This is a genomic window from Mucilaginibacter sp., assembly GCF_039207105.1.
GTDB lineage: Bacteria > Bacteroidota > Bacteroidia > Sphingobacteriales > Sphingobacteriaceae > Mucilaginibacter.
On sequence record NZ_JBCECK010000008.1, the window covers coordinates 1 to 81,108 of the forward strand.

General features: G+C 41.5%; 72 protein-coding genes, 1 tRNA gene and 1 pseudogene. 41 read left to right on the forward strand and 33 right to left on the reverse strand.

The window, feature by feature from the left end:
* The 3 genes from AAGC65_RS02870 to AAGC65_RS02880 all read right to left on the reverse strand — a co-directional run.
* A partial coding sequence (locus AAGC65_RS02870) for an N-acetylmuramoyl-L-alanine amidase (RefSeq protein ID WP_343110897.1) occupies positions 1 to 818 on the reverse strand: 818 nt, incomplete at its 3' end.
* A gap of 14 nt (positions 819 to 832) precedes the next feature.
* The gene (locus AAGC65_RS02875; RefSeq protein ID WP_343110898.1) at positions 833 to 1,279 is read right to left on the reverse strand and encodes a transcriptional repressor; all 447 of its coding nucleotides are present in this window, start codon (positions 1,277 to 1,279) and stop codon (positions 833 to 835) included.
* A gap of 92 nt (positions 1,280 to 1,371) precedes the next feature.
* On the reverse strand, positions 1,372 to 1,791 hold the full coding sequence (locus AAGC65_RS02880; protein WP_343110899.1) for a MerC domain-containing protein: 420 nt from the start codon (positions 1,789 to 1,791) through the stop codon (positions 1,372 to 1,374).
* Positions 1,792 to 1,929: 138 nt separating this feature from the next.
* On the opposite strand from AAGC65_RS02880, the gene AAGC65_RS02885 reads away from it, so the two are divergent.
* Both AAGC65_RS02885 and AAGC65_RS02890 read left to right on the forward strand, forming a co-directional pair.
* Positions 1,930 to 2,562: a phosphatase PAP2-related protein gene (locus tag AAGC65_RS02885; protein WP_343110900.1), complete on the forward strand. Its 633-nt coding sequence runs from the start codon at positions 1,930 to 1,932 to the stop codon at positions 2,560 to 2,562.
* Positions 2,563 to 2,664: 102 nt separating this feature from the next.
* The gene (locus AAGC65_RS02890) at positions 2,665 to 3,870 is read left to right on the forward strand and encodes a GTP-binding protein (RefSeq protein ID WP_343110901.1); all 1,206 of its coding nucleotides are present in this window, start codon (positions 2,665 to 2,667) and stop codon (positions 3,868 to 3,870) included.
* 6 nt (positions 3,871 to 3,876) lie between these two features.
* On the opposite strand, the gene AAGC65_RS02895 is transcribed toward AAGC65_RS02890, so the two are convergent.
* Positions 3,877 to 5,373 carry a gluconokinase gene (locus AAGC65_RS02895; protein WP_343110902.1) on the reverse strand — a complete coding sequence of 499 codons (1,497 nt, stop codon included), beginning with the start codon at positions 5,371 to 5,373 and terminating at the stop codon, positions 3,877 to 3,879.
* A gap of 373 nt (positions 5,374 to 5,746) precedes the next feature.
* Here AAGC65_RS02895 and rhaT point away from each other — a divergent pair, with 373 nt between their 5' ends.
* The 4 genes from rhaT to AAGC65_RS02915 all read left to right on the forward strand — a co-directional run bounded on the left by rhaT (position 5,747) and on the right by AAGC65_RS02915 (position 11,924).
* Entirely contained in the window at positions 5,747 to 6,826 is a 1,080-nt protein-coding gene (rhaT, locus tag AAGC65_RS02900; RefSeq protein ID WP_343110903.1) for an L-rhamnose/proton symporter RhaT, read from the forward strand.
* Between the two features lie 46 nt (positions 6,827 to 6,872).
* A complete protein-coding gene (locus AAGC65_RS02905; protein WP_343110904.1) occupies positions 6,873 to 8,993 on the forward strand; it encodes a bifunctional aldolase/short-chain dehydrogenase in 2,121 nt (706 codons plus the stop codon).
* Between the two features lie 264 nt (positions 8,994 to 9,257).
* The gene (locus AAGC65_RS02910) at positions 9,258 to 10,532 is read left to right on the forward strand and encodes a TIM barrel protein (RefSeq protein ID WP_343110905.1); all 1,275 of its coding nucleotides are present in this window, start codon (positions 9,258 to 9,260) and stop codon (positions 10,530 to 10,532) included.
* A 3-nt stretch (positions 10,533 to 10,535) separates the two neighbouring features.
* Positions 10,536 to 11,924 carry an FGGY family carbohydrate kinase gene (locus AAGC65_RS02915; RefSeq protein WP_343110906.1) on the forward strand — a complete coding sequence of 463 codons (1,389 nt, stop codon included), beginning with the start codon at positions 10,536 to 10,538 and terminating at the stop codon, positions 11,922 to 11,924.
* A gap of 149 nt (positions 11,925 to 12,073) precedes the next feature.
* Here the strand turns inward: AAGC65_RS02915 and AAGC65_RS02920 are convergent, their stop codons facing one another.
* From AAGC65_RS02920 to AAGC65_RS02970, 11 genes are all read right to left on the reverse strand, one after another.
* Entirely contained in the window at positions 12,074 to 12,922 is an 849-nt protein-coding gene (locus AAGC65_RS02920; RefSeq protein ID WP_343110907.1) for an alpha/beta hydrolase, read from the reverse strand.
* Between the two features lie 104 nt (positions 12,923 to 13,026).
* Positions 13,027 to 13,878 carry a ThuA domain-containing protein gene (locus AAGC65_RS02925; protein WP_343110908.1) on the reverse strand — a complete coding sequence of 284 codons (852 nt, stop codon included), beginning with the start codon at positions 13,876 to 13,878 and terminating at the stop codon, positions 13,027 to 13,029.
* A gap of 68 nt (positions 13,879 to 13,946) precedes the next feature.
* Positions 13,947 to 16,907, reverse strand: a complete 2,961-nt coding sequence (locus tag AAGC65_RS02930; RefSeq protein ID WP_343110909.1) for a DNA polymerase III subunit alpha — start codon at positions 16,905 to 16,907, stop codon at positions 13,947 to 13,949.
* Positions 16,891 to 18,087, reverse strand: a complete 1,197-nt coding sequence (gene dinB, locus AAGC65_RS02935; RefSeq protein ID WP_343110910.1) for a DNA polymerase IV — start codon at positions 18,085 to 18,087, stop codon at positions 16,891 to 16,893. The genes AAGC65_RS02930 and dinB overlap by 17 nt, the downstream gene beginning before the upstream one ends.
* 352 nt (positions 18,088 to 18,439) lie before the next feature.
* Entirely contained in the window at positions 18,440 to 19,138 is a 699-nt protein-coding gene (gene rpiA / locus AAGC65_RS02940; protein ID WP_343110911.1) for a ribose 5-phosphate isomerase A, read from the reverse strand.
* 71 nt (positions 19,139 to 19,209) lie between these two features.
* Entirely contained in the window at positions 19,210 to 19,716 is a 507-nt protein-coding gene (locus AAGC65_RS02945) for a DUF302 domain-containing protein (protein WP_343110912.1), read from the reverse strand.
* Positions 19,717 to 19,726: 10 nt separating this feature from the next.
* Entirely contained in the window at positions 19,727 to 20,266 is a 540-nt protein-coding gene (locus tag AAGC65_RS02950) for a carboxymuconolactone decarboxylase family protein (protein WP_343110913.1), read from the reverse strand.
* 34 nt (positions 20,267 to 20,300) lie between these two features.
* On the reverse strand, positions 20,301 to 20,873 hold the full coding sequence (locus AAGC65_RS02955) for a DUF417 family protein (RefSeq protein WP_343110914.1): 573 nt from the start codon (positions 20,871 to 20,873) through the stop codon (positions 20,301 to 20,303).
* A gap of 61 nt (positions 20,874 to 20,934) precedes the next feature.
* The gene (locus tag AAGC65_RS02960) at positions 20,935 to 21,795 is read right to left on the reverse strand and encodes a helix-turn-helix domain-containing protein (RefSeq protein WP_343110915.1); all 861 of its coding nucleotides are present in this window, start codon (positions 21,793 to 21,795) and stop codon (positions 20,935 to 20,937) included.
* 110 nt (positions 21,796 to 21,905) lie between these two features.
* Positions 21,906 to 22,229 (reverse strand): hypothetical protein, encoded by a 324-nt coding sequence (locus AAGC65_RS02965; RefSeq protein ID WP_343110916.1) that lies wholly within the window; start codon positions 22,227 to 22,229, stop codon positions 21,906 to 21,908.
* A 170-nt stretch (positions 22,230 to 22,399) separates the two neighbouring features.
* Entirely contained in the window at positions 22,400 to 23,938 is a 1,539-nt protein-coding gene (locus AAGC65_RS02970) for a SulP family inorganic anion transporter (protein ID WP_343110917.1), read from the reverse strand.
* A gap of 189 nt (positions 23,939 to 24,127) precedes the next feature.
* Between AAGC65_RS02970 and AAGC65_RS02975 the strand changes: the two genes are divergently transcribed.
* The 3 genes from AAGC65_RS02975 to AAGC65_RS02985 all read left to right on the forward strand — a co-directional run bounded on the left by AAGC65_RS02975 (position 24,128) and on the right by AAGC65_RS02985 (position 25,932).
* A complete protein-coding gene (locus AAGC65_RS02975) occupies positions 24,128 to 25,066 on the forward strand; it encodes an AraC family transcriptional regulator (RefSeq protein ID WP_343110918.1) in 939 nt (312 codons plus the stop codon).
* Positions 25,067 to 25,198: 132 nt separating this feature from the next.
* A complete protein-coding gene (locus AAGC65_RS02980) occupies positions 25,199 to 25,507 on the forward strand; it encodes a hypothetical protein (RefSeq protein ID WP_343110919.1) in 309 nt (102 codons plus the stop codon).
* Positions 25,504 to 25,932, forward strand: coding sequence for a hypothetical protein (locus tag AAGC65_RS02985; protein ID WP_343110920.1), 429 nt, complete (start codon positions 25,504 to 25,506; stop codon positions 25,930 to 25,932). The genes AAGC65_RS02980 and AAGC65_RS02985 overlap by 4 nt, the downstream gene beginning before the upstream one ends.
* 54 nt (positions 25,933 to 25,986) lie before the next feature.
* On the opposite strand, the gene AAGC65_RS02990 is transcribed toward AAGC65_RS02985, so the two are convergent.
* Entirely contained in the window at positions 25,987 to 26,391 is a 405-nt protein-coding gene (locus AAGC65_RS02990; RefSeq protein WP_343110921.1) for a helix-turn-helix domain-containing protein, read from the reverse strand.
* Between the two features lie 279 nt (positions 26,392 to 26,670).
* On the opposite strand from AAGC65_RS02990, the gene AAGC65_RS02995 reads away from it, so the two are divergent.
* The 3 genes from AAGC65_RS02995 (at position 26,671) to AAGC65_RS03005 (ending at position 30,069) form a co-directional block, all read left to right on the forward strand.
* Complete coding sequence (locus AAGC65_RS02995) at positions 26,671 to 27,093, forward strand: secondary thiamine-phosphate synthase enzyme YjbQ (RefSeq protein ID WP_343110922.1); 423 nt, start codon at positions 26,671 to 26,673, stop codon at positions 27,091 to 27,093.
* Positions 27,094 to 27,220: 127 nt separating this feature from the next.
* Positions 27,221 to 29,089, forward strand: coding sequence for a tetratricopeptide repeat-containing sensor histidine kinase (locus AAGC65_RS03000; protein WP_343110923.1), 1,869 nt, complete (start codon positions 27,221 to 27,223; stop codon positions 29,087 to 29,089).
* Between the two features lie 110 nt (positions 29,090 to 29,199).
* Complete coding sequence (locus AAGC65_RS03005; protein WP_343110924.1) at positions 29,200 to 30,069, forward strand: creatininase family protein; 870 nt, start codon at positions 29,200 to 29,202, stop codon at positions 30,067 to 30,069.
* A 320-nt stretch (positions 30,070 to 30,389) separates the two neighbouring features.
* On the opposite strand, the gene AAGC65_RS03010 is transcribed toward AAGC65_RS03005, so the two are convergent.
* Entirely contained in the window at positions 30,390 to 31,334 is a 945-nt protein-coding gene (locus AAGC65_RS03010) for a Smr/MutS family protein (RefSeq protein WP_343110925.1), read from the reverse strand.
* Between the two features lie 158 nt (positions 31,335 to 31,492).
* On the opposite strand from AAGC65_RS03010, the gene AAGC65_RS03015 reads away from it, so the two are divergent.
* Positions 31,493 to 32,011, forward strand: a complete 519-nt coding sequence (locus tag AAGC65_RS03015) for a DUF892 family protein (RefSeq protein ID WP_343110926.1) — start codon at positions 31,493 to 31,495, stop codon at positions 32,009 to 32,011.
* A 292-nt stretch (positions 32,012 to 32,303) separates the two neighbouring features.
* The gene (locus AAGC65_RS03020; protein ID WP_343110927.1) at positions 32,304 to 34,178 is read left to right on the forward strand and encodes a M1 family metallopeptidase; all 1,875 of its coding nucleotides are present in this window, start codon (positions 32,304 to 32,306) and stop codon (positions 34,176 to 34,178) included.
* Between the two features lie 72 nt (positions 34,179 to 34,250).
* Here the strand turns inward: AAGC65_RS03020 and AAGC65_RS03025 are convergent, their stop codons facing one another.
* Together AAGC65_RS03025 and AAGC65_RS03030 are read right to left on the reverse strand one after the other, a co-directional pair.
* On the reverse strand, positions 34,251 to 34,649 hold the full coding sequence (locus tag AAGC65_RS03025; RefSeq protein WP_343110928.1) for a YtxH domain-containing protein: 399 nt from the start codon (positions 34,647 to 34,649) through the stop codon (positions 34,251 to 34,253).
* A 140-nt stretch (positions 34,650 to 34,789) separates the two neighbouring features.
* Positions 34,790 to 34,984 (reverse strand): cold-shock protein, encoded by a 195-nt coding sequence (locus AAGC65_RS03030; protein WP_343110929.1) that lies wholly within the window; start codon positions 34,982 to 34,984, stop codon positions 34,790 to 34,792.
* Positions 34,985 to 35,186: 202 nt separating this feature from the next.
* Between AAGC65_RS03030 and AAGC65_RS03035 the strand changes: the two genes are divergently transcribed.
* Positions 35,187 to 35,840, forward strand: a complete 654-nt coding sequence (locus AAGC65_RS03035; protein WP_343110930.1) for an HAD family phosphatase — start codon at positions 35,187 to 35,189, stop codon at positions 35,838 to 35,840.
* A 112-nt stretch (positions 35,841 to 35,952) separates the two neighbouring features.
* Here the strand turns inward: AAGC65_RS03035 and lysA are convergent, their stop codons facing one another.
* The 4 genes from lysA to AAGC65_RS03055 all read right to left on the reverse strand — a co-directional run bounded on the left by lysA (position 35,953) and on the right by AAGC65_RS03055 (position 41,742).
* Positions 35,953 to 37,185, reverse strand: a complete 1,233-nt coding sequence (lysA, locus tag AAGC65_RS03040) for a diaminopimelate decarboxylase (RefSeq protein ID WP_343110967.1) — start codon at positions 37,183 to 37,185, stop codon at positions 35,953 to 35,955.
* Positions 37,186 to 37,295: 110 nt separating this feature from the next.
* The gene (locus AAGC65_RS03045) at positions 37,296 to 38,606 is read right to left on the reverse strand and encodes an aspartate kinase (RefSeq protein WP_343110931.1); all 1,311 of its coding nucleotides are present in this window, start codon (positions 38,604 to 38,606) and stop codon (positions 37,296 to 37,298) included.
* 133 nt (positions 38,607 to 38,739) lie between these two features.
* Positions 38,740 to 40,188, reverse strand: coding sequence for a S41 family peptidase (locus tag AAGC65_RS03050; protein ID WP_343110932.1), 1,449 nt, complete (start codon positions 40,186 to 40,188; stop codon positions 38,740 to 38,742).
* Between the two features lie 96 nt (positions 40,189 to 40,284).
* Complete coding sequence (locus AAGC65_RS03055; RefSeq protein WP_343110933.1) at positions 40,285 to 41,742, reverse strand: hypothetical protein; 1,458 nt, start codon at positions 41,740 to 41,742, stop codon at positions 40,285 to 40,287.
* A gap of 116 nt (positions 41,743 to 41,858) precedes the next feature.
* On the opposite strand from AAGC65_RS03055, the gene AAGC65_RS03060 reads away from it, so the two are divergent.
* The gene (locus AAGC65_RS03060) at positions 41,859 to 43,844 is read left to right on the forward strand and encodes a phosphatidylinositol-specific phospholipase C domain-containing protein (RefSeq protein ID WP_343110934.1); all 1,986 of its coding nucleotides are present in this window, start codon (positions 41,859 to 41,861) and stop codon (positions 43,842 to 43,844) included.
* Here AAGC65_RS03060 and AAGC65_RS03065 read toward each other — a convergent pair.
* Positions 43,841 to 45,559, reverse strand: coding sequence for a hypothetical protein (locus AAGC65_RS03065; RefSeq protein WP_343110935.1), 1,719 nt, complete (start codon positions 45,557 to 45,559; stop codon positions 43,841 to 43,843). The genes AAGC65_RS03060 and AAGC65_RS03065 overlap by 4 nt on opposite strands.
* A 234-nt stretch (positions 45,560 to 45,793) precedes the next feature.
* On the opposite strand from AAGC65_RS03065, the gene AAGC65_RS03070 reads away from it, so the two are divergent.
* The 4 genes from AAGC65_RS03070 to AAGC65_RS03085 all read left to right on the forward strand — a co-directional run bounded on the left by AAGC65_RS03070 (position 45,794) and on the right by AAGC65_RS03085 (position 50,141).
* Complete coding sequence (locus tag AAGC65_RS03070; RefSeq protein WP_343110936.1) at positions 45,794 to 47,452, forward strand: alpha-L-fucosidase; 1,659 nt, start codon at positions 45,794 to 45,796, stop codon at positions 47,450 to 47,452.
* Positions 47,453 to 47,568: 116 nt separating this feature from the next.
* Complete coding sequence (locus AAGC65_RS03075) at positions 47,569 to 48,045, forward strand: DUF417 family protein (protein ID WP_343110937.1); 477 nt, start codon at positions 47,569 to 47,571, stop codon at positions 48,043 to 48,045.
* Between the two features lie 283 nt (positions 48,046 to 48,328).
* Positions 48,329 to 49,624 (forward strand): amylo-alpha-1,6-glucosidase, encoded by a 1,296-nt coding sequence (locus tag AAGC65_RS03080; protein WP_343110938.1) that lies wholly within the window; start codon positions 48,329 to 48,331, stop codon positions 49,622 to 49,624.
* Positions 49,625 to 49,829: 205 nt separating this feature from the next.
* Positions 49,830 to 50,141 (forward strand): hypothetical protein, encoded by a 312-nt coding sequence (locus AAGC65_RS03085; RefSeq protein ID WP_343110939.1) that lies wholly within the window; start codon positions 49,830 to 49,832, stop codon positions 50,139 to 50,141.
* A 13-nt stretch (positions 50,142 to 50,154) separates the two neighbouring features.
* Here AAGC65_RS03085 and AAGC65_RS03090 read toward each other — a convergent pair whose 3' ends face one another.
* Together AAGC65_RS03090 and AAGC65_RS03095 are read right to left on the reverse strand one after the other, a co-directional pair.
* Positions 50,155 to 50,625 carry a hypothetical protein gene (locus AAGC65_RS03090; protein WP_343110940.1) on the reverse strand — a complete coding sequence of 157 codons (471 nt, stop codon included), beginning with the start codon at positions 50,623 to 50,625 and terminating at the stop codon, positions 50,155 to 50,157.
* Between the two features lie 8 nt (positions 50,626 to 50,633).
* Positions 50,634 to 53,750: an AsmA family protein gene (locus AAGC65_RS03095; RefSeq protein ID WP_343110941.1), complete on the reverse strand. Its 3,117-nt coding sequence runs from the start codon at positions 53,748 to 53,750 to the stop codon at positions 50,634 to 50,636.
* A gap of 220 nt (positions 53,751 to 53,970) precedes the next feature.
* Between AAGC65_RS03095 and AAGC65_RS03100 the strand changes: the two genes are divergently transcribed.
* Entirely contained in the window at positions 53,971 to 54,699 is a 729-nt protein-coding gene (locus tag AAGC65_RS03100) for a DUF4397 domain-containing protein (protein WP_343110942.1), read from the forward strand.
* 78 nt (positions 54,700 to 54,777) lie between these two features.
* Here AAGC65_RS03100 and AAGC65_RS03105 read toward each other — a convergent pair whose 3' ends face one another.
* Complete coding sequence (locus AAGC65_RS03105) at positions 54,778 to 56,985, reverse strand: alpha-N-acetylglucosaminidase TIM-barrel domain-containing protein (RefSeq protein WP_343110943.1); 2,208 nt, start codon at positions 56,983 to 56,985, stop codon at positions 54,778 to 54,780.
* 193 nt (positions 56,986 to 57,178) lie between these two features.
* On the opposite strand from AAGC65_RS03105, the gene AAGC65_RS03110 reads away from it, so the two are divergent.
* From AAGC65_RS03110 to AAGC65_RS03180, 15 genes and pseudogenes are all read left to right on the forward strand, one after another.
* The gene (locus tag AAGC65_RS03110; RefSeq protein ID WP_343110944.1) at positions 57,179 to 58,396 is read left to right on the forward strand and encodes a multidrug effflux MFS transporter; all 1,218 of its coding nucleotides are present in this window, start codon (positions 57,179 to 57,181) and stop codon (positions 58,394 to 58,396) included.
* A 186-nt stretch (positions 58,397 to 58,582) separates the two neighbouring features.
* Positions 58,583 to 59,614 (forward strand): histidine kinase, encoded by a 1,032-nt coding sequence (locus tag AAGC65_RS03115; protein WP_343110945.1) that lies wholly within the window; start codon positions 58,583 to 58,585, stop codon positions 59,612 to 59,614.
* Positions 59,595 to 60,356: a LytTR family DNA-binding domain-containing protein gene (locus tag AAGC65_RS03120; RefSeq protein WP_343110946.1), complete on the forward strand. Its 762-nt coding sequence runs from the start codon at positions 59,595 to 59,597 to the stop codon at positions 60,354 to 60,356. The genes AAGC65_RS03115 and AAGC65_RS03120 overlap by 20 nt, the downstream gene beginning before the upstream one ends.
* Before the next feature lie 258 nt (positions 60,357 to 60,614).
* Positions 60,615 to 61,412: a DUF1223 domain-containing protein gene (locus AAGC65_RS03125; RefSeq protein ID WP_343110947.1), complete on the forward strand. Its 798-nt coding sequence runs from the start codon at positions 60,615 to 60,617 to the stop codon at positions 61,410 to 61,412.
* 21 nt (positions 61,413 to 61,433) lie between these two features.
* Positions 61,434 to 61,619: a hypothetical protein gene (locus tag AAGC65_RS03130; RefSeq protein ID WP_343110948.1), complete on the forward strand. Its 186-nt coding sequence runs from the start codon at positions 61,434 to 61,436 to the stop codon at positions 61,617 to 61,619.
* A 49-nt stretch (positions 61,620 to 61,668) separates the two neighbouring features.
* Positions 61,669 to 62,172: a hypothetical protein gene (locus AAGC65_RS03135; protein ID WP_343110949.1), complete on the forward strand. Its 504-nt coding sequence runs from the start codon at positions 61,669 to 61,671 to the stop codon at positions 62,170 to 62,172.
* Positions 62,173 to 62,264: 92 nt separating this feature from the next.
* Positions 62,265 to 63,548 carry an epoxide hydrolase family protein gene (locus AAGC65_RS03140; protein ID WP_343110950.1) on the forward strand — a complete coding sequence of 428 codons (1,284 nt, stop codon included), beginning with the start codon at positions 62,265 to 62,267 and terminating at the stop codon, positions 63,546 to 63,548.
* A gap of 213 nt (positions 63,549 to 63,761) precedes the next feature.
* On the forward strand, positions 63,762 to 64,211 hold the full coding sequence (locus tag AAGC65_RS03145; protein WP_343110951.1) for an organic hydroperoxide resistance protein: 450 nt from the start codon (positions 63,762 to 63,764) through the stop codon (positions 64,209 to 64,211).
* Positions 64,212 to 64,305: 94 nt separating this feature from the next.
* A complete protein-coding gene (locus AAGC65_RS03150) occupies positions 64,306 to 65,367 on the forward strand; it encodes an alpha/beta hydrolase (protein ID WP_343110952.1) in 1,062 nt (353 codons plus the stop codon).
* A 148-nt stretch (positions 65,368 to 65,515) separates the two neighbouring features.
* A complete protein-coding gene (locus AAGC65_RS03155) occupies positions 65,516 to 66,064 on the forward strand; it encodes a TetR/AcrR family transcriptional regulator (RefSeq protein ID WP_343110953.1) in 549 nt (182 codons plus the stop codon).
* Positions 66,065 to 66,214: 150 nt separating this feature from the next.
* Positions 66,215 to 66,724: a TetR/AcrR family transcriptional regulator gene (locus AAGC65_RS03160; RefSeq protein ID WP_343110954.1), complete on the forward strand. Its 510-nt coding sequence runs from the start codon at positions 66,215 to 66,217 to the stop codon at positions 66,722 to 66,724.
* Positions 66,725 to 66,807: 83 nt separating this feature from the next.
* On the forward strand, positions 66,808 to 67,668 hold the full coding sequence (locus tag AAGC65_RS03165; RefSeq protein ID WP_343110955.1) for an alpha/beta hydrolase: 861 nt from the start codon (positions 66,808 to 66,810) through the stop codon (positions 67,666 to 67,668).
* Between the two features lie 71 nt (positions 67,669 to 67,739).
* Positions 67,740 to 68,609 carry an alpha/beta fold hydrolase gene (locus tag AAGC65_RS03170; RefSeq protein WP_343110956.1) on the forward strand — a complete coding sequence of 290 codons (870 nt, stop codon included), beginning with the start codon at positions 67,740 to 67,742 and terminating at the stop codon, positions 68,607 to 68,609.
* Positions 68,610 to 68,702: 93 nt separating this feature from the next.
* Positions 68,703 to 69,326, forward strand: a complete 624-nt coding sequence (locus AAGC65_RS03175) for a TMEM175 family protein (protein WP_343110957.1) — start codon at positions 68,703 to 68,705, stop codon at positions 69,324 to 69,326.
* Between the two features lie 17 nt (positions 69,327 to 69,343).
* A pseudogene (locus AAGC65_RS03180) lies at positions 69,344 to 70,114 on the forward strand (SDR family oxidoreductase).
* A gap of 156 nt (positions 70,115 to 70,270) precedes the next feature.
* Here the strand turns inward: AAGC65_RS03180 and AAGC65_RS03185 are convergent.
* Both AAGC65_RS03185 and AAGC65_RS26165 read right to left on the reverse strand, forming a co-directional pair.
* Complete coding sequence (locus AAGC65_RS03185; RefSeq protein WP_343110958.1) at positions 70,271 to 72,553, reverse strand: glycoside hydrolase family 3 N-terminal domain-containing protein; 2,283 nt, start codon at positions 72,551 to 72,553, stop codon at positions 70,271 to 70,273.
* Between the two features lie 118 nt (positions 72,554 to 72,671).
* Entirely contained in the window at positions 72,672 to 72,737 is a 66-nt protein-coding gene (locus AAGC65_RS26165) for a hypothetical protein (protein WP_407940658.1), read from the reverse strand.
* A 108-nt stretch (positions 72,738 to 72,845) separates the two neighbouring features.
* Here AAGC65_RS26165 and AAGC65_RS03190 point away from each other — a divergent pair, with 108 nt between their 5' ends.
* A complete protein-coding gene (locus AAGC65_RS03190; RefSeq protein ID WP_343110959.1) occupies positions 72,846 to 74,147 on the forward strand; it encodes an NAD(P)/FAD-dependent oxidoreductase in 1,302 nt (433 codons plus the stop codon).
* Between the two features lie 128 nt (positions 74,148 to 74,275).
* Positions 74,276 to 74,563 carry a hypothetical protein gene (locus AAGC65_RS03195; RefSeq protein WP_343110960.1) on the forward strand — a complete coding sequence of 96 codons (288 nt, stop codon included), beginning with the start codon at positions 74,276 to 74,278 and terminating at the stop codon, positions 74,561 to 74,563.
* 25 nt (positions 74,564 to 74,588) lie between these two features.
* Here AAGC65_RS03195 and AAGC65_RS03200 read toward each other — a convergent pair whose 3' ends face one another.
* From AAGC65_RS03200 to AAGC65_RS03210, 3 genes are all read right to left on the reverse strand, one after another.
* Positions 74,589 to 74,999 carry a response regulator gene (locus AAGC65_RS03200; protein ID WP_343110961.1) on the reverse strand — a complete coding sequence of 137 codons (411 nt, stop codon included), beginning with the start codon at positions 74,997 to 74,999 and terminating at the stop codon, positions 74,589 to 74,591.
* A 143-nt stretch (positions 75,000 to 75,142) separates the two neighbouring features.
* Complete coding sequence (locus tag AAGC65_RS03205; protein WP_343110962.1) at positions 75,143 to 77,044, reverse strand: CHASE3 domain-containing protein; 1,902 nt, start codon at positions 77,042 to 77,044, stop codon at positions 75,143 to 75,145.
* Positions 77,045 to 77,065: 21 nt separating this feature from the next.
* Positions 77,066 to 77,425: a response regulator gene (locus AAGC65_RS03210; protein ID WP_343110963.1), complete on the reverse strand. Its 360-nt coding sequence runs from the start codon at positions 77,423 to 77,425 to the stop codon at positions 77,066 to 77,068.
* Between the two features lie 388 nt (positions 77,426 to 77,813).
* Here AAGC65_RS03210 and AAGC65_RS03215 point away from each other — a divergent pair, with 388 nt between their 5' ends.
* The 3 genes from AAGC65_RS03215 (at position 77,814) to AAGC65_RS03225 (ending at position 80,551) form a co-directional block, all read left to right on the forward strand.
* Positions 77,814 to 78,434 (forward strand): hypothetical protein, encoded by a 621-nt coding sequence (locus AAGC65_RS03215; protein ID WP_343110964.1) that lies wholly within the window; start codon positions 77,814 to 77,816, stop codon positions 78,432 to 78,434.
* 278 nt (positions 78,435 to 78,712) lie between these two features.
* The gene (locus AAGC65_RS03220) at positions 78,713 to 79,462 is read left to right on the forward strand and encodes a hypothetical protein (RefSeq protein ID WP_343110965.1); all 750 of its coding nucleotides are present in this window, start codon (positions 78,713 to 78,715) and stop codon (positions 79,460 to 79,462) included.
* A gap of 375 nt (positions 79,463 to 79,837) precedes the next feature.
* Positions 79,838 to 80,551 carry a hypothetical protein gene (locus AAGC65_RS03225; RefSeq protein ID WP_343110966.1) on the forward strand — a complete coding sequence of 238 codons (714 nt, stop codon included), beginning with the start codon at positions 79,838 to 79,840 and terminating at the stop codon, positions 80,549 to 80,551.
* Between the two features lie 491 nt (positions 80,552 to 81,042).
* On the opposite strand, the gene AAGC65_RS03230 is transcribed toward AAGC65_RS03225, so the two are convergent.
* Positions 81,043 to 81,107 (reverse strand) — tRNA-Arg (locus AAGC65_RS03230).
* Between the last annotated feature and the right edge of the window lies 1 nt (position 81,108).

Consider the following 81,108-nt stretch of genomic DNA (forward strand, 5'->3'; position numbering starts at 1 on the left):
TACAACGCCCCTATAGCCTTACGATAATTATTGATAGCCCGGATAATAGACTGCACAATTTCGTTTTGCCCATCGGGCGAGTTCAGGTAATCTTCCTCTTCGGGGTTGTTGATAAATCCAGTTTCGATAAGCACTGCCGGCATGGCGCTGTGAGCAAGTACCAATACGCCTTGTTCTTTTACTCCGGCGCTTTCGCGGCCATTGGTATCTTCAAACTCGGTGTTCAGCAAGTCACCAAAAAGGATACTTTGTTTGCGGTATTTTTGTATGTAAGCGTTCAGGATGATGAGGTTTGATGGGTCGCTCTCATCATAGCTCTCATAGTTTTGCTTGTAATCCTTCTCAATAAATATAGATGAGTTTTCGCGCACGGCCTCTTCCTGCTCTTTGAGCCTGTGGAAACCGTAAACCAGCAATAACACCCCTTTACGTTTATGCGCTATGGCCGCGTTACCCTCTGGTGATGAGTTACAGTGAATGGAAATAAACAAGTTGCTATGATTCTGATTGGCAATGGCCGACCGCTGGTTCAATGGGATAAAAGTATCATCGGTGCGGGTCATGATGGTTTGAACATTCGTGATCTGCGAATCAATAGCCGCTTTAAGTTTTTTGGCGATGGCAAGCGTTACATTCTTTTCTACTGAGTATGATCCACGGGCACCGGGATCTTTACCGCCGTGCCCGGCATCAATAGTGATACTTTTAAATTTAAAAGTAGATGTGGTTGGAATGGTATCTCTACTCTGAGTGAACGAACAAAGGCTAAACAATAAAAACAGCAGTCCGCAATTAAAAACGGTTTTTAAAAGAAACATAGAATTGGAAGGGATCATTTTTGGGCTGTCTTTTTGCTGCATTTAGGGCACAAGCCAGTAGCATATAGGGTAAAGCCTGTAGGCTCAAAACCGGCAGGCAGGTTTATGGCGGGCAGGTGCTGATCATCTAAACAATACACATTTTTGCAATTGGTACAGTTAAAATGCAGATGCTCGTCGTGATGATGTCCCTCGTCGCAATCAGATGAGCACAGGGCATAATTGGCCGTGCCGTTTAAGTCAAATACTTTATGAATGATGCCTTTTTCTTCAAAGGCGTTCAGGATACGGTACAGGGTAACGCGGTCAATATCGTTCATTACGCTTTCCAGGTCGGGCTGTGATGTGGCCGTACTTCTGGACGACATCATGGATAAAACCCTTAACCGTGGGGCAGTCTTTTTTAAATGATGCTTGTTCAGCAAATCTTCAAAATGAAAATTATTGCGGGTTTGTGCCATTTAATAATGTAATACGATAATAATACATGCAAATTTAACAAGAAATAACCATTGGTTTTAAATAAGCTATGTAATTATACTTTTAGATTAGTTTACTCAGCAACCTCTTTTAGCTGATGCTTATGGCCATTATGCTTACAAGCTCCTGAATATTTGTAATTTACAAAATGAGCGGCAGCAATAAACAAGCCGCCTACTGGTGCAACAACAGCCTCGGCCCAGCCATTTGCAAATGCATGGCCCAGCATAATAGTTGTAAATCCGGTTACCAGGAATGTTAAGGGCAGCAATTGCCGGTGTATGCGCAGGTATGATAAACCTATAGAGTATACACCAATGATCAAAGCAAGAACTATCATGCCCCATTCTACCCAAACATTGGCCAAAAAGCCCAAACCAAGCAGCGGTAAGCTGGTAAATAATACAGGTACCAACGCGCAATGTACAGCACATAAGGTTGACGCTGTGATACCCACATGATCAAGCCGCGACGAAGTTTTTTCCAGATCCATGCACAAAGGTAAAACAAAATGCAACACAATTGCATCAAAGTAATTTCCTATTTTTGTCACATTTTATTTTAACTATGTGGTAACAACTGATTAATATTAACATCAATAATTATTACAACTCATTACGCATCATAAACTGTGACTAACACCGCTCTATACAGATTAAAACAAAACTGGATAAGTGCCTATGACACCAGCTTAAAGCGTGTTAAACTGCTCATCGGCACTATTCTGATTGTAGCCATCATCAATATTATGCCCGGCTTTTTCAGGGGTATTGAAAACAGGAACGGCGTGGTTTTAAATGATTGGCTGTTAGCGCATCTTCCCGCTTATGATGTATCGGTACCTATTTTTGCCATTATATGGGGTATGGGCATATTGATGATGGTGCGGGCATTTTACAAGCCATCCATTTGTACCACTTATATATGGGCGCTGATATTTGTCTGCATTGCCCGTTTTTTGTCGCTCGCGCTGGTAAAGCTTGATCCTCCTGCGGGCCTGGTGCCCCTGATTGATCCGCTTACCGGATACTTTTATGGCCATGCCGCCATTACTAAAGATCTGTTTTTTTCTGGCCATACCTCCACTATGGTGCTTATCTATCTGCACCTTGAAAAGCGGAGCGATAAGATCATCGCCTTTGTAGCCGCCCTGGTGGTTATGTTCCTATTGCTGATACAACACATTCATTATACGATGGATGTGTTGGCAGCTCCCGTTATAGTTTATTGTGCTTATCGCTTTACCCGCGCGCTTAACCTGTAATTAAGCAGGTTAGCGTAAATAAATTCACCTTGTTTATTTTTTAAATGCAACATTATTGCATTTAAAAACACAATCCATTATGTTTGCCCAAAACAAATACACATGGAAAAGAAATTACCGGTAACTGTGCTGAGCGGTTTTTTGGGCAGTGGCAAAACAACTTTATTAAATCATATACTCCACAACAAACAGAACCTTAAGGTGGCCGTTATTGTGAACGACATGAGCGAGGTAAATATTGATGCCCAATTGGTGGCCAATCAAAAGACCCTATCGCGTACCGAAGAAAGACTGGTGGAAATGAGCAACGGCTGCATTTGCTGTACCCTGCGCGAAGACCTGATGATCGAGGTTGAAAAACTGGCCAGAGAAGGACGGTTTGATTATTTGCTCATTGAAAGCACCGGCATATCTGAACCCGTACCCATTGCACAAACATTTAACTTTGCTGATGAAGAGGCGGGTATTGATCTGAGTCGTTTCTCGGTGCTGGATACGATGGTTACTGTGGTTGACTGCTTTAACTTTTATAAAGACTTCGGCAGCTCGGATTTACTGTTGAACCGTGACCTGGTTAATGACCCTAACGATCAGCGGACTATTGTAAACCTACTTACCGACCAGATAGAATTTGCCGATGTGATACTGCTGAACAAAACCGATCTGGCATCACCCCAACACCTGAAAGTGCTCGAAGCGGTGATCAGCAAGCTAAATCCGGGAGCCAAAATAATTCACACTCAATTTGGAAAAGTTGACCCGGCCGAGATATTAAACACCGGTCTGTTTAATTTTGACAAGGCCTCTCAATCTGCCGGGTGGATCAGGGAATTGAACGGTGAGCATACACCCGAAACCGAAGAATACGGTATCAGCTCAACGGTGTTCAGGGCCAAAAAGCCTTTTCACCCCGAAAGATTTTATCATTATCTGCACCATGATTTTCCGCAAAACATTATCCGCTCCAAAGGGCTGTTTTGGATAGCCTCGTCGCCTGATGATGCGCTAAATTTTTCGCAGGCGGGTGGTTCATCGCGTCTGGAAAATGCCGGTGTTTGGTGGGCCAGCATGCCTTATCAGCAACGCATCAGGTACAATGATTTTATAGAGAACCGCGAACTCATCGAAAAAAACTGGTCGAAAGATTTTGGCGACCGCCACAATGAACTGGTGTTTATAGGCGAGCATCTGGATAAGGACGCGTTGGCGCAGGAACTCAACAACTGCCTCATAACCGATGCCGAGCTGATTGATTTTCTGGGCGGTAAAGCATTTACCAACCCTTTTGATATTAACTCATCAATTTAATACTACCTAAATATCATGCTCGTTGAGTATGTGCATAGAATCTTTCAGGTCGCGGTACAGTTTTTTAAACATCAGGAATAATTTACTGTACCGCTCATGATTTTCATTATTGGGCTCAATAACTTTTTCACCACTCACGCGGGTTAGTTCCGTATAACTTTCAGGATGCAGCGCCTGCATAGCCAGGTAAATAGCACCCAATGCCGATGCATCCTCAGGTTGTAGCACTACCAGTTTTTTACCGGTAATATCGGCCAGAATTTGTGTCCAGGTAGCTGAACTTACAAAGCCGCCGCTAATGTTCACCTGGGTAATACCTGTCGAGGCATCCTGAACGGTTTTCAGCACATCGTACAGAGCAAAACAAACCCCTTCCAGCGAGGCTCTTAAAAAATGAGCACGGGTATGAGCAGGTTTAATGTTCAGATAAGCACCGCTGCTTTTAGTATCCCAAAGCGGCGCCCGTTCTCCGTATAAATAAGGCAAAAACAGCAAGCCGTTGCTTCCGGCTGATACGGTTTCAATGGCCGCAAACAGTTCATCATAATCAGCAGTGGTAAGCTTTTCTTTTTGCAGAAAATTTTGAAGCAGCCAGTTAATGGCTATGCCGCCGTTATTCACCGCACCGCCGCATACAAAGGTATTTTGGTTAAGCAGGTAATTAAAGGTCATCCCTTCAAAATTATATACCGGCTTGGGGCTGGTGATGCGTACAGCCCCGCTGGTACCAATGGTAAGGGCGGCAATGCCCGGCCCTGTGGTATGACTGCCTAAATTGGCGCAGCAACCATCGCTGGCGCCGATAACAAAACCGGTTCTTGAAGGAATGTTGAGCAAAGCGGCAGTGCCTGCACTCAGATCATCGCGATAATAAGTAGTATTTTCGGGCTTTGATAGTTTATCAGCTGCTAAACCAGCCAATGCACAGGCCTCCGAACTCCATTCCAGTTTTAAAATATCAAACAAACCTGTTGCGGAGGCAATGGAATAATCTATCTGGAAACTATTGAACAGCCTGAACCAGATAAACTCTTTCACAGATATAAATTTATGTGCTTGGGCAAACAGTTCAGACTTATTGGTTCGCAGCCAGATGAGCTTGCATAATGGCGACATGGCATGTATTGGCGTACCGGTAATGCGATAAATTTCCTCGCCCTCTGCCGAATCGCGCAGGCCCTGCGCAATGTTCTCGCTCCGCGCATCGGCCCAGGTTATCATGGGCGATAGTGGCATCCCCAATTCATCAACCGGGATAATACTGTGCATGGCACTGCTCAGGCTTACAGCCTCCGGCGCATAACCTACCTTCACCGTAATTTCCTGCAGGCATTTTACAAAAGCATCCCAGATCAGCAGTGGGTCCTGCTCACTATAGCCGGGCTCGGGGCTGTTAATAGGGTAATGATTTTGCACTACGCCTAACGCGTTGCCGGTTAAACTGATAGCTACGGCCTTGGTGCTCCCGGTACCTATATCAATGCCTAATATATATGGTTGCATGCTGGTATATAATATGGCTCCAAAATAAAGATTTAATTTGACAAGCGCAGCGTTTACTCACCCCGACATCGCTGCGCTTGTCGACCCTCTCTTCAGCTTCGCTGAAAGGAGGGTGTGGGAATTTTTTTTCTTAAACATTTTTCCTGCCCTCTTTCCGCCACGGGCGAAGCGAGGGCGGTCCAGCGAAGCGTAGACCGGGTGAGTCAGTTCTATACCAAATAAATTCTAAGATTATTTTTTTTAAAAGCCCTCTCCTTTGGAGGGGTTGGGTGAGGCTTAAAACGCGGTGGATCCCCTCATTTCATGACAGTCCATGACAGTTCCGGTATTTTAATTCTATAGATTAGCTTCACCAATTTAAACCAATTAACCTATGCAGATAATTTTTGGAGTACTCTTCCATTTCATTGGCGGTTTTGCCTCGGGGAGTTTTTACATTCCCTATAAAAAAATTAGAGGCTGGGCCTGGGAGAGTTACTGGATTGTTGGCGGCATTTTTTCATGGTTCATTGTACCGCCGCTTGCAGCATGGTTAACTATCCCCGGCTTTGCCGATATTATTGCTCATACAGATACCGCCACCCTCGGCTGGACTTACCTCATGGGTTTGCTCTGGGGCATAGGAGGACTTACTTATGGCTTGGGCGTAAGATATTTAGGTGTATCCTTAGGTAGTACTATTATATTGGGTTTATGCTCAGTTTTTGGCGCACTCATCCCATCGGTTTATTATGATATTGTGCCTACTGAGGGAAAAGATACCATCAGCATTATGCTCCATAATCAATGGGGTCAATATGTATTATTAGGGGTACTACTTTGCGTGGCCGGTATAGTAATTTGCGGCAAGGCTGGTATGATGAAAGAGAAAGAACTTTCGGCAGATAAAGCCATAGCCCAGGAAAATAAGGATTATAAATTTGGCTTAGGCATCCTGGTAGCTGTAGTGTCGGGTATATTAAGCGCTTGTTTCAACTTTGGTATCGAGGCCGGTAAATCGATGGCCGATACCGCTAACCATATCTGGCAGGCCAGTCATCCGGGGCAGGGCAATTTCCTGTTCTCAAACAATGTAACTTATATTATTATTCTTTGGGGCGGCTTAACCACCAACTTTATATGGTGTATGATATTAAATGCCAGCAACAAAACCTTTGGCGATTATACCAATAAACAAACACCCTTGCTCAAGAACTACCTTTTTGCGGCACTGGCCGGTACTACCTGGTTTTTGCAGTTCTTTTTTTACGGCATGGGCGAAAGCAAAATGGGTAACGGCGCAAGCTCCTGGATACTGCACATGGCCTTTATTATACTCATAGCCAACATTTGGGGGTTAGTATTAAAGGAATGGAAAGGTGTTAGCAAAAAAGCCTTTGCCACCGTAATAGCCGGTATTGCGGTAATTATACTTTCGGTACTGGTAGTAGGTTACGGAAATTCATTAAAGTAAAAATCATCAATATTCAATAACTCAAAAATTCAACAATTAAAAATATATGACTGTTAAAACAACATCATTTAAGCATGTAAGCTACCTGTGGGACGATGCTAAAGCAGCCGAACTTGCAGGCGACGAAGTAGCCCTGTTAATATACCGCTCAAACCTGTTAGGTGCCGATTTAAGGCTCACCAACTATGGCGGGGGTAATACATCATGTAAGGTAACATCCAAAGACCCGCTTACCGGCAGCGAGGTTGAGGTAATGTGGATCAAAGGCTCAGGCGGTGATATTGGTACGCTTAAAAAAAGCGGACTGGCAGCCCTGTATGTTGACAGGCTGCGCAGTTTAAAAAACGTGTACCGTGGTGTAGAACATGAGGATGAGATGGTTGAACTGTTTAACCATTGCATTTATGATCTGGCTTCTAAAGCGCCGTCAATAGATACTCCATTACATGGTTTTCTACCATTTAAACACATTGATCACCTGCATCCTGATGCTGCCATTGCTATTGCTGCCGCTAAGGATGGTAAAAAAATCACCCAGGAACTGTTTAACGGTACTATAGGCTGGGTTGAATGGAAAAAACCAGGCTTTGAACTGGGCCTGCAGTTAAAACAATGCCTTGACGAAAACCCGGGCATCCGTGGTATCATGTTAGGCTCGCATGGTTTATTTACCTGGGGCGATACTGCTTACGAAAGCTATATGAACACGCTGGAAGTTATTGAACGCTGCGCCGAATACCTGGAAGAGAACTACGGCCAAAAAGGTCCGGTTTTTGGCGGCCAGAAAGTACAAAGCTTGGACGAGGCCGGTCGTAAAAAACAGGCTGCTGCTATTGCTCCTGTACTGCGCGGTTTTTGCTCAAGCGAAAGGCACATGGTTGGTCATTTTACTGATGATGCCCGTGTGCTGGAGTTTATCAACTCTAATGATCTTGACCGTTTGGCTCCTCTGGGAACCAGCTGCCCCGATCACTTTTTGCGCACCAAGATCAGTCCGCTGGTACTTGACCTGCAACCAGGCGAAGATTTGAGCGATGTTAAAGCTCTGCAAGAGCGTCTTGCCCCTGCTTTCGCAGCTTACCGCCAAATGTATACCGATTACTATAACACCTGTAAACACGCTAACAGCCCTGCTATACGCGATACCAACCCGGTGATTATTTTGTATCCGGGTGTAGGCTTATTTTCTTTTTCAAAAGATAAACAAACAGCACGCGTTGCAGCCGAGTTTTATACCAACGCTATCAATGTAATGAAAGGCTCAGAAGCTATATCTGAATACACCTCGTTACCACGCCAGGAAGCTTTTGATATTGAGTACTGGTTATTGGAAGAGGCCAAATTGCAGCGTATGCCAAAACCGAAAGCTTTGTCTGGTAAGATCGCCTTAATCACCGGCAGCGCGGGTGGTATAGGTAAAGCTATCGCCAAAAAATTTGTTGACGAAGGCGCGGTAGTGATCCTGAATGATATGAATGCCGAACGCCTGGAAAGCGCAGGCGAAGAATTTAAAGCTCAATACGGCAAAGATGCCTACACTACTGCTGTACTTGACGTTACTAATTGCGAGCAAATTAACAGCGCGTTGGAAATAGCTGCTTTAGCATTTGGCGGCGTTGATATTGTAATTAACAACGCGGGCTTATCTATATCTAAATCAATTGCAGACCATACCGAAAAAGACTGGGACCTGTTATATGATGTATTAGTTAAGGGCCAGTTCTTTATTACCCAGGCTGCTGTTGCCGTAATGAAAAAACAAGCTATCGGCGGCGATGTTATCAATATAGTAAGCAAGAACGCCTTAGTGAGCGGGCCGAACAACGCGGGCTACGGATCGGCAAAAGCTGCACAGCTGCACCTGAGCCGCCTGAACGCTGCCGAGTTAGGTGCCGATCATATCCGTGTAAACGTGGTAAACCCTGATGCCGTGATCAGCGATAGCAATATTTGGGCCGGCGGATGGGCCGAAGGCCGTGCTAAAGCTTATGGTATCACTGTTGAGGAATTACCTGCGTATTATGCCAAACGTACTTTATTGAACGAGATCATTTTACCTGTTGATATCGCTAACGCCTGCTTCGCCCTTACCGGCGGCCTGCTCAACAAATCAACCGGCAACGTGTTGAATGTTGATGGCGGTGTGGCAATGGCATTTGTGAGATAGGACTATAGGACTACGGGATTTTTGGACAAAAGATTTGAGGACAAAGGACCCTACATGTCATTGCGAGCGAAGCGCGGCAATCGCGAACTATGCAGGGCTAAGCTGCAAAGTTCGCGATTGCTTCGTCGTTCCTCCTCGCAATGACAAATAAGAAATTTCAGACTTACGAAGTTTTAAAAACTTCGTAAGTCTTGTTGAAACCATGTCATTGCGAGCGAAGCGTGGCAAATTTTGAACTATATTAACCATATAAAGCAATAAACCATGCAATTAGAGAAGAGCATTATTGATGAGGCTAACCATAAAATCCAAACCGCGCACCAGCGCAAGTTTGATTTTATTGCTGCCGATATAAAAGGTTTGGATACGCTTATCCAAAAGATATCAGCTTTTAATATAGCTATACCCAGCTGGGCTTTAGGCACTGGTGGCACACGCTTCGGCCGTTTTAGCGGCGGCGGCGAACCACGTAGCCTTGAAGAAAAAATTGAGGATGTAGGTTTGATCCACGCCTTAAACAGGAGCAGTAATTCTATTTCATTGCACATCCCCTGGGATATCCCGGAGAACGCCTCGAGCATTAAAGCTTTGGCTGCACAGTATGGCCTGCACTTTGATGCTGTTAACTCTAACACCTTTCAGGATCAGCCCGGCCAGCAGCACAGCTATAAGCATGGCTCATTACACCATGTAGATAAGGCTGTTCGCAGACAGGCTGTGGAGCACAACATTGAGGTAATTAACTACGGTGTGGAACTCAATTCAAAAGCTTTGTCGGTTTGGCTTTCCGATGGGTCAAACTTCCCTGGCCAGCTTAACATGCGCGGAGCATTTGAGCGTACATTGGAGAGCTTACAGGAAATTTATGATGCCCTGCCTGCCGACTGGAAGGTTTGGATAGAATACAAACCTTACGAGCCTAACTTTTATTCAACCACCATTGGCGATTGGGGCCAGTCATACTTGTTGGCATCTAAATTAGGTAACAAGGCACAAACACTGGTTGATCTGGGCCACCACTTACAGGGTGCCAACATCGAACAAATTGTTTCCTTATTATTAATGGAAGGCAAACTGGCCGGTTTCCACTTTAATGATTCAAAATATGGTGATGACGACCTTACCGTTGGTAGCATTAACCCATATCAACTGTTCCTGATATTTAACGAACTGGTTGAAGGTATGGATGCCCGCGGACTTAACCATGCTACCGGCATAGGCTGGATGATTGATGCATCGCACAATATTAAAGATCCTGTTGAAGACTTGATACAATCTGTAGAGGCTATTAAAATTGCGTACGCGCAGGCTTTATTGGTTGATCAGCCTGCTTTAGTACAGGCACAGCAAAACAATGATGTGGTACTGGCACAGGAAATTTTACAGCAAGCCTACCGCACCGATGTTCGCCCTTTATTGGCCGAGGCCCGTTTAAGAAACGGCGGCGCGTTAGACCCATTGGCCGTATACAGGCAACAAGCCATACGCCAACAATTGATTGATGAACGTGGAGCGCTGGCAGTATCAACCGGCTTATAAACTATGGAGCAAATACCTGTTATAGCTATTTTTGATGTGGGTAAAACCAATAAGAAGCTGTTTCTTTTTGACGAGAACTACAAAATAGTTTTTGAACGCACAGCACGCTTTACGGAAACCCACGACGAGGATGGCGACCCTTGCGAAAACCTCGACAGCCTGAGGCTATCGGTATTTGATTCGCTGAGGGAAATATTCAAACATAAAGAGTTTGACCTAAAAGCGGTTAACTTTTCAACCTATGGAGCCAGCTTTGTCTATGTTGATGAAGATGGCAGGCCATTAACTCCTTTGTATAATTACCTTAAACCATATCCGCCCGAGTTAGGCAGGCAGTTTTATGAAAACTATGGCGACGAAGCCCGGTTTGCTCATGAAACCGCCTCGCCCGCTTTGGGTAACCTTAACTCAGGACTTCAGCTTTACCGGCTTAAACATCAGCAGTCTAAGGTGTTCAAAAAAATAAAATACGCGCTGCATTTACCGCAGTACATGAGCTACTTACTGAGCGGCCAAATGGTAACCGATCTAACCAGCATTGGTTGCCACACCGCCCTGTGGAATTTTAATAGCAACAAATACCATGACTGGGTAAGCCGCGAAGGTATACTGCCCAAAATGGCTCCGCTTAAACCTGCGGATAGTGTGTTGCCATCGGTATTTCCGGGGAGCACTTATAGTGTGGGTATTGGTCTGCATGATAGTTCGGCAGCACTTATACCCTATCTGGTGAGTTTCCATATGCCTTTTGTGCTGATATCAACAGGTACATGGTCTATCAGCTTGAACCCTTTTAACCAGAACCCGCTTACCGAGGAAGAATTAAAGAACGATTGTCTTAATTATTTACAGTATAAAGGCAATACGGTGAAGGCATCGCGGTTGTTTACCGGGTATGAGTATGAACAGCAGATCAAACGTATTGGCGCTCATTTTAACCAGGATCCGATCAAGTACCGATCCATTAATTTTGACCCGGTTATAGCTTCCCGCTTACAAGCGCAAACCACCTTGCAGCCCAAGCAACAGGAAGGATCTTTACAACAATCTGTTTTTGAACAACGCAACCTGGCCGATTTTGCTACTGATACCGAAGCCTATCACCAACTGATGATAGATATTGTTCAGCAACAGGTAATATCAACCGGGTATGTACTGCGGGGCTGTAAAATACAGCGCATTTTTGTTGATGGTGGCTTTAGTAAAAATACGGTATTTATGCACCTGTTGGCTTTCGCGTTCCCTTATCTGGAAGTTTACGCGGCATCAATGGCACAGGCTACAGCCGTAGGTACTGCCCTTGCCATACACCAGGCCTGGAATACCAAAGCTTTACCTCATGATCTTATTGAACTTAAGTATTATTCAGGGGTACAGAATGAGGTAATGTGAAGAAATAAAGAATTATATTGCGAATTTAAACCCCATCGGGGGAACCTGTTTATAGCAACAGGTTCCCCCGATGGGGTTTAATAGTAAATTTTTCACTACCGCAGGATTAGTGCAGCGTATCTCGTAGCAGCACGGTTCCAAGCTTTATTTTACAGCCTTACCAACCCCACCACCTGTTCAATAAGCTCTGCATCTTTAATAATACGCTCGTGACCTACACCTTCATATTCCCGTGTTTGGATGCCGGGTTGGGAAACTAAAAACTCCTGCAGGTAAGTATAAGGCGCTATTTTATCCTCACGGTCATAGGCCAGCCAGTGCTCGATATTATTATCAGCAGCATACAATCCGTTAAGATTAAACATGGATGCCTGAAGTTCAAATAATGATTCAAAGTTTTCGAAAAAAGTATCCTGTGCTGCCTGCGAAGCTTCGGCAGAAGTCATGGTAGCTATAAAATTTTCCTTTAACCTTATCAACGGCGCTATGCTTATTTGCAATAAAGGCTTTGATTCTGTTTGTTTAAGGGCCATAACATTGGCCATCGCCCCCAGCGAATGACCAATTAATACATCGGGTACGCCATAAGTATTCATGACAGCTTCCGCAGCTTTGGTAAAAAGCAGCAGGTTTGACAATTCACCCTCTGAGCTGCCATTTCCCGGGGCATCAAAAGCTATGACCTGTGTATCATCAATGGATCGCAATGCCGAGATCATATCAGAAAAATCAGCGGCTTTAGAGCCCCAACCGTGAGTGATCATCACTTTACGTTTTCCCTCGCCCCAAATAAAACCATTGAATTTTAACACCGAGTGGCTAAAATGCGGATCTTCAACGTCCAGCGTAAACGGCCTGGCTTCATCCAGCAATTGTTGCTGTTGCAGCCTCAATGGAAACTTTGGTGAGTAGCAAATGAGCTGCCAAAGCAGATCGGTTATATCCTGGTCGCTGGCAGATTCCTTTACCTGGTTAAACAATTCTTTTAATTTTTTCATAGATGAGCGGTAATTGCCAAAGGTAAAACCCCTGGTAATGCCTATCCTTGAGGGAATGTAAATTTTGAAAAAATGAACGCTTAAAGAAAATAGTCTCCGAAAACTTATTCCTTACCTGTTCCGAGCCATAGCAGCGTGTTCATGATTAGTTTATCCTGAATTTCGTTATCAAATGTTTGCGATAGCTCTTTATTGGTTCCACCATCATAATCCATGTCGTTATGCCCCATGTTAAAGTAAACCATGTGGTATTTTTTGTTTGTCCATACTACCGGGTAGTAGCCGCTATGCCAGATCTCGCTCTGCTTAGGGCCAGTACCCAACGGAAAACTGGTTGAATCTATCGACAGCAATATTTTAATATCCGGGTTGGTACGCAAATCGCGTTCCCAACGGTACCATTCATTTGGCGATGCCTTAAAAGTTACCGGCAAGCCTTTAGTTACGGGATGGCTGGCATCCTCAACCCTTAAAACTGCCGATGTAGGGTGCCATGTATTGCTTTTATATTGCCCGGCGCCCAGGAACTCATCATGATACCAATCCCAGTTTTGCGGATAAGCTGACGGCGTAAGTGCGAAGGCCGAAAAATGGAACCCCATCCATGCGCCGCCTTTTTTCATGTATTGCTCAAACGCGCTTCTTTGCGCAGGATCATCGGGGCGAGTATCTAAAAATATTACCACCTGGTATTTAGCCAAAAACTCAGGCGTCATGTTGCTCCAATTTTTGGTGGAGTCGTAAGTGAAATTATACTTTTTGGCCATCGCCGGAAACCACCTGTTGGCCTCATGCATAAAACTGATATGCGCCTTATCTTCACGGCCGGTATAAAAGGCTATCACCTTAAATTTAGGTTTAGGACTTTGTGCCTTGCCTGAATAAAAATTAAAACAAAGGGTACAAACTACAATAAACAGCGCGGCAATTTTTCGGGCACTTGTACAAATGGTCATAGTTATAGGTGTTGGTTAATGATTGGAGTTATAAAACTAACTGAAATTTTATAAAATATCACAGTCAATTACACCCATTGCAACATTTCTGCTTTGAAGCCTATTTTATGCATTTTCCATACCTCAACGGCGTATACGCCAAACTCTTCAACCACCTTACCTGTAAGGCGATAAAATCCACTGCCCTGAAAGGTATAGCGTTTCAATGATTCGGGCCAGTGAACGGTATCCAGCCAATCACCGTGTGGGTCAAGGAAAGTACCAAAATTCATGATCTCGCGCTTAACTGTGCCCGACTCCTTGATAGTTACCAGTTGACCAAGCATGGTTACTGTTTCACCCAGTTTAGCAGGCAGATCTTTTACATAGGTAAGCCCCCGCTGGTCGTCGTCAACCATCGGGAAAGTATCGGTAAGTGCGAAACCCAGTACCTCAATCTCATCAAAGGCATCCTGCAGGGGCCGGGCGCTTAGCTGCGGCAATTTAAAATCAGTCGTGGGGGTATTAAAAAGAGAAGTGATAGCAACCGGCTGCTCCTGCTGTTGTTTCTGAAAAAAGTTGGCCCTCCACAGTAGTTCTTGCTTACTTATACCGGTAAAACGCAGCGCGCCTATCCGTATCAGTATATTCAGCTGCTCCATACCGGGCTGGGTGCGTTCCATAAAATCTTCCATACTCAGGTAAGGGCCATTATGGTGGCGCTCGGTAATCATACATTCCAGCAAGGTGGCAGTCAGCCGTTCAATATGCACCAGGCCTACATACACATCGGTGCCTTTAATATTGGTATAAGTATCGCTTTGGTTTACACAAGGAGCATGCAGCTTTGCCCCTGCCTTTCTTAACTCATGAAAGTAAAACGGGGTACGGTAAAAACCGCCGAAATTATTGATAACCCCCACCATGAACTCCATCGGGAAATAGGTTTTAAGATACAAACTCTGATAACTCTCTACCGCGAAACTTGCCGAGTGTGCCTTACTGAACGAGTATCCGCTGAAACTGGCTATCTGCCGCCAGACCTCCCTGCTGATATGGTATGGATAACCCTTTTCGGCACAGTTACTGAAAAACTTACCTTCAATCCGGATCATTTCTTCGTTACCGCGGTACTTGCCCGACATGGCTCTGCGCAATATATCAGCCTCAGCCATATCCAGACCACCAAAGTGGTGCGCTATCTTGATCACATCTTCCTGATAAACCATAATACCGAAAGTCTCTTTCAGCAGCTCCTCCATTTTGGGGTGCAGGTATTGCACCTCTGTAGGATGATGATAATTGTAGATATAAGCCTTCATCATACCAGATTGCGATACCCCCGGCCTGATGATAGAACTGGCCGCTACCAAAGTTATGTATTCATCGCATTTGAGTTTCATGAGCAGCTGGCGCATGGCCGGGCTTTCTATATAAAAACAGCCTATGGTATCGGCCCGGCGTATCTGATCGGCCACTTTTGGGTCGGCCATAAAATCTTCAACTTTGGTTATATCTATATCAAAACCCTTATTTTGCTTAACCAGTTTTATGGTATCCTTAATATGACCCAGGCCACGTTGACTCAGGATATCCAGTTTAATGAGGCCAACCCGCTCGGCCTCAAACATATCTATCTGCGAGGTAGGGAAACCTTTGGGAGGCAGCTCCAGGGCGGTATACTGATGGATGGGTTCTTCAGATATCAGCATACCACCGGCATGTATGCTCAAATGGTTCGGAAAATCCTTCATCAAATTGGCATACTTCAGTATCACCTTTTGTATACTATCCTCTTTAAAAGTGGCGTTTTTGTTTTTAACCAGTAGGTCTATTTCCTCTTTGGGCAGGCCCAGTACCTTGCCCAGTTCGCGGATGGCGGCACGCTTTTGAAATGTGCTGTGCATACCCAGTAAGGCCACATGATCTTTACCGTACTTTTCAAAAATGTAGCTGATGATCTCATTCCGGTCTTTATGGCTAAAATCCATGTCAAAATCGGGGGGCGAGGTGCGGAACTTGTTCAGGAAACGTTCAAAATACAGATCAAGTTCAATAGGGTCAACATCGGTTATTTTCAGATTATACGCGATGATGGAATTGGCCCCACTTCCGCGGCCCACATAATAAAAACCTTTTTCGCGGGCAAAGTTTACTACATCCCAAACAATTAAAAAGTAGGCGTTGAATTTAAGGTCATTAACCACCTTTAATTCCTTTTGTACCCGCTCCAGAATCACCGGATCATCCGGATAACGTTCACGCATACCTTTTAAGGCCAGCTCTTCCAGTTTTAAACGATCTTCTTCTAATGAAGCGCCGCAAACCTGCTTGTTTTTATCAGAATTTGGGTCGATAACCATATCTGTACCGCAGGCCGCCATCAATTGCCGGGTACGATTAATGATCTCCGGGAATTCAACAAATTTAGCTTCGAGCACTGCTTCGGGCACAAACATTTCATCGGATGATGCCGTATCCTCAGGACTTAGTTTAGATAGCAACGTATTCAGATCGATAGCCCTCAGCAACCGGTGCAGGTTAAAATATTTTTTGCTTTGAAAGGTAACCGGCTGGCGGATCATAAATTTTTGCGGGTATTCCTTTACCGGCACATTGTACAACTTATTGATGTCGGCTATTTTCACGCCGATAAGCTCATTACTGAGTAGCTCCCGGGGATGCAACCGGCCTAAGGGATAAATGATAAAAACCTCATTACTAAATACCGGGCGTTCGGGAAATAACTTATCCTCCATTTTATGTTCGGAAATAAAGCGATTTATTTCCATGATGCCGGCGTTGTTTCGGGCTATCAGCAGGTAGCAAAAGTGACTGCCGTTCCTGATCTCGTTACCTAATATGGCGTTTATTGGCGCGCCATGCTTGGTATCACGACAGAAATGTACAAAGTCCCAGGCATCGGGCGAACCATTGATATTGGTTAGCGCCAATGCCTTCAGGCCCATAGCCTTGGCCTGCTTTACCAGTTCCTCGGTGCCATACGTGCCGTAGCGGTAACTGAAATATGTTTTACAGTTTAGATACATAGCCTTTTTTCTCGATATCATTTAACTGCAGGGCAATGGAACGGTGTACCGCGTTTTCGCCAAAGCGGCTGCGGATATGATCCATAGCCTGGTAAAGGCGAATGTTCTCTACCGTATCGCTGAACAAGTCTATCTGGTATTGCCCCTGTACCAAGTGGCTCAGCCGCACACCCAAAAGGCGTACTAATTGACGACGGTCATATATCTTTTTAAAAAGTTCTTTAGCCGTTTTTAGCAGCAAATCATCAGACGAAGTGTAGCCAATAACCGTTTGCCGTACTTCGGTATTAAAATCTGCGTAGCGCAACTTAATGGTTACGCAGCCGCATAACTTTTTTTGTTGACGGAGCTGAAAGCTCAGCTTTTCTGTCATCCGAACCAATTCACGGTGCAAAAACTGTATGTCGATGGTATCATTCTCAAATGTTTCCTCAGTACCTATACTTTTTTGCTCAGAATAGGGCACCACCGGGCTCTCATCAATACCATGCGAACGGCGGTGCATTTCGACACCCTGTTTACCAAAGCGGCTCTGCATCATAGGCAGTGGTATCTCACTTAAAATACGGATGGTGCTTACCCCCATCTGCCGCAAAAGTGATGAAGTCTTTTCGCCAACGCCCGGCAGTTTCCTCACCACCAGGGGTGCCAGATATTCGCGCTCGGTGCCAAAATCAACTACTGCCTGGCCATTGGGCTTGCTTTCATCAGTGGCGACCTTTGATAATAATTTATTGGAAGCCAGCGCATATGATATAGGCAGCCCGGTTTGTTTGGTGATACGCTGCTTTAGTTCGCTCATAAACAAACTACAGCCAAAGTACCTGTCCATACCGGTGAGGTCGGCATAAAACTCATCAATACTGGCTTTTTCATACAAAGGTACCTGCTCACGGATGATTTCGGTAACATCACGCGAAAGCTGACTGTAGCGGTCAGGGTCTCCGTTTACAATTTCGGCAGCGGGGCAAAGCCGTCGTGCTATTTTCATAGGCATGGCCGTATGTACGCCAAAAGCCCGGGTTTCATAACTACAGGAAGCCACTATGCCCCTATCGCTGAGCCCGCCAACAATTACAGGCTTGCCTGCCAGCTTGCTGTTATCCAACCGGGCCACACTCACAAAAAAGGTATCGAGGTCAAGGTGCGATATAAAACGACGGTCGGCGGGGTTTGTCATGTTGCTTGCTATAAACGATGCTAAATTACTAATATTTTTAGCAATTAACATACAAACACCAATGTATTTTTACATTAAACTACTGTTAATGAGCCAAATAAAATACCAACAAACTTTTCTGTAAAAATCTATGAATAAGAAAACAGCCGTTACATTGCTGTATACGGCTGTTTATAAGTTAATATCCCTAATATATAACTTATTTATCTTATCTCCTTCCCCCAAAGGAGATATAGCACCTTTTTATATACCCAAAAATACAAGGCCTAACTAAAAATGCCGATAGGGATATTACGGAATAACACTTCGGCATTTACGGCATTAGTATACGTAGTTTTACGTATGTACTTTTTTAACTGTTTGCGCGTTTCGGGGTGATGATCTGTATACCATTTTCGCCGGCAATTACCGCTTTGGTAGCCATTTGATAAAACAGGGAATGTTCCACTACGCCCGGGATCATTTTTATCTGCGTATTTATCTGCTGCCATTGTGGTAATGTACCAAACTGAATATCGGCAAGCAGATTACCGTTTTCAGATATCACGGCTCCGTCTTTCTGATTGCTCATTCTTAATGTGATGGTTGCATCCCGAAACGCAGACTTAATACGCTCAAGCACTATTTGCAATGCCTGAGGCAGTATCTCGATCACCAGCGGATAGGTAATATTTAACTGGGGCACCATCTTGGTTTCATCGCCCATTAAAACAAATTCGGCGGCCATTGAGGCTAATATTTTTTCGGATGTATGGATGCCACCACCACTTTTCAAAGCGGTTAATTCCTGATCAAACTGATCGCAGCCATCAAAATAAATATCAAGGTGCTTTATTATGCCCGATGACTTGACATTCAGCCCATGCTGCTGCAGGTAAGCATTTGTTTTAAATGAGGATGATACAAAAACAAGGGCCTGTGCCAGGCCCGGATCCTGCCTGATCATATCAACCAGGTGAAATACCGTAGTACCTGCCCCAAACCCTATTGTTTGATTTGCTTTGATGAATTTAAACGCAGCTTTTGCTGCCTCCAGTTTATAATCGGCCATGTGATGTTTTTTGGAGCAAGATAACTTATATCCCTGCAATAAAAAAAAGCATTGATGGCAGTCGAAATTATTTAGGAGAATAATTTAGATATCAGGCCATCCAAATTTAAAGGCGCTGATACATCTGCAGATAACGCATACCTGTTTTTGATATAAGCAACATCGTTATAAGCAATATGTACTGCCTGTTGCTCATCTTGCCATGCTATAACCTTTAAAGGCAGCTCAAGCGCGGCCAAAGGATTTTCGACCATTACAGGGCCACCGGCTTTAGGATTACCAAACATGATAAACTCTAAGGGGGCTATAACCTGTCCGGCTTTTTTTAATTCGTCCTGCTGATCTATACGGGAATATATGGTTACACCATTATGTTCCAAAGCCGCCTGCAGCCTATCAATTGTTTCCTTTACGCTGTATTGACTCTTACGAACGGTAATTCCTACGGGATTAATCATGATCATGTTTTTAAAGGGTAAAATACTAAAAAAGCAGGCGGCAGCAACCTGTTTAATAAAACCTCGCCTATCACTCTCATCAGCGGTTTTCAAGCTGCTGCTCTGCTTTTTGTTCAACATATAATTATAATTAACTCAATGGTTCTGCTAATGGAAAATCAACCGGGATGCCAGATAAGGCATAAACATAATTGGTAAATATCCTTACGGTAATTAAACCTATCAACTCCATTACGGCAGCTTCATTATAACCCGCGGCATAAAAATCATCTAATGCTTTTTCATCAGCATGGCCTTTATTTACGGTTATTGATGTAGCTAATTGCAATAAAGCATCCAGTTTAGGGTTGTTGATTTTACCTCTTCTCAAATCTAAAGTTTCTTCTTTGGTAAAACCATTTTTTATAGCGGCCACTGTATGACCTGCTAAACAGTATTCACAACCATTTAATTCTGACACAACCAAGGCAATAGCTTCACGCTCTTTTGCTGAAAATACGCCTCTGTTAAACGCTGCTTCAAAATCAACAAATCCTTTTAACGCGTTTCCGGAATAACCGATAGTAGCATACAGGTTTGGTACTTTGCCTAAACGTTTTTGATATTGATCAAATATAGCTTGTGATTCTTCACTTACCTGTTCTCTGACAGGCACTTGTATTGTTTTCATTGTATTATTATGTTTTATAGGTTTTATAGATAGATTATTTGCTTTTTTGACGGCTCAGGTAAAGCCTTGCGGTTTCGCTCATGGTGATGATGGTACCGCCAAGTATGGCTAAATCCTTAATTACCAGACGGCCACGGCCAGATAAATATGGGAACCCAAAATCAGTATCTGTTAAATGCGGCACCCAGCTTTCGGGCGTAGTAATCAGGAACGATAGTGTACCAATGGTAACCAAACCGATAAGGAAACTGGCTATCATACTGGGTATTGGCGCTACTTTATATAAAGCAACAAAAACAGACAGGGTAACCAGGAAAACACCCAGGGCTTTTGAAAAACCGTAAGTATTATTTTCAACATTCCATTGGTGATTGGCAGCGATCAGCTCGCCTTCTTTATTCATGTGTTTTTTGTACTCAGGTGCGGGGTGAGTATAAAAGAATGACATGAAAGGGCTATTGGCTACAAAGGGCACAATGCCATCAGCCTCATAAGTAAAAAATTTAAGTGCGCCTATCCAAAAGAATACGACTACGATTCCGAAACGGGTAACTTTACGGCCAAATTGGTCGAGGTTTGCAATGCTATTGATGATTGAATTTTTCATGATATAAATTTCTTATACAAATGTATATCAGTATTCAATGCTACAACATGGACAATAAAGGCTATGCCTTGGACAAATCTGCCACGATGGATATCCCCGTTTTATCGCGAAAGGTTTGCGGGGATACCTGGGTGATCTTTTTAAAGAAGCGGCTGAAATAAAACTCGTCCTGAAATTTTAGCGCGTAGGCTACTTCCTTAATACTTTGACGGGTTAAATGCAGCCGTTTTTTAGCTTCCAGTATCAAACGTTCCTGAATAAGCTGCGATGGCGTTTTTTTAAAGTAACGGGTACAGCGTTTGGTAAAATTATTGGGCGACATGGCCAACAACTGCGCGTAATCATTTGGTTTATGCAGTGTAAGGTAATGCTGATCTAAAAGCTGTCTGAACTGTTCCATCTGCTCGTCTTTATCCTTTATTGCCTCAGGAGCTTCAATAAATTTCACCTTTATATTGCTTGATTTTGCTAAAAAAAGCTGTAGATAGGAACGCAATACAATTTCTGAAGGTGATGGCTGTTCAAACTCATTAGCTATATCACTTAAAAGATGCGCGAATACATCAGTATCGGTACAGCTTAGTTTGATACAAGGCTGCAGGTAAATATTGTTAAACAACAGGCCGTTGCAAGCTACTTCGGCCCGGTGATATTCTATACAGTAAAAATCGGAATGAAACTGCAGCATGCTTATTGGCGCATCTCCGGTATGTTCAATATAAATAACCTGCAAGGGAGTTGAAAAAAGCATAACCGGGCCGGTATAATTAAATACACCAAAATCGGCATGGTATACCCCTTTTCCTTCCGGAATAAAAATAATGGTATACTCATCAAACTGAACAGGTTTGCTCAGTTCTGCGGCTTCGGTATTTTGTATTCTAAGTAGATATTCTCCGGCTCTTGAAAAAACTTCCTTCATTAGTTATTGCTGTGCTATATGTAAACATCCCAAAAATAATAATTATACGGATGTTTAAGTTCACCTATGCTAATAAAGGTATATTAAGATTGAAAAATTATCGCTTACAATTAACTAAGTATCGCCTGGTTTAAACCGGAGTTGTCAGTTGCCATGAATAAGCGGCTAATGAATGAGATGACCTTATCAAGCAGGGTCAATCTTTTTATTGGCGGGGCACTTAAAGTATCATCCGGCTTTTGCAGATCCGGAGGGTCATTAACAGCTTGCATCTCTTCCAATATGCTTTCACGTATGGCGGGATCGCGGTTTACAATTTCATCAAGCTCTGTGAGTTCATTAAAGGTAGCCTTGCCGCTTTTTTGGCGTTTTATAAGTATATCAAAACGGTCTTGTGTAAACGTGCGTCGCTCTAATTGTTTGTGGTGTTTCATGCGTACCTCCCTGCTTGCACTATATTGCATCAAAGCAAATGCCACGCTTACAACAAATTGAAATACAATTAATTACACCAATTAACTATGCTCACCCGTTCAGTTTCGATACAGCAAGCGTACGTTTCCGGTCAGTAAGGTTAAAACCGATTTTAGAGTAAATCAGTCTATTATTCATCAACAGTACTGTTGTTACCAATAGCAGTCTCCATAATATTTACTTGAATAACATCTCCGGCATTTTTAAGCATCAAAATGCTATCATTGCTCAGATGTTTCAGGATAAGCTTTTTGCCCGCCTGTTTATAACGCCCGGTGAGTTTGCTCAGCGCTTCTATGCCCGACATGTCAGCAACACGGCTGTCTTTAAAGTCAATGATCACTTCGGCCGGGTCGTTCAGCACATCAAATTTTTCATGAAAGGTAGCTACCGATCCAAAAAACAACGGGCCATAAATTTCATAATGTTTTACCCCGTGGTCATCAATATACTTACGTGCTCTTATACGTTTGGCACTTTCCCAGGCAAATACCAGCGCCGAAATAATAACACCGATCAGTACAGCCAGTGCCAGGTTATGCAGCCAAACGGTTATTAAAGCCACCAGCATACCCACAAACACATCCTGCCGGGGCATTTTATTAATGATCTTGAAACTAACCCACTCAAATGTGCTTATGGCCACCATGATCATTACCCCTGTTAATGCCGCCATTGGCAGGCGCTCAATAACCGGAGCTCCAAATAATATGATCATGAGTATAGTTAACGACGCAATAATACCCGATAGCCTGGCCCTTGCCCCTGCTGATAAGTTTACAAGCGTTTGAGCTATCATAGGACAGCCTCCCATGCCAAAGAAAAATCCGTTTAAAATATTGGCGCTGCCCTGGGCAATGCACTCACGGTTGCTGTTGCCGCGGGTAGCGGTCATTTCATCAACCAGGTTTAGAGTGAGCAAACCTTCTGTGAGGCCAACACCGGCCATAATGAGGGCGTATGGAAATATGATCTCTAACGTGTTCATATTAAAGGGTACATGTGGTACATGAAACGGTGGAAAACCACCACTAACCGCGGCAATATCGCCTACGGTTTTGGTATGCAGACTAAAGCCGAGCACCAATATAAACACCACTATAATAGCTGCCAATGATGGCGGTACTGCTTTGGTAAAACGTGGAAATACCAATACTATAGCTATGGTTAAAGCCACAAGCCCGGCCATCATAATAAGCGGCTGACCGCTAAGCCAAACTGTATTGCCATTAACAACGGTTTTAAATTGCTCCAACTGGGCCATGAAAATAATAATAGCCAACCCATTAACAAAGCCATACATCACCGGGCGCGGTACCAGGCTAATAAACTTGCCTAACTTAAAAACACCTATCAGCATTTGTATAACACCGGCCAGTGCCACCGTCGCGAAAACATAATCGATACCGTGCGATTTCATGAGTGCTATTAAAACTACCACCGTAGCTCCTGCCCCACCCGAAACCAGGCCGGGCCTGCCGCCAAATACTGAGGTTACCAAACCCATAATAAAAGCCGCATATAAACCAACCAAAGGCGGGAAACCACCCAGTATGGCAAACGATAATGATTCGGGCATCATGGTCATGGCCACGGTTAACCCTGCCAGGATCTCGTTTTTATAGTCTATTTTCTGAGAAAAATCAAAGAGTTTAAGTTCAGCCTTCATCGATGAGGGGTTATACACCTATATTAAACAACAGCGCCTTACTATTGCCGTTTGCGGCGGCAAAGATAAAAAATCAATCCGGCTGCTAAATCTCAAACCGCTTTAATAACCGGCCCATAAGCTGAATATTCAAATTTGTTGTTAATTTTATTCCCGCGTGAATTATATTTATGCATACGTCCCTGCTCAATGAAAGAACCAGAAAAAAAACTCGTTTTCAATACATTACTAAAACAATACATGCACTTTGGTTTACCAACAGAGGGCATTGACGAGAAAACAGATTTCACCATTCATAATTTAAAAGATATCCATCTGGAGCTACCTTTTAAATCGCCGTTGTTCAGGCCCAATTTCTTTTCTTTCGTATTTGTAAAGGATGGACGTGGAAAATACACTACTGATGATCTGAACTTTGAAACCTGTCCGGGTACCATATATTTTACTAACCCGGGCCATTATAAATCGCACGAATGGTTTGAGATAAAGGAAGTATACCTCATCACGCTCAGTGAATCATTTTTAAAAGAAAATGTCCATCCTGATGTTTTTGAGGAGTTTCCTTTTTTGCTGGCCGAAACCGTGCACCCAAGGATATTATCGCCCGATGCTTTTTTTGAATTTGAGCAGCTATATCTTCAAATAAACAGGGAGTATATTTCAAAAAGCCCTTACCGTAACAGGCTTATAGGTAACTTATTTGTAGTGCTTTTATTAAAAATCAAAGAATACTTCTGGAAAGACTACAACCCTATTTACGAGGGTAACCGGAGCTCGCAAATTGTTAAAACCTTCAGGCGCATGCTTGAGCAGCACTACCGCAACCTAAGCAGCGGCAAGGCGCATCAGGTTTTCAGGGTTCAGGATTATGCAGACGAACTAAACCTGCATCCCAACTACCTAAGCAATGTTATTAAGAGTAAAACTGGCAAACCCATTGGCACCTGGATAGCCGAAAAAACCATTGCCGAAGCCAAGGCATTGTTGCAAAATTCATCAACCTCTATCAAAGAGATCGCTTTTCTACTGGGGTTTTCAGAGGCCAGCCATTTCAGTAATTATTTTAAAAAATATACGGACATATCTCCTGTTTTGTACCGTAAGCAGCATGGCTCTACCGCATCTTAGAAATTTACATGTAATGCTTTAATATCTATACTTTTTAAATTGCATTAAACCTGACCTTTGTTATATCAAAACAAAGCAAATATCATGTTAATCAAAATTCTAAGTTCCATACTTATATTACTCATAGTATACATGGGATTTAAACAAGGCTGGGCTATGGTAACCGGCAAAGCTGAAATGCTAATCATGTTTGGTAAATGGCATTTCAGTCACAAGGGCTTGTTTTTATTCGGCCTTGTTACCTTGTTAAGCTCGGCGCTTATCATTTTCCCGGTAACTTTTGTCTGGGGCAATTTACTCATGGCAATTACCATACTATTTATTATTTGTCTGCAGCTTTCAATAAAAGATCTGAAAGGGGCTGCTATTGAAGTGCCTTTCCTGCTGATGAATTTGATAGCCATATACTTACAGCATCCATTACTAAAACAAGAAATATGAAAAAGCTAAATCATTACCTTGTGTATGCTTCGCTGATAACATTATCAGCAAACGGACAAGTTAACGCGACACCTACTTCAACCATACAAAACATAAACGTTATGAATACCGATAAATTAACCAACCCAATAGTTAAGAAAGCGATAGACGCATTCCAGGCCGGCGATAAAAAAGCATGGTTTGCGTTATTTACTGATGATGCCGAACTTTTTGACGATGGGAATAAAATAAACTTTAATAATTTTTCAGAAGAAGCCTTAGGCCATGAGCACTTTACCAGTATAGATAAAGTAGAGAATAACAGCCTTAACATTTATGGAAAATTTCACAGCGATAAGTGGGGAAACTTTAAAACCTATTTTAAATTCACACTTAATGCGGAAGGTAAGATTAGCCGTCTCGAGATCGGACAAGCCAGCTATTAATATATATATAATACCTCGGGCTTTGCAAATGGCAAAGCCCAAAAGGTATTTATTTTAGCGCTGTTTAATTTTTTCCCGGTGCTCAATTCCCCATTTGATCATGGTTAAAATAAGCGGGCCAAACGTTTTACAATAATCGGTTGATTCATACTCCACCAAAACCGGCGGACCAGGGTGTACCGTTCTGCTGATGAGCTTATTCAATTCCATCTCTTTCAACTCGCGCGATAGCATCCTGGTGGTTATTCCGGGTATGCTCCGTTCAATTTCCCGGAAACGCTTATTGCCGTTGCAGATGGAGTTAATAATAGGCAATTTCCATTTTCCTCCAATTACATAAATGGTATCCTGCAAAGCCTGAATTTCCCGGGCTTCGTTCCTTTTACCATCTATACCATAAATAATTTCCAGGCCCGGAAGTTCAGGGTACTGATCCTGCATTGATGTTTCGTGTTTCATGATTGGTTGGTATACCTTGCAGTATTGATTACAAAGTTATATCAATTTCAACAATTGTAGTCTAAAATTCTTATGCTATTAGTAAAAAGGTATTCTAATTAGTTGAACGTATAAGTTAAATTAGATAATAGTTTTAACTTTTTACATTATTTTAATAAGTTATAATATCATTATTATAGATTTACATAAACTAATGATGTTGTGGCTGCTGAAATTATTATTTGATTAATTATGCAACAGCTTACCTGTTATTACTAAGGATTTTATATCATATTATTAATGCAAATATACCAGCAAGCGCTACAGCTTAAAGAAAGAAGGCGAGGTTTTCACCTCATTACTGCCGATGTAGTTTACGCGCTGCCCCAAATTGGTCAACTTAAAACCGGTATACTCCAGGTTTTTATTCAGCATACTTCGGCTTCTTTAACTATAAATGAAAATGCTGACCCAACAGTGAGGCATGATTTTGAAACTTATTTCAGTAAAGCCGTACCGGAAAATGACCCGGATTATTTACATGACGACGAAGGGCCTGATGATATGCCCGCTCATTTAAAAGCAGCATTACTGGGCAGTTCTGTAATGATCCCGATCCGCAACGGAAAGCCGGCCTTGGGTATTTGGCAAGGCATATACTTATGTGAACACCGCGATTACGGAGGCCCGAGAAATTTGATGATCACCGCGTGGGGCGAATAATTGTGAAATATTATCATCCATTTTATTATCACCAACCAAACTATGCATGTTTTTATTTCGTATAACGCAAACGCTTATGTTCTTAAAGTTTAATCTTTATACCTGTTTCTAATATAAGCGCTACTTGATGAAGAAAACTTTAGTCTTTTTTATATTGTTGATGTTTGCTTTTACCTGCGGGTTCAGCCAGGCAATATCTATAAACAAAATAAAGAAAGACCTCCCCCACATTACTGATAGTATTCATTACGTTGATGCCCTTAACCGGCTTGGCTTACTCATGTATGAAAGTAATGTGGATAGCGCGTTTTACTGCGCCAAACGCGCCCGCTCTATTGCCGAAAGGTTAAAATATCAGCAGGGTATTGCTGATGCTTTAAATACTTTGGGCGTAGTTTACGATCTGAAAGGTAATTTGCAATTATCCCTCCGTTATTATAACGATGCCTATAACCATTATTTAGCCTTGCAGGATTCATCAAACGTGGTACAAACACTAATGAACATAGGGCTTGTTTTTAATGAAAACAAGGAGGACAAAAAAGCGATCAAAATATTTAATAAGGCTATTAATCTGGGTAATAAAATTCAACGTGACTCCATCATGTCATTGGTACTTTGCAATTATCTGTTCTTGTATCCTGATCAGGTACCAAAAGATTCTGCAGTTAATTATTTGAATAAGGCCCGGCAAATAGCACTCCACTACAAAGACAACCGTTCATTATTGGAAGTTGATGAAATACAGGCCTTGCTTTATTTAAAAAACAACCAACGGGATAAAGGCATCGGCCTGCTGCAAAAAGCCGCCGACGAGGCTATAGCTATGGGCCTTAATTATTTTAGCCTGGATATTATCATGAGCCTGGGCGAGCTGTATCATAATAGTGATACCAATAAAGCGATTGACTATTATAAACAAGGGCTCGGTATTGCCGACTTAAAAGGCTATCATATGTACCAAAAAGTATTTGGTAAAAAGCTGTATGACATTTATATCACCCAAAACAACCTTAGCCAGGTACAATTTTACAGCGAGAAGCTGCTAAAACTATATGATGATGAAGAGCAGTTTACAAACACTTCCGGATTTGATTATATTGATTACGCCTTAAAAGACCAGCAACTGGAAGCTGTTATTATCAAGAGCCAGACCAAGAAAATGCTGATCATTGTATTGGGAATACTTTTAATGATAACCGCTGTTGCCGTATTATTTATTTACCGGCTGTACCGCCTCAAGAAAAAGCACACCGTAACACTTGAAGCGCTGAACAGATCTGTTGTGCTGCGTAATAAAAAACTGGAGATTGACCATGAATTTAATAACCGCCTGGTATCTATCCTGGCACATGATTTCAGGCAGCCTATTGGCACCTTAAAAACGCTTGCAGCGGTTTTAAAAGAGGCCGATTCATTTACGCACGAAGAACTTATGGACCTGGTTGATGCTATGGAACATTCTTCCACCGTTTCGCTTGAAATATTTGAAAATATATTGCAATGGATCAAACAACAGCTTTCTGGCTTTAACTACCAGCCAATGCCCCTATCCCTCAAAGATCTGGTAGATGAAGCGTTGAAGCCTTTTAACCTGATAGCCGAAGAATATCAGCTTAAGTTTATTAATACTATTGATCATGATGTAGTTATTCACGCGGATAAGGAATTGCTGCAATTTATCAATCGTAACTTTATACACAATGCTATCAAGTTTTCGCCCAGAGATTCAACTATATCCATATCAGCCGCCATGCACCCTGGCGAAACAACTATTTGTGTACAGGATGAGGGAGAAGGTATATCTTCTGAAAAAATAGGATCGATATTTAATTTTAAATCCGAGATGCGCTACAGCAATGAAAAGGAAAAAGGGGCAGGCGTGGCACTTATGATATGTAAGGATTTTATAGAGAAAATGAGCGGTCGCATATGGGCCGAAAACGGTGGTAAAAAGGGAGCGGCTTTTTGTTATGCGCTGCCCCATTTAAAATAGCCAATCGTAAAAATCACATTACTTGCTCACAGACAATATTTTGCGTTAAATATTTTTGTAAATTCCACTTCAATACAACATCCAATCTATTTAACCAATATCATTTTAAAATGAAACCTTACTTGCTTTTATTAATGGCATTGCTCTTTTCGGGTTTTGCCCATGCGCAACAATTACCAGCCCGCTGGGACGAGCTTGTTGCTTCAGATTTCCCTCAGGCTCTTGAAAAATCATCAAAAACCTGCATTCTGCCAATTGGCATATTAGAAAAACATGGCCCACACTCGCCGTTAGGTACCGACCTGATACATGTGCGGGAATGGGCTGCCCATGCAGTAAAATCTGAATACGCGGTTGTATTTCCTGATTATTTTTACGGGCAAATAAACGAGGCCCGGCATCAACCCGGCACCTTCGCGCTGCCAAGCAAGGTAATATGGGATTTACTGGAAGCTACCTGCGATGAAATTGCCCGTAACGGTTTTGATAAGATAGTGATACTGAACGGTCATGGCGGCAATCCTGAGTTCATCCGCTTTTTTATGCAATCATTACTTAATAAAAGGCATAATTACGCGGTATACTTTTACGCACCTCAAAACGATAAGGAATTTACGGCACAGTATCTTAAAATGCACAAATCTGACCCTCAAGATGACCAACATGCTGGTGAAGGTGAAACATCAACCTTATTATATTATAGGCCCGATCTGATGAAGATGGACCGGGCAGCCTCCCAATCAGGCGCCAACCAGCACCGCCTAAATTTACCTAATGTTTATACTCCTATATGGTGGTATGCCGCCTACCCTAACCACTATGCAGGTGAAGGTGCAAAGGCTACTACAGAGTTAGGTAAGTTTACCGCAGAGCATGAAATTGACAGCTTTGTTAAGGCGCTAAAAGCTATAAAGGCCGATACGGAAACCCTCAAACTGCAAAAAGAGTTTTATGACCGTGTTGATAATCTAAATAAATAAAATGAATAAGAAAATTTTTTATTTACTGGCCGGAGTTTTATTACTATTTATGATAACAATCCCAGGTTATTCGGCATTAATAGCTTTCTGGGCGAACGAGAGTTTTCTGCGGTGAATAAAAAAGCCAATTATATTGTATGTAGTATTTATTCTGTTGAAGGCTTTACCATTGATTCTATTTATATGGAGGATGAATACTTTGCAATACTTGGCAAGTTTCATAAAATCAGCTCTCGGGTTGGAATTTCTCACACAAAGAATTAATGATTCGATTAGTGATAAAACAATAAACCCGGCCTGTAAAGGCCGGGTTTATTGTTTTATTTGAATATGACTTTGGTAGCTCCGTAGCCAAACTTCTCTTTACGGGCATCCATAAAGGTTTGTACTTTGGGGTGTTTGCCTAAAAGCTTATGCAGTTCGTTCCGTAAAGTTCCATTACCGGCACCGTGTATAAATACCATATCGGGCAGTTGATGTACTATGGCGGCATCAAGCGCTTTATGAAAGTGAGCAAGCTGAATGTTCAGTATCTCGCTACTTTGTAAAAACTGGTAGTCATCGCGCAGCTTTTCAATGTGCAGATCAACCTCGCTAACCGGTTTATCAAGTACTACTTTTTCTTCTGCCGATTTAAAAAAGCTTTCCTTTAGTTTTTGAGCATCAATCACCATTTCAGGTTCATCAAGGCGTATTAACCAGCCTTGTTCACTCAATAATGGGATGCTTTTTTTAGAAGTTGAAAAATCCTTGGCCTTAAATTTTTCCTGAACCACTAATGGTGCAGGTGGTTCAACATTTTGCTTGGTGCTGTATATAATGTTGAAAATAAACTTAGGCCATACCTGTAGATCAGCCAGCTGTGCCGAATAAATTTTAATAGTAGATTTTGGGCCTACAACATCGGCAAATTCACCTTTAAACAGCTGCTGCTTTTCGGTACTAAGCGCCGCAAGCAAATGGAACGAAGTATTATTCACCAAATGAAAATGCACTACTGAATTAGCTTTGGCATCGGCGATAACCCCTACATAAATCCCTTTCTTTTCAAACTCACCTGTAGTTACAGGTGCCTCATCGGCAATTTTAGGTTTTGAGCCCGGCGCTTCATAACCATGCACTGTGGTTACCTTGCTGGCCAGCACAGGTATTTCAAATTCATCCTCGCCGGTAACGCCTATCATCTGGTCATCAATGATCCGGGTTACAAAGCCCTCCATCTTTTCATCAACAAAGCGTACAAAGTCGCCTAATTTATATTTCATAGTTGTTTGTGTCAATGCGCAAAGTTAGCTTATATCCTCGTATCGGCTCATAAATAAAATAAATGCCTTTTTTTTACCATTTAAATCAAAACATTCCTGTTTGTTTTAAGTTGAGGTTATGTATTTATTTTACAAGCAGCTACTTATCATTTACGATCATGAGCAACATCACCGGCAATATTACTCCTCAGCCATTAGACAACAACCTACTAAAACAAGTATTTGTACACAATTTAAACAGGTTATATTTTGGCAAATGCTATTTGAACACTCATCTGGAAAACCTGTTACGTTTTGCCTCATTTACGGCATTGCAACAAGCCGTTCAGGAATTTTGGGACGATATCAAGAAACAGATAACGCGAATGGAAGAAATATATCTGTTAATTAACGAGACTCCGTCTGACAAAAACTGCAACCCTATCAAATCAATTATCAGGGATGAATTTTGCCTCGATGAAAAACAAAGCATGCCCATATTAACCGACATGGACCTGATCATGTACCTTCAACTATTAGAGCATATCAACATTACCTCCTGCCGGATGCTGATCATGGTTGCAAAACTGTTAAAATATGATGATATCCGGCAATTACTAACCGAGTGTTTTGATGAGTCTATTGATAATGATCAGTTATTTTTAATAATATCAAAAGAGTATCTTTCTGAAAATTAATAACTTATATAATTAGTTATTAAAAAAGAAAGCCATCCGCATTACGCGAATGGCTTAAATATTAGTTATTTAATACCCCTATTAAAATAACTTAAACAAAGTAAAAAAATATATCCCATAGAAGCAATAGATTTTTTCTCAAATTTTCCATTGTTACAAATTTGTTACGAAATCATAAAACTTTCTCCAAAGTGTAATTTTTTTCCGGCCTACAAACAGCCTCAGATTCGTGATAATCGCTTATTAATTTCCAATCCATTTACAGTAATTTGCAGTTGTATTAACTAAAAACATGATCAAATCTATTATTCTCACCGCCCTGGCCTGCTTTATGCTGGTGCAGGTACAAGCCCAGGATTTGTATATGCCCCGCGATATACAAGCCGCCTATAAAAAAGGAACCCGCTCTGCAGATGGTACACCCGGCAAAAAGTATTGGCAAAACTATGGCCGTTATAATATTACCATAAGCGCCATGCCACCTGATCGCAATATTAAAGGTACCGAGCAAATCACTTATATCAACAATAGCCCCGACACTTTAAAAGGGCTTAACATGAAGCTGATATTAAACATTCATAAACCAGGCGCGGCCCGCTCTGGTACCGCCCAGCCCAATTACCTAACACCGGGTATACAAATTGATACTTTTTTGATTAATGGTCAGCCAAAAAAAGTTAACAGCGCTATGGCTACAACCAATTATATGGTGAGCATGCCAAAGCCGCTTATGCCCCATGACTCTGTTAAGCTTAACATTGCCTGGCACTTTCAGATATCGCTTGAGAGCGGCCGCGAGGGCATGATTGATTCAACTACTTATTATTTGGCTTATTTCTATCCAAGGGTATCTGTGTATGACGATTATAACGGTTGGGACAGGTTTCCTTTCTTAGACGCGCAAGAGTTTTATAACGACTTTAACGATTATACCCTGCAGGTAAAAGCGCCTAAAAACTATATTGTTTGGGCTACCGGCACGCTGCAAAACACCAATCAGGTTTTACAACCCGAATATGCTAAACGTTTGCAGACATCAATGACCAGCGACTCCACTATTCACATAGCTACCGCGGCCGATCTGGCTTCCAAAAATGTAACTGCTCAAAATGATGTTAACACCTGGATATGGAAGGCCAATAACATTAGTGATATGGCCGTAGGCATAAGCGACCACTATGTATGGGATGCGGCAAGCGCCATTGTTGACGATGCTACCCAGCGCAGAGCCAGCATGCAGGCCGCGTTTTTAGATAATGCTGCCGATTTTCATCATGCCGTACAAAACGGGCGTAACTCATTAAGCTGGCTTTCCCGTAACTGGCCGGGTGTACCCTACCCTTTTCCTAAAATGACCGCGTTTCAGGGTTTTGCCGATATGGAATACCCGATGATGGTGAACGATAGCCATACCGAAGATATCCGGTTTTCGCAATTTGTACAGGATCATGAAATTGCTCATACCTATTTCCCTTTTTATATGGGAATTAACGAAAGCCGTTATGCCTTTATGGACGAAGGCTGGGCAACTACTTTTGAACGCCTCATCGGTGCAGCAGAAGTTGGCCAGGAAAAAGCCGACGAGCTTTACAAAAGCTTCCGGGTTGAAAGCTGGATAAACGATGCATCAACATCTGAAGACCTGCCTGTTATAACCCCATCAAGTGAATTAAGGGCCGGCTATGGTAACAATGCCTATGGCAAACCGTCATTAAGCTATTTTGCCCTGAAAGATATGCTGGGCGACGCTCTGTTTAAAAAAGCCTTACATGGTTATATGGATCGCTGGCATGGTAAACACCCTATACCGTGGGATTATTTTAACTCTATGAGTAATGTAGCTGGTCGTAACCTTAGCTGGTTCTTCAACAATTGGTTCTTCACCAATTATTATATCGACCTATCATTACAAAATATAACCAAAGTTAAAGGTGGTTACACCGCCATTATTAAAAATATTGGTGGCTTTGCCGTGCCATTTGATATTAAATTAACTTATACCGATGGTACAACCGAAACCATACACCAAACTCCAGGGGTTTGGGAAAAAAACCAAAAGCAAATAAGTGTAAATCTCAAAACAGCTAAAACCATACAATCCGCCCTGTTAGATGGCGGCATATTTATGGATGCTGATGTGAGCAACAATAAGTTTACGGTTAAATAATAAAATCTTCACTAAACAATAAAATCCGGCAATAGCCGGGTTTTATTGTTTATATGATTATAGTCCTAAAAATTATGCGTTCTGTACAGAATTGTTCCAGTCGTTTGCAGTGCCTTTAACTCTTGATTTTGCTTCATTCACAGCATCCTCACCTAAGTCTTTTGCCCTATCGGCAGCGTCTTTAACCTTTGATTTCGCGGTATCAACGGCATCTTCACCACGATCATACAGATCATTAACAGTACCGCTAAACCTTGCTTTAGCTTTGTCAATAGCACTGCTGCCATACTCTTTTATATCGCTGGCGGTTGATTGCGCTTTGTTTTTAGCAGTATCAACAAGGTCGTTGATGTAATCGGCAATGTCTTCTCTCAGGTCACCACCTTTTTCCGGAGCCAATAATAAACCTAATGCTGCACCTGCTGCTGCGCCAACTAAAAGTGCTGCTACAATTTTTGCTTGATCTTTCATTTTGAGTTTTTTATATAGATGATTTAACCTGCATTTAAACAAACAACAACAATGCCAGTTTTAGGCCGCCCATTTTTCAGTACATAAAAAAAGGCATCCACTAAAGTGGATGCCTGGTAGGTTTAATGATTATATTATAATTAAATAACTTTTACATTTACCGCGTTTAAACCTTTTCTTCCGTTTTCTACTTCAAACTCCACTTTATCATTCTCACGGATTTCATCGATCAGGCCTGTTGAATGAACAAAAATGTCTTGACCACCACCAATTGGTGTAATAAATCCAAAACCTTTTGTTTCATTGAAAAATTTTACTGTTCCTTCTTTTTGCATTATTTTATTTATTAAAGTGCGCAAGGTACGTATTATTTTGCAATCACCAACCTGTGGCGCTAATTAACCGTTGCCATGTTTCACAAATACTTGAATTACAGATAGTAAACAAAACAATCAAATTGATTTCTACTAAAAGAATATACTGTAATGACAATTAGCTTTTTAAAAAATGTATGTTTGCCCAAAACAACTTATACACATGAAGGGCTTCATTTTTGACCTTAACGGAACCATGATCAATGATATGACCTATCATACCAAAGCATGGCAATCCCTATTGAATAATCAGCTTGGAGGTAATTTTACCTGGGATGAGGTGAAACAAGAGATGTACGGTAAAAACCCCGAAGTACTGGTACGCATGTTTGGGCCAAACAAATTTACAATGGAGGAGTTGCTTGATATATCATTTAAAAAAGAGCAAAAATATCAGCAGGAGTTTTTGCCCTACCTGGCTCTTTTACCCGGTTTGCATGACTTTTTAGAGGCGACTTATCAACAAGGCATACCTATGGCCATTGGCTCGGCAGCCATCCCTTTTAATATAGATTTTGTGTTGGATAACCTGAACATCAGGCATTATTTTAAGGCCATTGTAAGCGCCGATGATGTAGTGTTGAGTAAACCACATCCGGAAACCTTTTTAAAGGCTGCCACACTGTTAAACGTTACCCCTACTGATTGCCTGGTGTTTGAAGATGTACCCAAGGGCGTTGAAGCTGCGGCCAATGCGGGCATGAACACTGTAGTGATCACTACCACACACGAACCTCATGAGTTTGAAAAGCTATCCAACGTGATACACTTTGCTCCGGATTTTACGGGTGAGTTTTTTAGGGAGCTATTGCGATAAATGTCAAATATGTCATTGCGAGCTTAGCGTGACAATCGCAGAATTTACAAGAGAATCCGCATAATTCGCGATTGCTTCGTCGTTCCTCCTCGCAATGACAAAATATTTTTAATTACTCGGAATACACACTTCCTACAATATCACGCAGGTTGTAACCGGAAGCCATAACTTCGCCGTAGGCTCCGGCGGTACGCACCGCGATCAGATCACCACGGAATGATTCGGGCAGGTCAACATCTTTTTGGAAACAGTCGGTACTCTCACATATCGGTCCAACAACATCGTATTTCAGATTAGTTGTTAACTTTGTGTTTTGAGTTACATTCTCAATCTGGTGGTACGCCTGGTAAAGCATCGGGCGTATCAGTTCGGTCATACCAGCATCCAGTATCAGGAAATTCTTTTTAAGTCCGTTTTTTACGTACAACACCCTTGATATCAGCGCGGCGCTTTGCGCTACCAACGCACGACCGAGCTCAAAATGGACCTCCTGCCCTGGTTTGATGTTCAGGAAGCTTTTAAACACCTGAAAGTAGTTTTCAAAATCGGCAATATCATTATCAGGATTATGATAATCAACCCCCAGGCCGCCGCCGGCATTTAGTACCTTAACCTCAAAGCCATGATCTGTAAACCAGTCCTGCATTTCATTAATACGGGTACAAAGACTTTTGTACACTTCCAGATCAGTAATTTGAGAACCTATATGAAAATGGATACCTAAAAATTGCAGGTTGGGGCATTGCCGCAAAGCAGCAGCCACATCCGGCAATTGCCATATATTGATGCCAAACTTGTTTTCGTCAAGGCCGGTAGTAATGAAGTGGTGCGTATGCGCGTCAACATTTGGGTTGATACGGATGGCTACGTTTGCCTTTTTGTTTTTAGCCGCGGCAAGCTCATTAATAATGTGCAGTTCCTGTACCGACTCCACATTGAAACAAAAAATATCAGCATCAAGGGCCAGGTTTATTTCTCTGTCTGATTTACCTACACCTGCAAATACTACTTTGCCTTTATCAAAACCATGCTCAATGGCGGCCTTTACCTCGTTGCCGCTTACACAATCGGCACCAAAACCGTATGATTGTATAATATCAAGCAGGCGCGGGTTAAAGTTGGCCTTCATGGCATAATGTACATGAAAACCATGTTTTACAGAGGCATCGCGACAGGCATTAAGCGTTTGGCGCAAAACATCCAGGTCGTAATAGTAAAACGGGGTTTCTAAATCTTTAAATTTATCTATATTGGCTGTACTAATCATGTTAATATGAGTCCGGTTTTCTTTGTTTGTTTTGTTATTATGATGGCCGTTGGGCTTACCATGAGCTGGAAAAATTATAAAGCGGGAAAAATCCCCAAAAAATCATTCGTCATGTTTGCCTGGCTCTCGGTGGTCTTTATCCTTGTTGGAGCCTATTTACTTTGGCGCTCTAAATTATAAGCTGTTTGTTAAAACAACCTGTTATGCAGGCTTCTTAAAGTTTCTACCTTATCTTCATTTTTCACCAGTAATGACAGGTTATGATCACTGCCGCCGTATGATATCATCCTAAGCGGAATGTGTTTCACAGCTTCCAGCACACGTGCCGCGTAGCCATGTTTTTCGGCGCCAAAATCGCCCACTACACAAATAATGGTATGGTTAACATCCAGATCAACCGAACCAAAGACGGTAAGCTCTCTGGTAATTTCGCCCAGATGGGTGGTATCATCGATGGTTAATGATACACCCACTTCTGAGGTGGTGATCATATCGATAGAAGTTTTATAGCGTTCAAACACTTCAAACACCTTGCGTAAAAAACCATGCGCCAGCAACATGCGGCTTGATTGTATTTTGATAGCGGTAATACCATCCTTAGCGGCTATGGATTTGATCTTGTCCTTTTCGCTGGTATTGGTGATCAGGGTACCCGGAGCCTGCGGATCCATCGTGTTTAACAACCTAACCGGGATCTTATATTTTTGAGCTGGGAACACACTTTGAGGATGTAATATTTTTGCACCGAAGTAAGCCAGCTCGGCAGCCTCATCAAATGATAACTGGGCAATAGGCTGTGTGCCTTTCACTATACGCGGATCGTTATTGTGCATGCCGTCAATATCTGTCCATATCTGTACCTCTTCGCTGCGTATACCGGCTCCTATTAATGAGGCAGTATAATCGCTGCCACCGCGGCGCAGGTTATCAATTTCGCCAAAAGTGTTGCGGCAAATAAAACCCTGGGTAATAAACAGATTAACATTCGGATGCTTATCCAGTAATGGGTTTATGTTTTCGGTAATATAATCTACAATAGGCTCATTATCCTCATCTATCTTCATAAAATCAAGCGCGGGCAATAAAACCGACGCTACGCCAATTTCTTTCAGATAAACGTGATAAAGAGTGGTCGACAGGAGTTCGCCCTGGGCCAGTATTACTTTATCTTCAATATGAGTAAACTGATCATTAGCCAGATTGCTGAGTACCGAAAAATGATAATCAATTACTTCCTTACCTTGTTTTAAAAATTTTTCGTCGGCAAATAACTCCTTAATAAACAACTCATATTTATCTTTCAGGATATTGATCAGCTCAATGGCCTTCTTCTTATCGCCTGTAAGATAAGCTTGTCCAATTTCAACCAGGCTGTTGGTAGTGCCTGATACTGCCGAAAGCACAACAATTTGTCTTTCGGAAGGATTAATGATGTCGAGCAGGGCTTTCATACGCGCGGGGCTACCCACGGATGTTCCACCAAATTTTAAAACTTTCATTTTTGCTATGGTATACTAAAATAACCGGTTAACGTGTCCGGTATTTGAGGCGCTAAAAATAAGATTTTAAAATGCTTATCGCTTAAAATAGACAGAATTAATTTAAGATAAGTGCCTCCCAAATGAAACCCTATCAGTGTTTTTCTGCTAAAATCAATTCTTTAACTTTTTTCATCACCTTATCGCCTTTACCGGTCGCCATGATATCCGGATTAACAGGTACATCAGGCATTAAACCGTGTGTAGAATGCTGATGACTTGTTACCGTATATTCCCAATATGGAGGTACCCCAAGTAGTAATTTACTATGCGGGAGCTGAATTATACAAAGCCCGCCATCCGTTCCGGCTTCTGCCCCACCAGTTTCCTCCCCAACCAAAGTTATTTTGCGCTGCTTTTTTAAACTTGTGGCAAACATACTGGCCGCAGAAAATGTGCCTTTATCTATTAAAACATATACACGTTTATCAAAATGATATTTGGCAACAGGATAGCTATCTCCTGAACGTGTTAGCCGGTAACTATAATTCTCAACGTTATCTGTACTTTTTAAGTTAAGGTTATCACCTGATGCTTTAAGAATGTAATCATTCAAAGTAATTTTAGTAGTAGGCATTTGCATCCATTCTATCTGTGCAAATGGATGATTCACCAGATAGCTCATCAGATCAAGTCCTACATTGGACACCCCTCCGGTGTTGCCTCTTATATCTATTACCAGGTTCTTTATTTTATCTTGTTGTATCAGTTTAAAAAAGTTGTCATGAAAACTTGAGTGATAATTATAGTAGCTAAAGTTCCTGATTTTTAAAACAGCCGTAGCGGCAATATCCGATGGGTAATTCACAGCAACAGCCTTATTAAGCTCGTCTTTTTCTGCTTCCCATAACTGCCATAACTTATCAGCGCTGTAATTAATGGGGGAAGTCACACCCTTGAACATTGATTTCTTTTCTACATTTAAACTATCAGTAGCCACAACCTCATAAGCCGGTTTATTACCCAGCACTTTAGCATATACATAACTAAAACCACCATACTGCAATTGAAAGTTCAGCCACTGATTACTCATACCTTCCGGACATGTATACTGCTTTAAGGTATCCAGCAACCTGGAAGCCGCTAAACCGTTAATACTTTTTACCTTAAAAACCCTGTTGATACCTTTATCCCGTGTTAGCATAAACAACTCGTTATCTTGAGTTTTAAAGATGGGAGGCAGATAATTTTCCCGGTGCTTGTTTTGCCAGAAAACTGCTGCCGATGAAAAAGATAATTCCGTATGCCCTGAGCGGATACTTACTATAACCGGTTTTAATAGCCTCCAAAACTCCATTTCGGTCATGGGCTTATTGATCTGGCTGGCAGCTTTTGCAAAAATGCTATCTATTGCTGCTTTCTTTTGATAACGGTAAAGGCTGGGGTGCAATTCTATAAGCGCGTTTTTAAAAACAGTAAAGTCTTCAAGTAATTCGCTTTGGGGGTATGCTCTTGATGGAGAATAAGTGGTATCTACCTGTGCATTAACCTGGCTTGCTATAAATAGCAAGCCTACCATTAGAGCCTTTTTTAGCAATTTCAATTTAGGTTTAGTTTATGTGTAAAAGTATAAACTAAAGGCAAAAATAAAAATTTACTGAAATGTAACTTTTAAGCGAGGTTTACCTAATAAAAATAGCTACAAGTTATGGATATAGGAGATCATTAACCCTACTGAAAATTGCCGGGCGCTGGTATCTACCGGATCGCCAACCAAAACATTATCTTCATTAGGGTTATCAAAATTAACATACTGCCTGTAATTGTTGGTTTTACCGTATGATAGCAATAGCCCCGTACGGAAATTAAAGCGCCTTTTTTTGATATTGGCCCCAATCTGGGCATGGTAAATATTGTAATAAGCCGTATTGCCTACATAGCCTTCATCATCTTTATACAAACTATTTTTGGCATAATTAAAATCGGTATGTAATGATAAAAAGCCGGTAACATCGGGTTTTAACAAACAGCTTGCGCCAACGCCAAAGTTAATTACCCTCGACCTTACATCTTTAAGCTTGAGTGATTGGCTTGCCGACGCGAAAAAATCTTGCGGAATATCACCTTTCACAAAATTTCCATCCTTTGGCGCTATCAGATTATACTCATTCACCTTATTAAAATACTCAGCGGCAAAGTAAAGCTGCCCGTTTTTATAATCATAAGCATAACCAAAACCTACCGTGAGCGGCAACTTGTAAGTTGCCTTTAATTTTTGCTGTCTGGAGTTAGCCAGAAAACTTATGGTATCGCCAACAGATTCTGCCGAGCTTCCTATTCTCAAATTATTTATGATCTGGTCGCTCAATATATTGGCCGTACCTGCTATACGCAATAATGGCGAAGTAATAGTAAGGCCGAAATGATTCGGACCTTCATCATAAGCTAAGCCCGCTTTAAACTTAATACCCGCGTGAAAATAAGAAGCCAGGTATGATTCCTGTACATTAACCAATGGCAGCAAACCTGTATTAGTCTGGGTATTGACCAATGATCTTGCACTGAAATCAGAATTAAAGGTTTGCTTACGAAGCAGGCCTTCAGCCGACAATCCTAATGATAGCTTGTCTGTTGCCTTAAAGCCTCCGCTAATGATGCCTGAAGTTTCATTGATACTGTTTAATTTTTTGTATTGCCCTAAAAAATATTCATTACCGGGACTGTATGAATCGTCGAGTACGTTGAAACGTGAATCGCGCTGCTGTGTGGTTTGGTAACTCATTACCGGGTTGTGTGTTAGCGCATAACCTACTGTAAAAGGATGCTTGCCTTTAAAAGATATATTGGCCGATACCATTTGCGGAATGATACTGGCCGAAGTTGATTTAAGATCGAACCCCGTACCAACCCCATTTTTAACCTTGATATTACCATACTGATAAATTGAACCACTGATAGATGCCGAGTTTTTACTGCTGAAGGCCAGTAAGGCCGGGTTCAGGAACATCACACCGCTATCGCGGTTAAAGGCAATCACAGCTCCGGGAGTCAAAAAACCACCCGGGTTATAACTTGACGACCAATAGTTGGCATCCTGTGCCTTTACTTCCTGCAGGAGAAGCATTAAAGCTAAAATAGTGATAAGCAGTTTTGACATAGGGGTATTTTTTCAGGCTTAAAAAAACACAATTACACCACAATATAACATTTTGATTTTTATATTTTTAATAATCAGACATTTATGTAAATTTCTGTGAAATAAGCACCACTTTCATGAAAGTACTTACCACCATAATTGTAGCCTGCCTATTAATTATCATTGCAGTTGTAGATGTGCAGGCTCAAAACCTAAGTTTTAGCCAGCCTGTTAATTTTTTACCCGCAGCCCGTACAGACAAGGCTATTGATATCACCAATTTTAAAGGCGGTTATTTTGTAACCTGGAAAGATGCTGGTAACACAGGTGGTATACATGTTTGTTATCTGGGTAAGCAGTATAACACCAACTTTTTGCAAAGCGAACTGGCCATTGGTAACGAGCAAAGTGCCTTTGCACCAGTTTTAAGGGTGATTAACAATCATATATATGCCTTATGGCTGGGTAATGATGGCTCATTAAAATATATTATCAACAACAGCGATACCACATTTAACACCCAAAATATCAACACCGTAAATTTTGAGGGATCACCAAAACTGAAATTGGGAGTTACAGCTACGGTGGTGAACAACCGTATGATGATAGCATCGCATGCCGATAATAAAAATGAAATGGTGGTAGCTTTGATAGATGCGGATGATCAGGGCATTCTTAAATCATCAGCTTTACAAACGGTGCCCGATAAAAAGAGTGATGATTATCCATTCATTGTTACCTTATCAACCAATACTGCAAGATTATGTTATAAGGGCTCAAACGATCAGGCTATTTATTATACCGATTTTAACACCGATACCAAAACATGGTCGGCCCAAATTCCGTTTTCAGCCTCCAAAACAAAGGCGTCTCCGGCAGTGTACCACGCGTTCAACACTAACCGGCTATTTTACATCTGGAAAGGCAATAAGAAAGATAACCAGATCTATTACGCTACCGCCGATGAACAAAGCCGCCTGGCTGACGAACACGTTTTACCCAATTATTTCAAAACTGCTGTAGCGGTATCTGTTTGCAATGTGGATACAAAAAAATTCATCATGGCCTTTGTAGGCGAAGATCAAAAACTTTACCTGAGCTATTTTACCAACTATAACCCGGCTCATTGGATGGAAGACACGCTTTTTCCGGCCAAAGGAAACCTTACGCTGAAAGATATTGTGATCCCCGGCTCGCACGATGCAGGCATGTCGGCATTGAACGGCGTAGGCGGCACACAAAGCGGTTCTATTAATCCATGTAACACGCTTACCCAAAAACTAAATATCGGCAAGCAACTTAACGCAGGCATCAGGATGTTTGATTTGCGCGTGGGGCAGTTCAAAAACAGCATTTATACCAAACACAGCTCGTCTGACTGTATGGCCGAAGCGATGGGTGGTGGTTATGGTGAGCGGTTTAAGGATATTCTTGATTCCGTTAAAACCTTTCTTGATCAGCATCAAAAAGAGTTTATCATTTTAACCTTCAGTCATTTTTGCCAGAAAGAGGCATCGGCAAGCAAGGTGGCAGATACCATTATCAAGGTACTGGGAAAAGAGCGCATTTACAATAACCAATCAAAAAGCATTGATCAAATTAAACTGAATCAATTGGCGGGCAAGGTGATCGTGACCTTTGAACAATACGCCAGCGCCGATAAACTAATCGACTCCAACTCAATGGCCGACAAGGCTAATACTTTTCTTAATTTTCGCAGAGCTTATGCAGCTACCAACCAAATTGCTAAACTGCTTACCCGCGAAGAACTGTTTTTCAATCAGCTAAAAGATGGCACCAATAAAAATGACTTGGTACGTTTAGACTGGCAGCTCACCCAAAGCAGCGATGAAGCCGCCCTTGTATGTAACGATTTCCAGAATGATAAGGTAGATCCGGTAATAAATGGCGTAATGCTGTTAACCAACGTAATCAAAAAAAACCAAAGTATCATTGATCTGGCCAAGTTTGGCAATAAGCATTTACCTGCAAAAGTTAATGAATGGATCAACTCTGGGATTATTAATAAAAATAACAAACCCAATATTTTATATGTGGATGTTGCCGGTGCCTGGATAACCGATTACTGTATTGAATTAAACAAACTACCTATTTACAATTAATACATAAACACGGAGCCTATAGGTGCTACATCTGCATGAGAAAACGAGCGCAGAAAACCAGATTTATAATGCTGAAGTTCTGCCTTGCGGTTTTGTGCTTTCAGGCTTTGGTATAAACCCAGTAACGACCAGCCATTTCCCGGGTTATGCATCAGATCCTCCCGGTAAACTTGCTCGGCCAAAGCTATATCATCATTTTTTAAAAGATAAGCTCCTAAAAATTGCCTTGCCGGAATGGGCCAATCGGCAGGCTCAGAATAAATCATGCTATCTTCAATTTTAATGGCTTTTTTCAGGCAGGCTATACCATCGTCATATTTATTTTGATGCAGTAAGATGGCGCCCTCTAAAATATTTTCGGCAATGGTGGCTCCCTCTAAAGGTGTATTAAAGGGGATACGCCGGATCTTCAAAACCGGGTCATTCAGTTTATCACGTAATAACTGCAACTGCTTGCGGGCCGAATCCGATTTGCTGGTATAAATAAAGGCCAATCCTTTTGCAAAGTGATTCAGTATCTGAGCATAGCTCCATTTCGGGTTGAGGGCAACAGTATCTTTCAGTATTTCATCCCATTTTCCCATGCGCACTTGGGTAAGTACAGGCATCATATATAAGTACTGGCTATAAGTTTCTTCGGGCCCGGGTGAAATACTGTTGCGGCATTTCATGGCAGCATCCATACCTTTCTCGTACATGGCCCCGCTAAAGGCACAATAAGTTTGCACAACCAACTGATGGGGGCTATATTGAGGGAGCGAAATATTTTTGGCGAGCGAATAGTATGTAAAAGTATTTTTATTAGCCTTGGTATTTGCATCCACGCCCTGAAAATATAAGCCATTACGCTGATAAACATGGCTCGACATGTGAACCATGTGCCCTACGCCGGGAAACAACCTTTTTAAAGCTTCGGCATTAGGCATAGCTACATCCGGGCTGTGCGATGCCTCAGTTAAATGGATATAATAATGCAAAGCTGCCGGCTGATCGGGGTTCACTTTCAAAACACCTTTGCAAAGATTAATCAGTTCCGGCGTCCACTCTTTTGCTACACCTTCGGTACTCCAAAAATCCCAGGCGTGCATCAGCATTACCGCATCTATGTACAGCATTTTAATATCAATATCATTAGGATAAGCGCTTATCAGCTTCTTCATCCCCTCGGCATAAGCTGCATTATCATTTGATGTTTGTCCGTTTTGAGAGGGATAACGGAGGTTCATGACCCTGATCAATTGCTTTTCTTTGTCAGTAGCGTTACGGGTATTCGCATTCAGCTGTTTAATAACGCGGGGCAGCGTTTGAGGCACCGTATACAAATGAGCCGCGTTATAATAAGGCCCCATGCTTAAGGCCTGTCCCCAGTAAGTCATGGGCGATGAAGGATCAAACCTTGCGGCTTCTTTGAACGACGCTAATGCCTCCTTCAAATGATAGCTGTAATACATGGTTAAACCCTGGTTAAAATAATATTGGGAGCTATCATTACGTGTTGAGATATGGTAGCTGTACTGCCCCCAGCCTGGTAGCTTTACAATGTATTTTCCGTTATTGGCGGTATCCAGATCATCAATTGCCGAAAATGAACCACAAACTACAGGGTATACCTTTTTAGGTATGTTTGCTACGGGATATTTTTTTATTTGGTGGGCAAACAAATAGGTTGCCAGTAAAAAACCAGGCAGTATAAAAAAGAATGCGACCTTTTTCATTTTCAGTTTTGTTAAAAGAGGTATAAACGGGATAACCGGTATTAGTAATTGGCAGTAAATGAAATGGATAATCTAATATAATAAAAAGCATGGGGTAATTTAAGTGGATATTTAGTTTATTATTTTGTTACATATTAAAGCCGTTTTTCTGATAGCGCTGTATATTATTTTTTCTAAATTTACCCTTATCCACCCTGCCGGATAACCTTTTACCAATTAAAAACATACCACCTCATGAAACGAAGATCAGTGATCAAAGGCTTGGCCGCCGCATTACCTGCATTTTGGATGCACAAAACTTTTGGAGCCCTTAATTTACCACCCAGTAATCGACCTCGTATTGCCGATGGCCCCTTTAAGCCTGATTGGCCATCATTGGCTCAGTACCAGGTTCCTGATTGGTTTCGCGATGCCAAGTTTGGCATATGGGCGCATTGGGGACCGCAGTGCCAAGCTGAGCGGGGCGACTGGTATGCCCGTGGCATGTACCAGGAAGGTTCTGATCAGTATAAATACCATATCCAGAAATATGGTCACCCCTCAAAATTTGGCTTTAAGGATGTGATCAATGAATGGAAAGCCGAAAAGTGGGATCCAAATGAGTTAGTTGGCTTATATAAAAAGGCCGGAGCCAAATACTTTATGGCCCTGGCCAATCATCATGATAATTTTGATTTGTATGATAGCAAATATCAAAGCTGGAACTCTACCAAACTTGGCCCAAAGAAAGACCTTGTAGGCGGATGGGCTAAGGCTGCTAAGGAGCATGCTATTCCTTTTGGGGTTACCGTACATGCCTCGCACCCCTGGACATGGTATGAGGTAGCACAACGCTCAGATAAATCCGGCCCTTATGCCGGTATACCCTACGATGGTAACATAACCAAAGCCGATGGCGCTGGTAAATGGTGGGATGGCTATGATCCACAAGAACTATATGCACAAAACCACCCCCTGAGCCAGGATAGTCTTGACGATAAGAGCATGAACCGCCACTGGGATTGGGGCAATGGCGCGAGTGTACCCAATACTGCCTATACCGAAAAGTTTTTAAACCGCACCATTGAACTGATTGATAAGTATGAACCCGAACTCATATATTTTGATGATAGTGTACTTCCCCTTTGGCCTGTAAGTGATGCAGGACTAAAAATTGCTGCTCACATGTACAATACCAGTATTAAAAAACATGGCAAACTACACGCGGCCCTGTTTGCTAAGGTATTGGATGAAGAACAACGTAAATGTATGATATGGGATATTGAACGCGGCCAAAGCAACCAGATTGAGCCCCTCCCCTGGCAAACCGATACATGCATTGGCGCCTGGCACTATGACCGCCGTATTTATGATAATAAAAAGTACAAAAGCGCCAAAACAGTGATACATACCCTTGCCGATGTGGTAAGTAAAAATGGCAACTTGCTGCTTAACATTCCCGTACGGGGAGATGGCACTATTGACAGCCAGGAACGTGCCGTTGTGGAAGAAGTTGCCGCATGGATGCATACTTACAGTGAATCCATTTATGGTACCCGCCCCTGGAAAATATTTGGAGAAGGTCCGGCAATGGAATCGGCAGCTCCTATTAATGCGCAGGGATTTAATGAAGGCAAGGGTAAACCTTTTACGGCCGATGACATCCGTTTTACTACCAAAGGCAAAACACTTTATGCCATTGCAATGGGCTGGCCCGGGGAAAAAGGCAGCCTGATTAAATCGCTCGCAAGCTCATCGCCACAACTGGCCGGGCAAAAAATAAGCTCAGTATCCTTACTGGGATCGCATAATAAATTAAACTGGCAGCAAACCAATGAAGGACTTAAAATTGAAACGCCTACACAACAACCTGAAAACAATGCAATAGTATATAAAATTGAAGGAGTAGTATAATTAATTTAGAAAAGCCGAAACAAGCCTATCCATTTACAAATAAAAAAATAGAAACATTTTGTAAGGAACTGTTTGATGGTACGACCAATCAGTAAAAACTATCAAAAACTATAAAAATGAAACTATTAAAATTTGCCAAATGGCTCGACGAAAAAAACGCAGGCTTCATCATATCAAGCTTTGGTATTGCTTTGATCTTATTATGGATAGGCTTGTTTAAATTTACCCCTACAGAAGCTAATGGAATAGCCGGCCTGGTACAAAACAGCCCGCTTATGAGCTGGATGTATAAAATTTTCAGTATCGAAACTACATCGCGCATTGTTGGTGTTACTGAGATCGTAGCCGCGCTGGCTATTCTGGCGGGTAATTTTTCACCTAAAATTGGCGTTTGGGGCAGTATACTATGTATTGTTATTTTTTTTGTAACCAGTACATTTTTCCTTACAACACCGGGTAGTATAGCACAGGTAGACGGGGTTTGGGCCCCATCCGGAACGGGCTCCTTCCTGATCAAAGATATCAGTATTCTTGGTGCATCAATATTCTTATTAGGATATTTTTCCAAAAGAGTAATTGCTACCAATTATTAATTCACTCTGTAAACCGGAGGTATTATTTATACACTTCCGGTTTACAGAGTTTTTATTTTAGAGATATTTTACTCCTAAAAAACCATAATTTTATTTACTTTAAGGCTCTAAATCTTAAACCAAGTTATACCATGAACAAACCGGCTTTCAATCAAATTAAAACCAATCCTTTATTTAAAATATTTATGTGTCTGGTGGTTATTTTATTAGTAATCAAATTAGGTTCTGCGGGTTATAATTTTGGCCATTGGCTAAAAGGGAGATAGATAACTGCTTCCCGTTTATGAAAAAAAGCCTTATTACTATTATTTTAATGGCTTGCTGTTGTTTAAAAACGATAGCTCAACAAAGTCATGGATTAGCCGCACAAATACTTGCTGATAAAGATCTGGATACAGTTTATACGAAAGCTACTCAACTTTTAAGCAAAGGTTTTAACGCGGGCGACGGTTATCCACAAGTATGGATACGCGATCTCAATACATTTATTGAAACATCATGCAAGGTTTACAGCCGCGATACCATCCGTAAAAATTTGCTTACTTTTCTGAGGCTGCAACAGCCCAATGGCGAAATTGTAGATGGATACGTACTAAAAGGGCACGTAACTTGGAATGACCCTAATATATACACCGCTGAATACGCCCCTAACCATGTAGGCTTCAAAAATACCGTAGAAACCGACCAGGAAACATCATTGATCCAGGCTATTGCCAAGTACATCCATATCACCGGCGACAAATCAATTTTACAGGAAAGCATAGGCGGCAAAACAGCATTACAACGACTGGAAATAGCCATTGCTTATTTACTCAAAGACCGCTATTCGGCCAAATACCGCTTGATAACCGGGGCTACCACACAGGATTGGGGCGATGTGCAGATAGAGGGTGGCGCAGTTGTTGACATTGACAAAAATACCCATTGGGCTATCGATATATACGATAACGCCATGCTGGTAATCGCGCTAAACGACATGGCCGGCTTTTACAACACTCAAAAAGATCAGCAAAAATGGAAGCAGCTAAAAGCTACTACGGTCAGCTCCATCAGGAAATATCTTTGGGATGCCAAAAATCATAAATTCATTCCACATATATACCTGGATAAATCGCCTTTTCCTTCCAATTTTGATGAAAACAAGATTTACTTTCATGGAGGCACTGCAATAGCCATTGAAGCAGGTATCCTTTCAAAAAAAGAGATAGCGCTGGTTAACCAGGATATGTTACGTAATGTAAAACTATCTGGCTCCCCATCCATCGGATTAACACTTTACCCGGTTTACCCTGAGAATATTTATAAAAATTCCAAATCGTCAAAACCCTATATTTACCAAAATGGCGGCGACTGGACCTGGTTTGGTGCCCGAATGGTGCAACAACTCATCAGATATGGTTTTGTTAAGGAGGCTTACCAGGAATTGCAGCCCATGATCAGAAGGACTATTCAAGACAATGGTTTTTATGAATGGTACAGCGTTGATGGTAAACCAAATGGATCGGCAGCATTTAAAGGTTCGGCCGGTGTTTTAGCTAAAGCTATTGATGAATTAAAAAGCTGGGCAAAAAATAATTGATGGGTTAGATCCAAAATCCCTTCTTAAAACATATTAATGAGGCTGTAATCAGGCATGCATAGTGTACTGAATTTAAATTTTAGGCAAGAACAAACAAGCTCAATTTTAATAGATAAATCACTCTAAACCAACTATCCACAAAGCTTGATTTTGAAGTAAACATATTGTAATTTTAAGTATTGTTTATTCAGCTTAAAATAAACACATGAAACCAGTTATAACCCGTATATGGCATGGCACAACCAGGGTTGAACATGCCGACATTTATCTGGATTATCTGAATAAAAGCGGTATTCCTGATTATCAAAACATTGCAGGCAATTTATCGGTAGAGGTATGGCGAAAAACGGAGGGTGATATCTGCCATTTCTGGACCGTTACCAAATGGGACTCTTTCGACAGTATTAAAAACTTCGCCGGTAAACAATACGAAAAAGCACGCTATTACCCTGAGGATAAAGATTATTTACTGGATTTTGAAGAACACGTGGAACACTACGAAACTTTTGAGTATTAGTATGATATTCGCATCATTCTACTCTTTTATAAATACAATGTTTATTGAATACAATTGATTGCTTGCCTTTAACATTTATAAATTTAGTCGGTTCAAGCACATGAAGCCTGGTATCATTTAGCTCGATGATATCAAGATTTGGTATATCAATTCTTATAGTATCATTCTCACTTATTTGAAAGTTGGAAATAAAAGCTATAGTTGCTGATGACCTTTTAGGATTTCTATAAAAGATATACTTACCGGTTAACGTTCCCCCGACATCATCATCCTCCCATTCTCGTGTAAAATCAGTTGAATTTTTAAAATCATAGACTTCTGTAACTCCTGCCTTCTCAAATTTCATATCAGGGATCGATACACTATCTAACTTCCATTTTCCAATAAGTTTTTCTTTCAAGTCACCACTGCTATCTATCGATTTGCATGAAGCTAATATTAATACAGCTAATCCGAACAAATAAGTCTTGGTTAAAACCTTCATACCCTTTCTTATTGATCTTCCGTTGTTTCCTTCAGTTCATCTTCTTTCTTGGCTTTACCCATTTTTATTTTAGGGTTTTCCTGGGTGCCGGTGATAGTCATCGGGATACCAAAAATACCAAATGGCGGTAAGCCCAGCCTGAATTGCAGGTTCAGTTTACCATCAAGGCCAACCTGCCCCTCAAACCTTGGCCTGAAACCTGCCATGCGCATTTTGGTTCGCTCAATGGTCATGATGTTGTTGGCAATGGTGCTTTTGATATCCACCTTGCTTACATCACCTTTGGCCAGACTATCGTGCCCTGTTTGCTTACCTACCGCGCTGAACAGTTTAAAGCCATAAAGCTTTACTTTCTTTACCGAAAGCACCCCTCCTCCCTTTATTGATGGATAAATAGGTTTCATATCGCCATTCAACTTACCATTTAACTGATAATCAAGCGATACCACTCCCTGTACGTGCGCCGCAGATGAGGCCATGTCATGAAACATTTTCACCTCTTTATAAGCGCGCTGAATATCAAACTCTTTCGCATCAATATGGTAATCAAAATAGGCTTGTTGCGGGCTAACGCTGCCATAGGTCGCATCCATAACAACGGGTGCACCTATCAGGCTAAAGTCGGTTTGTTTCAGTACAATTTGCCCTTTGTTAATGCTCATTTGCCCTTTGGCATCGCTAATGTCCAAGCCCATGTATTTTACCTTTTTAACATCGGCGGTAAAGTTCAGGTCGAGGTTAGCAGGCACTAATATTACTCCGGTAGATGGCGTTGGCCTGGCCGAAGCGGGTGTACCAGCAAAGGCCATAAAATCATCGGCTATAATAAGGCCGCTGCTTAGGTTAAACTCCCCTTTCAAAGGCGAATTCGGTTTAAGCGCGTAATCAATTACGTTAGATAATGCGCCGTTCAACACAAATACAGATTTACCGTAATTGGCCTGAAACTGATCAAACTTCATTTTATCCTGGTTAAAGCTAAACAGGCCGGTTTTGATCATAAATGGTTTTGGGAACAGTTCTGATGTCAGCGCGATATTTTTCACCTTCATGGTACCTGAATTGGCCAGCATATCATACCTGCCCGCGGTAGCATCGCTTTGTTTGCCTTTTAGTGAAAAATTTGTGCTGATGAACCCGTTCACATCATAACCTTTAAAGGCAAACACTTTGTAAATTTTGCCAATATCTAAACGGCCTCGAGAAGCTATCCGGTAATCCAGATCATCAAAGTTCTTCAGATCAGCCTTGAGCATAAAGGGTTGACCTTCAAATTTAAATGATACCGGTTTAATATTTACTTTAAGCCCTTTTAATGAACCTGTATTATTGGTAATGTCTGCACTCACCTGAATATCCTGCAGCGGGTGCGGATAGTATTTTGTTTGGATATAACCATCTTTTAATTCAAGCAGCGCCTTGGTTACAGGAAATATTCTTTTAGCCGGGATATAACGGCCTTTGGTTTGTATGTCGGCGTTCAGGTCGCCGCGGATATCCATGCTGCTATCGGCAGGCATAAATTGTTTAATATCGGCCAGGTGGAATTTGGCTTTTATACCTGCGTCAATCAGCGCACCGGCGGTATTGCTTACTTTTAAATAACCCTTTACATAGTTATTAAGCGCAAGCATGTTTAGGTTATTAACCTGCATGGTAGCGTGAGCTATATCATGATCGGGGCAGCTGGCATTCAAATCAAAGCTCAGGCTTTTAATAGCTTCGGGCAAACTGGCGTATTTAATATAGCCATTTGTGAATGATGACTTCAGCGTAAACTTAGGTATACTGGTGATCACCGTATCCGTTTTCGGCCTTAGCCCACCTGTTCTTTTTATACCCTTGGCATATTTACCATCGGCCAGCAGGTGTAATGTATAGCGTCCTTTTAAATCTACTGCTTTTATACCAAAAGCTCGGTTCCATTTTTCCAAGTCAACCTCGGTATTGATCTTGGCAAAAACCTGCGGCTCTTTTATTCCCTTTACCTTGATTACCGAGCCAAAATAATCTTTACCTATATTAAAGTATACAGAGTCGATGTTCAAGGTCAGGCTGTCAGGGTTCAGGCCGGGCAATTTAGCATCCATGTTGATAAACAGGTTTTTCACCGGTTGAGGGGTGTTTTTATTAGCCACATAACCGTCACGAACCTTCATGCTGAAACTCAGATCGGGCATGATGTTTTTAGAGGCGATGTATTTACCTGTAAGCGCCAATTGAATATTGCCATTACCATTAATATCGGTATCATCTACATATTTGGCATACTCAGCTGGCAGGGCGGTAAAAATATCACTCAGGTCGTTTTGGTCAGATGTTACCCTGAACTCCATATCGTACCCTTCTTTCAGGAACTCAAACCGGCCCTTGAACTTAACCGGCAGCTGATTGATGAGCAGATCGTTTTTCTGAAAGGCAAATGCCAATGATTTGGTGTTGATGCTGGTCAGCAGATCGGCATTTACTTTTTTGTGCAGCACATATGCTTTGTTGCCATAATAAAAATCAACCGAGGTTGATTGCACGTGGCTGTACAGGTCAAAAACATCCTTGCTCAAATCGCCGCTGCCTTTATAATTAAAATCGCGCGCGTTGATGAGCATTGGCATCGAACGGTCATTATAGGTCAGGCGACTATTTTCCACCAATATTTGTTCAATACCCAATGAGGCGCTACTGGTATCGGCCGCATTGGTCGGTTTGGCATCTTTTGATTTGTATACGTTATAGTTAGCCTTGCCGCTGCTATCTACCTGGATATTGATCACCGCCTGGCTCAGGTATATTTTATTGATGTTGATCTTACTTTTAAATACCGATGATAAGTCGATTGCCAAAGACACCTCTTTGGCCGCCACCAGGGTGTCATTTTGAAAAGGCGCGCTGCCGTTTAACGAAAAATCACTCAACGTAAGCGTAAGCGCCGGAAACCTTTTAAAGAAGGATAAGCGTGTGCTGGTAAAATTGAGCTTACCATTGATACTGCCGCCTGCCCATTGTTTTATTTTATTAGTTACCGTTTGCGGAAACAGGTACGGTAATAAAAACATCAGCAATAATAAACTAACAATAGTAATACCGCTTATTTTAAGCGTTTTAAATATGATTTTTTTGATGGGCACCGGCATAAAAATAATTGCTGATAAAGGCGCATGAAGATAGCTATAAAACCCAAATGCAGCAGATGAAATTATTATTACGCTTTGTTCAAGAATGATTTAACCAGGGCCTATGCCGATACCACTTTCTTTACTTTTCAGATAAAATTTTACATACTTTGTATCATATGGCCTTAGTGCATACGTAAAGATTTATAAATACACTATTACCATTAATTGATTTATGAAATACATTTTACAAAATTTCAAAAAGAGAGCAGGCATAGTCGGGATGATGTGTTTGCTTAGTGGGCTACTGTCATCATGCCTAAAAGATAATAAAGACAACAATTATGTTGATGAGCAGGTAGCCCTGATTTCAGTGATCAACGCGTCACCGGATGTGCAGCCGGTAAATTTCTTTTTAGATCAAAACAAGGGTAATCGGGAGCCTATTAGCTATGGCCGCGGAATTGATTATATTAATGCCTTTCCCGGCAAAAGGGTCGCTACCTTTTCGCTGGCCGGGTCAAGCTCTGCAAAGGTTAAGTCGGACACCATTAACCTTACTGTCAACAAGTTTTATAGTATTTATTTGACCAATGTGGCCAGCACACCAGACATTGTGTTATTTGCAGATTCTCTTGTTCGCCCCGATGCAGGTAAAGCTACTATTCGCCTGGTAAATGTTAGTCCTGATGCAGGAGCTGTTGACCTTGCCGTTAAAAGCAGTCCAACTACGCTGGCAAGCGGTAAAGCTTACAAAACCGCCTCGCCCTTTATTCCGGTACAGGGCAATAGCACTTATACACTGGAGATTCGCAAAGCCGGTACCGCTACCGTTTTGGTAACTTTAAACGATGTAAAAGTAAACAGCGGCTCTGTTTATACCGTATGGCTGCAGGGGCTTGCATCAGCTACCGATCAGAAAAAGCTTGATGCCCATGTGCAAACCAACGCTTATTATTATTAATAAGTTTAAAACAAAACAACAAAGGCCGTCTGATAATCAGGTGGCCTTTATTGTTTTATAACATTAATATTAATTATCTTAATAGCTATTTACCGATTCAACAGCCAGCTGTACCGGATCGGCACTGGGTTTACTATCAAGCACCAGATCACGCTGAATCCAGTTCTCTTCCCAATTATCGGTAGCCATATTTTTTTGTTTTGATACCGGCGAATAAAGGTTTTTCATTCTTGGTATATAATACGTATCGATCAGTCCACTCCAGGTTCTGGCTGAGTAATCATTAACTGTACCGCCCCAGGTGGTGATAATGCGCTTGGCATCCCTGGCATAATATTGCTTTTCTGCCGGAGTATCTCCCCATGACTTAGCCATATCTATCCAGGTTTTCAATTGATGATTAGGATGCGAACGTAATAACTGGTCGGATATACCCATCAAATGGTAAGCTTTATTCAATTCTTTATCATTTACTTTAGATTTATTGGCGAGGGCTACTGTAATAATGGTATCTGCCCTTAAACTCAAATATTGTGAAGCCAGCTCCATAGCATCATTCCTGTATAGTTCAGAACCCTTAAGTTGCCCGGCACAAGCTAAAAATTGCTTAACCCCTGCAAAAAAACGTTCATTAGTATTAACAGAACCTGCCTCGTCTCCTTTAGCATTTTGCTGATACCTGAACCTCGGGTGCGGCTCAAATGTGCCATAACATGATTGCTGAAAATTATTAAAAGCCTGCTCCATTTCCGGTGGATAGCCGCCATAACGCTGTTTGCAATAAGCAGCAATCCAGGTTTTCAGGTCGATCTTTTTATCGGTATAACCTATATCTGATAACAGCTCGTAAATGATCTCGTTGTTTTCTATACCCTCTGGGGCGAAACCAAAACCTGTTAAATTGCCTTTGTGCTCATAATTCAAAGCGGTTTCAGGCGCTTCGGCATAGGTTTTTAAAATACCGTTCCAGGGAGTTTTGCCTCCCATATTTGGAATAAACGAATAGATCCAGGCTTTGTTAAAAAAACCTTTATAAGTTTTCCAAGATGGATCGATTTTCCAGGAATCGAGATTGTACTCATTGGCCAGGTCTAAAAACATTACCTTATCGTCAGGTACCTTTTCTACAAGTTTACCCAAGCGTTCCGCAGTCCAGAACAGTTTGCCGTCGCGGCCTTTTTGATACGGGAATGTCCAGCCCTGCATTACCCATACCGCATCAGGATTGGCATCCTTAATGGATCGGTATACCACATTGCCATAAGCCGACAACTGGCTTAACTGCTGCTCTTCGCTTGGCGCTGGCGGCACATCCATTTCGTTAAAACTATCGGCCAAGTAGTATGTGGCTTTTCCAAACTCTTTTTCCCATTCCTGAACGTACATGGTTCCTATTTTGGCGAATAATTGGTTATCGGGCATCAAAATATGGGCCCGGTATTTGGTCAGTTTTTCAAAGCCTCCCCATATTACATCATTCACTTTAGCATCGGGATATACTTTTTTGATAGCACTGGGTACAAAGCCTGCGAATGCCGGGATGATAGGCTGCATACCCAATTCGTGCATACGATCAAGCACCTGATGGGTTAGCCTGATCTGTTTGGTATAATATGAAGCCGGCACAGGCGCATCCCAGCCGGTAATATTACCCATTCTGTTCCAGGGGTGATAAGCCGGGCCCGTAAAGAAAGCCGCTATATCAGCATCCTGAAGTCCTAATTTCTTAAACACCCTGAATATGATGGCCTCATAAGCGCCATTGATGAGTGGCATATCCATACCATGCAGGCTCATCCAATCAAGCTCTTGCTGCCATCGGTCAAAACCCCAGTAAGGCGTTGTATAGCCATGTGTAACCACGTTCATGTAGTAATGAAAGTGGTATGGTGATGTTACTCTTTTCTTTTGAGCAGCCAGCCACGGGGTTTGGATATGCACGTTTTTTCCGCTCCAGCAAACCATGCCCTGGTTGGTAGTTCGCAAGTAATCATAAAATCCTTTGCAAACCGCCGCTGTAGAATTCCCCTTTACTGTTAATTCCCCATTTGCGGCTGCATATTCATAAACAGGATTACCATTTACCGAACTGATCATATATATATGAATACCTATGGCTACTTCTTTACCAAAGGTTCTTTCTATCACATTGCGTGACGATTTCACCACATCGTTTTTAGGGGGTGTGTTTTGCCCATATAACATTTGCGGTACCATAGCTAAAAGGCAGGCTACACCAATTTTACTTAAACGTTTGGTTAGCTGATCGGCAGCAGAAATTTTCATAAAGTAAATCTTGTCAAAATTAAAATAAGAGATCATTAAGGTATGTTAAGAAATGGTTGCGAAAGGTATAACATTTTATAAAATCCTGAAAACAGGTAAGTTCTTAATATTTATTAAGAAACGTCTTGTTTTCTCATGATAGTTTTGAATCGGCAATCAAATAGTCTAAAACCATACTATCCGATTTAAAACTATGAAAACATTAGTTATCGAAAACAAAAAAAACGTTAACACCTGGGTAATCGTTATTGTACTTGGGTTACTTACCGCGCTTGCACCAATGTCGATAGATATGTATTTGCCGGCGTTTCCGGATATTGCCCGCAACCTGCATACAGAAATATCAAAGGTTACCTTGTCGCTTTCGGTATTTTTTGTTGGTGTATCAGCAGGGCAGCTCATTTACGGGCCATTGCTTGAACGTTTTGGCCGGAAGCGGCCGCTATATGTCGGTCTGATCATATATGCCCTTGCGGCAGTGGCTTGCGCGGCTTCAACATCGGTAGAGATTTTGATCGCTGCCCGCTTATTTATGGCACTTGGCGGATGCGTAGGAATGGTAGCTACCCGCGCCATTGTCAGGGATCTTTTTCCTATCGAGAAAAACGCTCAGATATTTTCCATGATGATGCTGGTAACATCCGTTTCGCCTATCATTGCACCTACCGCAGGCGGCTTTATCGCAGCTACCTTTGGTTGGCGATACATTTTTGTGGTGGTTATGATATTAGCACTGATTGTGCTGGCAGGCATTTATTACCTGATACCTGAAAGTCATGAACCTGATTCCTCAATTTCGCTGCAGCCTAAATCTATTTTAAATGGCTTTGCTGCTGTTTTAGACAACCGCCAATTCCTTTTCTACGCTTTGGCCGGTTCATTGTGCTCTATAGGCCTTTTTAGTTACATCTCCAGCGCGCCTTCCATATTCCTCAACCATTTTCATATGGAACAAAAGCGGTTTGGCTGGATCATCGGTTCGGTATCTGTAGGGGTAGTTTTGGCAAGCCAGATCAATAACCTGGCATTAAAATACTTTAAAATGCACCAGGTTGCTCTTACTGCCGCTGCCGTGCAGTTATTGATAGGAATATGTTTTGTAGCCGCCTGTATGTCCGGCTTAAATAGCATTACCGCTACTATCAGTTTTATTTTTGCCTTATTAGCTTGCCTGGGCTTTATATCACCCAATACTACCAGCCTGGCTATGGCTCCTATGGATAAAGATGCCGGTGATGCTTCGGCCCTGATCGGATCTATGCAGATGTTTGTCGGAGCTGCTTCATCGGCCGTTATAAGCGCCCTATCCGATAAATCTGTCTTGACTATGGCTATCGTAATGGCGTCCGGTGCAGGATTAGTATTGCTTTTACTGTTATCGGTACGCAAATTTTTAACTGTGGTTGGTTAAATAAGCCAACCGCAATTAAAATTTTGCTAAACATTGCAGATGTCCGGTTCACCCTCTTAATTGTCCGGTTCACCTAACTTTTATGCCGCGCATATTTATATTTTGGATAGCTTAGCGCTAAATCGCCAAAGTGTGGGGCGTTAACCCAAGCCCTAATTAAAGACTTTGGTGTTTTTCAGAAATATTATGCAAAGTTCAGACAATTATAAAATACAACGTATATCACCGGCTATCATTTGGTCGAGCTCCATTTTAATGGGGGTGTTAGCATCGGTACCTAAAATAGCGGAGCATCACTTTAATACCGCCGAGGCATTGGTTAATTCGGCCATCACATCTTTATTTGCCCTGTTTGTTTGGTATTATAACATCTATACCATGCCGGCGTATACTCCCCGCGATAAAGTCAAAGGCTTTTCCATATTCCGGCTTTTGATCAGTTTGCTCATTGGCCTGGGAGTGATGTTTGTTCTGGCTTATGCGCAGCAGCTGCTGCTTTCACATATGGATTTTGGGCCAACCATGCTCATGGTTGAGGTTCGCGGTATATTGATCAATCTTACCTTCTACATGTTTCTGCATTTAGTGTACCAGGGTTACCAAAACCAACAGGTAGGCATTGAATTAGAGCGTTCCAAGGCCGATAATCTGGGTGCGCAGTATGAAATGCTTAAGCAACAGGTTAACCCGCATTTTTTATTCAATAACATGAATACCCTGAAGGCTATGGTTGAAACCAATGATAAGCATACCATTGAGTTTATACTTAAGCTATCTGATTTTTACCGCTTTACATTAGAGAGCCGCAAACATGATCTTATCCATTTATCAGAAGAGATGGAGATATTATCTGCCTATATGTTTTTACTAAAGGCACGGTTTGAGGATGGAATAAATTTGGTAAATACCGTTGATGAAAAGTTTTATAACTCACTAATCCCCCCTTTCACTATACAATTGCTCATTGAAAATTGCATTAAACATAATGTGGTATCGCTTGACCGCCCATTGCAGATCAGAATTTACACCGAGGGTGACAAAATAATTGTCGAAAATCCTATACAGCTTAAAAAAACACAGGAAATATCTACCAAAGTAGGACTTGAAAATATCAATCTTCGCTATATTCACCTTTTGAACGAGAAAGTGGATATTGAGAGCGACGATAAATTATTTAAAGTAAAACTTCCTGTAATACATGAACATTATAATCATTGAAGATGAGATAAAAGCCTCCAAATCATTAGCGGCCATGATAACCGAAATTAAGCCTGAATCTAAAATTCTTGCTCAGATTCAAAGCATAGAAGGCGCGGTAAGCTACTTTTCTGAAAATCCACAACCCGACCTGTTATTCATGGATGTTCAACTGGCAGATGGCTTATGTTTTGAGATCTTCAAGGAGGTTAAAATTACAGCTCCAGTTATTTTTTGCACCGCTTTTGATGAGTATTCATTGGAAGCCTTTAAAGCTAACGGCATAGATTATGTAGTTAAACCCATTTCAAAAGACAACATTGTTGCAGCCTTTAAAAAGGTAGATGAATTTAAAAATTTCTTTCAGCAAAGTCTTGTACCCAATATCAGCGGCCTGCTTTCCAAACTTAGTAACCCCGAAGGTAAAAAAAGCTTTTTGGTTACCAAGAGCCATAAATACCTTACGGTATCTACCGAGAACATCGCTTTTTTTTACATAAGGAATGAAACTACTACCATTGTAACTTTTGATGAACAGGAGTACGCGATTGCGCAATCAATGGATCATGTGCATAGCTTACTTGCCCCCAACCAGTTTTTCAGGGTAAACAGGCAGTACCTGGTAAACTTTACCGCCGTAAAAGAAACGGAACGATATTTCGCCCGCAAATTATACGTAAAACTGGTTATACCAACGCCCGATAAATTATTGATCAACAAGGAAAAGATACACGATTTCCTGGGCTGGCTTGAAAACCGATAGACCGTAACCCAACAACTTCTTCCCACTTATTTAATCCTGATATATTATTGCCCATACTGCAATAATATATCAGGATTTTTTGTGTCGGCTAATCACTGATCATTCCTGTTTACCATAAAATTTCAAATATCATTATTCCTAAAATTATTCGGGGCGTGGATTGTCTAACTCAGCCCTGATTGTGTCTGACTGGGCCATATTTAGCTAACGCCCGCCTCGTATTTGGGGTAGTTTTGAGTAACAAAAAAGAAAAAATTTATGAAAACTATCAAAATATTAGGAATAGCAACTGCCTTCATCGCCGCTTCATTTTCACTTGCCGCTTTTATTGGTCTTGATAAAACATCGGTTGAAAAAGCAACTGCCAAAGTGGAAGGAAAAGGCTTCGCGGTAGTAGAATTGTTCACCTCCGAAGGTTGCTCAAGCTGCCCTCCTGCCGATGAGTTACTGGCCAAAATACAAAAAGAAGCACAAGGTAAAGACGTTTATTTACTGGCTTACCATGTTGATTACTGGAACCGCCAGGGCTGGAAAGATGTTTTCAGCAGCGCCGATTTTTCAAACAGGCAAATTCAGTACGGACGCATATTAGGGGCACAAGTATACACACCACAGGCTATTGTAAATGGTAAAGCCGAATTCGTAGGATCTGATGAACCGGCACTCCGCAGAGCTATCTCTGATGGATTAACCACCCAAGCCAATACAACCCTTACACTCCAGGCCAGCCAGGATGGCGACAAGCTTAAAGTAAAATATCAAGCTACTGGTGCTATAAAAGGTAACAGCCTGGTACTCGCTTTAGTGCAAAAGTCGGCTCAAAGCCAGGTAGAACGTGGTGAAAACGCCGGACGCACATTATCACATGTACAAATAGTTCGCAAACTGCAAAGTGATCCGCTTACTACCGGAACAGCAACAAACACCATCTCCTTGCCAAAAGGCTTCAACGCTCAAAGCTGGGAAGTATTAGGTCTGGTACAAAACCAAACCAGCGGCGAAATTTTAGCAGCAGCCAAAGCAGGCTTCAATGCCAATTCAACTACAACCAAATAACATCCACAAAATCAACAGATCATGAACATATTCAGCAATTACAAACAGGGCAGATTAATTATCGGACTGGCATCCCTGCTGTCCATGTCACTACTCACAAGCGCTCCTTTTGAAAGCAATCCACAAAACTGTGAACTGGTCAGTGTTATCAAAAAGAATAAGGATGGGGATTTAGCAGAAGAGGATAATAATCTTCCTAAAGACTAAAACAGCAGCATATTAATTACCAGAAGTATTTATCAATCAGTAAATCGTTATGAAAAATTTAAGCAGCTATAAAACAGCTAACCGTACATCAATAATGAGATCATTGCTCTTAATCGCGATAGCATCATTTACTGCTGTTGCAGTTCAGGCACAAACCGCAACATCAATCAAATGGGCGGATAACAATATCAAAACATTAAACTGTACAGAAGATGCTGTATCACTAAAATTATCCGTAAAAGCTGGCTGGCATATCAATTCACTTCACGTTGGTAATTTTGCGCCCGCTAAAGTCCCTTTTGAACTTATACCATTCAATTCTTACTCCACAAAAGGCCCTGTTATTGAATCGGCTCCGGGTATCAATTCCAAAATTGATACCGGCGTATACTCAAAAAGTGATACCGTTTTTAAATCAGCAACCACATGGCAGGCTCCAAAAGCTACCAATGTACTTGATAAATTGAGTTATATACCCTGGGCTAACAAAATACCAGCCCATCCGGATGCTGAGTTCATGATCTCCTCAAATAATAAACCGCTCAAATTTTAAACGGAGGAATCACCTTTAACAAATTCATATCAATAACCCTTAAACAGCTATCAACAATAGCTCCATTAACCTTACAATTAACATAAAAAACAATGAAAACGAACACAAAATCCTTCGCAGGTAAAATCATCGCCGGAGCTCTTCTCCTGCTTACTATTCCCGGTTTTGCGCAAACTACTACTGCTGCCAAAGACACCGCTCAGATACGTCCATTTCATGTAAATGTGCCCGAAGCAGCACTTACCGATCTGCGCCAGCGCATTCAGGCCACCAGATGGCCCGCTAAAGAAACAGTAATCGACCGCACACAAGGTGTAAACCTTGACCAGATACAAACCCTTGTAAAATATTGGGGTACAGATTATGACTGGCGTAAAGCTGAAGTTAAACTGAATGCCCTCCCACAGTTTATAACCAAAATTGATGGCTTAGATATTCACTTTATACATGTGCGTTCCAAAAATCCAAACGCGCTGCCTATTATCATCACCCACGGCTGGCCGGGTTCTGTTTTTGAGCTTTTAAAGATCATTGGCCCGCTTACCGATCCGGAAGCTTATGGCGGCAAGGCATCTGACGCGTTTGATGTGGTGATACCTTCTATGCCGGGCTACGGTTTTTCTGAACAACCTAAAACTACCGGTTGGGGTCCTGACCGCATTGGCAAGGCCTGGGATGTATTGATGAAACGATTAGGTTATAACCACTACGTTGCACAAGGCGGCGACTGGGGTTCGGTAATAGCTGATGCTATGGGCCGTCAAAAACTAACCGGCTTATTAGGTATCCACGTAAATATGCCTGCTACTGTACCTCCCAATATTGCTAAAGTATTGCAAAGCGGCGGTCCTGAGCCAGCCGGTTTAACAGCTAAAGAAAAAGCAGCCTTTAAATCCATGAACTATTTATATACTAAAGGTGGTGGTTATGCCGGCATCATGGTAACCCGCCCGCAAACTATAGGTTATAGCTTAACTGATTCACCTGTTGGCCTGGCTTCCTTTTTCCTGGATAAGTTTAACGATTGGACCTACAGCGGCGGGAATGCCCAAAAGGTATTAACAAAAGATGAGATACTGGACGATATCACCCTTTACTGGTTAACCAATACAGGTGCATCATCAGCACAGCTTTACTGGGAAAATAACACCAACAATTTTAATGTTGTTGAACAGCGCACACGTGAAATAACTGTTCCGGTTGCTGTAAGTGTGTTCCCTGGTGAGATTTATCAGGCACCAAAAACCTGGGCCGAGAAAGCTTACCCTCACCTGATCTATTTTCATGAAGCAAACAATGGCGGCCACTTTGCCCAATGGGAGCAACCACAAATTTTTGCCGAAGAACTGCGCGCTGCTTTCAAAACATTACGCTAATTAAGGCAACAGGATGGCGTGTATTATGCAGGCCATCCTTGTTAAATCAACTGAGATCGCCCTATAAAAAGAGAAAATACAGGGTGTTATTTCAAGCTTAAAAATGACTAATTCACCATCAAGTTTGTCTGTCTAACCTATATATTGATTGTCTTTAGGTGCATTCAGAGGTAAATTTGATCAACAATCAAAAACAAATAAAAATTTAAAACAATGGAAACTGTTCAAACATCCGCAATATCAAACATCGTAAAAATTGAAAAAGTATTATATACCGCCAAAACCCATACTACCGGTGGCCGCGAAGGCGCCTCACAAAGTTCAGACGGCCGTTTAGATATTAAACTTTCATCTCCGGGCACCACAGGTGTTGGTACCAACCCAGAGCAATTATTTGCTGCAGGCTGGTCTGCATGTTACATTGGTGCTATGGGCCTTGCTGCAGCCAAAATGAAAGTTACCCTGCCTGCAGACCTGGCTGTTGACGCCGAAGTTGATTTAGGCACCGCTACCGGCGGTTACTTTTTGCAAGCCCGCTTAAATGTAAGTCTTCCGGGTTTAGCTCCTGAAGTTGCCCGCGAAATTGTAGATACCGCACACCAAACCTGTCCGTATTCAAAATTAACCAAGGGAAATATCAACGTTGAGATTAACCTGGTTTAAATAAGCTAAATTTATATCCCCAACCTTGTTTAAGTAATAGCAACAAGGTTGGGTTCAATTCAAACAAAACATTAACCCCTAACCATCAGAAAACATGTCAGAAGAACTAAAACTTGGTCGCCGCAGCTTTTTAAGCGCCGCCGCTATTACCGCAATTGCCGGTCCGCTTGCTATATTCGGCGGTAGTGCAAACGCCAAAAATACAGATAGCAAACCAGCAAAAACCGATACCATTAAAACCGGATCAAACAACACATTAGGCCCAATAAAACAAATAGATGCGGGCGCATTAAATGTTGGATATGCCGAAGCCGGCCCCACTAATGGTGCCCCGGTAATTTTACTGCACGGCTGGCCATATGATATTAATAGTTTTACTGACGTGGTTCCTTTGCTAACAGCAAAAGGTTACAGGGTAATTGTTCCGCATTTGCGTGGCCACGGCACTACCAAATTCCTTTCTAAAGATACCGTACGTAATGGCCAGCAATCTGTAGTGGCACTTGATATTATCGCATTGATGGATGCCCTCAAGATACAAAAAGCAGTGTTGGCCGGTTTTGACTGGGGCGCACGCACCGCCTGTGTCATTGCAGCACTTTGGCCAGAACGTTGCAAAGCCCTGGTATCTATAAGTGGCTACCTGGTTACCAACCTTAATGATGCTCAAAAACCGCTGCCGCCAAAAGCCGAGTTCAACTGGTGGTACCAATATTACTTTGCTACCGAACGCGGCCGTGAAGGTTATGATAAAAACAGGCGCGAGTTTGCAAAGCTGATCTGGGAGCTTGCTTCGCCAAAATGGAACTTTGATGCTGCTACTTTTGATCGCAGCGCGGCGTCACTGGATAATCCGGATCATGTTGATATCGTGATCCACAACTACCGCTGGAGATTGGGTTTGGCAGCAGGTGAAGCTAAATATGATGATTTTGAAAAACGGCTTTCACAAGGCCCGGTAATCACCGTACCTACTATAACCCTTGAGGGTGATGCCAATGGTGCGCCGCATCCAATGCCGGAAGCATACCGTAACAAGTTTTCAGGTAAATATACACACCGCACTATTACAGGTGGCATTGGCCACAATTTACCACAGGAAGCGCCGGAAGCTTTTGCACAAGCTGTTATTGAAGCAGACGCTTTCGCAAAATAAATCAGATCTCCTTACAGATACCAGGAAATAAATAATGAGCCTCTTAAGTAATTAAGGGGTTCATTATTTTGCTTTAAAGAGAACATTAATAAAAATTATTTACATAAAACAGACCTGTCTGTTTATCTCGTTTTTATTATCTTTGTGTATGCGCAATGAAAGAAAGAATGCAGTCAGGCAAACTATTATAGATACCGCGTCGCGTTTGTTTTATAAACAAGGGTATGGTAATACGGGAATTAACCAGATCATTGAAGAATCTGGTGTGGTTAAATCTTCACTTTATACAAGCTTCCGGTCAAAAGAAGATATTTTGATGGCATACCTGGAAACATCCGGAGCCGCTACAGATGAGGCGTTAAGAGCAGCTGCCTACAAGTTTGCAGATCCAAAAGAACGGATTTTGGGTGTATTTGATTATTTAATCGGGTTGGTACAGGAAAAGGAATACTATGGCTGTAATTTTTTGAATATCATTTCGGAGATCCCTAAAGAAGATGAACGGGTCAGGACACAGATCAAAAAGCAAAAGAATAATGTTCGCCGGTTGTTTACCGAAATTCTGGAACCTATTGGTAAAGCGGATATGGCCGATAATATTTATACACTATTTGATGGTGCTTTGATTGCTAACAAAGTACATGATGCGGTTTGGCCGGTAAAAAGCGCGCGAAACATAGCCGAGAAACTCCTTTAAGAAAAATAATTCACCTGATAATCAATCACTTATTTATTAGACAATAAATATTTCAAAAAAAACGTGAAATAAATAAAAACAGACAAGTCTGTTTTTATTTATTTTCTTTACATTTGACATATGAGAACAAAGTCAGTAAGGGAATCAATCATGAGAACAGCAGCGCGGTTGTTTTATCAAAACGGTTACAGTAATACAGGAATCAATCAGATCGTTGAGGAAGCCGGCATTGCCAAATCATCCTTATATCTACATTTTCGTTCAAAAGAAGATCTGCTCCTGGCATACCTGGAAGAAACTGGTACCGAGACTTTGGGGTTATTAAAACAGGTATCTGAAGGTTACCAAACACCAAAAGGTAAAGTGCTTGCCATATTTGACCATTTGAAACTACTTGTGCTTAATAATGATTTTAATGGATGTCATTTTCTGAATATTGTTTATGAAATGCCGCAGGGTGCGGTACGTGTCCGGGAGCAGGTTAAAAAACAGAAGGATGGTGTACGCGATATATTCAGCGAAATACTAAGGCCTTTAAAAAAGGAGCATTTGGCAGATGAGATTTATACCTTGTTTGAGGGTGCGCTGATTGCAAATAAAGTACATGCCGATTCCTGGCCAGTGATATCGGCAAGGAACATCGCTGGTAAGCTTATTTAATTTTTTTGCTTTAATAAAAACAAACTTGTCTGTTTTTTCAATTACTAATTTTCAATAATACATAATTTATAAAATCAATTAACATGAATAATCAAGCTATCTATTACAAAACATTAAATGTTGATGGGATCAATATTTTTTACCGTGAAGCCGGAGACAAAAGCAAACCACAAATTATTTTGCTCAACGGTGTTCCTAATGCATCCAGTGCTTTTCAGGAACTGATGCAGGACCTGAAAGATAAATTTTATTTAATAGCGCCCGATTTCCCCGGTTTTGGTAACAGCGATATACCCGACCAAAGCGTGTTTGACTATACTTTTCATAACATTTCTGTAGTTATAGAAAAATTTATTGATAAGCTTGGCTTAACCCGCCCCAACGTTTATGCCTTAGGTTATGGCGGCCCAATAACTTTCCGGATAGCATCCCGAAGACCTGAATTATTTAACACCTACATTCTTCAAAATTCAAATGCCTATGAAGAGGGCTTAGGACCGGCAATGATCAATGCTGCCCCCTACCTGCAAAACAGGAACGAGGAGACAGAGCAACTGGTAAAACCGTTGCTAACCTTAGATGGCATTAAACTGTTTTTCCTGAATGGTGCTAAGGATCAAAGCAGGATCAATCCGGACAGTTATCAGAATGCTTTATATTATTTAAGTCGCCCCGGGCAGCAAAAAATACAATTAGATTTACTTTATGACTATCGCACCAACATTGCCGAATATCCTAACTGGCAACGTTTTCTGAAACAAACCCAACCAAAACTGTTGTTAGTATGGGGCAAAAATGATGTGTTTTTTCCGATATCAGCCGCCGAAGCTATTCAAAGAGATGTGCCAACTGCGGAGTTACATGTTTTTGATACGAGCCACCTGGCACTGGAAGAACACCATACTGACATTGCAGAGAAAATTGAAACATTTCTGATCGCGTAAGGATACCCACTTTTTGCCGACTACTAATAAGCTTACCTGTTTTATCAAAATAAACTCCAACAATTAATATCATGAAAAATTCAACAGTTAAATATCTGACAATAAAGGTTAATGACCTTAACGTGTTTTACCGCGAAGCCGGACCAAAGGATGCCCCTGTTATACTGCTATTACACGGCTACCCTACTTCATCGCACATGTACAGAAACCTGATCCCTATTCTGAGCGAAAAATACCGTGTAATAGCACCCGATCTGATCGGCTTTGGTTATTCAGATGCTCCGCATTATAAATCATTTAATTACACCTTTGATAACCTGACCGCCTATGTACAAGGCTTTATTGATCAGCTTGGCTTAAAACGCTTTGCCATACAGGTATTTGATTACGGAGCGCCTGTTGGTTTCAGGCTGGCAGTTGCTAACCCAGAAAAAATCACCGGTATTATTTCACAAAATGGTAATGCTTATGAAGAAGGCTTGAGCGATGGCTGGAATCCGATACAAAAATACTGGGCAGACCCAAGCCAGGAAAATCGTGAGAACTTAAGGTCGATGACAAGTGCCGGGCTTACCCAATGGCAATATTTTACCGGTGTAAGTGATAAAAGCCTGATAGCCCCTGAATCATATATACTTGATCAGTATTTTCTGGACCGTGATGAAAATGCGGAGCTACAGCTTGATCTGTTTAAGGATTATGCTAATAATGTGGCCATGTATCCAACGTTTCATCAATACTTCAGGGAAAGCCAGGTACCATTTTTAGCTACATGGGGCGATAAAGACCCATTCTTTTTGCCACCGGGCGCCGAAGCTTTCAAAAAAGATCTTCCTGATGCCACTGTCAAGTTTTTTGATACCGGACATTTTGCCCTGGAAACTCATGTGAATGAGATAGGCGAAGAGATACTGAAGTTTCTGGAAACATTACCTAAATAATTAATTATTCCCGTACATCATACAATTGCTGTAGCAATTGTATGATGCATTTAAATGATCACTGATATGTTGAGCGAAAATAAAAAAATGAAAATGTCGATGGATCACTCATCACCCGAAAGGGTGTTCGCCTTTTCTGATGGAGTGTTTGCCATTATTATCACCATCATGATCCTGGAATTAAAAAAACCTGAGGGTCCAACATTTCATGCCTTATTTGAGTTATGGCCAACCTGGATCAGCTATGCTACCAGTTACCTGTTCATTGCCATAGTATGGGTAAATCATCATTATTTATTAAGGCATGCTACAGAAGCAACCCCACGTTTGATGTGGGTCAACTTTGGACACCTTTTTTCTATATCCCTGATTCCGTTTTTAACTGATTGGATAGCTGAAAGCAAATTAGCGCCGGTTCCGGTGGCTATGTATGCCTTGGTATTCTTCCTGGTAAATGTTACCTATCTGGCACTGGTTTGGGAAGTACTCTGCGACCACGATAAGAAAGTTATTACAGGCACAACAATGCGATTACTGAATATACGATCCTTTATATCATTATCCCTGTTTTTAGCGGCTATGATATTGGCTTTCTGGTTTCCGTTAGCAGGCTTTGCGCTGGTTTGCGGATGTTTACTGCTTTACCTGAGGCCTGACTTAAAAGAACCCGGAATGAAAATGTCAGTTCCTCCGATGATGAAAAAATCAAAAATGTAATCGAATTAAACAAACTTATGAAAAACAAAATAGCAATAGTAACCGGTGCAAGTGCCGGCATTGGGGCAGCCACAGCTGTCAGGCTGGGAAAAGATTTTTCGGGTATGGTACTGGTGGCCCGCCGCGAAGAAGAACTACAGGCAACTGCCGAGATCGTAAAGGGCGTTGGAGCCGAGCCTCTCATCATATCTGCCGACCTTAGAATGATTGAGGCCGTAGATGTTGTTATCAGCAAAACGATCGAAAAATTTGGCCAGATTGATGCCGTTATCAATATCGCCGGTGCTGTTCCTCAGATCCATTTATTTGAAATGACAGAAGAGCAATGGAACGATGGTGCCGAAATGAAACTGCACGGAGCTCGCAGGCTTACCATTAAGGCATGGCCTTATCTAAAAATAACTAAGGGTTCGGTAATATTTACCTCTGGTAATTCCGCGGAAGACCCAAAGCCTGGTTTTGCTGCTGTAGCCACCATTAATGCAGCTATTGTTGCTTTGGCTAAAGCCTTTGCTGAGCAAGGAATTATAGATGGTGTTCAGGTAAACAGCGTATTACCCGGACCGGTGATGAGCAACCGACGTATCGGATTTTAAAAAAAATGGTCAGAGGCTAATCATATGAACATGGATGAAGCCAAAGCAAAATTCCTGGAACAATCACACATCGAGCGTTACGGCGAGCCTGAAGAAATTGCGGAATTAATGGCTTTCCTGTTATCGTCGGGAGCTAAATGGCTTACCGGTACAGCAATAAGAATGGATGGTGGCGAAGTGAAAGGAATATAACAAGAGTTAACTAAATGATTACAGGAGTGATTTGTATTTCATTTACACATCACACCAGTAAACCCGGTATTTTTTGAGAATCAGAGCTGCTTTATTTGGTAGCAATCATAACAAAGGCGCCTCATAAGAGGTGCCTTTGTTATAATGATTGTTATGTTAATTTTTATATTCCAATTGCTTCTTCAGCACTACATTATCAGCAGCTTTCCCAATCATCACATCAAAGGTGCCCGGTTCAGTAACATGTTTCATTTGGCGGTTCCAGATCGCTATATCATCTTTATTGATCGTAAAGTTCACTGTTTTAACTGCACCTGGTTCAATAGCTATTTTAGCAAAACGTCTTAATGCCATTTTTGGCGTACTTACCGAATTTATCTTGTTGCCCAGGTACAATTGTACCACTTCTTTTCCTGCTACATTACCAGTATTTTTCACATCTACAGTAATAGCAACCTGCTCGTTTTTGCTAAAATCCGTTCTTGATACCTTAAGGTTGGTATAATCAAATGAAGTATAGCTTAACCCGAAGCCAAAAGCAAACAGTGGGTCTGTTGATGAAAACACATAATCGCGACCCGGTTTTTCAATGGTTCCTGGTTCACGGTTAATCCCTTTTGAAGAATTGACATAATTATAAAATACGGGAATATGACCTGTGGATTGTGGTACACTCATGTTAAGCCTGCCCGATGGATTTACTTTACCAAACAGGATATTTGCTATAGCAGTACCACCTTTTTCGCCAGGATACCAGGCCTCTAAAATGGCCGGGATATTCTCCTTTTCCCAACTGATACTCCACGGACGACCATTTTCCAATACCAGTATAACCGGTTTGCCGGTTTTATAAACAGCCTGCAGCAACTCGCGCTGAACACCTTGCGGGCTAATATCGGTAACATCATAGCCTTCACCGCAGGTAAATGGATCTTGGGGTTCGTTACCCGGAGTCTGACCATTCCAACCTATTCCCTGGAATACCACACTGGTAGTACCTAACACTACCACCACAGCGTCGCTTTCCTGTGCCGTTTTTACGGCTTCATCAAACCCACTCTTGTCAAGGCCGGTAAGTTCGCATCCTTTGGTATAATTTACTTTAATGCTGTTACCCGCAAATTGCTTTATTCCTTCCAATACGTTCACGCCCGATAGGTTATCACGGGTAAAGCTGTAATCCCCATATTGTACCTTATTGGCATTAGGCCCTATAACGGCTATTGACTTTAGCTTGCTAATATTAAGTGGTAACAGATTGTTACTGTTTTTTAATAAAACTATTGATTCCTCGGCTATTTGCTGGGATAGTTTAATATGTTCAGGAGTATGCACCCTATCCTTTATGCGCGATGTATCTGCCAGGGGCTTTTCAAATAAACCAGCCTTGAATTTAATAGTAAGTATGCGGGCTACAGCAGTATCAATTTGTGATTCTTTGATCTTGCCGGCTTTAACCAGCTCAATTAAATGCGGATATACATCAGGACGTGCGGCTTCCAGATCAACACCTGCTGTTATTCCCATTAAGGCGGCTTCTGATTTGGTTTTGGCAATTTTATGAAAATCATACAGCTGACTAAGACCTCCGTAATCAGAAAACACATAGCCCTTAAAGCCCCATTCAGTTCTTAACACTTGTTTTAATAAAAACTCATTACTATGAGCGGGGATACCATCAATCTCATTGTACGAGGGCATTATTGCGGCAATATTTGCATCCTGCACAGCATCACGAAAAGGAGCCAGAAACATGGAGCGCAATTCACGTTCGCCAATTTCAGTAGGGGCCAGATTAATGCCTGCGATAGGTTTGCTGTAAGCAGCAAAGTGCTTTCCGGTACACATTACTTTATCAAAGGCGAAGGCGTTACGGGTTTGTGCCGGATCGCCCTGCATACCTCTTACAAAGGCTGAGCCAAGCTGACCAACCAGGTACGGATCTTCGGCAAAGCATTCCTCTACCCTGCCGTAACGGGCATCACGGATAAGGTCAAACAACGGCGAAAGCGCTTCGTCTACCCCGGAAGTTGATGCCTCATAAGCGATAGCTTTTCCCATTTGCTCTATAAGTGCAGGGTTCCAGGTACTGCCTTGCGCTATAGCCTGCGGAAAAGTGGTGGCTCCTGCCGCCAGCTGCCCGTGCAAACATTCGCCGATTTGTATGGGCGGAATACCCAGACGGGTTTGTTCGCGGCTGTATTTTTTTGCAGCTGCTGATTTTAATGCTACATCCTTAACATTGGTAAACGGGCTTTCCAGTACACCGTATGCAATTTTACTATGGAGCGCGTCTGTCAATGATGACATGCTCATTTGTCCAACCTTTTCTTCCAGTGTCATACGCTTTAAGAGATCGGCCACCCGTTTCTGTACAGGAGCTTTGGGATCTTTATAGGTTTGGCCATAAGTGCCAATTGCACCAGCAGTAGTTAGCATAATTGCAAGAAACAGTCCTTTGAGGTTAATGGAGTTTAAATTCATAATAGAAGAGGCTCTCTTTTCAGCTTTTTAAAAGATAAGCGGCGCTCCATTGAAGTTGCGCCTGCTAAAGATATTAATAATTAGGACTTTGTTTGATATTCGGGTTTCTATCAATTACCGCCTGCGGTATGGGGTTCAAATACGTTTCAAGTATGGATTAATTTGGAAATAAACGGTCAAAAAAGTTAAAAATATATTTGATAGTAACTAAATTGCATTAGTCTAACTGTGCCTAAATAGTAGCCTGATGGAAAACAGTATTGTAAACAAAAAACACATTGTAGTTATTGGTGGTGGATTTGCCGGGTTAAATTTTATTACCCGCATGCTGAAAAATAAATATTACCATATAACCCTGGTCGATAAAAACAACTACAACTATTTTACCCCTTTACTGTACCAGGTTGCAACCAGTTTTCTGGAACCGGCAAGTATCAGCTATCCATTCCGCAAGGTGTTAAAAAACAGCGGCGCCTCTTTCAGAATGGCATCTTTAAAAAAGGTTGATACCCAAACACAGGAGCTTTATTTAAGCGATGGTGGTATTCTTAATTATGATATACTTGTATTTGCAGCGGGATCAAAAACCAACTTTTTTGGCAATGAGAGTGTACGCGCCCAGGCCTTTTCGCTCAAAGGTATTGATGATGCCCTGTTTATGCGCAACGAACTTATCAAAACAGTAGAGCGGGCAGCTATTGAAACCGATCCGGTGGCAAGAAAAAAATTGTTAACCGTAGTTATAGCCGGTGGTGGACCAACAGGGGTAGAAATTGCCGGTATGCTGGCCGAGATGAAACGATACATTCTGGGGAAGGATTATCCGCAGTTAATGGAGACAACTGCCGAAATTCACATTATTGACGGCTCCCCTTATCTGTTGGCCCCGATGAGCGATAAATCGCACGAGGCTGCCTACAAAGCTTTAGCAGATCAGGGTGTTCACATCAAACTGAATACCCATGTTAATTCGTACGATAACGGCGTTGTACATTTATCTGACGGAAGTACCATAGAGGCAGAAACCTTAATATGGGCCGCCGGTGTAATAGCCAACTTATTTGAGGGTATCGCTGCAGAAAGTATTGGAAAAGGCAGGCGCATGCTTACAGATGCCTTTAACCGGGTTAATGGATATGAAAATATTTATGCTATTGGCGATATAAGCCTGCTAACTTCTGACCCTGCTTATCCTAATGGCCACCCGCAGCTGGCACAACCGGCTATACAACATGGAAAAAGCCTGGCCAAAAATCTTACTCGGGTTGCAAAAGGCCAGCAAATGAAACCTTTTATTTATTTTGACCGCGGAGATATGGCCATCATTGGCAGAAGGGTAGCAATGGCCGATCTGTTTAAACACAAATTACATTTAGGAGGCTTTTTAGGTTTAATGAGCTGGTTGTTTATACACCTGGTATCGCTTGTAAATTATAATAACAAGATCAAAACACTTTACAACTGGACAGTAGCCTACCTTACCCGTGACCAGGCCCTGCGCATGATCTTCCGTTCTGAAAACCGTGAAAACCGCATGGAAAATGATTGATGTCGGGATAGCCCTGACAAGCTTATATATTTTAAAAGTTCGAACATTTATCCGGCAGGTTTATCAATAGAGCCTGTAAATTGTACATATCTTATTTAATTACTAATAATATCATCAATTTTACTTCAATGATGACATTAGATGAATTCAAAGCTTCATTAAGCTTAAAACAACCCATGAGCGAATTGACGGTACAGTTAAAAAGCCTTTGGTATGATGGTAAGGGAGACTGGCAGCAGGCACACGCGCAAGTTGACCACTTAAAAGATCAGTCATCGGCCTGGGTACATGCTTACCTGCACCGTAAGGAAGGCGATATCGGGAATGCCGATTACTGGTATGACAAAGCAAGGCAGATTCGTCCGAACCTGTCTTTAGAGGAAGAATGGGAACAATTAGTATTACAATTTCTTTAATCAGATAGTTTGCGTTTGAGTGTGTTTAGGCCAGATTTAAGATATCACGCAACTTTTTGATATCGATAGGCTTTGACAAATAGCCGGCTACCTGAGGGTGGATTCTCGATCGCTCCAGATCATGAGGATCAATTGAGGATGAAAGCATATAGATCTTACTTTGCAACTCAACAGGAATATCCAGTTTATCGTACTCCTGCAAAAATTCCCATCCGTCCATCTCTGGCATTCTGATGTCCAGAAATATGTACTCAGGAAGGCTGCCAGGCTGTTCCTTATTCATTTGTTTGATTCTGTCAATGGCGATCTTTCCGTTAGGACAGGTTTCGATATCAGTTTTTGCTAATACCATTTTGATGAGCATCTTAAAAATAAGACTGTCAAGTTCACTGTCATCAACAAGCATAGTTTTGGATAATATTTCTGAATGTGTCATGACTTCAACTTTTCTAACTGGTATAGTATCGTTTTTTACGTAATAGGATTTTAATTGTTGCTTTTAGATTAATCAGTTTCCTAATTATCAAAAATTTAACTTAACTGCGAAATTCCAGGATCATCAGACCGGACTTTCAAAGTTTATGAAATATGCTCCTGATGCTCAACCAGGTGATGACCGGAGGTTTGTACCATTGGCACACTAAACCAAAATGTACTGCCCTCTCCCGGCTTACTGATAACGCCGATCTGACCGCCATGCCTTTTAATAATTTCCGCACTGATATAAAGACCTATACCCATGCCTGAGGCCTGTTTTCCGTCGGGGCTTCGGTAATACCGATCAAAGAGAAAGGGCTGATGTTCCAGCGAAATTCCCGGTCCTTCATCCCTTACCGATATAATAGCCATTTCATTTACAGAAAGATGGATATAAATCTTTTTTGATGAAGATGCATATTTCAGCGCGTTATTAATAAAATTAATGATCACCTGACTTATCCGCTCGGCATCAGCGGGGACGCTTACATGTGCCTCCGCCTCAATAACAAACTCAACATTGCTAACAGCATTGAAATAAGCACAGCTTTCCCTGATCACTCCGGCCAGGTCTGTTTGAACAATCTTTAAGTCCAATTGTCCCCGGCTCAGTTTTCCCATATACAACAGGTCTTCAACCAATACAGAAACTTTATTCACACTCCTGCTGGCCCGTTCTATGAGCGCGTTCATCTTTTCGGGAGATAGCTTATCACTCATTGATTCAATGATCTGAATTGTAGACTTCAGACTGGTAAGCGGAGTTTTTAGTTCATGACTGGCAATATTTATAAAGTCATCCTTTTGCCGTTCCAGTTGTTTAAGCTCCTCAATATCTGTCGCTGTGCCCACCCATAGCTGGATCTGGCCGTTATCACGCTTGAGCGGAGCCATACGAATAAGATGACAACGGTATATACCATCGTGCCGCCGCTCCCGGATCTCGAACTCCCCCGCTTCGCCCGATGCGATAATTTCATTGAAACGTGAGTGATTATACCCGACATCCTCCGGGTGAATTACACTCTGCCATCCCGAACCTTTACTGAACTCGAAATCCAGTCCCGTATAATTAAACCATTGCCGGTTGAAGAAATCCACTTCGCCGGTAGGGGAATTTGTCCATGCAATTGTTGGCAGGGTTTGCAGTATCATTCGAAAGCGTTCCTCGCTAAGTGCCAGTTCGGCCGTTCTGGAAACCACGATTTGCTCAAGTTCAGCGTTCAGGTTGGTGAGCTGTTGCCGCGAGTCGAGTAATTCTTCATTACTTACGTTAAGTTCTTCGTTGATCGCAGTCATTTCCTCATTAGATGCGGCCAGTTCATCATTAAGTTCGGCAGTTTCGCGCTCCTTATTGGTAATCTGCACTTGCATATCTGCCCGGTCTCTAATAATCGCCGTCACTCCTTTGTAGGATAAGGCGGTAACAACAAGCGCTATCAAAACAGATGCGAGAATGAAATAAGGAACATACCTAACATAGCTTCTGTACTGAATCAGTTCAGCATTCAATAATTGCTGCTCGTGTAATTCAGCGGTTGCAACTGTTTTACGCAGATTATCCATTGCCTTTTTCCCGGCGAGCATGTTATTTAAATCCGGATTTTTACCCAATTTTTTGAGTTCCATATTCCGGGTAAATGCTTCCATGCGGGTGCTAACCATTTGCTGCAGGTTCAGGATATTGGCCTGTTGCCGATTATCATTTGATGTAAGTTTTTGCAGCGAACCAATCAATGCGTGTGCCTTAACCGGCGATTGGTAGTAGGGTTCCAGAAATTCCGTCCTGCCGGTGATCAGATACCCCCTCTGGCCAGTCTCTGCATCTTTCATAACAGAAATAAGGCTATCCAATTTCCGAACAATAACATTGCTATGCTCCACCAACCGGCTGCTTTTCAACATTTGCCTTGTTCCCATGTATGATATGAAACTGACACCAAGAAGTGCTATAAATGAAAATCCATAGCCGATCTTCAAATTTCTATCAAAAGATATTTTCATACAATGTGAGTCTGTTCTGTATCAACTCAATAGATTTTCTACGATATCAATCAATTTTTTGTTTTCAAAGGGTTTGGCCAGATAGGCATCATAGCCGAAATTAGCTACAGCTACCGCCTGCTTATGATAAGCCGTCATCAGAATTACCGGAATATGAGACCAATTTTTATGATGCTTGATCGCTTTACAGATCTGCCCCCCGTTCATTCCAGGGAGAACAAAATCAGTCAATACAAGATCTGGCTGGTGTTGATTAACCAGGGAAATAATATCAACGGTATCTGTAACTCCTACAACATCGAAATCATGGAGATCAAGCAAGGTTTCAATCGAGCCTAATATATCCTGATCATCTTCTATAATAAGTATTCGCTTTGCCATTGAATTGCATTTATATACTTATAAAATAACCTCATTTTGCTGACGTTAACATAAAAATAACTTTTGAGTTTTTATAATAAATCAAATAATAAATAATTACTGATTTAGCAGCTTCAGGAACCGCCAGGAGGAGTGACTTTTGATGTTATAATTTCATAAATAGCCCGCAGGCTTGCTATGCAAAGCGCCGCAAGATGGTTGCACTTGGATGGGAAACGGAACATTTATTGATATTAGCTGGCTTGACAAAACCCGTAAACTATTTTGAAATAGTAAGCTATTTAATAATAGCGATAAATGAGCTCACACAGAACTTAAGTTGGAGATTAGATAACTATCTTTAAACTCATCGAAATCTATTACCTTAGAATGTCCTATTTACTCTAAAATGAAGACCTTAATCATACTTATAGCTTTTGTGGCGTTAGCACTTATATTGAAAGCCTGTACTCAAACTGATAGACTAGCTAAAGATTCTACTCGCCCTTCAAATGATAAGAAGCCAACCAGTATGAAAGAGAATGATAAGCTAATTGTTATAAGTAACGTGAACCAGGAAGATGCCAAAAAAGCTTTAACCACATTCTGTAACATCTATAACAAAGACAGCTTCGTGGCCTTACCAAGGCTTGTTACCCTCTCCTCTGATTCTTTTGCTGTTATATTTCCTTATGATACAGACTTTGCTACTTTTTGCTTTGCTGTCAACTTCCTTAAGTATCCTATCGATATCAAGTGGCAATCACAAGTAATAGCCTGGGTTACCACAAAGGAAGGTGACGATTGGATAACAGATAAAAGTAAGAACAGGAAGGTAATGCTTTTTCTTGCGGATGATGACAAAGAGTACGACAACGTTTTTATGACTACAGAGGATAACATTGGGTACAAACTTGGCTTTGCCGCTGGCGAGGAAAAGCAACTTCTTCAAATACCAAAGAAGCCTTATTTGGTTCCTTCTATAAAAGCTAAAAGCCTTGATGGCTTACCGTTTGTAGATATAAAATAAAAGGATCAGGAGAGTTATAATGAATTACTAAGCCAATTTATGTTGATAGCTGCTGTATGGTGTGCACAACATTTAATAAATACTAAAATAAAGGTCAAACAGCTGTTTTGCACTCATATAATATACAAACTCAGACTGCATATCATCATTACTAACCTATGGTGTTTGTGTTGCTGGCTTTATTCTGTACAGCTTGCTATAAGCCAGTGAAGAGAATAAACTCAATTACTAAAATTGAGTTGGCTTAATACGGAAATGTGCTATCTTAATCTTTTAAAATGGGGCTATTCAATAAACTATTCAATCGCAAGGTAAACCAGCCGGAAGATCAATACACTGTAACCATTACAACTGAATGGGTAAAAGTTGAACATCCTAAATGGGGCGTAGAAACTTTAATCTGGACTGACCTACAAAAGGTATTCTATATAAATACTGATGAAGGCCCTTGGCTACCTGATCTTTGGTTAACCTTAGTTGGTAATAACAGCAGTTGCAGGATTCCTTTAGGGGCCAAAGGGTTTGAAGAAGTGTATGATATCGTTTCTAAGTATCCGGAATTTGATTTTGAAAACGCTAATAAAGCTATCTCTTGTACGGCTAATGCTGAATTTCTACTTTGGACAAACCAATTGCAGAGCAGGCCTAATAGTATACCTATGAGTACAGAGATCATGGAAGGCCAGATATGGTCTTATATAACCAGAAAAGGCGAGGAGGAATCTAGACTCACCATTTTAAAAGTTGAACAATTACATAACAATACATCTGTTGCACATATAAGAATAGATGGGCTGAATTTACACCAAGGCCAGGTCCAAACAAATTATAGTCTTGCATCAATTGAGCATTTACCAATCAGCCTTACGGCTTTAACAGGCAGCCTTGTCAAGTTAGAATTGACAGTTGAAGTTTCAGTGAATGAAGGCTACTTTTATTGGAAAAGCCAGTTTTTAGAAGGAAAGGCTGGTGTATGGGATATTAGTGTTTTAGAAGCCATAGATATTACCGATAGGGCATACACTTAATCTTAGCATATTGAGCATTCCCCTTTTAATAAGTCAGCGTAAAATGTCATCTAAAGCATCAAATAACCATTTCTTGCATTTTCTTAGTTTGCTACACTTAATATTAAGGGTATTAAGAACCCCTTTTTTGAAAAAGTGTAGCAGGTCATTTGGGTTTATCAATTTATTATTTGTATTACCTAAGTAAACAACAGAATTTCTATTTTGCAGAATTGGATAATCATATTCGGAGGTAGCCTCAATTTGAGTTTGGACAGACCTTTATAAAGACTATAATGCTTATATCTTGATTTGGGGCCAGATGTTTATTATATTGGTAGGATAAGCCCGTGACTAATGCCTAAGTATATCTTTCTCTTAATAATAATGATTACCATGAGTGTATTGGCATATTCTCAGTGCATCGATCGTGGAAAAATTAAATATGGAGGGAATTATTATTCCACAGACTACATACGTCTTTGTCCAACATATGCTTTTGCTACTAATGGAGATACATCAAAGAACTGGAATGTTCTTACTGATCCTATAGACATTAAACAAGCTCCGGCAAAGGCATTGGCATACAAAAGGAATGTTGATATAGCTATATTGAAATATTCTGGTGATAAATTCTACTCTAAGCTTAACTTCCATTCCTTAGAGGTTGTTTACCCTCAAAGATTGAATTGGTTTAAAAAGCAAGGTAGACAAGATGTTACTTTAAAATACTATAAGGCTAAGTACTTTTTTTTCTATCAGTTTAAACCCGATTCCATTGCGTCATTCCTTATTGGTATTGCTGTAAATAAAGAAGGCAAAATAATAAGTCCATTCGTCTTTCCCTCTAAAAAGAATTATGCACCTATTGATACAAGCTTTACTTATTGTAAACTCCTCGAAATAGCAAGGAGTAAACAAAGAGACATCGATCCGGTACAAGAGTTAAGCCTTGAGTTTGACACAAAATCACAAAGATTCCTTTGGCTGATCTCACAAAGCGTTGTTGACACGAAAGAGGGAGATAACTTTTTCAATCAAGTAATGATTGACGCAGCGGACTTATCGAAAGTTCAAACTGCAAAGACCTATGCCACAATAGTAAGATAATATAACTTAAAACCAGAGTTTCACGACCTCTATAAAATAAGAATTTAAGATTTTCTGAATTGGAATAAAGAGTGAGAAAATAATTATTCAGCAAAGTTAAGTGGGAGTCTGCAATACAAGGCAAGGAATTTCCGGCATAAACACAGCCCTCCTCACTACCTTAAATTTATTCCGTTCCTCCTTGTATTTAATTCATCCTTGCACTTGTTGGGGCGCCATAATTATTTATTCACTTAATTAAGAAAAGTATGCAATCAGAAGAAGAATCTATCCCAGTAACCTCTAAATTTGCTTTAGAAATGCGCCAAAAGTGCGCCAAATCCATCTTTAAAATACCAAATTACGAAACAGAAAGTGACACTTACTCAATTTAGCAATCCAACAGTTTATCAATTAACAGAATCTTAAAAACGGCGTTTAAGCTATAAATACCTCATTTCAGCCAATAAAAAAGCCCTTCTGAATTTCAGAAAGGCTTCGTGTTCAAGTGATCTCATCAGGATTCGAACCTGAGACCGACAGATTAGAAATCTGTTGCTCTATCCAGCTGAGCTATG

What these genes read in the sequence shown, in the direction of transcription:
- AAGC65_RS03205 (WP_343110962.1), bottom strand. Translation starts at nt 77,044, where the DNA reads ATGAAAATATCTTTTGATAGAAATTTGAAGATCGGCTATGGATTTTCA.
- AAGC65_RS02965 (WP_343110916.1), bottom strand. Translation starts at nt 22,229, where the DNA reads ATGAAACACCACAAACAATTAGAGCGACGCACGTTTACACAAGACCGT.
- AAGC65_RS03015 (WP_343110926.1), top strand. Translation starts at nt 31,493, where the DNA reads ATGAGCAACATCACCGGCAATATTACTCCTCAGCCATTAGACAACAAC.
- AAGC65_RS03110 (WP_343110944.1), top strand. Translation starts at nt 57,179, where the DNA reads ATGAAAACATTAGTTATCGAAAACAAAAAAAACGTTAACACCTGGGTA.
- AAGC65_RS03115 (WP_343110945.1), top strand. Translation starts at nt 58,583, where the DNA reads ATGCAAAGTTCAGACAATTATAAAATACAACGTATATCACCGGCTATC.
- AAGC65_RS02990 (WP_343110921.1), bottom strand. Translation starts at nt 26,391, where the DNA reads ATGAAACACGAAACATCAATGCAGGATCAGTACCCTGAACTTCCGGGC.
- AAGC65_RS03170 (WP_343110956.1), top strand. Translation starts at nt 67,740, where the DNA reads ATGAAAAATTCAACAGTTAAATATCTGACAATAAAGGTTAATGACCTT.
- AAGC65_RS03120 (WP_343110946.1), top strand. Translation starts at nt 59,595, where the DNA reads ATGAACATTATAATCATTGAAGATGAGATAAAAGCCTCCAAATCATTA.
- AAGC65_RS02955 (WP_343110914.1), bottom strand. Translation starts at nt 20,873, where the DNA reads ATGAAAAATTCAATCATCAATAGCATTGCAAACCTCGACCAATTTGGC.
- AAGC65_RS02930 (WP_343110909.1), bottom strand. Translation starts at nt 16,907, where the DNA reads ATGTATCTAAACTGTAAAACATATTTCAGTTACCGCTACGGCACGTAT.
- AAGC65_RS02905 (WP_343110904.1), top strand. Translation starts at nt 6,873, where the DNA reads ATGACTGTTAAAACAACATCATTTAAGCATGTAAGCTACCTGTGGGAC.
- AAGC65_RS03030 (WP_343110929.1), bottom strand. Translation starts at nt 34,984, where the DNA reads ATGCAAAAAGAAGGAACAGTAAAATTTTTCAATGAAACAAAAGGTTTT.
- AAGC65_RS02970 (WP_343110917.1), bottom strand. Translation starts at nt 23,938, where the DNA reads ATGAAGGCTGAACTTAAACTCTTTGATTTTTCTCAGAAAATAGACTAT.
- AAGC65_RS03020 (WP_343110927.1), top strand. Translation starts at nt 32,304, where the DNA reads ATGATCAAATCTATTATTCTCACCGCCCTGGCCTGCTTTATGCTGGTG.
- AAGC65_RS03025 (WP_343110928.1), bottom strand. Translation starts at nt 34,649, where the DNA reads ATGAAAGATCAAGCAAAAATTGTAGCAGCACTTTTAGTTGGCGCAGCA.
- AAGC65_RS03185 (WP_343110958.1), bottom strand. Translation starts at nt 72,553, where the DNA reads ATGCTAACTACTGCTGGTGCAATTGGCACTTATGGCCAAACCTATAAA.
- AAGC65_RS03145 (WP_343110951.1), top strand. Translation starts at nt 63,762, where the DNA reads ATGGAAACTGTTCAAACATCCGCAATATCAAACATCGTAAAAATTGAA.
- AAGC65_RS03220 (WP_343110965.1), top strand. Translation starts at nt 78,713, where the DNA reads ATGGGGCTATTCAATAAACTATTCAATCGCAAGGTAAACCAGCCGGAA.
- AAGC65_RS03195 (WP_343110960.1), top strand. Translation starts at nt 74,276, where the DNA reads ATGATGACATTAGATGAATTCAAAGCTTCATTAAGCTTAAAACAACCC.
- AAGC65_RS03000 (WP_343110923.1), top strand. Translation starts at nt 27,221, where the DNA reads ATGAAGAAAACTTTAGTCTTTTTTATATTGTTGATGTTTGCTTTTACC.
- AAGC65_RS03085 (WP_343110939.1), top strand. Translation starts at nt 49,830, where the DNA reads ATGAAACCAGTTATAACCCGTATATGGCATGGCACAACCAGGGTTGAA.
- AAGC65_RS03225 (WP_343110966.1), top strand. Translation starts at nt 79,838, where the DNA reads ATGAGTGTATTGGCATATTCTCAGTGCATCGATCGTGGAAAAATTAAA.
- rhaT (WP_343110903.1), top strand. Translation starts at nt 5,747, where the DNA reads ATGCAGATAATTTTTGGAGTACTCTTCCATTTCATTGGCGGTTTTGCC.
- AAGC65_RS02960 (WP_343110915.1), bottom strand. Translation starts at nt 21,795, where the DNA reads ATGAAGGAAGTTTTTTCAAGAGCCGGAGAATATCTACTTAGAATACAA.
- rpiA (WP_343110911.1), bottom strand. Translation starts at nt 19,138, where the DNA reads ATGGCCGATTATAAACTGGAGGCAGCAAAAGCTGCGTTTAAATTCATC.
- AAGC65_RS02875 (WP_343110898.1), bottom strand. Translation starts at nt 1,279, where the DNA reads ATGGCACAAACCCGCAATAATTTTCATTTTGAAGATTTGCTGAACAAG.
- AAGC65_RS03210 (WP_343110963.1), bottom strand. Translation starts at nt 77,425, where the DNA reads ATGGCAAAGCGAATACTTATTATAGAAGATGATCAGGATATATTAGGC.
- AAGC65_RS03100 (WP_343110942.1), top strand. Translation starts at nt 53,971, where the DNA reads ATGAAATACATTTTACAAAATTTCAAAAAGAGAGCAGGCATAGTCGGG.
- AAGC65_RS03055 (WP_343110933.1), bottom strand. Translation starts at nt 41,742, where the DNA reads ATGTCAAAACTGCTTATCACTATTTTAGCTTTAATGCTTCTCCTGCAG.
- AAGC65_RS03090 (WP_343110940.1), bottom strand. Translation starts at nt 50,625, where the DNA reads ATGAAGGTTTTAACCAAGACTTATTTGTTCGGATTAGCTGTATTAATA.
- AAGC65_RS03135 (WP_343110949.1), top strand. Translation starts at nt 61,669, where the DNA reads ATGAAAAATTTAAGCAGCTATAAAACAGCTAACCGTACATCAATAATG.
- AAGC65_RS03175 (WP_343110957.1), top strand. Translation starts at nt 68,703, where the DNA reads ATGTCGATGGATCACTCATCACCCGAAAGGGTGTTCGCCTTTTCTGAT.
- AAGC65_RS02915 (WP_343110906.1), top strand. Translation starts at nt 10,536, where the DNA reads ATGGAGCAAATACCTGTTATAGCTATTTTTGATGTGGGTAAAACCAAT.
- dinB (WP_343110910.1), bottom strand. Translation starts at nt 18,087, where the DNA reads ATGACAAACCCCGCCGACCGTCGTTTTATATCGCACCTTGACCTCGAT.
- AAGC65_RS03045 (WP_343110931.1), bottom strand. Translation starts at nt 38,606, where the DNA reads ATGAAAGTTTTAAAATTTGGTGGAACATCCGTGGGTAGCCCCGCGCGT.
- AAGC65_RS03215 (WP_343110964.1), top strand. Translation starts at nt 77,814, where the DNA reads ATGAAGACCTTAATCATACTTATAGCTTTTGTGGCGTTAGCACTTATA.
- AAGC65_RS03125 (WP_343110947.1), top strand. Translation starts at nt 60,615, where the DNA reads ATGAAAACTATCAAAATATTAGGAATAGCAACTGCCTTCATCGCCGCT.
- AAGC65_RS02975 (WP_343110918.1), top strand. Translation starts at nt 24,128, where the DNA reads ATGAAAGAACCAGAAAAAAAACTCGTTTTCAATACATTACTAAAACAA.
- AAGC65_RS03035 (WP_343110930.1), top strand. Translation starts at nt 35,187, where the DNA reads ATGAAGGGCTTCATTTTTGACCTTAACGGAACCATGATCAATGATATG.
- AAGC65_RS03200 (WP_343110961.1), bottom strand. Translation starts at nt 74,999, where the DNA reads ATGACACATTCAGAAATATTATCCAAAACTATGCTTGTTGATGACAGT.
- AAGC65_RS03010 (WP_343110925.1), bottom strand. Translation starts at nt 31,334, where the DNA reads ATGAAATATAAATTAGGCGACTTTGTACGCTTTGTTGATGAAAAGATG.
- AAGC65_RS02945 (WP_343110912.1), bottom strand. Translation starts at nt 19,716, where the DNA reads ATGTTGAACAAAAAGCAGAGCAGCAGCTTGAAAACCGCTGATGAGAGT.
- AAGC65_RS03140 (WP_343110950.1), top strand. Translation starts at nt 62,265, where the DNA reads ATGAAAACGAACACAAAATCCTTCGCAGGTAAAATCATCGCCGGAGCT.
- AAGC65_RS02920 (WP_343110907.1), bottom strand. Translation starts at nt 12,922, where the DNA reads ATGAAAAAATTAAAAGAATTGTTTAACCAGGTAAAGGAATCTGCCAGC.
- AAGC65_RS03080 (WP_343110938.1), top strand. Translation starts at nt 48,329, where the DNA reads ATGAAAAAAAGCCTTATTACTATTATTTTAATGGCTTGCTGTTGTTTA.
- AAGC65_RS02910 (WP_343110905.1), top strand. Translation starts at nt 9,258, where the DNA reads ATGCAATTAGAGAAGAGCATTATTGATGAGGCTAACCATAAAATCCAA.
- AAGC65_RS03065 (WP_343110935.1), bottom strand. Translation starts at nt 45,559, where the DNA reads ATGAAAAAGGTCGCATTCTTTTTTATACTGCCTGGTTTTTTACTGGCA.
- AAGC65_RS03130 (WP_343110948.1), top strand. Translation starts at nt 61,434, where the DNA reads ATGAACATATTCAGCAATTACAAACAGGGCAGATTAATTATCGGACTG.
- AAGC65_RS03150 (WP_343110952.1), top strand. Translation starts at nt 64,306, where the DNA reads ATGTCAGAAGAACTAAAACTTGGTCGCCGCAGCTTTTTAAGCGCCGCC.
- AAGC65_RS03160 (WP_343110954.1), top strand. Translation starts at nt 66,215, where the DNA reads ATGAGAACAGCAGCGCGGTTGTTTTATCAAAACGGTTACAGTAATACA.
- AAGC65_RS03070 (WP_343110936.1), top strand. Translation starts at nt 45,794, where the DNA reads ATGAAACGAAGATCAGTGATCAAAGGCTTGGCCGCCGCATTACCTGCA.
- AAGC65_RS03105 (WP_343110943.1), bottom strand. Translation starts at nt 56,985, where the DNA reads ATGAAAATTTCTGCTGCCGATCAGCTAACCAAACGTTTAAGTAAAATT.
- AAGC65_RS02890 (WP_343110901.1), top strand. Translation starts at nt 2,665, where the DNA reads ATGGAAAAGAAATTACCGGTAACTGTGCTGAGCGGTTTTTTGGGCAGT.
- AAGC65_RS02880 (WP_343110899.1), bottom strand. Translation starts at nt 1,791, where the DNA reads ATGGATCTGGAAAAAACTTCGTCGCGGCTTGATCATGTGGGTATCACA.
- AAGC65_RS02980 (WP_343110919.1), top strand. Translation starts at nt 25,199, where the DNA reads ATGGGATTTAAACAAGGCTGGGCTATGGTAACCGGCAAAGCTGAAATG.
- AAGC65_RS02995 (WP_343110922.1), top strand. Translation starts at nt 26,671, where the DNA reads ATGCAAATATACCAGCAAGCGCTACAGCTTAAAGAAAGAAGGCGAGGT.
- AAGC65_RS03005 (WP_343110924.1), top strand. Translation starts at nt 29,200, where the DNA reads ATGAAACCTTACTTGCTTTTATTAATGGCATTGCTCTTTTCGGGTTTT.
- AAGC65_RS02950 (WP_343110913.1), bottom strand. Translation starts at nt 20,266, where the DNA reads ATGAAAACAATACAAGTGCCTGTCAGAGAACAGGTAAGTGAAGAATCA.
- AAGC65_RS02925 (WP_343110908.1), bottom strand. Translation starts at nt 13,878, where the DNA reads ATGACCATTTGTACAAGTGCCCGAAAAATTGCCGCGCTGTTTATTGTA.
- AAGC65_RS02895 (WP_343110902.1), bottom strand. Translation starts at nt 5,373, where the DNA reads ATGCAACCATATATATTAGGCATTGATATAGGTACCGGGAGCACCAAG.
- AAGC65_RS03165 (WP_343110955.1), top strand. Translation starts at nt 66,808, where the DNA reads ATGAATAATCAAGCTATCTATTACAAAACATTAAATGTTGATGGGATC.
- AAGC65_RS03075 (WP_343110937.1), top strand. Translation starts at nt 47,569, where the DNA reads ATGAAACTATTAAAATTTGCCAAATGGCTCGACGAAAAAAACGCAGGC.
- AAGC65_RS02985 (WP_343110920.1), top strand. Translation starts at nt 25,504, where the DNA reads ATGAAAAAGCTAAATCATTACCTTGTGTATGCTTCGCTGATAACATTA.
- AAGC65_RS03155 (WP_343110953.1), top strand. Translation starts at nt 65,516, where the DNA reads ATGCGCAATGAAAGAAAGAATGCAGTCAGGCAAACTATTATAGATACC.
- AAGC65_RS03190 (WP_343110959.1), top strand. Translation starts at nt 72,846, where the DNA reads ATGGAAAACAGTATTGTAAACAAAAAACACATTGTAGTTATTGGTGGT.
- AAGC65_RS03060 (WP_343110934.1), top strand. Translation starts at nt 41,859, where the DNA reads ATGAAAGTACTTACCACCATAATTGTAGCCTGCCTATTAATTATCATT.